Source organism: Sandaracinaceae bacterium (genome assembly GCA_016706685.1).
Lineage (GTDB): Bacteria > Myxococcota_A > Polyangia > Polyangiales > Houyiibacteriaceae > JADJJE01.
Genome location: JADJJE010000016.1, coordinates 1 through 114,428, shown reverse-complemented (window position 1 = coordinate 114,428; position 114,428 = coordinate 1). Strand labels below are relative to the sequence as shown.

101 protein-coding genes, 1 tRNA gene and 1 pseudogene (1 of these 103 running past the window's edge) are annotated in these 114,428 nt (G+C 70.0%); 53 read left to right on the top strand and 50 right to left on the bottom strand.

The annotated features are described in order from the left end of the window. Together IPI43_20595 and IPI43_20590 are read left to right on the top strand one after the other, a co-directional pair. On the top strand, positions 1-233 hold the final stretch of the coding sequence (locus tag IPI43_20595) for an HNH endonuclease (protein MBK7776503.1). 286 nt of this gene lie to the left of the window's left edge; only the last 233 of its 519 coding nucleotides appear in the window; the start codon falls outside the window, past its left edge; it ends in the stop codon at positions 231-233. A 105-nt stretch (positions 234-338) separates the two neighbouring features. Next, positions 339-412 (top strand) — tRNA-Gln (locus IPI43_20590). Positions 413-503: 91 nt separating this feature from the next. Here IPI43_20590 and IPI43_20585 read toward each other — a convergent pair. Then, positions 504-722, bottom strand: a complete 219-nt coding sequence (locus tag IPI43_20585) for a TIGR02450 family Trp-rich protein (protein ID MBK7776502.1) — start codon at positions 720-722, stop codon at positions 504-506. A gap of 32 nt (positions 723-754) precedes the next feature. On the opposite strand from IPI43_20585, the gene IPI43_20580 reads away from it, so the two are divergent. Further along, positions 755-1,726, top strand: coding sequence for a hypothetical protein (locus tag IPI43_20580; GenBank protein ID MBK7776501.1), 972 nt, complete (start codon positions 755-757; stop codon positions 1,724-1,726). Between the two features lie 56 nt (positions 1,727-1,782). Here IPI43_20580 and IPI43_20575 read toward each other — a convergent pair whose 3' ends face one another. From IPI43_20575 to IPI43_20565, 3 genes are all read right to left on the bottom strand, one after another. Then, positions 1,783-2,058, bottom strand: coding sequence for a hypothetical protein (locus IPI43_20575; protein MBK7776500.1), 276 nt, complete (start codon positions 2,056-2,058; stop codon positions 1,783-1,785). A 104-nt stretch (positions 2,059-2,162) separates the two neighbouring features. Further along, the gene (locus IPI43_20570) at positions 2,163-3,179 is read right to left on the bottom strand and encodes an NAD-dependent epimerase/dehydratase family protein (GenBank protein ID MBK7776499.1); all 1,017 of its coding nucleotides are present in this window, start codon (positions 3,177-3,179) and stop codon (positions 2,163-2,165) included. Beyond that, entirely contained in the window at positions 3,176-5,029 is a 1,854-nt protein-coding gene (locus IPI43_20565; protein MBK7776498.1) for an FAD-binding oxidoreductase, read from the bottom strand. The genes IPI43_20570 and IPI43_20565 overlap by 4 nt, the downstream gene beginning before the upstream one ends. Before the next feature lie 124 nt (positions 5,030-5,153). Between IPI43_20565 and IPI43_20560 the strand changes: the two genes are divergently transcribed. Genes IPI43_20560 through IPI43_20535 form a run of 6 tightly spaced genes read left to right on the top strand, consistent with a single transcriptional unit; the run spans position 5,154 to position 11,021 of the window. Next, positions 5,154-5,618, top strand: coding sequence for an SUF system Fe-S cluster assembly regulator (locus IPI43_20560; GenBank protein MBK7776497.1), 465 nt, complete (start codon positions 5,154-5,156; stop codon positions 5,616-5,618). Positions 5,619-5,660: 42 nt separating this feature from the next. After that, a complete protein-coding gene (gene sufB, locus IPI43_20555; GenBank protein MBK7776496.1) occupies positions 5,661-7,109 on the top strand; it encodes a Fe-S cluster assembly protein SufB in 1,449 nt (482 codons plus the stop codon). Between the two features lie 15 nt (positions 7,110-7,124). After that, entirely contained in the window at positions 7,125-7,874 is a 750-nt protein-coding gene (sufC, locus tag IPI43_20550) for a Fe-S cluster assembly ATPase SufC (protein MBK7776495.1), read from the top strand. Next, positions 7,871-9,211 (top strand): Fe-S cluster assembly protein SufD, encoded by a 1,341-nt coding sequence (sufD, locus tag IPI43_20545; protein MBK7776494.1) that lies wholly within the window; start codon positions 7,871-7,873, stop codon positions 9,209-9,211. Before sufC ends, sufD begins: the two co-directional genes overlap by 4 nt. Next, on the top strand, positions 9,208-10,518 hold the full coding sequence (locus IPI43_20540) for a cysteine desulfurase (protein MBK7776493.1): 1,311 nt from the start codon (positions 9,208-9,210) through the stop codon (positions 10,516-10,518). The genes sufD and IPI43_20540 overlap by 4 nt, the downstream gene beginning before the upstream one ends. Continuing rightward, on the top strand, positions 10,515-11,021 hold the full coding sequence (locus tag IPI43_20535) for a DUF59 domain-containing protein (protein ID MBK7776492.1): 507 nt from the start codon (positions 10,515-10,517) through the stop codon (positions 11,019-11,021). The genes IPI43_20540 and IPI43_20535 overlap by 4 nt, the downstream gene beginning before the upstream one ends. A gap of 70 nt (positions 11,022-11,091) precedes the next feature. On the opposite strand, the gene IPI43_20530 is transcribed toward IPI43_20535, so the two are convergent. After that, entirely contained in the window at positions 11,092-11,358 is a 267-nt protein-coding gene (locus tag IPI43_20530) for a DUF4404 family protein (GenBank protein MBK7776491.1), read from the bottom strand. A 62-nt stretch (positions 11,359-11,420) separates the two neighbouring features. Here IPI43_20530 and IPI43_20525 point away from each other — a divergent pair, with 62 nt between their 5' ends. After that, a complete protein-coding gene (locus IPI43_20525) occupies positions 11,421-12,155 on the top strand; it encodes a hypothetical protein (protein MBK7776490.1) in 735 nt (244 codons plus the stop codon). Positions 12,156-12,159: 4 nt separating this feature from the next. On the opposite strand, the gene IPI43_20520 is transcribed toward IPI43_20525, so the two are convergent. The 6 genes from IPI43_20520 to IPI43_20495 all read right to left on the bottom strand — a co-directional run bounded on the left by IPI43_20520 (position 12,160) and on the right by IPI43_20495 (position 18,826). Further along, the gene (locus tag IPI43_20520; protein MBK7776489.1) at positions 12,160-12,726 is read right to left on the bottom strand and encodes a sterol desaturase family protein; all 567 of its coding nucleotides are present in this window, start codon (positions 12,724-12,726) and stop codon (positions 12,160-12,162) included. Continuing rightward, positions 12,723-13,439 carry a TetR/AcrR family transcriptional regulator gene (locus IPI43_20515; protein MBK7776488.1) on the bottom strand — a complete coding sequence of 239 codons (717 nt, stop codon included), beginning with the start codon at positions 13,437-13,439 and terminating at the stop codon, positions 12,723-12,725. Before IPI43_20515 ends, IPI43_20520 begins: the two co-directional genes overlap by 4 nt. A gap of 85 nt (positions 13,440-13,524) precedes the next feature. After that, on the bottom strand, positions 13,525-13,674 hold the full coding sequence (locus IPI43_20510) for a lmo0937 family membrane protein (protein ID MBK7776487.1): 150 nt from the start codon (positions 13,672-13,674) through the stop codon (positions 13,525-13,527). 11 nt (positions 13,675-13,685) lie between these two features. Continuing rightward, on the bottom strand, positions 13,686-13,883 hold the full coding sequence (locus IPI43_20505) for a CsbD family protein (protein MBK7776486.1): 198 nt from the start codon (positions 13,881-13,883) through the stop codon (positions 13,686-13,688). A gap of 155 nt (positions 13,884-14,038) precedes the next feature. Further along, positions 14,039-16,936: a UPF0182 family protein gene (locus IPI43_20500; GenBank protein MBK7776485.1), complete on the bottom strand. Its 2,898-nt coding sequence runs from the start codon at positions 16,934-16,936 to the stop codon at positions 14,039-14,041. Between the two features lie 102 nt (positions 16,937-17,038). Then, positions 17,039-18,826 (bottom strand): ABC transporter ATP-binding protein, encoded by a 1,788-nt coding sequence (locus IPI43_20495; GenBank protein ID MBK7776484.1) that lies wholly within the window; start codon positions 18,824-18,826, stop codon positions 17,039-17,041. Positions 18,827-18,872: 46 nt separating this feature from the next. On the opposite strand from IPI43_20495, the gene IPI43_20490 reads away from it, so the two are divergent. After that, on the top strand, positions 18,873-19,601 hold the full coding sequence (locus IPI43_20490) for a TerC family protein (protein MBK7776483.1): 729 nt from the start codon (positions 18,873-18,875) through the stop codon (positions 19,599-19,601). Positions 19,602-19,619: 18 nt separating this feature from the next. Here IPI43_20490 and IPI43_20485 read toward each other — a convergent pair whose 3' ends face one another. The 4 genes from IPI43_20485 to IPI43_20470 are packed head-to-tail and all read right to left on the bottom strand — an operon-like array spanning position 19,620 to position 24,141. Beyond that, on the bottom strand, positions 19,620-20,069 hold the full coding sequence (locus IPI43_20485; protein ID MBK7776482.1) for a hypothetical protein: 450 nt from the start codon (positions 20,067-20,069) through the stop codon (positions 19,620-19,622). A gap of 43 nt (positions 20,070-20,112) precedes the next feature. After that, entirely contained in the window at positions 20,113-20,994 is an 882-nt protein-coding gene (locus IPI43_20480) for a hypothetical protein (GenBank protein MBK7776481.1), read from the bottom strand. Between the two features lie 46 nt (positions 20,995-21,040). Beyond that, positions 21,041-22,375, bottom strand: a complete 1,335-nt coding sequence (locus IPI43_20475) for a DUF1552 domain-containing protein (protein ID MBK7776480.1) — start codon at positions 22,373-22,375, stop codon at positions 21,041-21,043. After that, on the bottom strand, positions 22,375-24,141 hold the full coding sequence (locus IPI43_20470; protein ID MBK7776479.1) for a DUF1592 domain-containing protein: 1,767 nt from the start codon (positions 24,139-24,141) through the stop codon (positions 22,375-22,377). Before IPI43_20470 ends, IPI43_20475 begins: the two co-directional genes overlap by 1 nt. A gap of 216 nt (positions 24,142-24,357) precedes the next feature. Here IPI43_20470 and IPI43_20465 point away from each other — a divergent pair, with 216 nt between their 5' ends. Genes IPI43_20465 through IPI43_20450 form a run of 4 tightly spaced genes read left to right on the top strand, consistent with a single transcriptional unit; the run spans position 24,358 to position 28,316 of the window. Continuing rightward, positions 24,358-25,065: a hypothetical protein gene (locus tag IPI43_20465; GenBank protein MBK7776478.1), complete on the top strand. Its 708-nt coding sequence runs from the start codon at positions 24,358-24,360 to the stop codon at positions 25,063-25,065. A gap of 8 nt (positions 25,066-25,073) precedes the next feature. After that, positions 25,074-25,718: a hypothetical protein gene (locus IPI43_20460; GenBank protein MBK7776477.1), complete on the top strand. Its 645-nt coding sequence runs from the start codon at positions 25,074-25,076 to the stop codon at positions 25,716-25,718. Beyond that, entirely contained in the window at positions 25,715-27,751 is a 2,037-nt protein-coding gene (locus IPI43_20455; GenBank protein ID MBK7776476.1) for a TonB-dependent receptor, read from the top strand. The genes IPI43_20460 and IPI43_20455 overlap by 4 nt, the downstream gene beginning before the upstream one ends. A gap of 1 nt (position 27,752) precedes the next feature. Next, on the top strand, positions 27,753-28,316 hold the full coding sequence (locus tag IPI43_20450) for a DUF4154 domain-containing protein (GenBank protein ID MBK7776475.1): 564 nt from the start codon (positions 27,753-27,755) through the stop codon (positions 28,314-28,316). Here the strand turns inward: IPI43_20450 and IPI43_20445 are convergent. Beyond that, positions 28,279-28,920, bottom strand: coding sequence for a hypothetical protein (locus IPI43_20445; protein MBK7776474.1), 642 nt, complete (start codon positions 28,918-28,920; stop codon positions 28,279-28,281). The two genes, IPI43_20450 and IPI43_20445, sit on opposite strands and share 38 nt — an antisense overlap. 102 nt (positions 28,921-29,022) lie before the next feature. Here IPI43_20445 and IPI43_20440 point away from each other — a divergent pair, with 102 nt between their 5' ends. Continuing rightward, the gene (locus IPI43_20440) at positions 29,023-31,446 is read left to right on the top strand and encodes a DEAD/DEAH box helicase (protein MBK7776473.1); all 2,424 of its coding nucleotides are present in this window, start codon (positions 29,023-29,025) and stop codon (positions 31,444-31,446) included. Positions 31,447-31,489: 43 nt separating this feature from the next. Then, positions 31,490-32,824: a ribonuclease H-like domain-containing protein gene (locus tag IPI43_20435; GenBank protein MBK7776472.1), complete on the top strand. Its 1,335-nt coding sequence runs from the start codon at positions 31,490-31,492 to the stop codon at positions 32,822-32,824. Position 32,825: 1 nt separating this feature from the next. Here the strand turns inward: IPI43_20435 and aqpZ are convergent, their stop codons facing one another. Next, positions 32,826-33,524: an aquaporin Z gene (gene aqpZ, locus IPI43_20430; protein MBK7776471.1), complete on the bottom strand. Its 699-nt coding sequence runs from the start codon at positions 33,522-33,524 to the stop codon at positions 32,826-32,828. Between the two features lie 134 nt (positions 33,525-33,658). On the opposite strand from aqpZ, the gene IPI43_20425 reads away from it, so the two are divergent. Continuing rightward, positions 33,659-34,555, top strand: coding sequence for a GGDEF domain-containing protein (locus IPI43_20425; GenBank protein ID MBK7776470.1), 897 nt, complete (start codon positions 33,659-33,661; stop codon positions 34,553-34,555). A 15-nt stretch (positions 34,556-34,570) separates the two neighbouring features. Here IPI43_20425 and IPI43_20420 read toward each other — a convergent pair whose 3' ends face one another. The 3 genes from IPI43_20420 to IPI43_20410 are packed head-to-tail and all read right to left on the bottom strand — an operon-like array spanning position 34,571 to position 37,706. Further along, positions 34,571-36,091: a hypothetical protein gene (locus IPI43_20420; protein MBK7776469.1), complete on the bottom strand. Its 1,521-nt coding sequence runs from the start codon at positions 36,089-36,091 to the stop codon at positions 34,571-34,573. An 11-nt stretch (positions 36,092-36,102) separates the two neighbouring features. Further along, positions 36,103-36,933 carry a methyltransferase domain-containing protein gene (locus tag IPI43_20415; GenBank protein MBK7776468.1) on the bottom strand — a complete coding sequence of 277 codons (831 nt, stop codon included), beginning with the start codon at positions 36,931-36,933 and terminating at the stop codon, positions 36,103-36,105. Beyond that, positions 36,930-37,706: a glycosyltransferase family 2 protein gene (locus IPI43_20410; protein MBK7776467.1), complete on the bottom strand. Its 777-nt coding sequence runs from the start codon at positions 37,704-37,706 to the stop codon at positions 36,930-36,932. Before IPI43_20410 ends, IPI43_20415 begins: the two co-directional genes overlap by 4 nt. 111 nt (positions 37,707-37,817) lie before the next feature. Here IPI43_20410 and IPI43_20405 point away from each other — a divergent pair, with 111 nt between their 5' ends. Both IPI43_20405 and IPI43_20400 read left to right on the top strand, forming a co-directional pair. Beyond that, a complete protein-coding gene (locus tag IPI43_20405; protein ID MBK7776466.1) occupies positions 37,818-39,680 on the top strand; it encodes a hypothetical protein in 1,863 nt (620 codons plus the stop codon). Beyond that, positions 39,677-41,479, top strand: a complete 1,803-nt coding sequence (locus IPI43_20400; protein MBK7776465.1) for a hypothetical protein — start codon at positions 39,677-39,679, stop codon at positions 41,477-41,479. The genes IPI43_20405 and IPI43_20400 overlap by 4 nt, the downstream gene beginning before the upstream one ends. A gap of 5 nt (positions 41,480-41,484) precedes the next feature. On the opposite strand, the gene IPI43_20395 is transcribed toward IPI43_20400, so the two are convergent. From IPI43_20395 to tsaE, 3 genes are all read right to left on the bottom strand, one after another. Then, positions 41,485-43,509, bottom strand: coding sequence for a glycosyltransferase family 39 protein (locus IPI43_20395; GenBank protein ID MBK7776464.1), 2,025 nt, complete (start codon positions 43,507-43,509; stop codon positions 41,485-41,487). Beyond that, positions 43,506-45,713, bottom strand: a complete 2,208-nt coding sequence (locus IPI43_20390) for a sulfatase-like hydrolase/transferase (GenBank protein MBK7776463.1) — start codon at positions 45,711-45,713, stop codon at positions 43,506-43,508. The genes IPI43_20395 and IPI43_20390 overlap by 4 nt, the downstream gene beginning before the upstream one ends. A gap of 81 nt (positions 45,714-45,794) precedes the next feature. Next, positions 45,795-46,289, bottom strand: a complete 495-nt coding sequence (gene tsaE, locus IPI43_20385; protein ID MBK7776462.1) for a tRNA (adenosine(37)-N6)-threonylcarbamoyltransferase complex ATPase subunit type 1 TsaE — start codon at positions 46,287-46,289, stop codon at positions 45,795-45,797. A gap of 87 nt (positions 46,290-46,376) precedes the next feature. Between tsaE and IPI43_20380 the strand changes: the two genes are divergently transcribed. Then, a complete protein-coding gene (locus tag IPI43_20380; protein MBK7776461.1) occupies positions 46,377-48,269 on the top strand; it encodes a M1 family metallopeptidase in 1,893 nt (630 codons plus the stop codon). 779 nt (positions 48,270-49,048) lie between these two features. Here IPI43_20380 and IPI43_20375 read toward each other — a convergent pair. The 10 genes from IPI43_20375 to IPI43_20330 all read right to left on the bottom strand — a co-directional run bounded on the left by IPI43_20375 (position 49,049) and on the right by IPI43_20330 (position 60,351). Continuing rightward, positions 49,049-50,746 carry a PAS domain-containing protein gene (locus tag IPI43_20375; GenBank protein ID MBK7776460.1) on the bottom strand — a complete coding sequence of 566 codons (1,698 nt, stop codon included), beginning with the start codon at positions 50,744-50,746 and terminating at the stop codon, positions 49,049-49,051. A gap of 8 nt (positions 50,747-50,754) precedes the next feature. After that, entirely contained in the window at positions 50,755-51,966 is a 1,212-nt protein-coding gene (locus IPI43_20370; GenBank protein MBK7776459.1) for a type II secretion system F family protein, read from the bottom strand. Between the two features lie 131 nt (positions 51,967-52,097). Next, positions 52,098-53,720 carry a protein kinase gene (locus tag IPI43_20365; protein MBK7776458.1) on the bottom strand — a complete coding sequence of 541 codons (1,623 nt, stop codon included), beginning with the start codon at positions 53,718-53,720 and terminating at the stop codon, positions 52,098-52,100. An 85-nt stretch (positions 53,721-53,805) separates the two neighbouring features. Next, the gene (locus IPI43_20360; GenBank protein MBK7776457.1) at positions 53,806-54,801 is read right to left on the bottom strand and encodes a hypothetical protein; all 996 of its coding nucleotides are present in this window, start codon (positions 54,799-54,801) and stop codon (positions 53,806-53,808) included. Positions 54,802-54,904: 103 nt separating this feature from the next. Next, positions 54,905-56,029, bottom strand: a complete 1,125-nt coding sequence (locus IPI43_20355) for a type IV pilus twitching motility protein PilT (protein ID MBK7776456.1) — start codon at positions 56,027-56,029, stop codon at positions 54,905-54,907. 48 nt (positions 56,030-56,077) lie between these two features. Then, a complete protein-coding gene (locus tag IPI43_20350; GenBank protein MBK7776455.1) occupies positions 56,078-57,604 on the bottom strand; it encodes a hypothetical protein in 1,527 nt (508 codons plus the stop codon). Then, a complete protein-coding gene (locus IPI43_20345) occupies positions 57,601-58,254 on the bottom strand; it encodes a phosphoribosylglycinamide formyltransferase (protein ID MBK7776454.1) in 654 nt (217 codons plus the stop codon). Before IPI43_20345 ends, IPI43_20350 begins: the two co-directional genes overlap by 4 nt. After that, positions 58,255-59,298: a phosphoribosylformylglycinamidine cyclo-ligase gene (locus IPI43_20340; GenBank protein ID MBK7776453.1), complete on the bottom strand. Its 1,044-nt coding sequence runs from the start codon at positions 59,296-59,298 to the stop codon at positions 58,255-58,257. Between the two features lie 49 nt (positions 59,299-59,347). After that, on the bottom strand, positions 59,348-59,857 hold the full coding sequence (locus IPI43_20335; GenBank protein MBK7776452.1) for a hypothetical protein: 510 nt from the start codon (positions 59,855-59,857) through the stop codon (positions 59,348-59,350). A gap of 35 nt (positions 59,858-59,892) precedes the next feature. Beyond that, positions 59,893-60,351 carry a YbjN domain-containing protein gene (locus IPI43_20330; GenBank protein ID MBK7776451.1) on the bottom strand — a complete coding sequence of 153 codons (459 nt, stop codon included), beginning with the start codon at positions 60,349-60,351 and terminating at the stop codon, positions 59,893-59,895. A 71-nt stretch (positions 60,352-60,422) separates the two neighbouring features. On the opposite strand from IPI43_20330, the gene IPI43_20325 reads away from it, so the two are divergent. From IPI43_20325 to IPI43_20315, 3 genes are all read left to right on the top strand, one after another. Then, complete coding sequence (locus IPI43_20325; protein ID MBK7776450.1) at positions 60,423-62,138, top strand: N-acetylmuramoyl-L-alanine amidase; 1,716 nt, start codon at positions 60,423-60,425, stop codon at positions 62,136-62,138. 858 nt (positions 62,139-62,996) lie between these two features. Further along, positions 62,997-65,690: a [protein-PII] uridylyltransferase gene (gene glnD / locus IPI43_20320; protein MBK7776449.1), complete on the top strand. Its 2,694-nt coding sequence runs from the start codon at positions 62,997-62,999 to the stop codon at positions 65,688-65,690. After that, positions 65,687-66,775 carry a tetratricopeptide repeat protein gene (locus IPI43_20315; protein ID MBK7776448.1) on the top strand — a complete coding sequence of 363 codons (1,089 nt, stop codon included), beginning with the start codon at positions 65,687-65,689 and terminating at the stop codon, positions 66,773-66,775. The genes glnD and IPI43_20315 overlap by 4 nt, the downstream gene beginning before the upstream one ends. On the opposite strand, the gene IPI43_20310 is transcribed toward IPI43_20315, so the two are convergent. The 4 genes from IPI43_20310 to IPI43_20295 all read right to left on the bottom strand — a co-directional run bounded on the left by IPI43_20310 (position 66,767) and on the right by IPI43_20295 (position 70,092). Then, entirely contained in the window at positions 66,767-67,486 is a 720-nt protein-coding gene (locus tag IPI43_20310) for an RlmE family RNA methyltransferase (GenBank protein ID MBK7776447.1), read from the bottom strand. The genes IPI43_20315 and IPI43_20310 overlap by 9 nt on opposite strands. 7 nt (positions 67,487-67,493) lie before the next feature. Beyond that, positions 67,494-68,162: a 50S ribosomal protein L3 gene (gene rplC, locus IPI43_20305; GenBank protein ID MBK7776446.1), complete on the bottom strand. Its 669-nt coding sequence runs from the start codon at positions 68,160-68,162 to the stop codon at positions 67,494-67,496. 137 nt (positions 68,163-68,299) lie between these two features. Beyond that, positions 68,300-69,085: a TatD family hydrolase gene (locus tag IPI43_20300; protein MBK7776445.1), complete on the bottom strand. Its 786-nt coding sequence runs from the start codon at positions 69,083-69,085 to the stop codon at positions 68,300-68,302. Between the two features lie 2 nt (positions 69,086-69,087). Further along, positions 69,088-70,092: a HEAT repeat domain-containing protein gene (locus IPI43_20295; GenBank protein MBK7776444.1), complete on the bottom strand. Its 1,005-nt coding sequence runs from the start codon at positions 70,090-70,092 to the stop codon at positions 69,088-69,090. A gap of 171 nt (positions 70,093-70,263) precedes the next feature. Here IPI43_20295 and IPI43_20290 point away from each other — a divergent pair, with 171 nt between their 5' ends. From IPI43_20290 to IPI43_20280, 3 genes are all read left to right on the top strand, one after another. Next, entirely contained in the window at positions 70,264-72,558 is a 2,295-nt protein-coding gene (locus IPI43_20290) for a sulfatase (protein ID MBK7776443.1), read from the top strand. A gap of 188 nt (positions 72,559-72,746) precedes the next feature. Continuing rightward, entirely contained in the window at positions 72,747-74,450 is a 1,704-nt protein-coding gene (locus IPI43_20285; protein MBK7776442.1) for a serine/threonine protein kinase, read from the top strand. A gap of 2 nt (positions 74,451-74,452) precedes the next feature. Continuing rightward, positions 74,453-77,467, top strand: a complete 3,015-nt coding sequence (locus tag IPI43_20280; protein ID MBK7776441.1) for a TonB-dependent receptor — start codon at positions 74,453-74,455, stop codon at positions 77,465-77,467. Between the two features lie 18 nt (positions 77,468-77,485). Here IPI43_20280 and IPI43_20275 read toward each other — a convergent pair whose 3' ends face one another. Together IPI43_20275 and IPI43_20270 are read right to left on the bottom strand one after the other, a co-directional pair. Further along, positions 77,486-78,964, bottom strand: a complete 1,479-nt coding sequence (locus IPI43_20275) for a hypothetical protein (GenBank protein ID MBK7776440.1) — start codon at positions 78,962-78,964, stop codon at positions 77,486-77,488. Then, positions 78,961-80,454 (bottom strand): hypothetical protein, encoded by a 1,494-nt coding sequence (locus IPI43_20270; protein MBK7776439.1) that lies wholly within the window; start codon positions 80,452-80,454, stop codon positions 78,961-78,963. Before IPI43_20270 ends, IPI43_20275 begins: the two co-directional genes overlap by 4 nt. Before the next feature lie 73 nt (positions 80,455-80,527). Here IPI43_20270 and IPI43_20265 point away from each other — a divergent pair, with 73 nt between their 5' ends. Next, the gene (locus IPI43_20265) at positions 80,528-81,226 is read left to right on the top strand and encodes a hypothetical protein (GenBank protein MBK7776438.1); all 699 of its coding nucleotides are present in this window, start codon (positions 80,528-80,530) and stop codon (positions 81,224-81,226) included. Positions 81,227-81,240: 14 nt separating this feature from the next. Here the strand turns inward: IPI43_20265 and IPI43_20260 are convergent, their stop codons facing one another. Together IPI43_20260 and IPI43_20255 are read right to left on the bottom strand one after the other, a co-directional pair. After that, the gene (locus IPI43_20260; protein MBK7776437.1) at positions 81,241-82,218 is read right to left on the bottom strand and encodes a polysaccharide deacetylase family protein; all 978 of its coding nucleotides are present in this window, start codon (positions 82,216-82,218) and stop codon (positions 81,241-81,243) included. A 30-nt stretch (positions 82,219-82,248) separates the two neighbouring features. After that, the gene (locus tag IPI43_20255) at positions 82,249-82,968 is read right to left on the bottom strand and encodes a glycosyltransferase (protein ID MBK7776436.1); all 720 of its coding nucleotides are present in this window, start codon (positions 82,966-82,968) and stop codon (positions 82,249-82,251) included. Positions 82,969-83,044: 76 nt separating this feature from the next. Here IPI43_20255 and IPI43_20250 point away from each other — a divergent pair, with 76 nt between their 5' ends. Continuing rightward, positions 83,045-83,605, top strand: coding sequence for a hypothetical protein (locus IPI43_20250; protein MBK7776435.1), 561 nt, complete (start codon positions 83,045-83,047; stop codon positions 83,603-83,605). Here IPI43_20250 and IPI43_20245 read toward each other — a convergent pair. After that, positions 83,602-84,516 (bottom strand): hypothetical protein, encoded by a 915-nt coding sequence (locus IPI43_20245; GenBank protein MBK7776434.1) that lies wholly within the window; start codon positions 84,514-84,516, stop codon positions 83,602-83,604. The two genes, IPI43_20250 and IPI43_20245, sit on opposite strands and share 4 nt — an antisense overlap. Before the next feature lie 104 nt (positions 84,517-84,620). Between IPI43_20245 and IPI43_20240 the strand changes: the two genes are divergently transcribed. The 3 genes from IPI43_20240 to IPI43_20230 all read left to right on the top strand — a co-directional run bounded on the left by IPI43_20240 (position 84,621) and on the right by IPI43_20230 (position 86,466). Next, entirely contained in the window at positions 84,621-85,883 is a 1,263-nt protein-coding gene (locus IPI43_20240) for a histidine--tRNA ligase (protein ID MBK7776433.1), read from the top strand. Between the two features lie 94 nt (positions 85,884-85,977). Continuing rightward, positions 85,978-86,253 (top strand): hypothetical protein, encoded by a 276-nt coding sequence (locus IPI43_20235; protein ID MBK7776432.1) that lies wholly within the window; start codon positions 85,978-85,980, stop codon positions 86,251-86,253. A 42-nt stretch (positions 86,254-86,295) separates the two neighbouring features. Further along, entirely contained in the window at positions 86,296-86,466 is a 171-nt protein-coding gene (locus IPI43_20230; protein ID MBK7776431.1) for a hypothetical protein, read from the top strand. 3 nt (positions 86,467-86,469) lie between these two features. Here the strand turns inward: IPI43_20230 and IPI43_20225 are convergent, their stop codons facing one another. From IPI43_20225 to IPI43_20205, 5 genes and pseudogenes are all read right to left on the bottom strand, one after another. Continuing rightward, positions 86,470-87,147: a cytochrome c maturation protein CcmE gene (locus IPI43_20225; protein ID MBK7776430.1), complete on the bottom strand. Its 678-nt coding sequence runs from the start codon at positions 87,145-87,147 to the stop codon at positions 86,470-86,472. Positions 87,148-87,327: 180 nt separating this feature from the next. Continuing rightward, on the bottom strand, positions 87,328-87,642 hold the full coding sequence (atpE, locus tag IPI43_20220) for an ATP synthase F0 subunit C (protein MBK7776429.1): 315 nt from the start codon (positions 87,640-87,642) through the stop codon (positions 87,328-87,330). Between the two features lie 62 nt (positions 87,643-87,704). Beyond that, positions 87,705-88,463: a F0F1 ATP synthase subunit A gene (gene atpB / locus IPI43_20215; protein MBK7776428.1), complete on the bottom strand. Its 759-nt coding sequence runs from the start codon at positions 88,461-88,463 to the stop codon at positions 87,705-87,707. A 3-nt stretch (positions 88,464-88,466) separates the two neighbouring features. Next, the gene (locus tag IPI43_20210) at positions 88,467-88,865 is read right to left on the bottom strand and encodes an ATP synthase subunit I (protein ID MBK7776427.1); all 399 of its coding nucleotides are present in this window, start codon (positions 88,863-88,865) and stop codon (positions 88,467-88,469) included. A gap of 164 nt (positions 88,866-89,029) precedes the next feature. After that, positions 89,030-89,233: pseudogene (locus tag IPI43_20205) on the bottom strand (AtpZ/AtpI family protein). A gap of 190 nt (positions 89,234-89,423) precedes the next feature. Between IPI43_20205 and hemL the strand changes: the two are divergent. The 12 genes from hemL to IPI43_20145 all read left to right on the top strand — a co-directional run bounded on the left by hemL (position 89,424) and on the right by IPI43_20145 (position 102,496). Then, a complete protein-coding gene (gene hemL, locus IPI43_20200; protein MBK7776426.1) occupies positions 89,424-90,728 on the top strand; it encodes a glutamate-1-semialdehyde 2,1-aminomutase in 1,305 nt (434 codons plus the stop codon). 14 nt (positions 90,729-90,742) lie between these two features. Further along, positions 90,743-91,018: a hypothetical protein gene (locus IPI43_20195; GenBank protein MBK7776425.1), complete on the top strand. Its 276-nt coding sequence runs from the start codon at positions 90,743-90,745 to the stop codon at positions 91,016-91,018. 108 nt (positions 91,019-91,126) lie between these two features. Further along, complete coding sequence (locus tag IPI43_20190) at positions 91,127-92,152, top strand: MoxR family ATPase (GenBank protein MBK7776424.1); 1,026 nt, start codon at positions 91,127-91,129, stop codon at positions 92,150-92,152. 1 nt (position 92,153) lies between these two features. Beyond that, positions 92,154-93,041, top strand: coding sequence for a DUF58 domain-containing protein (locus IPI43_20185; GenBank protein ID MBK7776423.1), 888 nt, complete (start codon positions 92,154-92,156; stop codon positions 93,039-93,041). After that, the gene (locus IPI43_20180; protein MBK7776422.1) at positions 93,038-94,705 is read left to right on the top strand and encodes a hypothetical protein; all 1,668 of its coding nucleotides are present in this window, start codon (positions 93,038-93,040) and stop codon (positions 94,703-94,705) included. Before IPI43_20185 ends, IPI43_20180 begins: the two co-directional genes overlap by 4 nt. Further along, entirely contained in the window at positions 94,702-95,817 is a 1,116-nt protein-coding gene (locus IPI43_20175; protein ID MBK7776421.1) for a VWA domain-containing protein, read from the top strand. The genes IPI43_20180 and IPI43_20175 overlap by 4 nt, the downstream gene beginning before the upstream one ends. Beyond that, positions 95,814-96,917, top strand: coding sequence for a VWA domain-containing protein (locus tag IPI43_20170; protein ID MBK7776420.1), 1,104 nt, complete (start codon positions 95,814-95,816; stop codon positions 96,915-96,917). Before IPI43_20175 ends, IPI43_20170 begins: the two co-directional genes overlap by 4 nt. Beyond that, positions 96,914-97,795: a tetratricopeptide repeat protein gene (locus tag IPI43_20165; GenBank protein MBK7776419.1), complete on the top strand. Its 882-nt coding sequence runs from the start codon at positions 96,914-96,916 to the stop codon at positions 97,793-97,795. Before IPI43_20170 ends, IPI43_20165 begins: the two co-directional genes overlap by 4 nt. 24 nt (positions 97,796-97,819) lie before the next feature. Continuing rightward, positions 97,820-99,727 (top strand): protein BatD, encoded by a 1,908-nt coding sequence (locus IPI43_20160; GenBank protein MBK7776418.1) that lies wholly within the window; start codon positions 97,820-97,822, stop codon positions 99,725-99,727. After that, positions 99,724-100,602, top strand: coding sequence for a tetratricopeptide repeat protein (locus IPI43_20155; protein MBK7776417.1), 879 nt, complete (start codon positions 99,724-99,726; stop codon positions 100,600-100,602). Before IPI43_20160 ends, IPI43_20155 begins: the two co-directional genes overlap by 4 nt. A gap of 162 nt (positions 100,603-100,764) precedes the next feature. Next, positions 100,765-101,145, top strand: a complete 381-nt coding sequence (locus IPI43_20150; protein ID MBK7776416.1) for a response regulator — start codon at positions 100,765-100,767, stop codon at positions 101,143-101,145. Positions 101,146-101,149: 4 nt separating this feature from the next. Beyond that, entirely contained in the window at positions 101,150-102,496 is a 1,347-nt protein-coding gene (locus tag IPI43_20145; protein MBK7776415.1) for a HAMP domain-containing histidine kinase, read from the top strand. Between the two features lie 24 nt (positions 102,497-102,520). On the opposite strand, the gene IPI43_20140 is transcribed toward IPI43_20145, so the two are convergent. Beyond that, entirely contained in the window at positions 102,521-103,444 is a 924-nt protein-coding gene (locus IPI43_20140; protein ID MBK7776414.1) for a nucleotidyltransferase domain-containing protein, read from the bottom strand. Next, positions 103,444-104,205 (bottom strand): nucleotidyltransferase domain-containing protein, encoded by a 762-nt coding sequence (locus IPI43_20135; GenBank protein ID MBK7776413.1) that lies wholly within the window; start codon positions 104,203-104,205, stop codon positions 103,444-103,446. The genes IPI43_20140 and IPI43_20135 overlap by 1 nt, the downstream gene beginning before the upstream one ends. Before the next feature lie 143 nt (positions 104,206-104,348). Here IPI43_20135 and IPI43_20130 point away from each other — a divergent pair, with 143 nt between their 5' ends. From IPI43_20130 to IPI43_20095, 8 genes are all read left to right on the top strand, one after another. Next, entirely contained in the window at positions 104,349-104,744 is a 396-nt protein-coding gene (locus tag IPI43_20130; GenBank protein ID MBK7776412.1) for a response regulator, read from the top strand. Positions 104,745-104,812: 68 nt separating this feature from the next. After that, entirely contained in the window at positions 104,813-105,901 is a 1,089-nt protein-coding gene (locus tag IPI43_20125; GenBank protein ID MBK7776411.1) for a peptidylprolyl isomerase, read from the top strand. Further along, the gene (locus IPI43_20120) at positions 105,898-106,911 is read left to right on the top strand and encodes a SurA N-terminal domain-containing protein (GenBank protein ID MBK7776410.1); all 1,014 of its coding nucleotides are present in this window, start codon (positions 105,898-105,900) and stop codon (positions 106,909-106,911) included. Before IPI43_20125 ends, IPI43_20120 begins: the two co-directional genes overlap by 4 nt. After that, complete coding sequence (locus IPI43_20115; GenBank protein ID MBK7776409.1) at positions 106,911-107,480, top strand: hypothetical protein; 570 nt, start codon at positions 106,911-106,913, stop codon at positions 107,478-107,480. Before IPI43_20120 ends, IPI43_20115 begins: the two co-directional genes overlap by 1 nt. Beyond that, a complete protein-coding gene (locus IPI43_20110; protein MBK7776408.1) occupies positions 107,477-107,701 on the top strand; it encodes a DUF350 domain-containing protein in 225 nt (74 codons plus the stop codon). The genes IPI43_20115 and IPI43_20110 overlap by 4 nt, the downstream gene beginning before the upstream one ends. Then, complete coding sequence (locus IPI43_20105) at positions 107,694-109,265, top strand: polyamine aminopropyltransferase (protein MBK7776407.1); 1,572 nt, start codon at positions 107,694-107,696, stop codon at positions 109,263-109,265. The genes IPI43_20110 and IPI43_20105 overlap by 8 nt, the downstream gene beginning before the upstream one ends. Continuing rightward, a complete protein-coding gene (locus IPI43_20100) occupies positions 109,262-110,932 on the top strand; it encodes an NAD(P)-binding protein (GenBank protein MBK7776406.1) in 1,671 nt (556 codons plus the stop codon). The genes IPI43_20105 and IPI43_20100 overlap by 4 nt, the downstream gene beginning before the upstream one ends. A gap of 1 nt (position 110,933) precedes the next feature. Beyond that, positions 110,934-112,046 (top strand): hypothetical protein, encoded by a 1,113-nt coding sequence (locus IPI43_20095; GenBank protein MBK7776405.1) that lies wholly within the window; start codon positions 110,934-110,936, stop codon positions 112,044-112,046. Positions 112,047-112,055: 9 nt separating this feature from the next. On the opposite strand, the gene IPI43_20090 is transcribed toward IPI43_20095, so the two are convergent. Beyond that, entirely contained in the window at positions 112,056-113,570 is a 1,515-nt protein-coding gene (locus IPI43_20090; protein ID MBK7776404.1) for a GAF domain-containing protein, read from the bottom strand. Between the two features lie 173 nt (positions 113,571-113,743). Here IPI43_20090 and IPI43_20085 point away from each other — a divergent pair, with 173 nt between their 5' ends. Beyond that, entirely contained in the window at positions 113,744-114,421 is a 678-nt protein-coding gene (locus IPI43_20085; protein ID MBK7776403.1) for a response regulator transcription factor, read from the top strand. The last annotated feature ends 7 nt before the right edge of the window (positions 114,422-114,428 follow it).

Genomic DNA, 114,428 nt, shown 5'->3' with positions numbered 1-114,428 from the left:
ACCACGTGGTGCCGAAGGCCCGCGGCGGGCTCACCGCCTGGGCCAACGTCGTGACCGCCTGCCGGCCGTGCAACCAGCGCAAGGGTGACCGCGTGCTGGCGCGCTCGGGGCTCACCTTGGCCAAGCGACCGGCGGCGCCCACGTGGCTGCCGGCGGGCCCGGGGCGGGAGGAGCTGCAGAGCGCTCCGGCGGTCTGGAGCACTTGGGGTGTGGTCTCCGCATCGCTCGGGTAGCGTGACGGCTTCCCGGGCGGCGCGGATCCGTGCGTGGCCCAGGAACTCGTGATAGACACGCCCCCGTTCAGCGCAGGCCGGCTTCGGCTGGGCCCGCGTTGGCACTCCGGGATCGTCCAATGGCAGGACAATGGACTTTGAATCCATGAATCGAGGTTCGAACCCTCGTCCCGGAACCACATTCTAGGTGATGGTGGCCCGAGCAGCCGACCTGAAAGTGCGCTCAACACCAACGCAGCGCTTCTCGAGTCGTTGGCGCGGGGCGGAACGCTACTTCCAGCCCTGAAGCCAGACATCGGAATCCGTCAGCTCCCGCCAGCCGACGCGTCGGCTGCGCTTGGTCATGACGGGCTCGAGCACGCACGAGACCACCACCTGTTCATCCTCGTCGAGCTCCACTTCGGTGACCAGGAAGTGCCTCTCTTTGTTGAGCGGCTGCACGGCGGTCCACTTGCTGTTGAACAGCTTCTTCGGGTGAACGCGGTTCATGGCTGACGTCCTCGTTGTAGCCTCACCCAATCATGATCACCAACCCCCACGTCGCGATCTCCGCCGCACTTCTCGCGGCTGTCTCGACCGGCTGCGGGGGGGGCGCCGCCACCGCGCCGCCCACGGGTGTGGCTACCGAAGCAGCGGACACTCCGAGCGACGGCCCCGGACTCGAGGCGCCCGCGGTGCGGCGCCTGCCGCGGAACGTGGACTACGTGATGCGGGTGCACCTCGGCCCGGTGCGGGGAACGACGTTCGAGGCGGTCGTTCTCGGGCGACTTCCGCTCAGCCCTGCCGGAGCGGATCGGGACCTCCAGAACGATGTCCTGGCCCACACGGAGGTCGTGACCATCGGGCTTGGCGAGGAGGCGGTCGGCTGGGTCTTCGAGGGCGAGCTGGGGCACCGCTTCGATACGGTCATCGAGCGCTTCTCTGCGAACGGCACGCCGACGGTGACCGGGTCGGCTGGACAGCGTTCGGTCGGCGACGAGCGCACCGCGATCGGAGAGGTCGGTGAGTCCGCCATGACCGTTCACATACCGGCGGCCGCCGCCGTTGAGACGGGCGACATCCCGCCCGCCGTCGTTTCGCACGCGCTCCAACGGCTCGCTGCCGCGCTGCCCGCAGTGCCCGCTCGACGCGCGATCCTCTTCGAAGCCTGGGCGGCGCCTGCGTGGGGGATCTTCCGCGAGCTGAAGCTCGTCGTCCGCATGACCTACGGCGTAGCTTCGAACGACGTCCACATCGACGCGGCCCTGCTCTACCCGGACGCAGAGATGGCCGCCGCGCGCGCGAGCGGCTGGGCCGAGTTCTGGGGTGCGTTCGTCGAGGAGAGCCCCGAGTCGTTCGACCGCGACAGCGCGGCGATCCGAAGGGATGGGGCGGAGCTCGTGCTCCATCACGAGCTCCGAGGGCTCTTCGACGAGCCCAGCGCAAACCAGCGCGTCATCATGTGGACGCTCGCCAGCCTCGCAGCACACCAACCGAGCATGAACTTTCACTAGGGTGCCTCTCGTGCGACCTCACGCCGGAAAGAACCAACGGGTGGCCCTGCACCGCTTCAAAGCGGGCGTTGGAAGCACAGGATGGCGCCGGTCGACGTCACGAGGTCCCAGCCCTCGGCGCCCATTCGCTGCATCACCTCAGTGCCACTCGCTGCGTAGCTCTCCGGTCCCCGACCCGAGATGGCGACGCATTGACCCTCCCACCGTTGCACTCCAGCTGCTGCTTGTTGCGCAGACAGAGGGCGGACAATGATGGATTCCAAGACTGGCCCTCCCGCGCAGCCGGCGAAGAAAGCGAGGATGGCGATGCTGATGACGTTCTTCTTCTGCATGCCGCAGATGGTAGCCTGCGACGCGAACGCGCGCGCGATCGGTCTGGTTCGAGGCTGCCGCATCGTCACGGTATCTCGAGGGCACTGAGCCGCGCCGCGCTGGCCTACCCGTGCGTGGCGCCAACCCCCTCGTCCGAGGTGCGCAGCCACTCCACGGTGTCGCTCAGCGTCTCCCGCGGAGGGCGCGAACGGTAGCCGAGCTCCTGCTCGCTCCACAATGACGAGAGGCCCCAGTGGCAGGTGGCCATCTCGAGGACCACCGAGTCGGGGAGCTTCTCGAGCGGTCCCTTGCGCGGCAGGTGCTCGCTGAGCTTGGCAAGGCCCTGGACCACCCAGCGTGGCGCGTGGGGGCGGTCGAGCGTGGCGCCCGAGACTTCGCACACCAGCTGGAAGAAGTCGGCCAGTGACAGGACGGTACCCGGGAAGTGGTAGACGGGCTGCATCGCGTCGAGCTGGGTCAGGCGCACGAGGGCGGTGGCCACGTCGCGCACGTCAGCGAAGTTCACGCCACCGCTGGGAACGAGCGGCACGCGCGCGTCGAGCACGCGGGTGACGTGCGTCGTGGAGCGCCGCTTGTGGTCCTTGGGGCCGAGCAGGATCGGCAGGCGTGCCATCGCCAGCGGGACGCCCAACTCGTCGGCTAGGGCCCGCGAGGCGCGCTCGGCTTCGATCTTCGACGCGTAGTAGGGCCAACGCCCAGCTAGCTTCTCGGCGAACGGTGCGTGCTCGTCGGCCGTGGCCGTGGCGTCATCGAAGCACGCGACGGTGCCCGAGGTGGACATGAACAGCATGCGCGCGCCGAGCTTGCTGGCGGCGCGGACCATCTCCTGCGTGCCCCGCACGTTGACGTCGTGCATGTCGCCCACGTCGGCGCGCGAGTGCTTCACCACGCCGGCGGCGTGGATGATGGCGCCCACCGGGCCCACGGTGTCGAGCCACGCCTCTGGCGCGAGCGGCGTGCCCGTAACGAGCCGGATGTCGCCCACCTCGTCGGCCCAGTGCGCCGGCCAGCTCCCAGCCGAGCGCGCGAGCGCAATCGCCGGGATGCCGGCTTCCTTGAGCGCAATGAGGATGTGGCGACCGAGGTACCCGCTCGCGCCCGTGACCAGGACTGGCTTCATGAGTGCTCCTCGGAGTGGGCCAGCGTGGCTGGCCGTGCCAGCGTGACGGGGCCGTTCACCCCGTGGTTCCCGGCCCCGAACAGGTTCTCGGGGTCGATGGCGGACTTGACCTTGCGGGCAAGCACGCGGGCCCCGTCGGAGTAGATGTCGCCCAGGAAGTCCTGCCGGATCTTGCCGACACCATGGTGGTGCGAGAGCGAGCCCCCCGCGGCCAGGATCTCCTCGCGCGCCGCGTGCTCGAGCGCCGTGTAGGACGCCACCGGGTCCGCCACGCCCTTGGCGTAGAAGCCGAGGTAGAAGTAGATGCACACGCCGGTCTGGTAGGCCTGCGTGATGCGGCCGGTGAAGAACAGCTTCCCCGGCAGACCGCGCTCGCTGTGCTCGCGCTCGCAGCGCGCTTGCACACGCTCGTAGAGGTCCAGCGCCTTGCTCCACGGCACGCTGGTCTCGAAGCTCTCGGCGATGGCCCAGTGCTCGAAGGTCAGGTCGCGGATGTACGCGATGCCGAAGGTGAGCTGGTAGCCGCGCTCGCCGTTGGCCGCGCCACCCTTCATGCCGCCGTGCTGCTTGGCGATGCGGTAGAGCGCGCGCTCCTGGAACGCCACCTGCTCGCGCGAGCCCTCGAACACGATGGTGGCGACGGCGAGCTGAAAGGGGTCGAAGCCCTTCACCTTGGTCACCACGAACTTCTCGATGGCCCCCATGGTCTTGGCCCAGAGGCCCTTCTTGGCCGGCTTGAGCGCCTGTCCGAAGTGGAACTGGGTGTTGTCCATGACGCGCACGCTCGCAGGCAGCGCGCCCGAAGCTTGGAGGTCGTACATGAACGCGAGCCCCGCCGCGAGGTTCGGGAAGACCACGCTGCCGTAGCGCTGCACCTCGGGTACCGCGAAGAGCTTGACCACGGCGGTGGTCACGATGCCGAAGTTGCCCTCGCTGCCGAACATGTACTGCTTGGGGTTCACGCCCACGCTCTCGCGCGGCGCGGCCTGCGCCGGGCGCTCCATGACCCCGTGCGCGGTGACCACCTGCATGTCGAGCACCAGCTCTTCGATGTTCCCGTAGCGGTTCTTCTTCATGCCGCTGGCGTTGGTGGCGATCCAGCCGCCCAGCGTGGAGAACTCGAGGCTGTCGGGCTCGTGCCCCATCGTCAGGCCGTGCTTCTTCAGCTCGTCGACGATGTGCTGCCCGGTCGCGCCGGCCTCGATGCAGGCCATGTGGTTCACCGCGTCGACCCACAGCACGCGGTTCATGCGCCGCATGTCGACCGCGATCACGAAGCGCTGCTCATCCACCGAGAGGCGCAGCGCCTCTGTCACGTTGGTGCCACCGCCGAAGGGGATCACACACGCCTCGTGCTTCCGTGCGGTCTCGACCAGGCGCACCACCTCGTGGTGGCCGGTGGGGAAGACCACCAGGTCGGGCACCCGCTCGAGCGTGCGGTAGCGGATGGCCCAGATCTCGCCGCCGGTGTGGCCGTGCCCGCGACGCAGGCGCGCCTTCGGATCATCGGTCAGCTGCTCCTTTGCTAGGAACGTGCGCAGCTCGGCGAGCAGCGCGGGCGATGAGAGGGCCGAAGGAATCGCCGGGGGGTAGTGCGGTTCGTTGCGGTTGTCCGGCCCCAGCGGCGCATCGAGGCGCTGCGCGAACCACGGCATGAGCGTCGGAAGCTCGACGTTGCTGATGTTGTAGCGCTGCCCGGTCAACACGGTGACACCGTTGGGCTTCACCACGAACCGCGTGTCCGCGTAGCCCCAGCCGTCGAGTGCCTCGCCGTCGCCCGGGGTGGGCGCAGCCGAGGAAGGAGGCACGAACCGGGTGTCGCCACTCGCGGTGATGGGTCTGTCGGACATGTATGGAAATTGCCTCCATGGCGTAGCTATCTACCGGCAGGTCATGTGTCAACCACGCGTGCCTTGACCCCCCGCGAGGTGAGCGACATATAAAGAGGACCAATCCAGTCTCGATTGTCTCCTCATGCTGCGCATCTCGAAATTGACCGACTACGGCATCGTCATCGCCACGCACCTCGCGTCGTGTGGCGGGCCGCATCCGGTCAGCGACCTGAGCGCCGAGACGCAGATCCCCGCGCCCACGGTGGCCAAGGTGCTGAAGGCGCTGGCCAAGGCCGAGCTGGTGGTGAGCCACCGCGGCGCGCACGGCGGCTATCAGCTGGCGCACCGGCCCGAGGACGTGAGCGTGGTGCGGGTGATCGAGGCGCTCGAGGGGCCCATCGCGGTCACCGAGTGCGTGGACGACGAGAGCGTGTGTTCCCACGAGGCGCGGTGCAACGTGCGCGCCAACTGGCAGCGCATCAACGACGCGGTCTACACGGCGCTCGAGGCCATCAAGCTGTCGGACATGGCCGAGCCGGGCGGCGCGCGCCTGGTGCAGCTGGTGCGCAGCGCGGGCGAGGCCAACAAGGCGCGGGTGAGCGTGTGAGCAGTTTGCGGTCGGGTGCTCCCGACGAGAGACGGTGCAGTCATGGCTGAAGCAACCCAAGAGATCGATCAAGTCCTCAAGAAGTCCTACGACGCCGGCTTCATCACCGACATCGAGCAGGAGTTCGCGCCCGTGGGCCTGGACGAGAGCACGGTGCGCTTCATCTCCGCCAAGAAGAGCGAGCCCGAGTGGCTTCTCGAGTGGCGCCTGAGCGCGTTTCGCGCCTGGCAGAAGATGAAGGAGCCGCGTTGGGCCAACGTGGACTACCCCGAGATCGACTACCAGAGCATCTGCTACTACGCGGCGCCCAAGTCGCCGGACGACGCGCCCAAGAGCCTCGACGACGTGGACCCCAAGCTGCTCGAGACCTACGCCAAGCTGGGCATCCCGCTGCACGAGCGCGCCATCCTGGCCGGCGTGGCCGTGGACGCCGTGTTCGACAGCGTGTCGGTGCACACCAGCTTCCGCGGCAAGCTGGCCGAAGAGGGCATCATCTTCATGAGCTTCTCGGAGGCCGTGCACGCGCACCCCGAGCTGGTGCGCAAGTACCTCGGCACCGTGGTGCCCGTGCGCGACAACTACTTTGCGGCGCTCAACAGCGCGGTCTTCAGCGACGGCTCGTTCGTGTACATCCCGAAGGGCGTGCGCTGCCCCATGGAGCTGAGCACCTACTTCCGTATCAACGCGGCCAACACGGGGCAGTTCGAGCGCACGCTGATCATCGCCGACGCGGGGTCGCACGTGAGCTACCTCGAGGGCTGCACCGCGCCGCAGCGCGACGAGAACCAGCTGCACGCGGCCATCGTGGAGCTGGTCGCGCACGAGGGCGCCGAGATCAAGTACAGCACCGTCCAGAACTGGTACCCCGGCGACGAGAACGGGAAGGGCGGCATCTTCAACTTCGTGACCAAGCGCGGCTTGTGCGAAGGGGCGCGCAGCAAGATCAGCTGGACCCAGGTGGAGACCGGCTCGGCCATCACCTGGAAGTACCCCAGCTGCATGCTCAAGGGCGACGACTCGGTGGGCGAGTTCTACTCGGTGGCGCTCAGCAACCACCGCCAGCAGGCCGACACCGGCACCAAGATGATTCACCTCGGTAAGCGCACGCGCTCCACCATCGTGAGCAAGGGCATCAGCGCGGGGCACGGCCGTCAGACCTACCGCGGCGGCGTCACCATCGCCCGCAGCGCCGAGGGCGCGCGCAACTACACGCAGTGCGACTCGCTGCTGATCGGCGACAAGTGCCAAGCACACACCGTGCCCTACGTGGACGTGAAGAACCCCACCGCCAAGGTGGAGCACGAGGCCACCACGTCGCGCATCGGCGAGGACCAGCTCTTCTACTGCCAGCAGCGCGGGCTGAGCGAGGAAGACGCCGTGAGCCTGATCGTGAACGGCTTCGCCAAGGAAGTGCTGAAGGAGCTGCCCATGGAGTTCGCCGTGGAGGCCCAAAAACTACTCGGTGTCAGCCTCGAAGGCGCCATCGGCTGAGCGGAAAGACTCGTCATGTTGAAGATCACGGACTTGCACGTTTCGGTGGGCGGGACGCCCATCCTCAAGGGGCTCACGCTCGAGATCCCCGCTGGCGAAGTGCACGCCATCATGGGGCCCAACGGCGCCGGCAAGAGCACGCTCGGCTACGCGCTCGCTGGCCGCGAGGGCTACGAGGTAACCTCGGGCACGGCCACGCTCGACGGCGTGGACCTGCTGGCGCTCTCGGTGGAGCAGCGCGCGGCCGAGGGGGTCTTCCTGGCCTTCCAGTACCCGGTGTCCATCCCGGGCGTGAGCAACCTCTACTTCATGCGCGCGGCGCTCAACAGCATTCGCAAGCAGCGCGGCGAGGCCGAGCTGGACGCGCCCAGCTTCATGCGCGTGGCGCGTGAGAAGGCCAAGCTGGTGGAGCTCAGCCAAGACCTGCTCAAGCGCTCGGTGAACGACGGCTTCAGCGGAGGCGAGAAGAAGCGCAACGAGATCTTCCAGATGGCGCTGCTCGAGCCGAAGCTGGCCATCCTGGACGAGACCGACTCGGGCCTCGACATCGACGCGCTGCGCGTGGTGTCCGGCGGCGTGAACGCGCTGCGCGACCCGGCCCGCTCCATGCTGGTGATCACGCACTACCAGCGCCTGCTGGACTACATCGTGCCCGACCGCGTGCACGTGCTGGTGGACGGCAAGATTGCGGAGAGCGGCGACGCCGAGCTGGCCAAGCAGCTGGAGCGCGACGGCTACGCCGAGCACCGGAGCCCCGCGGCATGAGCGACGTGCAGGCAAGCCAAGCGGACGACAGCGTGGCGCTGCTGCGGCCCCAGCCCGGGCGGCGCGTCGAGGTCGCCAACGAGGTGCCCACGCTCTCGGCACAGCGGGCGGCCGCCGAGCGCGCGCTGCGTGAGAGCGGGCTGCCCGGCCGCAAGGACGAAGCCTGGCGCTTCACGTCCGTGCGCGCGGTGCTGGAGCTGACACCCGAGGCGCCCGCCGACCTGTTCACGCTGGACCGCGTGGGTGCACGTGCGCGTGAGCTCTTTCCGGCGGCGAGCGTGGTGCTGCCCATCGTGGATGGCGTGGCTCTGGTGACCGCCGTAGACGGCCTGCCTGCGGGCGTGCAGCTGATGGCGCTCGACGACGCGCACCGCGCCGGTGTGGCTGTTTCGCCCGTGCTGCTGCGGCCCGAGCGTCACTTCCGCGCGCTCAACACCGCGCGCTTCGAGCGTGGGGCGCTGCTGCGCATCGAGGGCGAGCAAGCCGCTGCCGTGCACATCGTGTACGTGAGCACCGGCAGCGCGGTGGCGCACGCCAAGGTGCAGGTGGAGGTGGTGGCCGGTGCGCGCGTCACCTTGGTGGAGCACTTTCTGGGGCAGCCCGAAGGGCAGGGCGCGGAAGCCCGCAAAGAGGTGCTGCTCAACGCCGTGACCGACGTGCGCATCGGGCAGAACGCGGAGCTCGAGCACGTGCGCGTGCACCAGAGCCGGCAGCACCTGCTCGGCGAGGTGGCCGTGGAGGTGGGGCGCGACGCCCGCTATCACTCGCGGGTGGTCACGCTGGGCGGGCCGCTCATGCGCCTCGGCCTGCACGTGGCGCTGGTGGGGGAGGGCGGCAGCACTACGCTGGAAGGCGTCTACCACGTGAGCGGTCGCGACCACGTCGACCACCACACGCTGGTGGAGCACCGCGCTCCCCGCTGCACCAGCCGCGAAGACTACCGCGGGGTCATCGACCAGCACGGCACCGCCGTGTTCGACGGCATCGCGTGGGTGCACCGCGCGGCGCTCGTGAGCGAGGCGCACCAGCAGAACCGCAACCTGCTGCTGACCGAGACCGCCACGGTGCACACCAAGCCGCACCTCGAGATCGACACCGACTCGGTGGTGGCCAGCCACGGCGCCACGGTGGGCTCGCTGGATGAAGACCAGGTGTTCTACCTGCGCGCGCGCGGCATGCGCGACAGCCAAGCGCGCGCCCTGCTGACGTTCGCCTTCGTGCGCGAGCTGCTCGAGCGGATCACGGACGATCCCACCCGCAAGCGTGCGCAGGACGAGATGGCGGCGCGCCTGCCCGACGGCACGGGGCTGCTCGAGCTGTTCCAGGAGGAGTCATGAGCGCCACACCGCAAGTGAAGCCGCAGGCCCAGCAGCACGCGAAAGAGCACGGCAAGGAGAGCCGTCGCGTGACCGCTCCGGCCACCGTGGTGTTCGACGCGGAGCGCGTGCGTGAGGACTTCCCCGCCCTGCATCAGCTCATCGGCAAGCACCCGTTGGTGTACCTGGACAATGCCGCCACAGCGCTCAAGCCGCAGAGTGTCATCGACGCGGTGAGTAGCGTGTACGCGGTGGACTGCGCCAACATCCACCGGGGCGTGCACACGCTCTCGCAGCGGGCCACGCAGCGCTACGAAGACGCGCGCGACAAAGCCCGGCGCTTCCTCAACGCGCCCAGCGTCGAAGAGACCATCTTCGTGCGCGGCACCACCGAAGGCATCAACCTGGTGGCGCAGTGCTACGCGCGCCCGCGACTGCGCGAGGGCGATGAGATCCTGATCACCGAGCTCGAGCACCACAGCAACATCGTGCCCTGGCAGATGGTGGCGCTGGCCACCGGCGCCAAGCTGGTGGTGGCCCCCGTGAACGACGCGGGTGAGGTCACGGAAGACGCCTTCAGCAGCAAGCTCTCCACGCGCACCAAGATGGTGAGCTTCGCCCACGTGAGCAACGCGCTCGGCACCATCTTGCCGGCCAAGCGCTTCGTGCAGCTGGCCAAGAGCGTGGGCGCCGCGGTGTGCATCGACGGCGCTCAGGCAGCACCGCACGCGGCGGTGGACGTGCAGGATCTCGGCTGCGACTTCTATGCGTTCAGCGGCCACAAGGTCTACGGGCCCACGGGCATCGGCGTGCTGTATGGCCGGCGCGAGCTGCTGGAGGAGATGATCCCGTACCAGGGCGGCGGCGACATGATCGACCGCGTGACCTTCGCCGAGACCACGTGGAACGCGCTGCCCTACAAGTTCGAGGCGGGTACGCCGCACATCGCTGGGGGCATCGGCCTCGGCGCGGCGCTCGACTACCTGACCGCGCTCGACCCGGACGCGGTCGCGGCACACGAGCGTGACGTGCTGGCCTATGGCACCGCTCAGCTCGCGGCCGTCCCGGGTTTGCGGCTGGTGGGCACCGCCGCGCACAAGGTGGGCGTGCTGTCGTTCCTCATGGAGGGCGCGCACCCGAGCGACGTGGGCACCATCCTCGACCAGGTGGGCGTGGCCGTGCGAACGGGGCACCACTGCACGCAGCCGCTCATGGACCGCTTCGGCATCCCCGCCACGGCGCGCGCGTCGATGGCGCTCTACAGCACCCGCGCCGACATCGACGCGCTGGTGCGCGGCCTGCACCTCGTTCGGGAGATGTTCGCATGAGTGAGCACACCACAGACAAAGACGCCGACATCGAGGCCCTCAAGGTCAACAAGATCCCCGCGCCCGCGAAGCCCGCGCGCGACGAGGCCAGCCGCGTCTTCCTGCCCACGTTCGGCCTGCCCGCGCCCAGCACCTCCGAGGTGGACGTCAGCGAGGCCTACGGTGGCAAGGGCATCAAGAGCGAGACGCCCATCGACACGGCGGCCGTGCGCGAGTCCATCATCGAGGTGCTGAAGACCATCTTCGACCCCGAGATCCCCGTGAACATCTACGAGCTGGGCCTCATCTACGGCGTGGACGTGGAGCCCGACGGGGAGGTGCAGATCCAGATGACGCTCACCGCGCCGGCCTGCCCGGTGGCGGGCATGCTGGTCAAAGAGGTGGCGGACAAGAGCGGCACCGTCGAAGGCGTGGCCACGTCCCACGTGGCGCTGGTGTGGGACCCGCCGTGGACCAAGGAGCGCATGAGTGAGGATGCGCTGCTGGAATTGGGAATGCTCTGAGGACTGTTCGGGGCACCGACGGCCGGGGGTGCCCATAGAGGCTCGCAACAAAGCAATAGCGGCGATGCTCTCAGATACCCGCCGCGCCCAGCGCTTCGGCCACGCGGGCCACGGCGCTGACCAGCTCGGGGTGCTCGCCCTCGAAGCGCTGCACCGCGCCGCGGATGCTGTCGCCCAGGGTCTCGCCCTCGGCCTGTGGCTCGTCCCGGTCCAGCCGGTCGGCGATCTCGCGCAGCGCCTTCGACAGCAGGGCGCGCGACTCGGCGTCCAGCTTGTCGGCGGTCCCGAGCTCGGTGTGCAGGGACGCGAGGGCGTCGCGCAGGGCTTCTTTCGGCATGATTCGTTCCTCGGTCTCGGGCTGACGTTGACGGCCCAGCAGGGCTAGCGCACTTTCGTGGTATGCGCGCGTTCGTTCTCATCAGTCTAGCTCTCGCGCTCCCGGCGTGCAGTGGAACGAACCCGTGTGCCGGTGACGGCGCCCTCGCGGCCTGCTCGGAGCCCACGCAGACCGACGCGTACTACGTGGACCAGGCGCTGCGCTACTTCGACAGCTACGACGCGAGCGCCGACCCGGGCAGCCGCCCCACCTACGCGGAGGGCGTGCTGCGCTGGGAGTGGCCACCGTGGTTGTTGCTGACCGCTTCCGGTCGCGACCTGATCGAGGCGGTGGACCGCGTGGTGCTCTTGGCCACGCCCTCCACCGTGCCCACGCGCGACTGTCGCGCCTTCGGCGAGCAGCCCTTCGCGCGCTGCCGCGTGTCGTTCCAGTATGACGGCGGCCCCTGCGCCATCTACGAAGAGTTCACCTTCAACGACGCGGGTGAGATCACGTTCATCGAGGCCTGGTCGGACCAGCCCGGCTACCTGCCCATGGACGACCCGGCGACCGACCCGTGGGGCGAGGGCGAGGGCGTGCGCCGGCTCTCCACCCGCGTGCCGGGCTTGGGGACGCCCACGGGGCACGTGGACGCCACGTCGCCCGCCATGCAGGAGGCGGCGGCGAACGACGAAGACCTGGCCGAGCTCGCGCGCCGCATGCAGGCCTTCTGGACCAGCTGGATCCGTGAGTTCAACGCCATCGGCTCCGGCACCGAAAACGACATCTATGGACCCGGGTGCGGGTGGGAGCTCTGAGCGGTCAGCTCGCGCGGCCGCGCAGCGAGTACCAGGCCGCGTAGGGCGCGTGCACCTCGCCCGTCTCCGGGTGGGTGAGCCACTGCATCTTGAGCTTCACCGGCACGGGGATGACGCCCGGCACGCGGTACGTGCCGAACACCAGGTCCCACAGCGGCGAGGTCACGCCGTGGTTCATGGAGGGGTCCACGAAGTGATGGTAGAAGTGGTGCCGCCGCGCCCAGCGGCCATACGCGCCGATGCCCGCGTGCGTGTGCTCACGCCGGTGGAGCACCTCGTAGTAGAGGTAGAAGCCCACCAGCCCGGCCGTGTAGGCGCCGCCCACCAGCGGCCCGGCGACCAGCACGCTGGGCGGCAGCACCACCACGAGCGCCAGCACCGCAGCCAGCGCCTTCTTGTGCGCGGGCGCGAAGTAGTCTCCCTGGCTGTGGTGACGCGTGTGCTCCTGCCCGAACGGGTTGCCGCGCAGGCGGCGGTCGTGCCCCAGCCAGCGGTGGATGCAGTACTCGAGGAACGACCAGGTGAGGGCGCCCAGCACGAGCGCGAGCGGAACGGCAAACAGCGGGTTCATGAGGCGACCTGTGGGGTGTGGGTGAGCAGGGCACGGCCTTCGTGAAGGGCCGTGACGACGGTCTCGCGCGGGGCACCGAGCCCCACCAGCAACGCCTCGAGCAGGCTGTGCACCAGCGTGTCCGTGGCGATGGGCAGCAGCGCCAGGCGCTCTTGCTTCCCGAGCTGGAGCGCCCCGTGCAGCGAGGTGAACAGCATGAGTGCGCGCGTCTCGGTGGCACCCGGGGGCAGCTCGCCCACCTGCGCCGCGTGGTCCAGCTGGCGTGCCAGCGGCATCAGCGTGCGGTGCATCGCCATCACGATGACGGCGCGCTCCTCCGGCTCGGGCAAGAGCACGCGCGGGTCCGCCAGCATGGCCGAGAAGAGCCCGAAGGCGTGTGGCTGAGTCAGCGCGAAGCGCCGGTAGCAGAGCCCCAGCGCCACCACACGGGCCAACGTCGTGCGGGCCGCGGGGGCCTCCTCGAGCGCCACCAGGTCGTCCGACAGGCGTCCGAGCAGCCGCACCACCACGGCCGCCAGCAGGGCCGACTTCGAGGGGAAGTAGCGATAGAGCGCGCCGGGCGTGTAGTCCGCGGCGTCGGCCACGTCCTTCATGTTCAGCCCGTCGTAACCCTGCGCCAGGACCATGTGCGTGGCCGCATCCAAGATGCGCTCTTCGCTGACCTGACGGCGGCGGGTCTTGGGCAGAGCCGCCACGGGCGTTTCGTGAACCATGAGCGTTTAGTAAACGTCGTTCACGTTCCTGTCAAGGGGGCAAGTCGAAGGGGGCAAGACTCGCGTGAGCCCTGCCCCCCGAACATCACACGACCCTGCGGCCTTGAATGACCCGCACGAGGACCACGATGATGGCGAGCACGACCAGGATGTGGATGAACCCACCCATCGTGTACGACGTGACGAGTCCCACGGCCCAGAGGACCAACAGAATGACGGCGATTGTCCAGAGCATGATCGTCCTCCTTATGACTTCAGGTGAAGCGCATCGAGCTTCGCTTGGATGGCTTCCTTGGTGTCGCCGAACTTCTCCTGGATGATTCCATAGAGCTTGTCGACGGACCCGTCCGCTTTGGTGAAGTCGTCGTCCGTCAGCTCGCCCCAGGCGCGCTTGGCTCGGCCCTTCACTTGGTCCCACTTACCTTGTACTTGGTCGCGATTCATAATCTGCTCCTCGTTGGCCTTGCACTCGAAGCGCACAAAGCGACATGCCTACACGTCAGTGCATGTCCCGGGCCAAGCGGTGGGCGGCGCAAAACCAAGCCATTCGTGACGTGGATTGCCTACACGGTGGTCCCCATCCGACCGTGTTGGTGGAGTCAGTCCATCAAGGTGATGGAGCGCCCGCAGCGGGTCCGTCCGCTTCGGCGCGCAGCTCGGCGAGCGTCTCGCCCAGCTCGTTCAGCGCCTCGCCGTAGTCCGCCCAGCGTCCCTCTCGCTGAGCACGCAGGGCGCGCTCGTACAGCTGGTGGGCCCGCACCCGTGCGTCGCTGCTGAGGTCCGGGAGGGGTGCGTCCGTGGCCTCGGTGTCCGTGGGGCTGGGCGCGTCCGGGTCCAAGATGGCGGGCCTCGACGCTGTCGGGGCGTGGGTCATGGGCTGCGGGGGCTTCGGTCTCCCCGGCTTCCACCTCTGTTGGCACAGGGGCGCCGAAGAGCCGCGCGATCGCCAAGTCCAGGGTCTGCTCCATCACGATCTGGTTCTGGTAGACCACGATGACGCGCTTCAGCTCTGGGATGCGTCCGCCACCGCCCGTGCCCGGGGCGCGCGCGCTGCCGCCATCGCGCGCCGAGCGCAGGTAGAGCGGCGCCACGTACAGCAGCGACTCCTCGATGGGGATGACGAGCAGCGTCCCGAAGAGCGCCTGCGACCCGCGCTGATCCCAGAGCGACACCTGCCGCGAGATCTCCGCGTCCTGGTGGATGCGGTTCATGATCTGCTGCGGGCCGAAGACCAGCCGGTCACGCGGCAGCCGATACACGATGAGCTCGCCGCGGTGCTCTCCGTCGCTGCGCGCCACCATCCAGGCCGCCAGGTTCTCCTTCCGCTTCGGCGAGTAGGGCAGCATGAGGATGAACTCCTCGCGCTCCTCCTCGGGCAGCCGCATGACCGTGTAGTACGGCGACATGGGCTGCGACGCGTCTGCGCGCGTGAGCTGCGGCACCTCCCACTGGTCCTCACGGTTGTAGACCAGCTCGGGCTCGTTCATGTGATACGTGGTGAACACGCGCGTCTGCACGCCGAAGAGGTCGAGCGGGTAGCGCAGGTGGCGCTGCAGGTCCTCGGGCATCTCGCTGAGGTCGCGGAAGAGCTCGGGGAAGATGTGCCGGTAGGTGGCCAGCACCGGGTCGGCGTCGTCGTTCACGTAGAAGTCCACCGTGCCGTCGTAGGCGTCGATGATGACCTTCACGGAGTTGCGCATGTAGTTGGTGCCGTCGGCCAGCGGCTGCGCGAACGGATAGCGGTCGCTGCGCGTGTACGCGTCCAGGACCCATGACAGCGTGCCGTTGTCGCGCACGACCATGTAGGGGTCGCGGTCGAACGTGAGGAACGGCGCGATGCGCTCGGCCCGCGTGCGGATGTTGCGGTACAGCAGGACCCGGCTGTCCTCGGTGATGTCGTTGCTGAGCAGCAGCTTGAGCTGCCCGAGGCGCAGGCCCACCAGCAGCTGCGTCCAGAACGAGTCCAGGCGCACCCCAGCCCGGCCCGTATACGTGGTGTAGACGTTCTCTTCACCTGCCGGGTGGTCGAACTCGTCGTTGCGCGTGCGCACGAAGACGTGGTCGTTGCTCAGCTCGCCGAAGTAGATGGCGGGGCGCGTGACGGTGATGCCCGTCTCGGGCGCGGACTGCGGCGGGATGTCCTGCACGTAGAGCACGGGCAGCCCCTCGGGCGTGGTCTGGTTCACCGGGCCCAGCGTCAGGCCGTAGCCGTGAGTGAACGTGAAGTGCTCGTTGATCCACGTGCGCGAAGGCAGCGCCTCGGCCTGCAGCTCGCGCGGCGAGAGCATGATCTGGCGCAGCTGCCCGTTCACCATGTAACGGTCGTTGTCCACCGAGGTGAAGTCGTAGTAGGTGCGGATCTCTTGGATCTGGGCGAACGTGTCCAGCAGCTCGCGGTGGTCCCACAGCCGCACGTTGTCGAGCGTGGCCTGGTTGTTGGCGATGTCTTCGGCCGTGAGGGCGCGCGCGGTGTTCAGGTCGCGTTCGATGACCTGGTCGAGCCCGAAGGCGTGACGAGTGGCCTCGATGTTGTAGGCGATGAAGGGCGCTTCGCGCTGCGCCTCGTTGGGCTGCACGCTGAAGCGCTCCACGATGGCCGGGTAGATGCGCACCGCCAGGAGATCCGTGGCGATGACCAGGCCGAGCGCCGCGCCCACCATGAGCAGCCCCTGCCGCCACCCGCTGACCAGCACCAGCAGGGCCGCCAGCACGGCCACGCCGCTCAAGATGGCCAGCGCCGGCAGCCGCGCGTGCACGTCGGCATAGCTCGCGCCCGCCACGGGGCCCTCGGCCGAGTAGACCAGCTCGAAGCGGTCTAGCCACGCGCCCAGCGCCAGCAGCACCAGGAAGCCGGCGAGCAGCACGCTCGCGTGGATGCGCACACGCCGGTGGGCGCGCAGCTTGCCCACGTCCAGCACCACGCCGCCGCGCAGCGCGTACACGGCGGCCACCAGGATGCCGCTCAGCACCACCACGGCTTGCGTGGCGCCGAACACGGCGTGCAGCGCGGGCAGGTCGAAGAAGTAGAAGGCCAGGTCGTGCCCGAAGAGCGGGTCGCGGCGCCCGAACGCCACGCCTTGCACGTACTGCGCGTAGACCTCCCAGGACTGCGAGGCGATCAGGCCGTAGACCACGCCCGCCAGGATGGACACCGGCGCCACGATGCGCGGTGCCCAGTTGCCCAGGTCGAGCGGCGGCGTGGCGAGCCCGTTGGGCGTGCGCGGGCGAGGCGAGGCAAAGCGGGCCGAGAGGCGCAGCGCCAGGCGGCCTTGGGCATAGAGGAACCCCGCGAACGCGAGCCCCGAGATGCCCCCGACGGTAAGCCGGGTGCGCAAGATGGTGGCGAACACAGAGCCGTGCCCGAGCGAGCGGAACCAGCGCAGATCCGTGTACAAGCCGGCCCACAGGGGCAGGAACACGGCCAGCACCAGCGCTGCCAGGAGGAAGCTGAGCGCGAGACCGGGGCGCGGGGGCTCTCGTTCTGGGTAGTGCTGCATGCCTTTGGACGTCGCGGGATTCCACCCATCGGCTCGACGCGCTGCGGCTTCCCGTATCACGCGGGGGGCGCTGGGGCCAGCCCGGGGGGCCGCCGAGGGGCGTCAGTGCGGCGCGGCTTCGCCGGTCTGAACACGCCACAGGCTAGCGTAGAGGCCGTCTCGAGCCAGCAGCTGCTCGTGCTTGCCGGACTCCACCACGCGCCCCTCGCTGAGCACGTCGATGCGGTCGGCCGCGCGGATGGTGGAGAGGCGGTGGGCGATCACCACCGTGGTGCGCCCGCGGCTCACCTCGGCCAGCGAGCGCTGGATGGCGGCCTCGGTCTCGTTGTCCACGGCCGAGGTGGCCTCGTCGAACACCAGGATGGGTGGGTCCTTGAGGATGGCGCGCGCGATGGAGAGGCGCTGCTGCTGCCCGCCCGAGAGCTTCTGTCCGCGCTCGCCCACGATGGTGTCGAGCCCCTCCGGGAGCGCCTCGATGAACTCGAGGGCCTCCGCCTTGCGGGCGGCTGAGAGGATCTCGGTGTCCGTGGCGTCCAGCCGACCATAGGCGATGTTCTCGCGGACGGTCCCATGGAACAGGAACACGTCCTGGCTCACGAGGCCGATCGCTCCGCGCAGGGAGCTCAGCGTGAGCGCGGGCAACGGGTGGCCGTCGAGCGTCACCGAGCCCGAGCTGGGGTCGTAGAAGCGGAGCAGCAGCTTCACCAGCGTGGACTTCCCGGAGCCGGTGGCGCCCACCACCGCCACCGTCTGGCCCGCCGGCACCTCGAGGTTCAGGCCGCGCAGCACGGGCACGTCGGGGCGGTAGGCGAACGCCACGTCGCGCAGGGAGAGGGCCCCGCGCACCTCGCCCCTCTGCAGCTCCTGGTCGCCGTCGGGCAGCGCGTGCTTCGTGTCCAAGAGGTCCAGCGCACGCGTGGTGGACGCCATGGCCCGCTGGTAGAGGTCGAAGGTCTCGCCCAGGCGCGTGAGCGGCCAGAGCAGGCGCTGCGTGAGGAACACCATCACCGAGAACGAGCCGATGGCCAGCGTCCCAGCGAGCGCCAGCTCCCCGCCGGCGATCAAGGTGGCGATGAAGCCCACCACGATGACCATGCGGATGATGGGCACGAACGCGGCGCTCAGCTTGATGGCGTGCTGGTTGACCTCCGCGTAGCCCTCGCTCTCTTGCTCGAGGCGGCGCAGCTCGTGAGCCTCGTTGGTGAAGCTCTTGATGGTGCGGATGCCGCCCAGGTTGATGGCCAGGCGGCTGTTGAGGGAGCCCACCTTGTCGCGCACCCGGGCGTAGCGCGGCATCAGCAGGGTCTGATAGCGGAACGAGCCGAACAGCACGAAGGGCACGGGCAGGAACGCCAGCACGGCCACGGACGGCGCCAGCGCGAAGAACACCGCGCCGATCACCAGCACGGTGGTGCCCACCTGGATCAGCTCGTTGGCGCCGGTGTCCAGGAAGCGCTCCAGCTGGTTCACGTCGTCGTTCAGCACGCTCATCAGCTCGCCGGTGCCGCGCTCCTCGAACCAGGCCACGTCCAGCGACTGCACGTGGTCGTAGAGCTCGATGCGCAGCTGGTGTTGCATGTCCTGCGCGAGGTTTCGCCAGGCCACCTGGAAGAGGTACTCGAAGACCGACTCGAGCCCCCAGATGATCACCGTGAGCAGCGCCAGCACCCACAGCTGGTGCGAAGGCTCCACCACGCCGAAGCCCGCGATGAGCGACTGCTCGCGGGTGACCACCACGTCCACGGCCGCGCCGATCAGCAGCGGTGGGGCCAGGTCGAAGAGCTTGTTCAGGAACGAGTAGGTGGCCGCCAGGCGCACCCGGCCACGATGCGGCGCTGCGTAGGCGAGGAGGCGCCGCAGGGGACGCTCGGGCGCGGGGGTGCCAGGCATAATCGGTGATAGCCGCGTGTCCACGTTCACGCTACCGTCGGCGGGCATGGACGCCGCTCTACTCGATGCCCTCGTAGCCCTCTTCACCCTGACCGCGATGGAGATCGTGCTGGGGATCGACAACGTGATCTTCATCGCCATCCTGGTGGCGCCGATGCCGGACCATCAGCGCGAGCGGCTGCGGCGCATTGGCCTGATGTTGGCGCTGGCCATGCGTATCGGGCTGCTGATGGCCATCGAGTGGATCATGAGCCTCACCGAGCCGGTGTTCACCATCGCGGGGAACGAACTCTCCGGGCGAGACCTGATCCTGCTGGCCGGCGGAGCGTTCCTGATCGCCAAGAGCACGCACGAGATCCATAACAAGATCGAGGGAGACGGGCTGCCGGCGGACCCGGCGATGGCCGCCAAGGCCGCCAAGAACGCAGCAGCCGTCCTCGCTCAGATCATGATGGTGGACGTGGTCTTCTCGCTGGACTCGGTGATCACCGCTGTGGGCATGGCCGACCAAATCTGGGTCATGGTCGTTGCGATGATCGTGTCCACCATCGTCATGCTGATCTCCGCGAAACCCATCGGCGACTTCGTGGAGAAGCACCCCACGCTCAAGATCCTGGCGCTGTCCTTCCTCATCCTCATCGGGGTCATGCTCGTGGCGGAGGGTCTCGGCCAGCACGTCAGCAAGGGCTACATCTACTTCGCCATGGCGTTCAGCCTCGTGGTGGAGGCCATCAACATGCGTGTTCGCAAGCGGCCCCACCAACCGGCCGCCTGACGCGAGAGGTGTTGCCCGTCAGGCGCTGCGGCGGTGGGCGCGAGCCGCGTCCAGCTTGGCGCGCACGTCTGGCAGGCCGGCCCGCTCGCCACACTCCGTCAGGAACGTGATGGCGTCGTCCACCGTGGCCACGATCTTCGTGGGGCAGGCCGGCTCCACCACCCACAGCACCGCCGTGAGCGCGCCGCGGATGAGCGCGTTGTCGACCACCACGGCCATGCCGGCGGTGTAGCGGCGCGTCCCGTCTTGGGACTCCTTCAGCCAGTCGCCGAACAGCTTGCGCTGCGTGGCGGGGAGCACGTGACCGGTGCGCGCGTCACACAGCACCAGGTGCTTGGTGCGGCGGCCCAGCAGCTCGCGCTGGCCAGCGATGAAACGCAGGATCTCGTCGTCCGTGACGCGCTGGCTCGGGATGCTGACCGCCACGAGCGGGTACTGGGAGGTGTCGGTCTCGAAGCGCGCGGACATGAGCAGAAGCTACCAAATGCACACAGCCGCGCCAGTGGTCACCTCAGGGGGTGCCAGCGTCGGCCACTGCGGACGGGGCCTCGTCGAGGATGAAAGCGGGCACTCCGTGCGTACGGATGGAAGCGGACAGCCGATCGCACTGCCCTGTCTCGAGATTCATGATGTCCGCCATGGCCCCCAGGACGCGGCGGCCGAGGTCGGCGTACTGCGACGCGCCGCCGATGCGCGGGATGACGTCCGCGATGGTGTTCCAGGGGAGCGCGCCGCCCAACACACCGGTGACCGTGCCGTTGGGGTTGAACTCGACCCGCATCTGTCCGAGCGTGAGGGGGATATCGAACTCCACATCCAGGATGGAGCCCGTGAGCCCGAGCTCGACACCCTCCGCGTGGAGCACCCCATCGCGGATACGTGTCTCCACCACCACGGGCTCGGTGTCTGGGCGGATGTCGAACGATTGACCCGCCAGCAGTCGCCCGTCCGTGCCGACGCCCACGGCGAAGGGCTCACCGAGGAGCACGGTCATCGTCACGTGGTCATCGTTCTCGAACGAGTTCACGTCGTCGAACCGGAGCAGCACAAGGAGGGTGCCGGCGGTGACCGCTCCCTGCACCAGCCCCTCGAACAGGGCCGTGCTGTCCTCCTCCTGTTCCGCCAAGAGGCGCACCACTTGGGCCAGGCCGCCACCCGCGAGCTGGTTGTCGATGCCCAGGCGGCCATCTGGCGCCACCCAGTCGGGGTGGTCGCGGCAGGTCGCGCCTGCTGGCGGGCCATCGACGCCGTCGAGGTCGAAGCCATCGACGATGGACACACCGTCCACCACCTCGGGCGAGGTCAGGATGCGCAGCTCGTCGATCACGTAGACGTGCGTCTCGCCGGGCGCGCTCTCGGCGCAGCTGGGCAGCGCGGCCGTGGCCAAGGCCACCAGGGCAGCGAGGGGGAGAGCATGAATCGAGGCGTGCCAGCGCATCTCAGGTCTCGAGCCCCGTGAGACCGGTGGTCGCCTCGGCTTCGTTCACCCCGAATCGCTGCACGCTCGCACCCACGGCGCGCAGCAGCGAGAAGGAGACCTTGGACGCCACCTCACCCTCGGCGCGGATGTGCTCTCCGCTCACGAGTGCGCCCCCCGCGCTGCCCGCGATGAGGATGGGGTACTCGATGATGTCGTGCTCGGCGCCGAAGGAGCAGTCGCTGCTGGCTACGACAGCCACGTTGTCCAGCAGGCGCCGGTCACCCTCGGGCACGGCGGCGAGCGCCTGCACGAAGTAGGCGTACTCGTCGACGATCTGCTTCACGATGATGTCGAGCTGGTCCTGCGAGGTGGGGTCGATCTTGTGGCTGAGCTCGTGGTGCCCCGTGGCCACGCCCGGGAAGCGCACGTTGCTGCCGCCGCGCGAGAACATGGTGTGCACCACGCGGGTGCGGTCACACGCGAGCGCCATGGTCAGCAAGTCTGCGATGATGCGGTGCCGCTCCTTCATCTGCGGGCGGCTGTTGACCTCGGGGTAGGCGTCCAGCGGGATCCGCGCGAGGCCGCACGCTGCCAGGTTCGGAGGGTCCTCCTCGAACCGCAGGAGACGCAGCTCGAGCTCACGGACCCCGTCGAGGTGCTCGTCGAGGCGCCGCTGGTCGTGGGTGCCGAGCTGAGACCGCAGCGCCGCCGACTCCTCCATGACCGAGCTGAGCGCGCTCCGCCGCAGCTGCCAGAGCGGGTCGATGACCGGTTCCTCGCCGGGCAGGGCGAAGCCCTCGCCGAAGAGCTTGTGGTACAGCGTGAGCGGGTCGACCGTGGCTGGGTTGTTGCTGCCAGGCCCGTTCACGCTCACCGTGCCGTTCCCGAGGTCGGGCTCCACACCGGCCTGGATGGACCGGAAGGCGGTGGCGCCGCCGATGGCGTTCGCAGCGAGAACGTCGACGGTGGGCGCCAGGATGTCGTGCTGACCGGTCGCCAGGATGGGCGTCCCCGCGAGGAACGACGCCGAGCCGTCGTTGTGCGGCTCACGGGCTACCGAAGCCGCGATGGTGCCCGTGACGACCGTGACGTCGTCGCGCACCGGCATGAGCCCGCTCAGCTGAGTGCTCAGCTGGTAGTTGCGGCCCGTGGAGAGCGGCGTCCAGCGCTCTGGGATGTTGCCGTTGCCCCAGATCCACACGCCGAAGCGCACGGGAAAGGGTGAGCCCTGCGCGAGCGCGGTGCCGTTGCTGTTGCAGAAGATGTCCAGGGTCGGCAGCCCGATGGCGACGGTGGCGCCTCCGGCGGCGATGCCCTTGAGCAGGGTGCGTCGGCTGATCGTGGTCTTGGCCATCAGTTGGTCTCCTCGGCGACGGTGCGCAGGCCGCTGGCGCGGCGGAAGCCCTCGGACAGGGCCACCTGGACCAGCAGCTCCTTCACGCGGTAGCCCGAGTCCGCGAAGCTCTCTCCCAGGGCCACCAGCTGGGCGGCCTCACTGCGCAGCTCTTCATGGCCCGTCGCGTAGCGATAGACGCTGCGGGTCAAGCAGGTGGGCAGGTCCGGGTGGTTGCGCAGCGCATCGGTCAGCTCGATGGGCGTCTCGAAGGGCACCCCGTCCAGCTCGCCCGTCACGTCCAGCTCCGGGCCGCGCGCCAGCACGCGGTCGCCGTTGTCGTCACGGACCACGTCGCCGTCGGGGCCGAAGGTGAGGCGCCAGTCCACGTCGCGAAACTGACCGAGCCCGTCGAAGTTCTCGAAGCCGAGGCCGATCGGGTCCATCAGCTCGTGGCAGCTGGCGCACACCGGGTTCTCGCGGTGCTCCCACAGCTGGTCGCGGATGGACAGCGTGGCGTCGGTCTCGCTCAGGTCCACGGCCACGTTGGCGGGCGGCGGCGGCACCTCCGTGCACAGCAGGTTGATGCGCACGAAGCGACCGCGGAGCGTGGGCGAGGAGCGCGTGGCGTGCGCGTGCAGCGCCAGGAACGACAGCTGTCCCAGCAGGCCGCGGCGCATGCCGGTCGCCGAGTGCTCATAGCGCCCGAAGCCTTCTCGGGTGGGCGCCGGCACTTCATAGATGGCCGCGAGGGTGCGATCGACGAAGGTGGTGCGCGTGGTCATCAGGTCGCGGTAGTCGGCGTCCTGCCCGAAGACGTGGTCCTCGATGGTGAGCAGGGTCTCTTCACGCGCAGCCGGGCCCACGGCAGGGGAGTAGTGCAGGAACGCGTTCCTGTCCTTCGAGAGGTTGCTCAGTCGGTCGAGCTGCAGCATCTCGGAGAAGAAGGAGCGCACAGCGCGCCGCGTGCGGGGATCATCGACCATTCGGCGCACCTCGGCTTCGAGGCCTTCCGTGGTGTCGAGGGCACCGGACTCTGCGGCATCGAGGAGGTCGGCGTCCGGCGTGGTGTTCCACAGGAAGAAGCTGAGCCGGCTGGCCAGCTCCGTGCCACGCAGCTCACGATAGCCCTCGGGCTGCCCCTCCGTGGACGGGAGCGCCTCGCCCAGTTCGCGGCGGTACAGGAAGTTCGGCGACTGCAGCTGAGCTGCTACCACCAGGCTGAGCCCAGCGTGGAAGTCACCCCGTACGGTGGCCGCCTCGCGCGCCAGCGTCACGAAGCGCGTGATCTCCGCCTCGGTGAGGCTGCGCCGGTAGGTCATCCGGCCATGACGCGTGATGAACGCGCGCGCGCACGCGTCGTCCGTCGTCCCGCTGGGCGTGCAGTCGAACAGCGCGTCGCGCGCCGGCCCCGCCGTCATGACTTGCTCACCGATGGACAGCGCCTGCGCCTCGTACTGGTTCACGCCGCTCTCGGAGATGCTGTCCACGCCCGCGCCCACGGCGAAGAACCCCGCGAGGCGCACGTCGGGCTCGAGCGGCAGCGCGCTCACCACGTCATCGCCGTACAGGTCGTGGACCACGTTGTCGAACTGCTCGGCCGTGAGGCGCAGCAGCTGAGCGGGCGCCGGCGCAAACGGCGGCGGAGGGAGGTCCGGCTCTGGAGGGACAGGACGATCGGCCGGCGCGGTGCCGATGGTACCGACGGTGTCGCACCCCCAAAGGGCGAGTGTAGCGATGAGCAGCGCGTGCCCCGCGCCGCCCGAACCGAACGAGTGTCGTCTCACGGAGCTGATAGTATCATAGACAAAGTGGTTCAACCAGTCGCCCGTGAGTGTAGCTTCACAGCTGCGTCCAAGGGATACGCGCAGCGCGGATGAGATGGTATCAGGCTGCCATGATGTCCGCTGGGAGCGGACGCGGGTCGCAGCGACCGAGAAAAGTCTCTGGTTCGGTCGCGAAATCGCGCGCGGTCGTTCCACTCATGGGGGGAAACACCTATCATGAAGGTCAACGGCGGTCGCCTCGTGGTAGGTGCCGCCCTCTCGGGAGAACGCCCCATGAGAATCTGCCATCCCTTCACTGTGCTGCTTGCCTGCCCGGTTTTGTTCGGTTGTTCGGGTGGAGGCGGCGGCGGCATCGCGTGGGAAGGCGAAGAGCCCCACCTCATCGTGCGAGGCATCATCGACGGCGAGATGGTGGACATCGAGTTGCGCGGTGCCGAGGCGCTCGCGGCCGGAATCTCGTGCGAGCGCGAGTACCTCGCGGACGAGTCGCCGAGCATGCCCGGCGAGCCCGACCTCGCCACCGCCGTGTTCAACGAGGTGAAGATCAACGCCACCGTCACCATCAACGGCGAGCAGCGCTTCCTCGAACTGGAACTGAAGCAACACGACCTGCAAGGCGACGCCATCGGCGCGGACATCACGGTGGTGCCGCGCCTGGCGGTGGGGCTGCCCGCTGCGGACGAGATGTGGCTCGAGTTCGAGTGGCAGACGCTGCCGGACGAGACCACCGTGCTGGAAGTCGCGGCGCTCGAAGGGAACGTGACGCTGGAGCGCTTCACGGGCACGCCCGGCGCGGACACTGTCGTGATCCCGTCTGGGGATGGCGAGATCGGCGTCACGATCGACGCACGTTGGTCGCCGACTGACAGCCTTCTCATCAGCGTCACAGCGCCGTGCGTGGATTCGGACGTCGGGCTCAACTGAGGGTAGCGATGCACAGGTTCGTAGCAGCACTGATCGCGGGCGCGGCCATCTGGAGCGGCGGCTGCACCAGCGGCTTCGACACAGAGTCGGCGTTTTCGGAGGAGGACTACCTCTGCGACGCGGAGTCCGCGGCCGAATGGCAGGCCGCCGTGGACGCCTGCCGTGATGCGTTCGAACAGGATGAGAGCTGCCTCGGCGTCATCTCGTTTCGGGGCGAGCTCCAAGCTGTGCCGGTGGTCATGGACGCCACGCTCGACGCCACCAACTTCCAGAACCTCATCCGAACCAACTTCACCCTCACCCGCAGCGAGGTGTCGCTGGTGGGCTTCGCGCCCTACTTCGGGTTCGAGCTGACGCTCGACTCCGTGGGCGGGGGAATGCCGAGCGACGTTGCCTGGCCGCTCGTCATCGGCGCCACGCCAGACGCCGCGCTCCGCCACGAAGATGGCTTCGCGCAGGCCGCCATGCGGCTCTCGGCGGGCAGCGACAGCGCCGACCTCAACTTCGTGAGCGGCACGGTGGACATCGAGCTCCAGCGGGTCAACGAGATCGCGGGCCGCTTCGCGCTCGTGGGCTTCCGCGAGGGCAACGACATCGAGGGGTGCTTCCACGCGTTCGACCCCGAGCCCACGACGCGGCTGGAGACGCCATGAGTCACCGCGCTTCTTGGGCTCTGGCGCTCGTGGTGCTGGCCTCGCTGGGTGCCACCCGCGTGCATGCTCAAGAGCCGGTCGCGGAGGACACCCCAGCCGACGAACCCTCCCGTGAAGGTGCGATCGAAGAGGAGTCCCTCGAGGACCTGTTGGGGCTAGAACTCGAAGACACGATGGGCACCACCAGCGCCGTGTCTCGCACGGAAGAGAACGTGCTGTCGGCGCCAGCGTCGGTGACCACACTCGACGCGCGCGCCATCCGCCTCTCGGGGGCACGCACCATCCCGGAGCTGCTGCGCTTGGTCACGGGTGTGCAGGTCCAGCGCGTGGCACCGGGGAGCTACTTGGTCGCCATGCGCGGCGCGGGGGGCATCACCGGCAACAACGTCATCATCATGTTGGACGGCATGCCGCTCAACAGCCCGGTGGACGGGGCCATCGACTGGTCCACGGTGCCCATCCACCCGCGCGATCTCGAGCGCATCGACGTGGTGCGCGGTCCCGTCAGCACCATCTATGGCGCCAACGCGTACACCGGCGTCATCCAGCTGGTCAGCTATCGCGGCTTCGGGACCGTGCCGCAGGGCGCCGTGCGCGCCGAGGTGGGCATCGACACCGCGGGGCACCCCGTCACGGACCTCGCGGGCGTGTACTCACGGGCGGGCGAGCGCTTCCAGCGCGCGGTCTTTGCCCACGCGTCCTATGACTCGGTGTTCTCCGACTCGCAGAGCGGCACGCTAGAGCCGCGCATCTCGGGCGCCCTGTTGGCCCGCCTGGGCGCGACGCTTGCTGCCGGTCAGCTCGACTTCGAAGTCAGCGGCTCCATCGCGCACGGCTCCTCGCTCGAGCACTTCGTCCTCGAAGACATCCGCGAGCAGCGGCTCTTGGGCATGGCGCAGCTGCGCTTCACCTCCCGTGACCTCCCAGGCGCGCTCGGCACCATCGGCGCGTTCGCGCGCACGCAGCTCCGCGCCATCCAGACCGATCGCCTCGACTACTCGGGCTTCTCGTATGACGGAACGCGCAGCGCCCGGACCAGCGTCGGGTCGGAGTTCACGCTCGTCCCGCACCCGACCCTGACCGCCACCTTCGGCGCCCAGTTCGACCTCGACCGGGTGACCGCGCCGTACATCCACCCCGACGAGAACGGCGACTACCGCACCGGCTGGGGCTTCTATGGTCGCTTCGCGTGGGACCCCACCGACCGCTGGTCGTTCACCGGCGCGCTGCGCGGGGACATCCCCACCATGACCGGCGACCTGGCCTTCTCGTACCGCGGGTCGCTCGTCTATCACACGGACGACCTCGCCATTCGCTTGGTGGGGGCCAGCGCCTTTCGCGCGCCGACCTACGTGGAGGTGGGCGGCCGCTTCGTGGACCCGACCAGCGGCTTGATCCTGCTCGAAGGGCGCCCCCAGCTCCAAAACCCGGCCAACGACGGCGGTGAGATCGCGCTCACGGTCTCGCCGCGCGCGGGGCTGCGGCTCGGGGCCACAGCCTGGGTCGGGCGCATGCGCAACCTGGTCATTGAAGACTTCGCGCCCATCGTGCGTCGAACCTTCGTGAACGAAGCGGGCTCGCGTTGGTTCGTCGGTGGCGACGCGGAAGCCGAATACAAGCACAGCGACCTGCTCCTGCTCTCGGCCTTCGTGTCCTACACGTACTTCGTGCCCCGCGACGACACCCAAGTCCCCACCGTGGGCACCGAGGACATCAACGCGTCGGTCCTCGCGGGCCTCATGGCGCGCGGCTCGCTGCGCAGCGACAGCATGCGCTACGGCCTCTCCGTGGCCCTCGCCACGGGGCGCGACTACCTCATGTATGCCGGAGTCCCCACGTCCATCCTCACGGCGAACATCGACACCAGCGTCCAGCTGAGCGCCATGCTCGAGCAGCAGGTCGGCAGCTCACTGCCGGTGTGGCTCTCGCTCCGCGTGCAAGCCAACCTGCCACAGCAGGCCGAGTCCCCTCTCCCCGGAGCGTCCATGGCGGGCACTTCGTTCCTCATCGGCGTCGAACACAGGAGGAATTGACGTGATCATTCGATTCTTCATCCTGTCGTTCGTCTTCCTGCTGTGCGTGGCCCCGCTCCACACCCGCGCCGATGCGTCCAGCGCAGCGCGGCTCTCGCCGGTCATCGCGCGCGCCCTGTCCTATGAGCGCACGCTGCCCAACCGGGCCGGGGGCTCGCTGGACATCTTGATCCTGCACGCCGCCAACAACGCCTCGTCGCAGGGCGAAGCGGCAGCGTTCGCGCGCGGACTCGGGGCCCTGTCGCGCTCCACCGTGCAGGGCCTGCCCATGCGCGCCACGGTGGCGCCATACTCCACCGGTGCCATCGAGACGGGCGCCGCCAACGGTGTGGACGTGGTCGTGGTGTGCTCGGGGCTGGACTCCTCGCTCTCCGCGCTGACCACCACCACGCGCAGGCGTCGCTTGCTCACCGTGGGCGTGGAGCGCCAGCACGCGGTGAATGCCACCACCCTGGCGGTTCTCATGGAAGACGGTCGCGCCAAGATCATCGTCAACCTCGCGCACGCGCGCGCCGAAGGAGTGGAGCTCAGCTCGCAGCTCCTGCGCCTGGCCGAGGTGCTCTAGCGCGGCTGGTCTCACGCCGGCTCGAGCCCGAAGGCCTCGCGGGCGGCCACCCCTGCTCGGGCTGGTCCTCCCAAGGGGGGCCGGACCCCCCCGCCGCCCCCCCCCCCGAAGAACCCGTCAGCTCCCCGCCCGAACTCCCATCGTCCGCGTCGTGGTGGACGTGCGCGACGACCACGCCGTGGCGGCCGGTGGTCACACACAGCCAGGTGGCGGCGCTGTGGTCCTTCACGAACGGCAGCATGGCGCCCAGATCGAATCCCTCGTCCATGTAGGCCGCGATACGCGCTCGCGCCTCCACCATCTCGACGGGACTCAACAGCATGAAGCCGCCCTGAGCGCCGGTGTACTCCGCATCCAGCGCCTCGAGGTGCTCTTCCTTGAGGCTGTACCCAAAGCGCCCGCTGGCTGCGTGCTGCAACAGGAACGAGCGCAGCGGCTCGGGGGCGGGGATGCCACAGGCCTGCTCGGCCTCCGCCAGCGCGGCCTCGCCGGTGGGAGGGCCGAGCTCGAGGGGCCAGAAGTGATCGAAGAGGTCCGTGCTCTCGGCGAGGTGCACGTCCAGCGCGCGGAGGCGGCGATGGAGCTCGGTGGCGTCGATGGTCATGCTGGTGCTCGGAGCTAGAGCAGGCGAGCCGTCACGGAATGTGGCGCCGAGCGTCTTGCAGCGCTCTTGCTCGGGGCACTGCACGCGCGTACAGTGGCCCCCATGTCCAGCGAAGCGTTCGATGGGCGCCGCCGTGCGCCGTGGCAGCGAGAAGTCGGTATCGCCTCGGTGCTCGAGCGTTGGGAGGACGGCCGGCGCGGCAAGAACATGGTGCTGGCCCACGAGCTGCCGCCGCGCGAGGCGCGCACTGGCCCCGTCCCAGACTCGCTGGCGGGGCCCGTGCGCGAGGCGCTGCAGAAGCGAGGCATCACCTCGCTCTACACCCACCAGCTCGAGGCCCTCGCGCACGCCGCCGCGGGGCACGACTTCGTGGTGGCCACGCCCACCGCGTCGGGCAAGAGCCTCTGCTACCACCTGCCGGTCATGGACGGCCTCGCGCGGGACAGCACCGCGCGGGCGCTCTACCTGTTCCCCACCAAGGCGCTGGCGCGTGACCAAGAAGACGGCCTGCGCGGGCTGCTGCGCGACGCGGGCATCGGGCAGGGCGCCATCACCTACGACGGGGACACCCCCGGCGACGCGCGGCGGGCGGCGCGAGAGCGGGCGGGCGTGCTCATCACCAACCCGGACATGCTGCACGCCAGCATCCTGCCGCACCACGCCAACTGGGCGCGCTTCTTCGCCAACCTGCGCTTCGTGGTGGTGGACGAACTCCACATGTACCGCGGCGTGTTCGGCTCGCACCTCGCCAACGTGGTGCGGAGGCTCCAGCGCATCGCGCGCTTCCACGGCAGCGAGCCGCTCTTCATCGCGGCGTCGGCCACCATCGGCAACCCGGCCGAGCACGCGTCGCGCATCGTGGGCCGCCCCGTGCGGGTGCTGGGCGAGAGCGGCGCGCCGTCGGGCCCGCGGCACGTGCGCGTCTACAACCCGCCGGTCATCAACGCCGAGCTGGGCATTCGCGAGAGCTACATCAAAGCGGCCGTGCGCCTCACGGTGGACCTGGTCTCGGCCGACGTGGCCACGCTGGTCTTCGGGCAGTCGCGCAACGGCGTGGAGGTCATGCTCAAGTACCTGCGCGACAAGATGCCCAACGTGCCGCCGGAGAGCATCCAGGCCTACCGCGGGGGCTACCTGCCCGACACGCGTCGACGCATCGAGCTGGGCCTGCGCGAGGGCAACATCCGCTGCGTGGTGTCGACCAACGCGCTCGAGCTGGGCATCGACATCGGCGCGCTCGATGCCGTGGTGTGTGCGGGCTATCCGGGCACCATCGCGGGGCTCTGGCAGCGCTTCGGCCGCGCGGGCCGGCGGCAAGAGCCCAGCATCGCCGTGCTGGTCACCTCCAGCCAGCCGCACGACCAGTTCGTGGCGCGCGACCCCGAGCAGATCGTGGGTGCGCCCGTGGAAGAGGCGCGCATCGACCCGAACAACGTGGAGATCCTCATCCAGCACCTGAAGTGCGCCGCGTTCGAGCTGCCCTTCTCGGAGTCGGACCCGTTCGGCGACGTGCCTCGCGACGCCCTGGCTGACGCGCTCGGGTTCCTGGCCGAGCACGAGGTGGTGCACCCCGCGCGCGATGGTCGCGGCGAGCTGGTCTACCACTGGGCGGCTGGCAGCTACCCCGCCAACAACGTGTCCCTGCGCAGCGTGGGCTGGGACAACTTCGTCATCATCGACCTCGACACGGACAAGACCATCGCCGAGATGGACTGGCGCAGCACGCACACCATGCTGCACGTGCAGGCCATCTACCAGCACGACGGCGGGCAGTTCCAGGTGGAGCGCCTCGACTTCGACAACCACAAGGCGTTCGTGCGCGGCGTGGCCCCGGACTACTACACCACCGCGCAGACGCACACGCGCGTGAGCGTGCTGGAGCAAGACGACCAGGCCAGCGTGCGCCTCACGCCGGACGTGTCGCTGGCTGCGGGGCTGGGCGACGTGAGCGTCATCGAGCGCGTGGTGGGCTACAAGAAGATCAAGTTCCACACGCACGAGAACGTGGGCTACGGCGACGTGCGCCTGCCCGAGATGCAGATGCACACCACGGGCTTCTGGCTCACGTTTCCGGAGGACTGGGTGCAGGCGCGCCCAGAGCCCCGTGCCGCGGTCATCGATGCGCTGCGCGGTCTGTCCAAGGCCATGCACACGGTGGCCAGCATCGGCTTGATGGTGGACCCACGCGATCTCGGCCGGACGCTGGGGGACAAGACCGACGCCGACGGACCGCCCAGCAAGGGCGTGGGGGGCGGGCCGGGCTTCGACCCCACCATCTTCCTCTACGACTACGTGGCCGGCGGCATCGGCCTGGCCCCGCGCCTGTTCGACGAGCGCGAGGTGCTGCTGCAGCGCACCCGGCGCCTGGTGGAGGCGTGCGAGTGCCAGGCTGGCTGCCCTGCGTGCATCGGCCCCGACGCTGGCGAGAGCGACGAGCAGGGCGAGCCCATCGCGGGGGTCATGCCCACCCGCAAAGAGATCGTGCTGGACGTGCTGCGCTCGGTGGGCGTGCTCTCGCTCCACTAGAACACCCTTTACATCGCGGTGCGCCGCGACTACCCAAGGCAGCGTGTCCTCCCTCCGCACTCGTCTCGGCCGGCTGACGGTGCCCACCGCCGGTGGAGTACCCGCTCCCGTGCCCGAGCCGGCGCTGCCCGAGGCACCCCCCGCACCGGAGGCGTTGGGCCAGGGTGTGCGTGGCGATCTCGACCGCATGCGCACGCGCGGCAGGGCACGCCGCAGCGCACCCGGCTGGGAGCACGTGGCTCGGGGCCCGCGCGTGCACGAACTGCCGGGTGCCACGCACCTCACAGAGCACGGGGAACTGCATGTGGTGGAGCACCGCTGTGCCCTCGAGCAGCAGCACGGCGCGCGCGCCATCAAGGCCGCCCGCACGGTGGACGCCGACGTGGTGGCCACCCTCGCTCTAGACCCGCAGATGCGCGGCCTCGACTTCTCGCGTGCGCTCTACATCGACACCGAGACCACCGGGCTCATGGGCGGGACCGGCACGGTGCCCTTCCTGATCGGCACCGCCGCCTTCGAGGGCGAGCAGCTGGTGGTACGCAAGCTCATGCTCCGGCGCCTGGGGGAAGAGGCCCCCATGCTGCACGCGCTGGCCGAGCAGCTGCGCGAGGCGAGCTGCGTGGTCAGCTTCAACGGCAAGAGCTTCGACTGGCCGCTGCTGCGGACGCGCTTCGTGATGAACCGCGTGAAGGCGCCGCCGGTGCCGCCGCACCTCGACCTGCTGCACTGTGCGCGGCGCGTGTTCAAGGGCCGCATGGAGCGGGTGCGGCTGGTGGACATCGAGCGCGAGGTGCTGGGGTTCCAGCGGGTGGACGACGTGGCCGGCAGCGAGATCCCAGGGCTGTACATGGCCTACCTGCGCGGCGGCGACGCGGCGCCCATCGCGCGCATCATCGAGCACAACCGGCTGGACTTGATCGCCCTGGCGGCGTTGCTGGCGGAGCTGGTGGGCCAGTTCGCGGGGCTGGGAGCCGAAGAGGACCCGCGCGACAAGCTAGCCTGCGCACGCGTGGCCGAGCGCGCTGGGGATGGCGGGCTGGCCCGGGCGCTGGCGAGCGCGGCGGTGCTGACCCACGGGCAGGGGGCGAACGCTGCCGAGGCGTGGCTGCTGCACGCGCGGGTCGCGCGCCGCGAAGGCGACGTGGACCGCGAAGAGCAGGCCCTGCTGTCGGCCGTCCTGTCCCTCGAGGGATCCCCAGACGGTGCAGGGCAAGCCACCCCGCTCACCCACGCCCACGTCCACTTGGCCCTCGCGAAGCTCTACGAGCGAAAGCGCAAGGACCCGGAGCGCGCCCTGCCGCATGCACGCTTGACGGTCCCCGCCGAGGACGAGGACCAAGCAGCGCGTCGGCTGGCACGCCTCACGAGGCGCGTCTAGCTCACGCCTTCTCTTCGAAGAGGTTCTTGTAGGTGAGGCCCGCGAGCACCCCGCCCACGATGGGCGCCACCCAGAAGAGCCACAGCTGCGCCAGCGCCCAGCCCTGCACGAACACCGCGGGGCCCGTGCTGCGCGCCGGGTTCACCGAGAGGTTGGTGACCGGGATGCCGATCAGGTGGATGAGCGTGAGCCCGAGGCCGATGGCGATGGGCGCGAAGCCCGCGGGGGCGCGCTTGTCCGTGGCCCCCATGATGATCATCAGGAACATGAAGGTGAGCACGATCTCGGCGACCAACGCGGCGACCATGCTGTACTGCCCTGGGGAGTGTTCCGCGAACCCGTTGGACGCGAAGCCGCCTGCGAGCGAGAAGCCCGGGGCGCCCGAGGCGATGACGTAGAGCACGCCCGCACCGGCGCATGCGCCCACCACCTGGGCCACGATGTACTGCCCCGCTTCGCCAGCAGGGTGACGGCCGCCCGCGACCAAGCCCAGGGTGACGGCCGGGTTCAGGTGGCAGCCCGAGATGTGCCCAATGGCGTATGCCATGGTCATGACGGTCAGACCGAAGGCCAGCGAGACCCCCACGAAGTGGATGCCGTGCTCGGGGAAGCCGGCCGCCAAGACCGCGCTACCGCAGCCTCCGAAGACCAACCAGAACGTTCCCAACACTTCCGCAATGAGTCGCTTCGACAAGGGCATGGAGCCCTCCTTTCCATGAGTTGCCGGGACACTATCCCAAAACAGGGACATGTCGATGGTTTTCCGCCGACCCCTCATGAGGCTCCCGTTCATTGGGGAGTGTCAACGGCCTAGAAGTTCTGTATGTTCGCCACATGTCCGACGACGAGCGGACCACGAACCCCCACCGGACCGTCATCACGGCGGCCGACCTACCTCCCCAGGCCCCCAAGCACCAAGACGCGTGCCTGGTGGTCATCTATGGAGACGACCTCGGGCGCCGCATCCCGCTGACGCGCCGTCCCACGGTAATTGGGCGCTCCAGCAAGGCGGACGTGCAGGTCGACCAGGAGAGCGTGTCCCGCAACCACTGCCGGCTGCTCTACCACAAGGACGCGTACGTCCTGCAGGACATGGGGTCCACGAATGGGAGCTACGTCAACGACACGCTGGTGGACACGATCGTCTTGCGTGACGGTGACCAGCTGAAGGTCGGGCGCACCATCCTGAAGTTCATCGTGGGTGGCAACGTGGAGGCCCAGTATCACGAAGAGATCTACCGCCTGATGACGGTGGACGGGCTCACGCAGGTGCACAACAAGCGCTTCTTCGACGAGGCGCTCGAGCGTGAGGTGTCGCGGTGCACGCGCTACGGGCGGACCTTCGCCCTGGTCACGTTCGACATCGACCACTTCAAGGGGGTCAACGACACGCACGGACACCTCGCTGGGGACGCCGTGCTCCGCCAGCTGGGCGTGCTGGTGCGCGACCACGTGCGCCGCGACGACATCGTGTGCCGCACGGGCGGCGAGGAGTTCGCCATCTTGGCGCCCGAGCTGGACGGCGCGCACGGGCTCATCTTCGCGGAGAAGCTGCGCACGCTCGTGGAGACCACGCGCTTCGAGTTCGAGGGGACGCGCCTGCCGGTGACCGTCAGCCTGGGGGTCGCCGAGTGGTCGTCCACCATGCAGTCCGGCGACGACCTGGTTCGCAGCGCCGACATGAAGCTGTACGACGCGAAGCGCACGGGCCGAAACCGCGTGGTGGGCTGAAGCGGCTTCGGGCCCTCACCAGGGCTGGTTGGCCTTCATGACCAGCGCCAACAGCAGCTGCGCCGCAGCCAGCGCCTCCACCGAGCGTCCGCGGGCCGAAGCGGGCACGGCGGCGATGGCCGCGACGGGCAGCAGGAAGAGCCACATCCGGGCCACCTCGTTGGTGCCGCTGAGCGCGCTCACGGCCAGCAGCGAGGCAACCACTCCCAGCGGCAGGAGCGTGCTGGTGACCTGCCGCGCCTCGCGCAGGTGGCGCAGCGAGCGAAGCGCACGTGCCAGCAGCAGGCCCACCAACGGGAAGCCCGCGTAGAGCGCCCACTCGAGCAGCGCCCAGACGCGCCACGGGCCTACGGGCACCGCGGCCTTCCAGCGGTCGTGGTAGCGCATGGCCGCCGCGAAGCGGTGAGCGGGCTGGTAGTCCAAGAGGAGGACGAACGCCGCCGTGACCCCCACGGCTCCGAGCGTGAAGCCGAGCAGCGTGAGCACACTGCGCCGCAGGGGCCGCGCCGCGTGGCGGGTGGCGAGGCCGAACGCGGCGACCACGCCCAGCACCAGGCCGAGGGCGGGCAAGAGCGAATAGGAGACGTACAGCCCGGCACCGAAGACCACGCCGGCCAGCGTGGCCAGAGACAGCACGCGCGCCGAGAGGGAGAGCCCGCGCTGCGGTCCGTGCATGCTCATGGCCACGCTGACCAGCCACAGCGCCAGCACGGCGCACAGCGGGTAGAGCGCCCCATCGAGGTGGTAGGTGATCAGCAGCAGCGCAGGGCTTGTCGCGGTCAGCACGGCCGCGGCGGCACCCGCCTCGAGATCGCGCGGCGGGCGCTCGGGCGCCGGCGCGCTCGCGGCGTGATCTCGCTGGTGGAGCCGGGCGCCCAAGAGCACCACCAGCGGCAGCAGCAGCGCCGTGAACAGCGGGAACAGCAGCACGGACGCGACGAAGCCGTCTGGGTAGCCGGACACACGCGGGCTCAGCTGGGCCAGCGTGCGCAAGCCCGTGAAGCGGCCTGCCAGCGGCCCGCGACCCAGGGCGTCGAGGCCTGCGTAGACGGCCAGCGCGCCGGGGGGCTTGGTGGGCGCGAAGACCCCCAGCTCGCGGGCCTCCGCGCGCTCGTCATAGTGCTGAAGCACGTCGCGCAGGTGACCGCGCGTGCTCTGTGCGATCGCATGGAACTCGCCGTGACCGCCTTCGTGACGGGCCAGCAGCGAGTCCTCACGGTTGGCGTCGAGGGGCACGAACAGCGCCTGCGTCACGAGCCCCAGGGTCAGGGCCGCGGTCAGGGTGCCGGCGGTGTGGCCAGCCCGCGCGGCGCGCAGCGTGAGGTGCACCAGCCACGGGGTAAGTAGGCAGACGGCGGCCATGGCCCAGCCGGCCCCGAGCCCCCGCACGATGGGCGGGTAGAACCACCCCGGCAGCCGATGGATGCCGGGCAAGTGAGCGGCGAAGAGCACCAGCTGCAGCAGCGTGAGCAGCCCGAGCCCGAGCCATGGAGCGGCGCGCGAGAGGCGCTGGCGGAGGGTGGGACGCGCTTGCATGCGTGGCCCCGTCAGCGCCGCTCGGCCAGGAACGCGAGGCCCACCGAAGCGGCGTCGGCCGACAGCCACCGTGCGTCGAGCGCGTTCAGGGCGTCGGTCAGCGTGACCAGCCCACGCGGTGGCCGCCGGTCGCGCACGTGCAGACCGCGACCCGAGCCGGTGTCCGAGCCGCCGCTGTTCTTCGCGTTGGTCTTGAGCAGGCGCTGCAGCAGCCCGGGCACATAGAGCTCGCTCGCCGCTGCGAGGGCTCCGCTCAGCGGGGTGATGCCCGTGACTCGGAAGCCGGCTCGGTCCAGCCAGTGAGCTGCTTGCTCGCGGCGCACCAGCCAGGAGTGGCCGTACCCGTAGGCCCCGATGGCGAGCGGCAGGCGGGTGCGCCTCCGCGCGTGGTTGATGGGGTCGTAGGTGCGCGGGAAGTCGTGGTTCGGGCACGTCAGGATCAGCGCGCCGCCGGGTCGCGTGACGCGGGCCAGCTCGGCCACCAGCCCGAGGGGGTCGTCCACGTGCTCGATGACCTCGAGGCACGTGACCAGGTCGAAGGCCGCGTCCGGGTAGGGCAGCTGGGGCCCCGTGACCTGCGTGTAGCGCACGTTGCCGAGGTCCGCGTTGAGGGCGGCCGCGCGCGCGAGGTCGCCGGCGTTCACGTCACACGCGTCCAGCTCACGCGCGTGGGCGGCGAGGCAAGCGTGCAGCTCTCCCTCGCCGCAGCCCACGTCCAGCGCGCGGGCGAACGCAGGCTCTCCCGCGCGCCCCGGCGCTCGCGCCGAAGCCAGGCTGCTCAACGTGGCGCGGATGTATTGCTCGCGCGCGCGGTAGGTGGGGAAGAGCAGCTTGAAGTTCATCGGAGTGGGGTGGCGAGCGCGTCGGTTCGCGTCCGACGCGCGGCCGCCTGGCGCAGCGCGAGCGCGCCGAACTCCAGGATGGCACGCGCGATGACGTCCACGCGAGCGCCGCTCTGTTCGCCTGCCAGCCGCGGCCGGTGGGTGACCGCCAGCTCGCCGACGCGCAGCCCTGCCACGCGTGCCGCGGCCAGCATCTCGGCGTCGATCAGCGCGCCGGTGGCCTGCAGCGCGAGCCCGTCGAACAGGTGCTTGGGATACACCTTGAACGCGCAATTCACGTCGCGCACGTGCACACCCAGCAGGTGGTTCACGGCGGCGCTGAAGGTGGCACCAAACGCACTCCGGACATATCCATCACGCCGCGCGGCGCGGTAGCCCGTGACCACGTCGTAGCGGCCCAGCAGCGCCAGCAGGCGCGGCAGCTCCGCGAGGTCGAACTGGCCGTCCGAGTCCGTGTAGAAGATCCACTCGTGCTGGGCGTGCTGGAAGCCCGAGCGCAGCGCGGCGCCGTAGCCCAGGTTCTGCGGGTGGGTCACCACGCGCACCCGCTCCTCCGCGCGGGCGAGGGCATGGGCCACGTCGGCCGTACCGTCGCGGCTGCCGTCGTCCACGATGATCACCTCGAGCACACCCGCGCATGTGGCCCCCACCCGTAGCGCGTCCCTCACCACCTCGGCGAGTGTCTCGACCTCGTCGTGGGCAGGCAGGACGACGCTCAGCCCGCGCACGAGCAGGGGGCTTGGCAGCGCGTCGAGGGTTCCGGTCGTGGGCACGGCGGGGGGATGGTAAGGGGCGCTCATCGCTCGGGCAACCCCATGGCTCACCACACGTATTCCCGCCCCGAGGGTGCCGCCAACGGCCGCGAAGCTGCTACCGTCCGCACCGTGTCGGAAACCCCTGCGAGCGTCGTCACGGCGCCCGAGCCCGCTGCCCAGCAGGGCGCAACGCCATGGCGTGAGACGTGGGCGTCCGTCGCCCTGGTGGCGTGCGTCTACCTCTACGTCGTCCCGTACTACCCGGCGCTGAACAACCCCAACGAGAACGTGCGCGTCTACATGACGGCGGCGCTCGTGGATGACGGCACCTACGACATCGGGGGGCCGCGCGCGCGCTGGGGCTGGGTGAACGACGCAGCCTGCGTGGACCGCTTCCCCGATGGAACGCTCTTGCCCTGCGACGGCGGCGCCCCCGCGAACGCGACGCGCGCCTACTACTCGGTGAAGGCGCCTGGGGCGAGCTTCCTCGGCGTGCCGGGCTACGCGCTCTACCGCGCGCTGTCGGGGGGCGAGGGGGACGTCAGCCTGCGCTGGTCGGTCTACAGCATGCGGCTCAGCGGGACCATCCTGCCCACGCTGCTCTTCCTGATCGGGCTGCACCGCTTCCTCGGGCGCCACACACGCCGGCGTCACCTGCGCGAGCTCGCGTTCTTCGGGGTGGGGCTCGGGTCGGTCATGGTGGGCTACGCGTACCTCTTCGCGAGCCACACGCAGAGCGCCGCGTGTGCTTTCGGCGCATTCATGATCTTGTACGACGCACGGGAGCAGGCACGGCAGCGCGCGGCCAAGGGGCGCCGGTCCGCGGTCACGTGGGACTCCGCCGCGGCCGCCGGAATGCTGGCGGCAGGCGCCAGCCTCTTCGAGTACCCCTGCTTCGTGCTGAGCGCGTTGCTCTCGGTGTATGCGCTCGTCGCGATCCGCCCGCTGCCGCGTATCTTCGGCTTCGCGATGGGAGCCATGGTGCCCACGCTGCTCATGATGCACTTCCAGTGGCGCGCGTTCGGCAACCCGCTGTCGCCCGGCCACCTCTTCGTGGAGAACCCTGCGTTCCGAGCGGGCCACCAAGAGGGCTTCTTCGGCGCCGAGAGCTTCCACTGGGACGGCGCCTTCTCGCTGCTCTTCGACGGACGCCTCGGCATGTTCGCCACGTCGCCGCTCTTGGCCCTGGGTCTTGCTGGCCTGCTGGCGGTGCTCGTCGCGCCGGAGGCCCGCGGCCGCCGCGTGGACGCGCTGGTGGCCACGCTCGCCTGCGTGGGGCTCTACGTCTTCATCTGCTTCATGAACATCTGGCACGCGGGCTGGTCCATCGGCCCGCGCTACCTCGTGGCATTGGTCCCCTTCCTGGGCTTCTTCGGCATGGTGGCGCTCGACCGCCTGTCCCGTCGCGCGAGCGTGATGGCCGCCGCACTGGGCCTGGGCCTGCTCCTGGCGGGTTTCGTCAGCGCGTCCCTGCCGTCCATCTACTACCCGCACCTCATGCCGGAGATCTCGGTGCCCGTGTCGCAGCTCATGCCCGTGTTGCTGGGTCACGACTTCGCGCCGTACAACGCGGGCAACCTGGTGAGCTGGTACGGCAGCGCGTCCATGGCGCCGCTGCTCTTGGTGGCCTTCTTCGCGGCCCGGCGCAGCACCCCCACCGCGCGCGAGCTGCCGTCGCTTCCTGCGCGCGCGGGGGTGGTGGGGGGTGCCACGCTGCTGGCGGCGCTGGTGGTGGTGCAGCACTTCGTGTGGGAGCCGGAGGAGACCCCGGAGGTGCGCCGCGCAGTAGCCTTCGTCTGCGAGCAGTGGGCGCCGGCGGGGCATGATCGCGCCACGCGCCTGGCGCCCTCACAGCGCATCCATGACGTGGCGCTGCTGGTGGACCTGCTCCGTGATGAAGGGCGCGACCGCGAGGCGGACCTCACCCAGCGTCACCTCGACGGTCTGCGCGCGGCCGAGGACACCCGTGCTCGCCGAGGCAACACACCATGAGTGATGGTGCAGCGGGCGACCCTCGCCGTGAGCGGCGCATCGCGCTCCTGGTGACGCTGGGCCTGGCGCTGGGGCAGTGGGGCAGCTCGCTCCTCACGGGGTTCCACACGGGCTTCGGCGACTGGCAGATGGTGCACCACCACTGGGAGGCAGCCTGGGTCACGGTGACGCGCTTCGGGGAGATGCCGCTCTGGGACCCGTTCCACTGCGGCGGCGTGCCCCTGCTGGGAAACCCGGAGAGCCAGACCTACGGTCCACAGTTCCTGCTCGCGTTCGTGCTGGGCACCACGTTGGCGCAGAAGGTGTTGGTCATCCTGCACGCCTGGTTCGGGTTCTACTGGGCCTTCCGTTGGGCGCGTGCGCATCACGGGCTGTCCGTCTTCGCCAGCTACGTGGCGTCCATCACCTGGGCGGCCAGCGGCTACTTCGCTTGGCAGATCGGGGGTGGGCACGCGACCTTCCTGCCATTCTATTTCGCCCCCGCGCTCTTGATGGCGCTGCGTGCGTCGGCGATGGACGCGCGCGCTGCCGTGGCGGTGGCGGCGCTCTTGGCCCTCACCGTGATGGAGGGCGGCACCTATCCCTTCCCGTACTTCGTGGTGCTGGCCGCCTTCGACGCCTTGGTGCGCCTCGTCCCGCGGCGCAGCGGCGAGGCCGGCGCGGAGGTCGCACGGCGGCTGGGCTCGCGCTGGGGCGTGGTGCGCGGGTTGCTGCTGGCAGCCGTGCTCACCGCGCTGCTGGGGGCCATACGCTTCATTCCCATCCTGGACGTGCTGCAGCGCTACCCCCGCCTCATCGAGAGCAGCGACAGCATGCAGCCCTTCGAGCTGCTGGACCTCTGGGGGCGTTGGTCTTTCCCTTGGGAGCACCCGCTCCACGAGTTCGTCTGGCCCGAGTACGTGGCCTTCATCAGCCCGCCGCTCCTGGTGCTGGCCATCGCGGGCGTGGGCGTGGCCATCAACCGCCGTCGCCACCTGGCGTGGGTGGGGGCGCTCTTCTTCATCGCCCTGCTGCTGGGTGACCACGGGCCTTACTCGCCCTGGGCGTTGCTGCATCGGCTGCCGGTCTACGACTCGCTGCGGCTGCCCTCGCGCTTCTCGGGCCTGGCCACCCTGTACGTCGCGGCGCTCGCGGGCTTCGGCTTCGACGCGCTGCTGGCTGGGTTCGAGTGGTTGCGCGAGCGCTACCGAGAAGCGTTCCGCTGGCCACGTGTGCAGCGCGTGATTCCGGGGCTCATGGTGGTGGCCGCCACCGCGTGGCTCTTCGCGTGGAGCGCCACGGTGAGCGACAAGTGGCACGACCCCCCGCTCTCGCGTGACCCCCCGGCCGAGTCCTTCCACTACGCCCCGGCGCACCTCTACGGGTACCTGCTCGCGAGCCTGCCGCGCCTCAATCAGGGCACAGCCATGTGCTACGTCGGCAACATGAACTGGCGCATCGCGAACGGCCTCTGGGAGGGCCAGCGTCCGCAGGCGCACGTGGAGGGGCGCCGCAACCGTGCGGGTGAGGTGGTGGAGGTGGTGCGCACGCCCAACCGCTTCCACGCCACGGCGCAGCTCATTCGTGACGGGCGCGTGGTGTTCAACCAGAACTACGACCCCGACTGGCAGACCAACCACGGCAAGGTCGTGGATGATCGCGGGCGCCTCGCGGTGGATCTGCCGGAGGGCGAGCACAAGATCATCGTGCGCTACGCGCCGCGCGCCTTCATCCCCGGGCTGGCAGGCACCTGTGTGGGGCTGCTGCTGGCGTGGGTGGCGTTTGCCTACGGGTACCGGCGAAAGACGACCGCGGCCTGAGACCGTCAGCGGTCGAAGTGGGTCATGCGGTCGAAGTTGCGATGCGAGTCGTAGAGCGTCTCGTAGTGCACCGCGAAGTAGGCGCTGCTGAAGAGGAACGCAGCCAGCCCGGCCCCCGTCATGAGCCGCGCGGCACCGAGTGAGCGCCGGGTGGGCCATGCCTCTGCCACGATGAACGGGACGAGCGCGACCAGCATGAACGGCGTGATGATGCGCCGCAGGACGACCCAGCCGGCGGGTGCCATGGCCCACGGGAGGTCGTGCATGAAGTTGAAGCCGTACATCACCAGCAGGCCGAAGAGCAGCAGGCCACCGAAGAAGGTGGGCCGCTCCACCAGATCCGTCAGGAAATGGCCCGCTCCCAAGCAGATGAACGGCATCATGGGCAGGATGTACCAGCCGAACGTCCAGTTGCCGCTCGAGAGCGCGAGCGCTGCCAAGTAGATGAGGGGCAGGCTCAGCACGGCGCGGCGCGGTGCATCCAGCTTGCCGAACGCCAGCGCGTACGCGAGCCAAACGAAGAGCGTGTGCCCGTGCCCCACCAGGTTGTGGTTGATCAGGCCGTCCGCGAAGAAGCGCGGAAGGATGTTCCAGTGCGCCGGGCGCCCGCCCGCCTGCGTCCCCGTGCTGAACACGAAGAGGTCGAGGTCCACGTAGGCGCCGTAGAGCAGCAGCGGCAGCAGCCCGAGCACGCCGCCTGCGCAGGCCAGCAGCGCGGGACGCAGGCCTCCGCGCATGAAGAACAGCAGCACCAGCGGCGGCAGGAAGAACGCGCCGGGCACCTTGGCCAGCGCACCCAGCCCCGTGACGAACGCGGCCAGCCAGATGAAGCGCTCGCGGCGCTCTGCGTCGGCGTCCCAGCGCAGGAGGAGATAGACGCCCAGCAGCGCCATGGGCGTGAGCAGCGCCTCCTCTTTCACGACGCGCTGCTGGACCACCACGTTGGGCAGCGCGCTGTAGAGCAGCGCCGCGAAGTAGGGCGTGGGCGTACCCGGAAAGAGGCGGCGGCCGATCATGAAGAGCAGCAACAGCGAGGGTACGAAGAGCGCGATGGGCACGAGGCGCGTGTGCGTGAGCCGAGCGTGCAGGTAGTGCTGGGCGCCACCCAACTTGGCGGCCGCGCCGGCCAGCAGGTGGAGGAGCGGTGGGTGCTCGAGGTAGGGGCGGATGACTTGGAAGGGGCGCGCTTCGAAGTACGAGACGGGCTCGATGACGACGCGGTCTCCATACTCGCCTGCCCACAAGGACCAGCCTTGCGTGGTGCCATCGGTGAGCAGCTGGTATCCGTTCCAGGTGGCGAAGAGCTCGTCGGGGTTCTCGTGGAAGTCGGGCATCACCTCGTAGTCGAAGAGGCGCGCGCCGAGACCGAACGCGAGGATCAGCAGCAGCGCCACGTGCCCCGCTCGCGCTCGCCAGCGCACGGCGTCGCGGGTGGCCAGCAGCGCGAGGCACGCCAGGAAGAGCAGCCCGGCCGACATCACCCATGGGAGGGCGGGCGAGCGCACCAGCGGGACTGGGCTTTCGGGCGACAGGGCACTCACCGGGACACGCGCAAAGCCACTGCCCGCCGCGCGGTGATCACGGTACTCGAGCGCCACCGAGGCGTCCTCGGGGAACGTGGCCTCGAGGGTGATGTGTACAGGGTGTCGCCCTGGCGCGAGCTCGCTCGCCGCGCTCTCGATGCGCAGCCGCGTGCCGCGCGTGGGGCGCACGCGCAGGCTCCAGGAGGCTCCCTCGGGGACCTCGATCAGGCCACGCAGGGTGACCCGATAGGGCACCGGGCCGGTGGGCACGGGGTGCGCGCGGAAGTTCCACTTCTGCAGCACGATGGCGTTCAGCCGGTGGCGGCTCCTGAACGCGGGGCGCGGCTCGAAGCCGTGGTGCACGGGGAAGTAGCCGTCGTGACCCGCGCGTGCTTCGACCACCAGGTCGAGGCCGTGGGACGCCCGCTCGAGCCCCACGACCGCGCCTGCGCACAGCAGCACGCCAGCGAGGATGCCGAACGCCAGGGTGATGCGACCAGGGCTCAACGGTACGCCTCGGGGATGTTGGTGGTGGCGATGAACGCCTCCATCCTGCGCAACAGGTCGGACTGCTCGGCGATGCCGCCATCGATGCGGTTCACGCGCTCACGCGGGTCAGCGACCATGTCGTAGAGTTCGGTGGTGTCGTCCGTGAGGTCACGGATCAGGTGGTAGCGCCCCAAGATCATGGCCTTCACATGATGCGTCGGGCGCGACCAAGAGTTCTCCTGAAAGATGGCGCGCGCCGGGTCGGGCCGACCGCCCAGGAGCGTGGGCACCAGGCTCTCCATGGTGGTGCGGCTGGGCGTGGGGACGCCCGCGAGGTTCAGGAACGTCGGGAACACGTCGCCCAGCGCCACGGGAGCCGCCACCCTGCGCGCCTCGAGCTCCGCCCCGAAGAACACCAGAGGGACGTGCGTGACCTCGCGGTAGAGCGTGCGCGCGTGCGGGTCGCGCCCGTGCTCGCTGAAGTTCTCGCCATGGTCGGCGGACAGCACCACGAAGCGGGGCCGAGCGTGCCCATCGTCGAGCGCGAGGCGGATGGCCTCGGCCACGAACTCCTGCACGTAGCGGATCTCCTCGTCGTACAGGTCCATGGACTGGTCGCCGAACTCGAGGGCGGGGTGGTCCACATAGGGGTGGTGCGGGTCGAAGAAGTGCAGCCACACGAAGCGCGGCGGGCGCACGTGTTCGCTCGCCGGGGCGTCGTCCGCCGGCGTGCTCAACAGGGGGCGCGCGCTGTCCAGCACGAACGGGCCCAGCTCACGCGGGCGTCGCTGACAGACCTCGTCGAACTCGTCGAACCCGCGGCGCAGGTTCCACGTGGGCGCCGCGAACATGGACCCGCACAGGCGCGCGTGCGTGGTGTAGCCGGCGGCCTTGAGGTGCTCGGCCAGGGTGGTCTCGCTGTCGGCGTAGTTGGGTGGGAAGCCCGTGGCGACCAGCTCGGCCTGGAAGGGGGTCTTGCCCACCATCAACGACCACATGCTGGGCGCGGTCCCGGAGTCCTGGCTGTACGCCCGCTCGAACACCACGCCGCGGCCCACCAGGGCATCGAGATCGGGCGACGTGGGGTGCGCGTCGTACCCCATGAACCCGAGGTGATCCGCGCGCAGCGCGTCTACCGTGATCAGATAGAGATCCGGTTGGTCCCCCGTCAGCGGCGCGATGGTCAGCGGCCCGCTTTCGTCTTGGGCGGCGGCAGGCGTGTCCCGACCGTCGCAGTTCTCGTCCACACCGTTCTCGGGCAGCTCGCGCGCCAGCGGACTGCGGGTGCCGTCGAAGGGGGCGCAGTCGGCGCCGAAGGGGAACGACGCGACACCGTCACGGTCGAGGTCGCTGACGGACTGGAGCCCCGCCACCAGGTAGCCGGTACTCCACGTGGCGCGCGTGGTGAAGCTGCGGGCGCGCGGGAGGCGCCAGCCACCCAGGATGGCGACAGACGCCAGGAGCGCGACCGCGAGGGCTACGCGCCCCGGATGCGCCAGCCCCCGCGGCAGCGCCACGAAGAGCGTGAGGCTCAGCGACACCAGCACGAGCGGCGGCATCAGCGCATGCGCGCCGAGGTGCGCCAGCGTCTCGTGCTGGGTCGCCACCACCGCCACCGCGAGCACGGCGGCCACGACGAGCAGCCCTGCCAGCGCCGCGCGCGGAGGTGGCAGGCGAGGGACCTGCAGCAACACGCGGCGGAACGCCACCGTCAGCAGCGCGGCGCAGCCCAGCACCAGCGGGGCCAGCACGCCGAGCAAGAGCGCGATGAACTGGGGAGCCTCCGAGCGAGTGACCACGAAGTAGGCGCAGGCAGCGCTGAGCCCCACCAGCCCCAAGAGCGTGACGGGCAGCGTGAGGATCGAGACGCTCGCGCGCCGTCCGAGGGCGGGGTCCGAGAGCGGCGTCCCCCGCGCCAGCACGGTGCGCAGCGCCGACGCGTTGGCGGCGAGGCTGCCCGGGGCCACCACGCGCTCGACGCCCTTGGTCAGCCCAGCCATTCCGAGCGCGGTCAGGCTGACCAGCGCGGTCACCAGCACCGCCCCGCCCACGCTGAAGGGGAGCTCCGTGGCCAGACTCGTCAGGAGCTCGAGCGCGGCCGTCGCGAGCCCCGCCAAGAGCCACGCCCGAAGCCATGCGCCCGCGTCGGACGAGGCGCCGCCCGCACGATCTCGGTGGCTCCCGCTCGAGCCCGGCGGCGCGTCGGTCATGGGTTCGGACATGCGCGGCGGATGATAGAGGGCGCGCGCCGGCCGCGCGAGAGAACACGACGCCCCACGCAGGCCGACTGCCAGCCCGAGGTGTCAACGGTCGAGGAGGCTCGGCGGCACCGCGAAGGTGTCCAGCTCCGCCAGCAGCGCAGCCCCCCGCGCGCTATGCGCCGAGAGGGTGGCGCTGCGGCTCAGCTCCCCCGTGATGGCGAGCGTCAGCACCGCGTCCGGCCGGAGCTCCTCCTCGAAGCGCACACCCCACTCCACGATCGCGACGGCGCCCTGCTCGCGACGTTCCTCGAAGCCCAGCTCCGAGACCTCTTCCGGGCTCCCCAGACGATAGAGGTCGGCGTGCAGCACCGGGAGGCGGCCCTCGTACTCGTGCACCAGCGCAAAGGTAGGGCTGGCCACGGGGTCGTCCTCGGGCACCCCCAGCGCGTGCACCAACGCGCCCGCCAGCAGCGTCTTCCCAGCCCCGAGCGGCCCCTCCAGGATCAGCAGGTCACCGGGGGCGAGCCCGTGGGCCAGGCGCCGTGCGAGCGCACGGGTCTGGTCTTCGTCGGCGAGCGTGAAGGGCAGGGTGGTCATGACGAGCGGCCGCGTTCTCCTGCCATCGTGCGCGCGCCTCCGCCAGTCGTCTTGCGCGGTGCACCTCGGGCTGTGACGATGGCCGCGATGCGCTCGCTCGTGACGTACCCGCTCTGCTTGCTGCTCGGGACGCTCGCGTCGTCCTCTTGGACCAGCGCGCAGCCGGCCTATGTCACGGCCGACGAGCCGCGCGACCAGGTGGACCTGCGCGCGGTGCTGGACCCGGACGCGCACCGCATCGATGGGACGCTCCGCTGGCGCTTCACCAATCGCAGCGCCGCGCCCGTCACAGAGCTGTATTGGCACCTGTATCTCAATGCCTTCCGTCGGGAGGGCAGCGTCTTCACGCGTGAGGGGGGCACCGAGATCCGGGATCGCCAGGTGGGCGAGGAGGGCGCCATCATCCTCACCGCGCTCGGCCTCGCGGACGGGCGAGACCTCCTCACGCGATCCACGCTCGACGTGGGCGTGCCAGAAGACCAGACGCAGCTCCGCACCACCCTCTACGAACCCCTTCTCCCCGGCGCTACGCTGGACCTGCGCGTCACCTTCGTCAGCCAGCTTCCCGAGGCGGTGGCCCGCAGTGGCTTCGTGCGCGACTTCCACGTGGCCGCCCAGTGGTTCCCCAAGCTGGCGCGGCTCGAGGCGGGCGGCACGTGGGCGCACTTCCCCTACCACGGGCTAGGCGAATTCTATGCGGACTTCGCGGACTACACGCTCACGGTGGTCGCCCCCGCCGACATGGAGGTCGTCGCGGGTGGCGCGCCCGTCGAGGCAGAGGCTTCTGGGCAGCAGCACCGCGTTCATCGCTTCACCGCGCCCGCGGTGCACGACATGGTGTTCGTCGCGGCCCGCGAGCTCCGCGTCATCGAGGACACCGAGCCGCTCGCCACCCACAGCGTGCTCGTGCGCGTGGTCCATCCACCGGGCTTCGAGCGCGTCGCGGCCGACCACCTCGCGCTCACGTGCCGGGGGCTCGCGTACTTCTCGCGCCTGTTCGGCGAGTACCCGTATCCCGTGCTCACCGTGGTGGTGCCGCCGGAGGCCGCGGAGGCGGTGAGCGGCATGGAGTACCCCACGCTCTTCCTGACCTCCGGGCCGTGGTGGGGCTCCGCGCGGCCCCTGTTGGGAGCCGGGGCCGCCGAGACCACTGCGCACGAGCTGGCGCATCAGTGGTTTCAAGGGCTGGTGGCCACCAACGAGGTGCGCTACCCGGCGCTGGACGAGGGGCTGACCAGCTGGGCTACGGGCGCGCTGCTGCGCGAGGTGCACGGCTCCGCCAGCGGCGCACGGGTGGGCGGTGTGTCCCTCGATGGCTTCGAGCTCGACCGCAGCTGGGCCCTCTCGCACCAGGTGGCGCCCGCGCCCCTCTCGCCAGCCCATGCGTTCGAGACAGAGTCGCTCTACCGCACCATCTACGTCTACATGCCGTTGATGCTGGAGACCATTGCGCGCGCCTGGGGGCGAGAGCGCCTGCTGCGCGCGCTGGGGAGCTACGCCCGTGCTCAGCGCTTCGCTCATCCTTCTCCCGACGCGCTTCGAGAGGCGTTTCGCGAAGAGTACGGCGCCTGGTTCGTGCGTGACGTGCTCGACCCCGCGCTCACACGTGGGTGCACCGCGCGGACGCAACTGGGCGAGGTGGAGTCCGTGTGCGACGACGGTGGCTGCAGGACCGAGCTGGTCGCGCAGCGACACGGCTGCCTGCCCGTCCCGCTCGAGGTCGCCGTTTCGACGAACGCCGGCGTGACACGCCACTCGTGGCCGGGCTCGACGCGCGAGCTCCGCCTGCCCATCGACGTCGACACGCTCGTGCGTGTGGAGGTCGATCCCCGGCGCCGCAACCTCACGGACGCCCGGCGCCTCGACGACGTGCGGGTCTTCGGTGAGCCGAATCCATGGGCCACGTCACAGGTGGGGGCGTCGCTGCTGACGCGGCTCCTGGGCTTCTTCCACCTGGCTTTCTCACTCGCGGGTCCCTAGCCCATGGCGGACTCGCTGCAGGTGTCTGGTCGCCTTCCTCTTCGCCGCGTCATGCTCACGGCGGGCTACGTGCTCATCGTGGAGAGCGTGTTCGCGGCGCTCGCGGCGCTCGTCGTTCTGTCCTACGCCGAGGCCGGCTTTCGCGACGTGGCGGGCGGGCTGCGCGGTGCCCTCGCCGAGCCGGGCGCAGCGTTGGTCGTCGAGGGGCTCCTGCCCTTCTTCTTCGAGCACGCCTCCCGCTGGGTGGCTGTACTGGTGGTCCTCTTCACGTTGCAAGCCGTGTTGGCCCCGCTGGTGCAGCTCGTGTGGCTCGCGGGCCTGTCCGAAGGCACCTCGCAGAGCGCGCTCCGCGTGGGCCTCTCGAGCTATCTGGCCGCGCTTCGGCTGCGCGCGTTGCTGCTGGTGCCCGCCGGGTTCGTCGTCGTCCTGATCGCCATCCTGGTGACCTACGCGTCGTTGGTGCTGCGCGCAGCCAGCGAGCGTACTCATGACCTCGCGCTGGTAGCCGCGCTGCTCCTCGGCGCGGTGCTCTTCACGCCCCTGCGCGTGCTGGCCGACCTGGGGCACGCCGCGTTGGTCCGCGCCAACCTCGACGGGGATACCCCCAGCGCGAGGCAGGCTGTCCGCATCGGTCTCGGCGCGCTCTCCCTCGGTGCCTACCGCCGCTGGGGCTTCTCGCTGCTGTTGGGCCTCTTCGCACTCTGCCTGGGCGCAGTCACGGCGGCGGACCAGGTCGAGTGGCTCGCGCTGTCGGCGACGCAGCTCGCCGCGTACGTGCGCTATGCCTCGCGGGGAGCCTGGCTCGCGTCGGCGCTCGGTTCCGTGTCGGGTGAGCGGCGCTTGGGGAGCAGCACCCGGAACACCGCGCCGCTGCCGTCTTCGGCGTTCCCCGCGGAGATGGTGCCCCCATGATCCTTCACGATCTGCTGCACCAAGGTGAGCCCTAGGCCAATGCCATGGCTGCGCCCCGAGTAGAACATCTCGAACACGTGCGCTTGCGCGTCGGTGCTCAACCCCGCGCCGTGGTCGCGCACCTCGAGGCGCGCCCGGGTCCCTTCGTCCACCGCTCGGACGGAGACGCGCTGCCCGGCCACCGACGCTTGCAGGGCGTTGCGCAAGAGGTTCCAGAGCACCTGACGGAGCTGGTTGTCGTCGGCCAGTAAGACCACCGAGGTGGCAGCGTCGCCGTCTCCGTCGTTCACGGTCAGGTCGATACCCACGCCCAACTCTTCGGCCTCCACGCGGGCCATGGCGACGATCTCCGTACAGAGCGCGCCCAGGTCCACCTGCGCAGGGGTCGGCCGTGAGGGGCGTGCCACCCGCAGCATGGTCGCCACCAGTGCGTTCAAACGCTCGGTCTCACGCAGCACGATGCCCAACAACCGCTGATCGTCTTCGTGCAGCGCCGCGCTCTCTCGAATCAGCTCCACGCTTCCCGAGATGCTCGTGAGCGGGTTGCGGATCTCGTGCGCCAGGCCCGCTGCCAGCTTTCCGAGCTCCGCCAGGCGCTGTGACTCAGCCGCCTGATTCCGCAGTCGGTTGACCTCGGTGAGGTCTTGGAAGGTGATCACAGCGCCCGTCACGTTCCCCGTGGCGTCCATCAGCGGGGCCTCACGAAAGCCGACCGGGAACGTGCTGCCGTCGGGGCGGTGGGCCACCCCCTCGGTGCGATGGCGGGCGGGGGTGGCCTGCGGGAGAAAACGCTCGATGGGCTGCCCGAGGAGGGCGTGCTCGTCGGTCTGGAACATGGCGACCGCGGCGGGGTTCATGGACTCGATCAGCCCGGTGGGGTTGGTCGTGACCAGCCCGGACGAGAGCGAACGCACGATGTCCACGTTGCGCCGTGTCAGCTCGGCCACCGCGCGCTCGGCGTGAGCAAGCTGTCCACCGGCGGTCTGCACGCGCAAGGCGAGATTCGTCGCCAACGCCGCCACGGCGCCAATGCCCACCACGTTGCTCAGCGTGAAGGTCGCCAGCTCGGCGGTCGAGATGGCCATGGCAGTCTCGAGCTGGTCGGGGGGTGGGGGCAGCACTCCCACCAAGACGCTCCAGCTGATGCCCAGGAACAGCGCGATGGAGGCGCCCGCGACCCACAGCGCGGTGGTGGGTCCCGCTACCATGGCGCCGGCCAACGTGAGCAGCCCGTACAGGAACGTCAGGGGGCTCGCGGCCGATCCCGTCAGCCACAAGAGTGCCGTGGTCGCCAGCAGATCGACGGCGAGCAACAGCTCCACCGAGCCTGGCGTGCGACGCACGAGACCCACCAGCCCGATGGTGCTCGAGCCGAAGAGCACCACATCGAGCGTGAACATGGCGTCCCGCGTGAAGGAGTAGCGCCCCGCGACGAGCCCGGTGGCCCCGACCAACACCAGCGTCGCAACCGCCAGGCGCGCAAAGAGCCACGCCAACAGGCGACGTTCGATGGGCGACCTCGCCGTCGGGGGGGCGCTCGCGTCCGCTTCGCTGGCGTCGCCCATGAGCCGCGTTAGTTCGCGTTGATGCTGTCGGCGATGGTGAAGATGGGCAGGTACATGGCGATGAGCACGGTGCCCACGATGCCGCCGATGAACACCATCATGAGCGGCTCCACCAGCGACAAGAGGCCTGCCACCGCCACGTCGACCTCTTCTTCGTAGAAGTCGGCGATCTTGTTGAGCATGGTGTCGAGAGCACCGGTCTGCTCTCCGACGGCGATCATCTGCACCACCATGGACGGAAACACAGCGGTCTCCATCAGAGGCTCGGACATGGTGCGGCCCTCACGCACCTGGCTGGCGGTCTTGTTGATGGCTTCCTCGACGATGACGTTGCCGGCCGCACGCGCCACGATGGCCATCGCGTCCAAGATGGGAACGCCCGAGCTGAGCAGCGTGCCCAGGGTGCGGGTGAAGCGGGCCACCGCGATCTTTCGCATGACCGGGCCGAAGATGGGCGCGGTGATCATGGCCTTGTGCCAGAAGCGCTTCCCGTTGGGCGTCTTGTAGCTGTACCGCACGCTGGTGATGCTGGCGGCGATGCCTAGGAACAGCCAGTGGACGTTGTTGCGGAACCACACGGAGAAGCCGATGACCTTCTGCGTGAGCCACGGCAGACCGTCCTCGGAGCCGAATTCACGGAACATCTCCTGGAACGTCGGGATCACGAACTGCAGCATGATCGCGATGACGCCGAACGCGATGATCAACACGGAGCTCGGGTAGATCATCGCGGAGCGGATCTGCCGCTGCAGCTTGACCCGCTTCTCGATGTAGACGGCGAGGCGCCGGAGAATGGCGTCGAGGATACCGCCCACCTCACCGGCTTGGATCAGGTTCACGAAGAGGTCGTCGAAGACCTTGGGGTGCTCCCGGAGAGCATCCGAGAACGTGCCGCCCTGCTCCACGAAGCCCTTCACGTCGGTGAGCAGCTTCTTGAAGGTGGCGTTCTCGCCCTGCGTGGAGAGGATGTCGAGGCACTGGACCAGCGGCAGACCCGCGTCGATCATGGTCGCGAACTGGCGGATGAACACCACCAGGTCCTTGTCGGTGACGCCGCTCCCAATGGTGAGGTTGAGCTCCTTGGGCTTCTTCTTGACCTTGACCGGGTTCAGCTGTTGGGTGCGCAAGCGCTGCTCGACCACCTCGAGGGTGTCGGCTTCCATGACTCCCTTGCGGGTCTCACCTGTGCGCGCTTTCGCTTCCCAAACCCACTCGGCCATGGAACCTCCGGTTCTCTCGTCTCGAAGAGCCCATGCTACTTGAAGCTCGACCAGCGCGTCAAAAACCACCGCACGATTGCAGCGTCACGCGACCGCGAGCGGCCACGTGCTGGAGCTGTCGGTGCGGCGCCTCAGCGCAAGTAAGGGTTGGTGCCGAAGCTGAAGCCGGTCATTTCGGCGGGCGCGGAGTCCATCCCGGCGGGCGGGGTGGCGGCTGCCTCGGAAGTCATGGCCGGTTCGGCCGCCGTGGTGGCCGCGGTCTCGGTGGTGGTGCCCGCCGTTGCGGTGGTGCCGCCACGCGGGCGACGTCCCCCCGTGCGACCGGCCGCTTCGTCCACGGTCATACCATCTGCGGTCGCGCCAGCCTCGGCCGTTTCGGTGCCTGGGGCCAGGCCGTCTTGGCCGTCTCGAGGGGCTGTTTCCGGGCTGGCGGCGGCGACGGCCGCCGTGTCCGGAGCCACGTCCGGCGTGGGAGTCGGTGTCGCAGCCACCGCAGGCTCCGTGGTGGACGGCCCCAGCGGCTGGGCGGTGGGCGTGGGCCGGTTGGCCACCTGCCACGCCAGCAATCCCCCGCCAACGAAGGCGACGAGCAGCAGCGCCACGACCAGCATCTTGATGCCGCTCCCGCCGCTGGGCTGGGGTGCGGGCGTGACCATGGCCGGCAGGGTGTGCTGCCCGCTGAGGATGACTGGCATCATCCCCGTGCCGGACTCGGAGTGCATCCCGGTGATCATGCGCCGCCCGGAGATGCCGGGGAGCGACATGGAGCCCGAGGAACCGTCGCGCGCGACCGGCATCAGGGCTTCGCCCATCTCGCGCTGGCCCAGGGACTCGATGGCCTCTTGCACACGCGCGCGCTCTTCGTCGAGCTTGGCGCCGATGAGCTCGGTGGCCAGCGCGCCCACGGCGCGGGTGCTGGCGATGCCGCCGTTCAGGCGCGCCACCTCTTCGGCGGCCTCCATGAACTCGTCTGCCGACTGAAAGCGCTGGTCCGGGTCGCGGTGCAGCGCCTTCTCCAGCAGGGCATCGAAGGGCTCCAGGTCCGGCCAGAGGCTGGACGGAAGCGGGATCGGATCGTTCAGGATCTTGGCCAGCGTGGCGGCGTTGTTCTCGCCACGGAAGAGGCGCCGCCCCGTGAGCGACTCCCACAGGATGATGCCCATGCTGAAGAGGTCCGAGCGCTGGTCGGCCTCGCCCGTGGACGCCTGCTCGGGCGCCATGTAGCTGAGCTTGCCCTTGAACTGGCCGGCCCGCGTGGAGGCCATGCGGACCTCGGCCTTGGCCACGCCGAAGTCGGTGAGCCGGCTGATGCCGTCCGTGCCCACCATGATGTTGTGGGGCGAGACATCGCGGTGGACGATCTTGAGCGGTTCGCCCTTGTCATCCGTGAGCGAGTGGGCGGCTCCGAGGCCACCCAGCGCATCCACGACGATCTTCATGACCAACGGGGTCTCGAGGCGCCTCCCCTGCTTCGCGGAGCGACCGAGCAGCGCGCCCAAGTGGTCGCCCTCGATGTACTCCATGACCAGGAAGTAGCCGTCGCCGCCCGAGTCGCTGATGTCCAGCGTGGGCACGACGTTGGGGTGGCGGATACGAGCCGCGAGCCGCGCCTCGTCGAGGAACATGGAGATGAACTCCTCCTCGTAGGCGAGGTGCGGGTGGAGCACCTTGACGGCCACCAGACGCTCGAAGCCCGCCACGCCGATGGCGCGCGCGATGTACACGGCCGCCATGCCGCCGGACGCGAGCTGCATGAGCACCTCGTACCGGCCGAGCACGCGCCCGGCCATGCTCCGTGCTTCAGTGGCTCCCCCGGGAGCGTTCGCAGCTGCGGTCATCTTAGAATGTGCCTTCCAGGAGGAGCATGCCTCCTTGACGGGACAGACCCACGCTAGGGGTCACTCCTTGGGCTTCCTCGGCGGCGTCGCCTTCCTCTTCTTCCGTTTCGTCGGCGTCATCGCCGCTCCAGTCGGTGAGGATGGCGATCACCAGCGTGGTCGCGGCCAGGCCAGCGGTCACGCCAATCAACGCGTTGGTGCGGCGCTCGCGGGACTGGCCGTCGTCGAGCAAGCGGCGGGCTTCCGCGCAGGCGGGCTCCGAAGGGCACATGGCGGCCTGTGCTTCGTAGGCGTCCACGTGGTTCATGGTGTCCACGCCCGACCAGATCATGACAGCGCCGGCTCCGAGGGTGAGCGCGCCCGCCACCAGGAAGGTGGCCTTGGGGAAACGGAAGGGCTCGCTCAGGTCGAGCGGCTGGCCATCGGCGCCCACGCGCACTTCGGGCTCGGGCGGCGGGGGCGGGCCTTCGAACGAGAGCGCACGCGTCTGACCGGCGCGGGCCTCGACCTCTTGCACCACGCGGCCGTGCTCGAACGCGGCGGCCACCTCGTGCTCCCGGTCCGGCTCCACGAAGAAGGACATGCCGCCCGTGAGCGTTCCGTCCACTTCCACCGCGCAGCTCTCGTTGCAGGTGACATCGACACGGACGTACTGGGAGGAAGCACCCTCGAGCACCTCGGCCGCCATGGCTTGCGCGGCCTCGTCGTCGGGATACGTCTGCTGCATGCGCAGGGCGAGCGACGCCGCGCGCATCTGATGACCCGCGCGCCTGCGTGCCTCGATGGCGTGCGAGAGCGCGGCAGGCGCGGGCGAGAGGCGGTCAGCCGTCTCGAACCACTGGGCCGCGGCCTCCCAGTTTTCCGTGAGCGCCTCTTGGGTGCCGCGATCGAAAGCCTGGGCGGCAGCAGCACGTTCCCGGCCCTGCGCGTGGGCTCCACCGGCAACGAGCGAGAGGAGCGCGACGAGCGCGAAGGCTGTGGTTTTCGAGTGATTCATGCGAGCGGTCGCCATTTCAGTGCTTCCCTCAGAATGCCTGTAGGTTTATCAGCTAGTCAAGACTCGTGTGACCGGACACGTGGAAATTATCCCCGTTTGAGGACTACATCTCACGGCGCTGCCCAGACTGGGCCACGGGGACCTGCGCCCGTATCATGGATTGCAATTCGCCGGGCTCCGCCGAGCGCCCGAGCGCGGTGTCCAGATCGATGATGCCCTGCGTGTACAGCTGGTAGAGCGCCTGGTTCATGGTCTGCATTCCGCTGATCCCCTGGCCGGTCTGCATCATGCCGTAGATCTGGTGGACCTTCGCCTCGCGAATCAGGTTCCGGATGCCCGCGTTGGGGATCATCACTTCGAGCGCCAGGGCGCGGCCAGGCCCGTCGCAACGGGGAACCAGCATCTGCGTGACCACCGCCTGCAGCACGAAGCTCAGCTGCGCGCGGACCTGCGACTGCTGGTGCGGCGGGAACACGTCGATGACGCGGTTGATGGACTGCACGGCGCTGTTGGTGTGCAGCGTGGCGAACGCGAGGTGACCCGTCTCGGAGATCGTCATGGCGGCCTCGATGGTCTCGAGGTCGCGCATCTCGCCCACCAGGATCACGTCCGGGTCCTGGCGCAGGGCGTAGCGCAGGGCGCCCTTGAAGGACTCGGTGTCGGCTCCGATCTCGCGCTGGTTGACCACCGAGAGTTTGTTGGGGTGCAGGTACTCGATGGGATCCTCCACGGTGAGGATGTGGTTCCGCTCCGTGGAGTTGATCTCGTCGATCATGGCGGCGAGCGTGGTGGACTTGCCCGATCCCGTGGGCCCCGTGACCAGCACGAGGCCGCGGGGCAGGTGGGCCAGCTCCTTCAACACGGGCGGCACGCCCAGCTCGTCCAGCGTTCGGACCTTGAACGGGATGGCTCGGAACGCGGCGCCCACGGCGCCCCGCTGCAGGAAGATGTTGGCGCGGAAGCGCGAGATGCCCTTCACGTTGAAGGAGAAGTCGAGCTCGTTGTCGCGCTCGAAGCGCACCTTCTGCTCGTCGGAGAGCACCTCGTAGCAGAGCGCCTTGGTCTCCACCGCCGTGAGCGGCGGCGTGCGCAGCGGCACCAGGCTCCCATCGATGCGGATCTGCGGTGGCGTTCCGGTGGTGACGTGGAGATCCGAACCGCCCCGGTCGGTCATCACCTTCAGCAGCTGCCGAATGGAGAATCGAGGGCCTTCCTGCTGCTCTTCCATGCCGCGGACGATACCAGAGCCCAAACCCCTGCGGCTATCAGATGCGGTTCACAGCTCGGTCTTGATCCAGGCGCGGTTGCGCAGGCTCTTCCCCCGCCCACGCTTCCCTACCACGCGTGCCGCAGTCTGGGCGGCCAGGAACGCGCCCTCGAGGCCCAGGGCAGGGACGTTGTGGGGGCCGGCGAGGAGCAGGTTCTTCAGCGGGGTGCGCGCGGGCAGCCCACAGAAGCCCAGGCCGTCGCGCACGGGGTAGCCATAAAGGGTGGACATGGTGGCCGGCCCGCGCTCCCAGGGCGACTGGCTGGGCACCTGCACGCCGTGCTCGTGGTCGTGGGCGTCGCGACCGTCGTGGGGCGAGTCCACCAACAGCAGGCGCTTGCCGTCCAGCAGGAACGGGATGAGACGGCTCAGCTCCGCGAGGATGCGCTCGCGCTCGGTGGCCAGGCGCTCGCCGCGCTCCTCGACGTCGCGGCGCGCGATGAGCGTCTGGACGCACAGCAGCTGCTTGCCGTCTTCGATGGGTCCCAGCGAGACGTAGAGTGGCGCGGCCGTGCTGTCGTCGCTCAACGCCGCGAACACGTCGCGCGCCATGCCCTCGGGGATGCAGCCCGCGCGCACCACGAGGTTCAGCGTGAAGCGAAACCAGCGCGCCTGGGGTTCGCCACGTCGCTCGAACAGCTGCTCGAACACGCCCCGATCGGGCACCACGCGCAGCAGCTCGCCGATCGTGCCGGCCGCGATCACGTAGTCCGCGCCGATGTCGTCGTCGGTGTCGTGCACCCGCAGACCCACCACGCGCCCGCCGCGGACAATGAGCTTCTCGGCCGCTGCGCGCTCGTGCACGGCGCCGCTGTGTGACAGGATCTTCTCGCGCAGCGCCTCCTCGAGCCACGCGTGGCCGCCGTCGATGTGCGCGGCGCCCTTCCACCACGCCTCGAACACGCGGCAGAGCGCCTGGCCGTTGAGCTGCTGCGGATCGATGCCCGTGCCCAACATGGCAGGCAGCTGCACCACCCTTCGGAACGCGTGGTCGCGCGGGAGCTCCTCGAGCGGGTCCCAGTCTCCGCTGCGCTCGCGGAACCCCTGATGCGCGGTGGCGCGTGAGAACTCCCGGCGCTCGAAGAAGGTCTGTGCCGGCCACGCCAGGTCGCGCTCGAAGAGGGCGTCGAGGCGCTCCCCCACGTGGGTCACGGTGCGCAGGGCGTCCCCCACGGGCCGCCGCACGTCTCCGAACTCACGCAGGATCTCGGCGTCCAGCACGTCGGCGTCGGTGGCCATGTCGAACCGAATGCCGGGCAGCGCCACCTGGAAGGCCGGGTCCATGGCCGAGGCCTTGCGGCGGAACAGCTGGTGGAGCGCCAGCTCGCTCATGGTCCGGCGTGCCACGGGGCAGTGCGCAGCCAGGAACGGCGTGCGCTCGCGAGGCAGTGTGTAGCCCGCGATGTCGTACGTGTTGGGGCGCTCGTGCTGCCCGAGCACCAGCACACGGCAGCCGCGGCGCGACAGCAGCGCACCCGTCAGCAAGCCCGAGAGCGTGCTGCCCAAGACGACGGCGTCGTAGGAGCTGGCGGTCATGGGGCGTCGAAGCGCGGGGCGACGAAGCACCCGTCGGGCGTCGGCGCGTCACGCAGTGAGGGAGGCGCGAGGCTCATGCGACCGCGTGCGATCCAGTCGATGACCGTGGGCAGGAGCTCGTGCTCGGCGCGCTGGATGCGGGCGTGCAGCGAGGCGGTGTCGTCGGACGGAAGCACCGGGATGGCGGCTTGGGCCAGGATGGGACCCGTGTCCACCCCGTGGTCCACCACGTGGACCGTGCAGCCCGTGATGCGCACGCCCGCCGCCACGGCCTGAGCGGGCGCGTCGTGCCCTGGGAACGCAGGCAGCAGCGACGGGTGCACGTTGACGAGCTTGCCGGGAAAGCGCTCCAGCAAGGGCGCGCCCAGGATGCGCATGAAGCCGGCCAGCACCACCACCTGGGGCGTGAGGGCAGCCACCGCGTCGGCGAGGGCCACGTTCCATGCGTCCCGATCGGCGCCGCGCGCCAAGGGCACCACGCGTGTGCTCACTCCGCGTCCGGCCGCGAGCGCGAGCGCGCCGGCATCGGCCTTGTCGGAGACCACGCCCACCACCCTCGCGTCACAGCGACCCGCATCGATGGCGTCGAAGATCGCGGCGAGGTTCGAGCCTCGCCCCGAGGCCAGCACCACGATGTCGAGCGCGGTCATTCAGTCGACCTGAACTCGCGCCTCACCCGTGGCGTCGGAGGCGACGATGACGCCGACCTCGTACGCGGGCTCGCCCACGGCGAGGAGCGCGGCGGTGACGGCCTCCACATCGGCCCGCGGCACGATGATGGTGAAGCCCAGGCCCAGGTTGAAGGTGCGCTGCATCTCGGGTTCGGCCACGCCACCCTCACGCTGGATCAGGTCGAAGATGGCGGGGCGTGGCCACGACCCCAGCTTCACGTGCATGCCCACGCCGGCGGGCAGGCCGCGGTGCAGGTTGCCGGGCAGACCGCCGCCCGTGATGTGGCAGAAGCCGCGCACGTCGCCCGCCGAAAGCGCAGCCTGCGCCACCTGTGCGTAGATCTTGGTGGGACGCAGCAGGGTCTCGCCCAGCGGGGCGGAGAGGCCCGCCGGCGTGTCGGTGAGCGAGAGCGGCGCCTCGCGGTCCAGCAGCGCGCGGCGCGCCAGACTGAAGCCGTTGCTGTGCAGGCCCGACGAGGCCACGCCCAGCACGATGTCGCCCACAGCGATGCGCTCGCCCGTGATCAGCTTCTTGCGGCCGACCACCCCTACCGCGAAGCCGGCGAGGTCGTACTCACCGCCAGCATAGAATCCCGGGAGCTCGGCCGTCTCACCACCCAGCAGGGCACAGCCGGCCTGCTTGCAGCCGTCGGCGATGCCGCGCACCACGGCCTCGCCCTGGTCCACGTCCAGCTTGCCCGTGGCGAAGTAGTCGAGGAAGAAGAGCGGCCGCGCGCCCACCGTGAGCACGTCGTTCACGCACATGGCCACGAGGTCGATGCCCACCGTGTCGTGGCGGTCGAGCGCGAACGCCAGCTTGAGCTTGGTGCCCACGCCGTCCGTACCGGACACCAGGATGGGGTCCTCGATGTCGCTCGGTAGGCCGCAGAGCCCCGCGAAGCCACCGATGCCGCCGATGACGTGTGGCGTGCGCGTTGCGGCGGCGAGCGGCTTGATGCGGTCGACCAAGCGTTCGCCGGCATCGATGTCGACGCCTGCGTCGCGGTAGGTGAGGCCTTTCATGTGGCGGCGTGTAGCACGGGCCGCGCCTTTGGGCGATGCCCGCGCGGCGCTAGCGCTCGGACGCCTGGCCGGCCGAGGCGGGGGCGGGGGCCTCGCTGGGCTGAGAGCGCGTGCTGGCCACCACGCCGGCAAGGATGATGAGGACCACCACGATGGCGACGCCGATCATCTGGCGCTTGGGCTTCTCGGTGGGCAGGGGCGGCAGTGGGATGCTGTCGAGCGAGATCTCGCCCGACAGCGCATGCTCTTGGCGCAGCGCCTCTTGTGCCGGCTTGGCGCTGGCCGCCGCCTCCTCGGCGACCTGCCATGCGGGCTTGAACGAGCTTGCGAAGCGGTCGCGCGCGGCGGCGTCGAAGTCCACCGGGCCGCCTGGCGCGGGGGCCTTGCTGGCCTCGCGCGAGGCTTCGGCGGGGGCAGGGTTGACGGATTCGGCGCCCTTCGGCTCGGCGGACGGCGCTTCCACCGAGTCCATCTCGCTCGACGAGTCGGTCACGGACTCCTTCGAGCCGCTCGCCTTGCCGTCCGTGCCGTCCTTGCTTCGTTTCTTCTTCTTCGCCACTCGTGTCTCCCGCGGACCAGTGTTTGCCGCGTCTCTCAGTCGGTGCCGGGGAAGAGCTCCGCCAGCCGGTCGTCCCACTCGTCCGCCACCGCTGCCACGGTGGTGACCAGGTCCTCGAACTCCTCGAAGTCGAGGCCACCCAGGCGCCGCAGCGCCCTCAGATACAGTGCGTCGCGGTCCTTGTCGATCGCAAATGCGCCATCGCTCGTCACGAGGAAGTTGAGCTCCAAGAGGCGGCGATAAAATTCCTCGCGGCCCTCTCGGGGCACGTCCATGATGCGCGACAGGAGCAACAGAGTCCCATGCTCGACGAGCACGTTGATGCCCACCGTGGCCGACCCACGCTGCACCTCGGTGTATCCGTCGCGGTCGAGCGGCGCGATGGCGATGCCCACCTGATCGCCGAAGCGGCGCAGGTAGTCGTTCACCATCTCGGGGGCGTCACGGTAGGTGCGCCCGCTCGGTCGGTCTTGGAACAACGGGGACTGGGACAACGGCTACCTGAGGTGAGCGTTTGAGGGAAGTCGCAGGCTGCTGCGCCGCGTGCAGGGCGGAACGTACCAGGGTGCGGGAGGCTTGGCGAGCGGCGCGGTGGCTGACGCTGACTCTGCTCGGGCTGGCTGCGTGCAGTGGCGGAGGGGACGCGGAGGAGGCCGAAGCTCGCCCGGCGGAGCACGCCCTCGAGGGGCGCCTTGCTGGAGCAGGGAGCTGGTCCGAGGAGCGCCTGCGTGAAGAGCTGGTGGCGGTCGACGCCGAGCAGGCCGCCGCGACGGACGCACTGGCTCGGGCACAGCTCGCTCGCGCGGGGGGGCGCCTGGCGCGCTGGCTCGCTCTCGAGACCGGCGCAGCGTCGGACCTCGCGTTGGCCCGCGAGCGGCTCACGGCGGCGATGTCCCTCCCACTTCCCGCCGAGCCATCTTGGACCTTCGAAGCGGAGCTGTGCGAGGCGGGCCTCGAGCTCGTGCGGCTCGAGTCCATCGACGCGCAGGACGTGGACGCCGCGCAGCGTGTGGCCACAGACCTCGCCGAGCGCTTCCGCGTTCGCGATGATCGCCCCGACGCCGTGGGGGCCGATGCGCCCGGCCAGCTGCGGTTGCTCGACTGCGTGCGCCAAGCCCGCCGCACTGCGGGGTCGCTCGAAGGCTCGTCCCAGGCGCTGTCGGCTGCCGACGCGGACGCAGGGCTGCCGGCCCCTGCGGGCGACGCCGCGGTGACCCCCGCCGGTCCCGTCACCATGACGGACGTGGCCGTCTACTCGGGCGGCGCGCTCGGAGCCCGCGCCGTGCTGCGCTTCGATGGACAGCCGGTCTACGAGGTGGGTCAGTCGCGAGAAGCCGCGGGCGAGCCCGCGCGCGTTTGGATCGACGTCCGCGACGCGACGGTTCCCCCGGCCCTGGGCGAAGTGTGGCGGGTCGACTCGGGCGGCCTCACCCAGGTGCGGCGCATGACCAGTGCGGGCGGCGGGGCGCGCGTCATCTTCGAGCTCGCACCCGGCGCACGCCATCGCGTGTTCGCTTTTCCCGAGCCCTATCGCTTGGTGGTGGACATCGAGTCGCGCGACAGCGTGGCGCGCTCGGTCCAGCCCCAGCTGCCAGAGGGGGCGCCGCACCCCACGCGCGTGATCGTGCTCGACCCCGGTCACGGTGGCACCGAGCGCGGCGCCACGGCGGGCGGCCTGCGCGAGAGCCGGCTCGCGCTCGACATCTCCACCCGTGTGGCCATCCTGCTTCGGCGGGCGCTCCCCGGAGTGCGGGTGCTGCTGACCCGCCAGGCCGACGTCACGCTGTCGCTCGAGGAACGCACGGCCATGGCGAACGCGGTCGGCGCGGACCTCTTCGTGTCGGTTCACCTCAACGCGGCGGAAGAGCCGGTGGAGCACGGCGGGGTGACCACCTTCGTGCTCGACACCACCAACCAGCGGCAGGCCAACCGCCTGGCCGCGCGCGAGAACGGCACCTCCACGCGGGACGTCACGGATCTCCAGCGGCTCCTCGCGGGGCTCCATCGGCAGGAGCAGGTGGCGCTCTCGCGCGAGCTGGCCGAGAGCATCCACCGCGGCACCCTCGCCGGTGGCCGCCGCGTCCTGCCACGCCTCCCGGACCGCGGCGTGCGCAGCGCCATGTTCCACGTGCTGGTGGGCGCGCGCATGCCCGCCGTGCTGCTCGAGGCCTCGTTCCTCAGCAAGCCCGAAGAGGCCGCGGCGCTGGGCACGGCGCGTTACAGGCAGGCTCTCGCGGAGGGGATCGCGGCGGGGATCGCGCGGTACGTCACGGGGTCCTGACGCACCTTGGGCGCGACGTGGCGCGACGTTCGCTTGGGTGATCGTGAGGGGCCGGGGCGGGGCGGGCCTCGCGGCGGGCACGGACGCGCTGGCGCGTCCTGTCGGGTCCTCCCTAAAAGCGGCACTTCGCTGCGCTGCGTTTGCTTTCGGGGGTCCCCCCCACGCCCTTGCTGAGGCCCGCCCCGCCCCGGCCCCCCGCGCCCGTTTGGACGGTGCGCCACCGAGCGCATCGGGCGCGACTGGACCCCGCGGGCGGGCTGCGGCGGGCGCCGCGGCCCTTCCGCTCGTGGCATCGGGGTGGGCTCGGATGAGCGGAGTGTAGTCGCGCCGAGTCGGGTGTGTCCGCCGGGTTCGGTGCACCCGTCGCGCTCGGCGGAGACCTGCTGAGCCCCACGAACTCAGCCGCGCCTACATCGAGCTCAGCCGAGCCTCCCACACGCCCGGTGGACCCTCTCCGACGCACGCGCACTCACCCGCGCCCAAGACGTCAGCCGCCGCCGGGGCGGGGCAGGGGTCAGCAAGGGCGTGGGGACGGGGAAGTCGATCGGTGATCGCGGTCGAGGGCCCGGATGGCTAGGCGAGAGGAGCATACCGAGAGGTATGTGACCGAGGAGCAACGACGCCAGCTGGGATGCCTCGGCCGCGAGGACGACGACTTCCCCGTCCTCACGCCCTTGGGGCGTGGGGGGACCCGGAAAACAAACGGAGCGCAGCGCAGTGCCGTTTTCCAGGGAGTCCCGACAGGACGCGCCAGCGCGTCCGTGCCCGCCGCGACCCCTGCCGCGCCCCGGCGGATCGATCACGCCGCCTGAGCCCGCTGCTTGCGGTGGCGAGGTGGGGTTCACATACTCCGCCATCGTGCGCGAAGTATCGCCCTCACCCGCGTTGGATCTCAGCCGCTTCGCGCCCATGCTCGGCACCACCTGTGGCGGCTACCTCAAGGCCTATCGCGCGCGGTTCGAAGCTGCGGTGCGGCAGGGCACACCGGGTGTGGAAGGCGCTCGCCAGCACGCACGCGCCATCGATGGTCTGCTGAACGCGCTGTTCTGCGCGGCGGACGCGGCGGCACGCGCCGAGGTCAAGCCCAGCGGGCGGCTGTCGCTCGTAGCGGTGGGCGGCTACGGGCGCAGCACGCTCGGGCTCCACAGCGACGTGGATGTCCTCTTCTTGTGCGACGACCCCACCGAGCCGTACGTGCGGCGCGTGTCCGAGGGCCTGCTCTATCCGTTGTGGGACCTCGGCGTGGACATCGGTCACGCGGTCCGTGGCGTGGATGAGACGCTCAAGCTGGCGCAGGAGGACATCCGCACCTCCACCACGCTGCTCGACCTGCGCTGCGTGGCGGGTGACCGCCCCATCGTGGAAGAGCTGCACCGGCGCGGGCAGGTGGAGGTCTTCGAGTCCAACCTGGACCGCTTCCTGGACGCGCTCACCGAAGACACCGAGTCGCGTCATCGCCGCTTCGGTGACTCGCTCTTCCTGCTGGAGCCCGAGGTCAAGCAGGGGCGTGGCGGGCTGCGCGACCTGGACGTGGCCGAGTGGACCATTCGTGCTCGTCACGGGGTGCGCACCGTTCAGGAGTACGTCACGTGCGGCGCGCTGGTGGAGCGTGAGGTCGAGCGCCTGGACGCGGCGCGCGAGATGCTCTGGCGCACCCGCAACCTCTTGCACCTGCGCGCTGGGCGCCAGCAAGACCGCCTCACGTTCGCGGACCAAGAAGAGATCGCGGAGCAGCTCGGCTTCGTGGACGGCATCTCCCTCGCCGTCGAGCAGTTCATGCAGGCCTACTACCGCCACGCGCGGGTGGTGGCGCAGACCACCGAGCGCATGCTGGACCGGGCGCGGGCCGTGCGTGAGAGCTCGCACCCCCGCGGCATCCGGGTGTTCGGCGACGGCACGGTGCAGGTGGGCACGCGCGTGGACCTCGAGCGCCCGGATGCGCTCACCGAGGACCCGGCGCTGGCGTTGCGCCTCTACCGGCGCGCCCTGCGTCATCAGCTCACACCGCACCCGCAAACGCGTGACGTCATCGCGCGGGCGGCCGCCAGCAAGCTGTGGCGTGAGCGCCTCAAGCGCTCGGAAGAGGCCACCCAACTGTTCGTGGAGATCCTGAAGCACGTGGGCGACGCGCCCTTCCGCGGAGGCGCGCTGACCGAGCTCCACGAGGTGGGCTTGATCACGGCCATGGTCCCCGAGTTCGGGCCGCTGGTGGGGCGCGTGATGCACGACGCCTACCACGTCTACACGGTGGACATTCACTCCATCCTCGCGGCCGAGAAGTTCCGCACCCTCATCCGCGGTGACCACACCGACCAGCTGGGCATGGCGTCGCGCTTGGCGGCGGTGGCGCCGCGGCGTCTGCCCATCTTCCTGGCCCTGCTGCTGCACCACCTGGGCCGCGCCTACGGCCGCGGGCAGCAAGCACGTGGCGCGCAGATGGCCATGGACGTAGCGCGGCGGTTCGGGCTCAGCGAAGCCGACGCCGACCGCGTGGGGTTCCTCATCCGTGAGCACTGGAACTTCTACCGCATGGCCACGCAGCGCGACGTTCGCGACCGCGAGACGCTGGCCGAGGTGGCGAAGTCCGTGGGCAGCCACGAGGGCCTGAGCGACCTCTACGTCATGACCGTGTGCGTGCTGGCCACCATCAACACGTCGGCCATGACGGCGTGGAAGGCGCGCATGCTCGAAGAGCTGTACGTCGCGCTCATGCACTACTTCGAAGAGGGCGACGACCCGAGCCAGCGCGTGGCCGGTATCGCCGACGAAGTGCGGCGTGCGTTCGGCGAGGCCAGCGAGGCAGACCGCGCGGCGCTCGAGGCCTTCATCAGCCAGATGCCCGAGCGGTACCTGCTGGCGAACAACGTGGAGAGCATCGTGGGTCACGCGCGCTTCGCCATCGCCCTCGCCGCGCAGGACGTGGCCGTGCGCATGGGGCCGGGCCCTGGTGACGACGTGTTCGAGTTGGTCGTCACCACCGACGACCGCCCTGGCTTGCTCGCGGACGTGGCGGCGGTGCTCGCGGCCAACCGCCTCAGCGTCGTGGGCGCCGAGGTCTACGCGCGCGACATGCCCGAGGGGCGCCGTGCCTTCGACACGTTCCTGGTGCGCCGTGCGGGTGCGGGCAGCGTGCCCACCGACATCGCAGCGCGGGTGACGCACGACATCCGCGAGCGCCTCGCCAACCGCGTCAGCGCCAAGGAGCTGATCTCGCGGCCACCCAAGACCCCCGAGTGGGCCACGCGGCAGGTGCCCGAGGCGCCCACCGAGGTCTCGGTGGACAACGAGGTCTCGTCCACGTGCACCGTGGTGGACGTCTTCACGCGCGACCGCCCCGGCCTTCTGTCGGTCATCGCGCGCGTCTTCGCCGACCGCAAGCTCGACATCGTGCTGTCCAAGGTGAACACCGAGGGCGAGCGCGTGGCCGACGTGTTCTACGTGCAGCGGCCCGACGGGTCGAAGGTGAGCGAGCGGGAAGAGGTCTTCGCCCTGCGCGATGCGCTCCGCAGCGCGGTGGTGGCGTTCCACGTGGAGCAGGGGGCAGCCAAGTGATCACCCACCTCGTGACCCGGCGCCTCGCGCGCTCCCAGCGCTTCTTCGCGGGGCTCTTGGCCCTCGCGTTCGTGAGCGCATCGGCCGGCTGCGGCGGAGGCGGCGCCACGCAGAGCGTGCACTCCCGCCTGCAGGACGACGTAGAGTTCGACGAGGAGGGCGCCGAGCGCCACCCCGCGAGCGAGCGCGTTCGGGCCGGTGAGGCCAAACTGGTGGAGGGCGACCTCGCCGGCGCCCGTGCCGACTTCGAGGCCGCCATCGCCGAGGACCCGAGCGACGCGCGGGCACACCTGGACCTGGGCCTGGTGTTGGAGCTGGGTGAAGACTTCGAAGGCGCCGAGCGCGCCTACCGCGAGACCCTCGCGCTGGACGCAGACTTTCCCGAGGCGCTCAACAACCTGGGTCTCCTGCTGCGTGACAGCGAGCGCGCCGAGGAGGCCGCCTCGCTCTTGCGCCGTGCGGTGGCGCTGCGCCCGAGCTACGCGGAGGCCACCCTCAACCTGGGCCTGGCGCTCGAAGACATGGGCGACCACGCGGGTGCGCTCGATGCGTACCGGCGTGCGGCGCGCCTCTCACCCGACGACGCCTACCCGCGCGTGAGCCTGGGCCTCCTGTTGGCGGAGACGGGCGACGCCACCAACGCCCGCACGGAGCTGCAGCGCGCGCGCGCGCTGGCGCAGGGTGACGCAGGAACATTGCTGGAGATTGGCTCGGCGCTGCGCCAGCTCTCCGACTTCGAGGGAGCCGAGCGCGCCATCACCGACGCGATCGCCGCCAACGACGACACGGTGACGCCCACGCTGGCCGCTGAGCTCGCGCTGGCCAAGCTGGGCCGGTCCGACAACGCCGGCGCCCGCGCCACGCTCGAGCAGGCGATCACTCAGCACCCGGACGACGCCACGCTGCACTTCCTGCTGGGACGCGTGGCGGTGGAGCGCGACGACGTGCCGGCCGCGCGCGCAGCCTTCACGCGCATGCTGGCGCTCGAGGCGGACAGTGAGCGAGCCAGCAGCGTGCGCACGTGGCTCGCAGAGCATCCCGAGCCGCCGGCGCCACGCCCGAGCGGCCGGCGCCCCTCACGCTGAGGGTTCGTCGCCACCCGTGGGCCGGGACGACCCCACGGGCGCGGTCTCGGCAGGCGCGGGGGTGGCCTCGGCGGCCTGCACCGGCGCACGCTTCTTGAGGCCCACCAGGAAGACCTCGTAGCTCTCGTCGCGCGTGGCCTTGGGCCGCACCACCTTGGTCTCGGTGTAGCGCTCGCGCACGGCCTTCTGTGCGTCCGGGAAATCCTTGCCCTGGAAGATCTTGCCGGTGAAGTGCCCCCCCGGCACCAGCACGCGATCCGCCACGTCGAGCGCGGTCATGAACAGCTCGTAGCTGCGGTACATGTCCGTCTCTCGTGCGCCCGTGGTGTTGGGCGCCATGTCGCTGATCACCACGTCGAACGCGCCCAGCGTGTCCAGCTGCAGCGCGTGCACGTCCAGGACCTCGATGCGGGCGTTGGTGGGCAGGGCGGCGCGGTGCGGCTGGATGTCGATGCCGAACACACGCCCCTCGAGACCCACGCGGGTGGCGGCGTACATGGTCCAGGAGCCGGGCGCGGCGCCCAGATCCAGCACCCTCTGGCCACGCCGGAAGAGCCGCACTTTCTGGTCGATCTCCTCCAGCTTGTAGACCGAGCGCGCAGGAAAGCCGTCGGCTTTCGCACGACGGCCATAGCTGTCCTGGACTCGTCGGTTTCCGCCTCCTCCGCCTCCACCGTTGCCGGTGGGGCCACTGCGGCGTCGACCAGACAAGCTGTGCTCAGGTGCGCGGCTGCGCGTTCTTCTTGACGGCCGCGCGGACCTCGACGACGCCGTTGCGCGAGCCGGGGACGCCGCCCTCGACGAGCACGACGCCCTCTTCGTCCATCACCTTGGCAACCTTGAGGTTGAGGTTGGTGACGGTCTTGTTGCCGAACTGGCCGGGCATGCGCTGACCCTTGAGCGTGTGGCCCGGGGTCATGTTCATGCCGATGGAGCCACCGTGACGCTTGTACTCGTGCGTACCGTGACCGACGGTGCCGGCGCCCGAGAAGTTGTGGCGCTTCATGACACCACCGAAGCCGCGGCCCTTGCTGGTGGCCGACACGTCGATGAACTGGCCGACCGTGAACACGTCGGACGGCTTGAGGCTCTGGCCGACCTCGTACTTGTCCGCGACGTCCGCGGTGACGCGGAACTCACGCACCACCGACGGGGGCTCCACGCCCAGCTTCTCGTAGACCGCGAGCTGCGGCTTGTTCACCAGCTTCTTGCGCTTGGTGCCGAAGCCCAGCTGGAGGGCCGAGTAGCCGTCCTTGGCCGCGGTCCGCTTGCCAACCACGACGCAGGGGCCGGTTTGGATGACGGTGACGCGGGCGACTTCGCCGTCTTCTTGGAAAATCTGGGTGTTTCCAAGCTTCTTGCCGATGAGACCAAAGTTCGTATTCATGATCGCGAAGTTTGTTTTGGGGGCATTCCGCCAGGTCGAAGTCGCCGCGGCAGGACCACACAGGAGGGTCTGGAAAAGGGTGCGAAGGATACGTGCACGGGGTGCCGGGTCAAGCCGGTAGGGTCACTTTTCTACGATCAGGCCTGGCCAGCGGGCAAGCCGAAGACCCGGAGCGCGTTCTCGAACGATCGCTCACGCACCTCGGCGGGGTCGATGCCGCGCAGCGCGGCGATGCAGTCCGCGGTATGGGCCACGTAGGCGGGTTCGTTTCGGCGCCCCCGGAAGGGGATGGGCGCCAGGTAGGGCGCGTCCGTCTCGATGAGCAGCGCGTCGAGCGGCTGGAGCCGCGCGGCCTCCCGGACGTCCACCGCGTTCTTGAACGTCACGATCCCGCTGAAACTCGACACAAAGCCCATGTCCAGAGCGGCGCGGGCGAAGTCGGGGGTCTCGCTGAAGCAGTGGATGATGCCGCCCACGTCGCGTGCCTGCTCCTCGCGCAAGATGGCCAACGTGTCTTCCGGGGCGGAGCGGGTGTGCACCACCAGCGGCTTCTTCACTTGCTTGGCGAGCGCGATCTGGTCGCGGAAGGCCTGCTGCTGCGCCACCCGCGGCGAGTTGTCGTAGTGGTAGTCGAGGCCGGCCTCACCGATGGCGACGATCAGGGGGTCGGCGGCCACTTCCACGATCGCCTGGGCCAGCTCCGGGCTCCAGTGGGCCGCGTCGTGAGGGTGCACACCCGAGGTGGCCACCACCCAGTCGGCATGCGCGCGGGCCACGTTGAGCGCGCGGGGCACCGTCTCCACCGAATTGCAGCACCCGATGGTGGCGATGCGCGTGACCCCAGCCGCGCGGGCGCGCGCCAGCACGCCCTCGAAGTCGTCCACGAAGCGCTTGTCGTCGAGGTGGCAGTGCGTGTCGAACAGGCTCAGGCGGGACTCCCGGCGCCGAGCGCCGCGAGCGCGTCGCGCAGCAGCACCTTGTCCACGCCGCGTGGGCGCACCAGCAGCTCCTCCAGTTCGGGGCGCAGGGCGGCGAGCTTCAGCTGCATGACCTGCACCACCGCGTAGGGCCTGCCGTCCGGGCGGAAGGCTCGCAAGACGGAGCGCAGGGCGTCTTCGCCACGCGGGTCGCCCAGCCGGATGAGCGCGGCACCGGCCGCCGCCTTGGTGAGCAGCGGCGTGAACAGCCTCGCCGCCGTGGCCGCCAGTGGCTCGCGGGCCGCCTCCACGCCGAGTGTCCCCAGCGCTTCGGCCGCCTCGAAGGAGCCTCGCGTGAGATCCTCGATCAGGGCGGGCACACCGCGGGAGTCTCCCAAGTCCGCCAAGGCGAGGGCCACGCTCGAGCGCACGCGGGGCGTGTCGGTCAGCCGGCCGGCGAGGGCGTCCAGGTGGTGCCGAGCGCCCAGCGCCGCGAGGGCCGCCGCCGCCGTGGCGCGCACCTCCTCGCTCTCGTCGGCGAGGGCGTGCAGGGTGGCCGCATCCAGCGCCGGAGAGCCCGAGGTGAGTGACCGGTAGGGCCCCGCGGACGCTGGCCCGTCGCCGGCACGCGCCACCAGCGCCTCGAGCGCCGCGATCTGGAGCGGCGGATCGGGCGGGGTGACGCAGGCCACGAGCGCGGCTTCGTCGCAGCCCAGAGCCTCGGCCGTGAGCAGCGCGGCGGCTCGCACGGCGGGCACCGGGTCTCCCAGCTGGGCCATGGCGTCGGGCAGCAGGCTCACGTCGACCAGTTGGCGCAGCGCCCTCAGCGCTTCGAGGCGCACCCGCGCATCCACGTCGCCCAGCAGCTGCCTCAAGCCTGCTCGCGCCCCGTCGGCGTGGGAGTCGTCCACCATGCCCAGCGCCCGCGCGGCGGCCACACGAAACTCGGCTCGGGTGGCGTGCACGTCCCGGAGGGCGGCCTCGGGCGTTGGGGTCAGCGGGGTCAAGAACACGTCGGGTTCCTACCCGTCGGGGCTCGGCATCGTCAAGTGGCCCCTTTTTTTGACCCCCTCCGTGAACGCGTGCTAGGCCGCAGCTCTCGCTGCACGCGCGCACAGCCGCTCATCTGAGCAGACGATACGTTCGTTCAGCGGCCGCCACGGCGACAAGGAGAACCCCAGCGAATGGCAAAGCGGACCACCACACTCATCGCCCTCGGTCTCATGACCCTCGCGCTCGGCGCCGTCGGCTGCAACTGCGGCGGAGGCGAAGAGGGCGCGGAAGGCGCAGAGGCCCCTGTCTCGGAGGCCTTCGAAGACCTCGACACGCAGCTCGACCTGATCGAGCTGGTGCACCTGGCAGACGTGTACCACCACGGGCTCTACGTGGACTTCGGCACCCCGGCACAGGCCAAGTACAGCGTGGGTGACTGGCGCTCGGGGTGGGGCGCGCGCTCGTCCGAGGGCGACGTCACCTTCACGCTGGTGGGGACGCGCTCACGCTTCTACTTCCCCGTCGACCAGGCTGGTGACCACACCCTGCGCCTGCGCCTGCGCGCGCACGGCACCGAGCGCATGACGCCGTACCTGAACGGCGAGGCCATCCAGTCCCTGACCGTGCGCCAGGGCGAGTTCGGCGACTACGACGTCACGCTGCCGGGCGCCAAGCTGACGGTCGGTGAGAACAACCTCCAGTTCGTCTTCGGCGGCAGCACCCAGGTGGGCGGCCAAGAGGTGTCGGCGGCCATCGAGTCGGTGCGCCTCGTGCACGGTACGTTCCCCGCCGGCGAGTTCGACGCGCCGGCGTTCGAGTCGCTGGTGGCCACCGTGTCGCTCGACGGCACGGAGCGGCAGGCGGTGGTCGCGCGGCGGCCCATGAACCTGCGCTACCACGTGCAGGTCCCCGCGAACGGCAAGCTGGGCTTTGGCGTGGGCTTGGACGGGCAGGGCGACGCCGCCGTGAAGGTCTACGTCACCGGCGACGCCGGCACGCGCCAAGAGGTCTTCGCGGGCAGCGCCAACGGCGAGTGGAACGACCAGGTGGTGGACCTCGCCGCGTTCGCGGGGCAGGTGGTGCGCCTCGAGCTGGCGTCGGAGAGCGCGGGTGCAGGCCGAGTGGCCTGGAGCGTGCCGCGCATCCTGGTGCCGCACGTCGACCGCCCCACCATCGAGCCCGCCCGCAACGTGGTGGTGCTGTTGATCGACACGCTGCGCGCCGACAAGCTGCGCCCGTTCAACCCCCGCAGCCGTGTGGAGGCGCCCACCATCGATGCGCTCGCCCAGGCCGGCGCCGTGTTCGAGCTGGCGCAGTCTCCGGAGAACTGGACGAAGCCCTCCGTGGCGTCCGTGCTGACGGGCCTCTACCCCATGACCCACCGGCAGAAGACCGAGTCGTCGTCGCTGCCGCCGAGCGCGGTGCTGCTGAGCGAGCACCTCAAGGAGCAGGGGTTCCGCACCGCCAGCTTCATCGCCAACGGCTACGTGTCGGACCGCTTCGGCTTCAACCAGGGCTGGGACCACTACACCAACTACATTCGCGAGGGGAAGAGCACCGAGGCCGAGAACGTCTTCGCCGAGGCCGCCACCTGGATCGAGGCCAACCGCGGCGAGCGGTTCTTCACCTACATCCAGACCATCGATCCGCACGTGCCGTACGACCCGCCCGCCGAGTACCTGCGTCGCTACGACGCGCGCACGGACTACGCTGGGCAGGTGCAGCCGCGCATGACGCCGGACCTCCTGGTGGGGGCCAAGCGCAACCCGCCCACGGTGGTCTTCGACGAGAGCGACCGACGCCGCCTCGACGCCCTGCACGACGGCGAGATCACGCAGCACGACCACTTCTTCGGGCGCTTCCTGGCGAAGCTGGAGGAGCTGGGGCTCACCGAGGACACGCTGGTGGTGGTGGTCTCCGACCACGGCGAGGAGTTCAACGACCACGGGTCCTATGGTCATGGCCACTCGGTGTACCAGGAGCTCCTGCACGTGCCCCTCATGTTCCGCCTCCCGGGCCGCATCCCCGCGAACGTGCGCATCCCGCACGCGGTCAGCACGCTGAACATCCCGGCCACCGTCACCGAATTCCTCGGGGTGCCCGCCATGGGCACGCAGGAGGGGTACAGCCTCGCGAACATGATGCTGGGCGTGAACGCGCCCGGGCCGCGCGTGGCCTTCAGCGACTTCCAGGACGAGCGCCGGGTCATCACCACCAGCCGCTGGAAGTTCATCGTGCGCGGCAACCTGACCTCCACGCTGTTCGACCTGCAGCAGGACCCGCGGGAGCGGCAGCAGCTGCCGGCCGGGGCCAGCCCGGTGGCACAGCGCTTCTGCCGGGTGATGCTCTCGCAGTTCCTGGGCTCGACGGACCGTGGGAACTGGACGGGCTCCCAACAGGGGCGTGGCACCCAGCTAGAGGCCAGCGACGCGGTCATGGACGACGAGATCCAGGGTCAGCTGCGAGCCTTGGGATACGCCAACTAACCCCACGAGGGTCACATCACGACGGAGCAACCCCATCCGCTGTAGAGCGTATGGGGTTCTTCAATTCCGACCGCGCAGGAGAAAAAGTGGCACTGCGGTCCACATATCCTTGCGCCCCGGTCGGTTTTCCGTATATTCCCTGTACCCAATTAGGGACACTAATGTCCCAGGTGACGACAGGCTGACCCATGACCAACCTTACCGACGCGGATCGCGCTTCCGATCGCCTCTCCCGCAACCTGGGCGCGCGCAGTGGCACCAGCCTCGGTCGCTATGAGCTGGTGCGCCGGATCGGTTCCGGCGGCATGGCCGAGGTGTACGAGGCGGTGCACCGGGGGCTGAAGAAGACCGTGGCCATCAAGGTGCTCCTGCCGGAGGTCGCGGGGAACGACGACCTGCGGGCCCGCTTCCTGCGAGAGGGCGAGGCCGCGTCGCGCATCCAGCACCCTCACGTGGTGGACGTGACCGACGTGGGGGAGGACGGGGGCATCCCCTACCTGGTCATGGAGCTGCTGGTGGGCGAGACGCTCACCGAGGTGATCGAAGGCAGCAAGCGCCTGAGCGTCCCTCGCTCGCTGGACATCCTGCTCCCCATCGCGGCGGCGCTCTCCGAAGCGCACCGGCGGGGTGTGGTGCACCGCGACCTCAAGCCGGACAACATCTTCATCGCGCGCACGGCGAACGGAAAGGCCGTGCCCAAGCTGCTGGACTTCGGCGTCTCGAAGCTGACCACGGCGGGCATCCCCAGCAACACGGCCATCTCGTCGGTGCTGGGCACCCCGCACTACATGGCGCCCGAGCAGGCCCTCGGCACCGCCGCCGTGGACGCGCGTGCCGACCAGTACACCTTCGCGCTGGTGGTCTACGAGTGCATCACGGGGGAGCTGCCCTTCAGCAGTGAGAACGTGGTGGCGCTCCTGCACGAGGTGTCGCGCGGCGTGCAGACGCCTCCCTCGGCGTACGTCCTGGATCTGCCCGCGTCGCTGGACACCATCCTGCTGCGTGCGCTCTCCCCGAACCCGAGCGACCGGTACGCGGACCTGGCGGAGCTCACCAGCTACTTGCTTCCTTTCGCCACACCACGCGCGGCCCGCGACTACCGGGTGCTGGCCAACCAGGACTCCGGCGAGTGGCGGCCCGGGGAAGAGCGCCCGGCGGCTTCGGAGATCACGGGGGACTTTACGTATCAGTCCACGAAGCGCCGGCGCGTGGTGGATGCCGCGGCCGTCACGGACTACCCGCCAGCGCCCTCACCCGCAGGCACGCCGACACCCACCGTGGTGAACCGGAACCCGCTCGGTTCGCTCGCCCCACCCACGGAGGGCGTCACGTTTCTCCCTCCCGAGCAGCAGAACTCGCGTGCGTCGCGGCTGGTTTTGCTGGGGCTCGTGCTCGCGGTGGCGCTGGGTGTGGGTGGCTGGGCCCTCTTTGCGCGCTCACCCGAGAACGGTCCTTCCGCGCCCCCGCGCGGTGCCGTGCTGGCCGCCACCGGAGTGCAGGCAGTACCGCCCGGCGCGGGTGCTGCCACCGCGGGCGCCCAGCTGCCGCCGGTCCAGCCCGGGAGCCCAGGCGCCGTCGTGAGCCCCAGCCTGACGCGCATCGTGGTCGTCGCGTTCCCCTCGGACGCCACCCTCGAGCTGGACGGGGTCACCGTGGGGCAGGGGTCGCTCGACCACGCGCTGGTGCTCGATGGACGGCTGCACACGCTGGTGGTCGCGGCTCCGGGCTACGAGTCCGAGCGCCTCACCTTCACCACGCAAGCGCCCCCGGCGCGGGTGGAGCTGAGCCGCGCGCGTCGCCACGCATCGACCATGGGGGGTGCCAACGCCTCTCCCGCCAACGATCCGCCGCCCCGGCGCCCCGCGGACAACGACCTTCGAGACTCGAGGTAGAGATGTCATCCAGAAGCCACTCACGCTGCGCCTCGGTGCGCGGCGCGGCCGTGTTCGCCCTGCTCACGATGGTGCTGACCGCGGCGCTGCTCATCCAAGCCTTGGAACCACTGCGGGCCAGCGCCGATGGCACGGCCGACGAGGCCGATCTCCACTTCCGGCTGGGCAACGAGGCCTACCGGGCCGGCGACTTCAGCGCCGCGCTCGAGCACTACCTCGCGTCCAATCGGCTGGTGCCCAACCACAACGTGGTGTTCAACATCGCGCGGGCCTACCAGCGGCTCGAGATGTTCCCGGAGGCGTACCGCTACTACGCCTCGGCGCTCGCGGCCGAGACCGACGCGGAGGCGCGCACGCGCATCGAGGCGTCGCTCACGGAGCTGGGCGCCCGTGTGGCGCTCATCGACGTGGACTCCACACCTTCGGGCGCCACGGTGTTCGTGGACCGCATCGATCTCGGCTCGGTGGGCGCCGCGCCCCGCACCATCGCCCTTCCGGCCGGGACGTACCGCATCCTCGCGCGCCTGGCTGGTCACCATGATGCGACCAGCGAGCCCGTGCGCGTCACCGTGGGCCAGCGCGTCAGCGTGCGCCTGGACCTCACGCGCATCGTGGGGACGCTGTCGGTCGCCGGCGCCCCGGGCGCCGAGCTGCGCCTGGATGGCGAAGAGGGCGCGGCCCTCTGCACGTTGCCCTGCTCGCTGCCCGTTCCCCCTGGGCAGCACGTCATCCACGTGGCGGCGGCCGGCTACGAGCCGCTGGTGCGGGCCGTCACCATCAACGAAGGAGCCACCACGCGCACCGATGTCTCGCTAACGGCCGAGACCGGATCCGTCGTGGTCCGCTCCGACGTCGAAGGTGCCCTGGTGCAGATCGATGGCGTGACCGTGGGCTTCACCCCCGTGGTGGCCTCGGGCATCGCCGTGGGCGAGCGCACGGTGCGGGTGAGCGCGCGCGGCTACGAGCCCGAAGAAGCCGTGGTGGTGGTGACCACCGACCGGCAGGTGGAGCTCACCAGTGTCCGCATGCGCACGCTGCGCGAGGTGAGCGCGGCCTCCCGCGAGGTGGAGAGCATCGAGGACGCGCCGGCCTCCGTGTCCGTCATCTCGGCGGCGGAGATCGAAGCCTTCCGCTACCCCACGCTGGCCGAGGCGCTGCGCGGTCAGCGCGGCTTCGCGCTCACGTCGGACAGCATCTACTCCAATGCGGCCGTGCGCGGGCTGGGACAGCCGAACGACTACAACAACCGCCTGCTGATCCTGAGCGACGGCGCCACGATGAACGAGAACATCCTCCAGCAGGCGTTCATCGGCTACGACGGCCGCGTGGACCTCGGCGACGTGGAGCGCATCGAGATCGTGCGCGGCGCGGGCTCGGTGCTCTACGGAACCGGCGCCGTCTCGGGTGTGGTCAACATGGTGCCGCTCACGCACGAGCTCGACACCTCCGCCCGCTTCGAGCTGTCGCTCGCCGATGGCAACGTGGGCCGCGCGCGGGGTGCCTTCAACGTACGGCTGAGCGAGAGCGCCGGCGTTCGGGGATCCGTCGCGGTGGCGCGCTCCGGGGGCCGCGACGAGCTCTTGGTGTTCGACCTGGACGGCGACGGCGAGACCGAGCGCAACCGCGCCGAGGGCATCGAGCGCTTCGAGGCCGTGACCGGATCGGTGCGCGCGTGGGTGGGTCCGCTGGTCGTGCAGGCCTTCTACACGGCGCGCACCATCTCCATCCCCACGGGCTCGTTCGACACGCTCTTCAACCGCCCCGAGAACAACTACGACGATCACCGCGGCCTTCTGGAAGTCCGCTTCGAGCCGCGCCTGTCGGAGAACGTGGAGCTCCGCACGCGCGTCCACGTGAACTACACCTACTTCAACCTCGACTACCTGTACGCCGGCGAGGACGAGGCCAGCATGACGGAGTTCGACCAGCCGTACGCAGAGACCTACCACGGCGTGTGGCTCGGCGGAGAAGCGCGCCTGGTGGCGCAGGTGGTGCCCTCGCTGCGCCTCACGGCGGGCGCGGAGGCCATCCACCACCCGTTGGTCTCCATGCTGGTCACCGACGACAACCTGGACGGGTCGCGCAACACGGTCCTCGACGAGCGTCGCGAGTTCACCACGGTCGCGGGCTACCTCTTGGCGGACTGGGAGCCCGTGCGCGCACTGCGCGTGTCGCTCGGTGGCCGCGTGGACGGTTGGCTGCTGCCCGAGCCCTCCGAGAGTTTCGTGTCGTTCAACCCTCGGCTCGCCATCATCTTGCGCCCCAGCGAGCAGGACACCCTGAAGCTCCTGGGTGGGCGTGCCTTCCGTGCGCCCAGCACCTACGAACAGATCTTCCAGGACGGCGGGCGCACCTCCCTGGCCAGCACCTGCTGCGGACAGCCGCTGCGCCCCGAGACGCTCTGGTCGGGCGAGCTCGAGTACACGCACCGCTTCGACGAGGAGTGGTCGCTGCTGCTCTCCGGCCACGCGCAGTTCGCGCAGGACTTCATCGACACCCTGCTGGTACCAGCCGCGAACGATCCGGAGATGCTCGGGCTCACCTACTTCGCGAACAGCGGCGCCGATCAGCTCAATGTGGGGGGCGACGTTGAGGTGCGGCGTGAGCTGCGCGACGGCTGGATGTTCTCGGCGCAGGCCGGGGTGCTCTCCGCGCGCTTCATGGAGCCGCCCGAGTCGGAGGGCGCGACCGCCAACCGCGACGTCCCCAACGCGCCGTACCTCTTCGCCTCCGCTCGCGCCATCTTTCCCATCCTCGACCGGCTGTTGCGCGGCGCGCTGCGGCTCAGCGTGGAAGCTCCGCGCCGCATCGACCTCGAGACCAACGACACCACCGGCTGGGCCGTGCTGGCCGACGTGGTGGTCTCCGGCAGCGTGGATGACCTCGGCATCCGATACGCTCTGGGCGTCTACAACCTCTTCGACTGGGACTACCAGGTGCCGGTGTCGCCCTTTGCCTCGACCACCATGCCCCAGCGTGGGCGTCGTTTCATGCTGTCGCTGGGCCTCGATCTCTGAGCGGGCACGGCTCCGGACTCACGTCCCCGCCGTGTCGTCGCTGGGGGCCGCGCGCTCCGGGGGCCGCAGCGGCAGCACGATGCTCACGGTGGTGCCCAGCTCTCCGCGCCGGCTCAGGTACTCGATGGCGCCGCCGTGCGCTCCCACGATGCGGCTCACGATGGCCAGGCCGAGGCCGGTCCCCGAGGCCTTGGTGGTGAAGAAGGGCTCGTTCGCACGAGAGCGGACGAGCGTGTCCATGCCCTCACCGGAGTCCCGCACCCGCACCCGTACGGCGGCGATGTCGCCCAGCTTCTCGGTGGCGCCCGAGACCACCAGCGAGCCGCCGCCCGGCATGGCCTGGAGCGCGTTCTCGAACACATTGATGAAGACGCGCTCGAGCAGGTCGCGGTCGCCCTCCAGCGTCTCGGGGAGCGCCTCGAGGGCCAGCTCCAGCTGCACCTGCTCGCTGCGCGGCGTGGCGCGCCTCACACGGTCGAGGGACTCTTCGATCAGTGACCGCAGCGAGATGACCTGCGCCTGCACGGACACTGGCCGCGCGTAGGCGAGCAGGTCCCCCACCAGCCGGTTCAGTCGGTCCGACTCGTCGTTCAGGATGTTCAGCAGCGTGGCCCGCACCTCGGGCGGATGGTTGGTCCTTCGCAGCGTCGCCACCGCGTTCTTGAGCACGGCGAGCGGGTTGCGCACCTCGTGGGCGATGATGGCGGAGAGCTCGCCCACCGCGGCCAGCTGCTCTTGGTGAACCAGCTCCTCCTGAATCTGCTGACGCTCTTCGTACGTGCGCTTGAGCTCGCCGGTACGCGCGGCCAGCTCGTCGCCGGTGTGCAGGAAGCGCTTCAGCAGCATCCAGCTGACCAGCACGGTCCCGAACGCCGAGGCGTGCTCGAGGAGGGTGAAGCTGCGAATGCGCAGCGTGCTGATGGCCACGTCGTGGAAGAACGCCGGCACCGTGGTGAAGCCCGCGACCGCCAGCAACCGCAGGTCCGCGCCATCGGGCGGGCGGGTGAGCGCGCGCGCCGTGGTGATCAGGCCGCACGCGCCGGTGGTGGCCGCCCAGAGCACGATCAGCGGCGAGGCTGCCACCGCCATGCCTGGAGGGACCGCCACCCACGTGGCTCGGAACGGCACGTTGTCGGCGGGGTCCACGAACACGCCGCCCAGCGTGAGCACCATGCCAGCGACACAGCTCACCCACGCGAACGTGACGACGCGGTCGCGCGGCCGACCCATGAGCTGGTGGGCGAAGGCCACGAACCCGGAGGTGGCCCCACCGATGGCGTAGAGGCGCATGTTCAAAGCGACCCCCAGCTCGGCCTCGTCCGTCGCGGCCGCCAGCAGATGGCAGCCCAGCGCGTAGAGGGCGAGGAAAGAGCTGAGCAGCGCGAACCCGAGATACTCGTCCCCACCGCGCCTTCGCATCAGCAAATAGAAGTAGGACGCCGCGATGAAAGCGTGGACGGCGGCCCAGCCCAGCGGGAGTGAGGCGTAGAGGTTCACGCGGGCGCCTCCCCCGGGCTGCTGCGGCGCCCCTCGCCCGGTGGGAGTGGAATGGCGCTCACGCGCTCGGCCGGCAGCACCAGCGTCACCCGCGTGCCGTTGCCCACCTCGCTCTGGATGCGCAGCTGCCCTCCATGGTTGGCCGCCACGCGCTCCACGATGGCGAGGCCCAGCCCTGTGCCGCGCGGACGCGTGGTGAAGAAGGGCTCCTTCGCGCGGACAGCCACCTCGGTGTCCATGCCATGGCCCGAGTCCACCACGTGCACCTCCACCGCAGACTGACCACGCAGCGTGGCCGTGCGTGTCTCGAGCCGCAGGGTGCCGCCGTCGGGCATGGCCTGGGCCGCGTTCTCCACCAGGCTGGCGAGCGCCTGCAACAGCAGCTTGGGGTCGCCCTGCACCGTGGCGGCCTGTGGGTGCACGTCCATGGTCACGTCGAAGCGCGTGTCGGCGTCGACCGCGGCGCAGGCGCGCTCTACGGCCCGCTCCAGCAGCGCGACGAGGTCCACGGGCTCGGACTGCGGCACCACCGGCCGCGCGTAGGCCAGCAGGTCGTGCATGAGCCGGTTGAGGCGGTCGGTCTCTTCGTCGAGGATGCCCAGCAGCGTGAGCCGGTCTTCGTCGCGGGTGCGCTCGCGCCGCAGCCCGGACACCGCGTTCTTGATGACGGCGATGGGGTTGCGCACCTCGTGGGCGATGACCGCCGAGAGCTCACCCACGGCGGCCAGCTGCTGACGCTGCACGAGCTGCTCCTGGATGCCCTGGAGCTCGCTGTGGCTGCGGTGCAGCTCCTCGGTGCGGTGCTGCAGCGTGCTCTCTGCGCTCGCGAAGCGGTCGAGCACGGCCGCCGTCATGGCGCCGATGGTGGCCACGCCCAGCAGCTCGGTCAGCATGAACGAGCGCACGCCCATCAGCCGGGTGGCCATGTCGTGGGACGCGACCAGCCACGTCGCGCACCAGGCCACCACCACGCGCACCAGCTCGGGGTGAGTACGTGCCGCGCGCACGAGCCGCGTGACGCCGTGCAGCGCGAGGGCCAGCGTGAGGGTGAAGTACAGCTGGCCGGGCACGGTGATGTACACGCGGGGGTAGGGGGCTGGCGGACCCGCGAGGTCCACGAGGCGCGGCAGCGGCGTGGCCGACACGAACGCGCCGAAGGCCACCAGCACCAGCCCGGCCACGTACCAGGCCAGGCGCGGCCGCATCTGCCGTGGGTCGAGCCCCAGCACCACGCTGCTGTACTCGTAGAAGCCGCCCATGATGACGATGGCGGCGGCGCCCCCAATCTGGGTGGCGAGCATCGCCAGGGTGCGTGTGTCAGCCCCCAGGATCATCGCGTTCGACAGCGCCAGCACCCCGAAGCCGGTGGACACGATGGCGAACCAGAGGTGCTCCTGCTCTCGCGCCCGGCCGCGATACAGCAGCCCGTGATAGATGGAGGCGTACGCGAAGACCGCCGCCAGCGCGACGCGCAGCGTGATGGGAGACACGGTGCCGCAGCATAGCGCCAATCCTGGGCGCAACCTGCCCGCTTCGTCGCGAACTTGCCGGGAGGGTGCAGGCATGCGCTACCCTGATGGGGTGAAGCACGATTGGTCACTGGTTCTGGGTGCGTTGGCCGTCTTGGCGACCCCCGTCCTCGCCCAGCCTCGGATCGAGGTGCGGGACACCCGCACCACGGGCGAGTACGCCGGCGTGGCCCCGGAGAACCAACACAACCCCCCCCGTCATGGCGCCGTGCAGCGCTCGCAGGCAGGCACCCTCATCACGTGGCCCGGGTTCCAGATGCGGGCCGATGGCGGCTCGCGCTTCTTTCTGCAGGTGAGCCACCCGCCCCAGACCGAGCTGGTGCGCACCGAGGGGCGCTTCGAGCTCTTGGTGCGTGGCACCAGCACGCACGTGCGCAACACGCGCCGTCCGCTCGAGACGCGCTTCTTCAACACGCCCGTCACGCGCGCCCGCATCGAGCGTCGCTCGCGGGACCTGGCCTTCGTGTTCGATCTGCGCGCCGACGTGACCCCCACGGTGAGCCAGCAGGCGGGGGCCAACGGCTATCACTTCGTGATCGTGGACTTCCCCGCCGGCACCTACGTGGAGGGTCCAGCGGCCCCGCCGCCGCCGCCCGTCCGCGGCGCCGCCTATCCGCGGGATGAGCCCGTCGAGCACCTCGCCCCGGAGTCCGAGCACACCGACGTGGACACCGGGACGCAGGCGCTTCCCCCGCCCGGCATGCGCGACGAAGAGCGCCCGCCCGGCATGTGAACGCGCCTGCGGCCTCAGGTGCGCGCGGCGAACTGGTCGGCGGCGTCGTCGAGGCGCACCCACGGGTAGCCCATGGCTCGCACCTCTCGGATGGCCGCCCGCAGCGCGGCCTCTTTCTGCGCCAGCGGCGCGCGCAGGTCCGGCTGGTGCGGCAGCAGCCACTCGAGCCCGTCGGCCTCGGCGTCGGCGAGGTCGATGCCGTGCAGCTCCAGGTTGATGAGCGGCCGGCCCAGCATGGCGCGCGAGAGCGCTCGGGCCACCGTGGGCCCGCCCAGCACCAGGCTGGTCCCGATGTACGGCAGCTGCCCGCTCAGGCGGCTGGTCACCCCGATGGGCAGCTCCAAGAGCCCGTGCCCCCGGCGGCGATACGGACGCGCCACGCGGTACGGGTCGGCCGACGCCAGCAGCACGCGCGGGTCGTCCAGCACGCTGCGGCTCTGCCGCCCGCGCACGCGCATGGCGCCCATGGCCAGGGCCTTGGCGCTGTAGTAGGCCGGGCAGGGGAACACGCTCGAGTCGTAGCGGTAGCCCAGCTTCACCAGCTTCTCCACCACCAGGTCGCTCAGCGTGTAGCCCGGGGCCCGAAAGCCGTGTGGTGCAAAGCCCGTGGCCTGTGTGATGGCGGCGTGCGCGTCGGCGATGTCGGCCTCCACCTCGGCCGGCGCCCCACGCGAGAAGTCGTAGAGGTGCTGGAACGTGTGGTTGCCCAGCTCGTGGCCCGCCTCCACCAGCCCACGCAACCGCTGAGCGTTGTCCCCCGTGGCCACGTCCCGCCCGATGACGAAGAACGTGGCGCGCAGCCCCTCCTCCTCGAACAGGCGCACCAGGCGGGGCAGGGCGCGCGTGTAGATGGCGCGCTGCGATGCCTCGAGCCGCGCGCGCGCGTCTGGGTCAGCGCTGCCCAGCAGGCCGTGGATGGCCGCGTAGCAAGGCACCTCGTCGAGGTCCACGCTCACGGCAGCCACCCCGCCGCGCGGCTTCCCGAAGCCCATCATGGCGCGTCCCCGCGTGCCTGCATGCGGTCAGCCCCGGATGCGGATGGCGATGAACAGGCGCGCCAGGTTCTTGAGCACGTTGGGCACACGACGCGACAGCCCGATGCTGGGCGGGCGCTTCTCGAGCACGCGCACCGGGATCTCCAGCATGCGCACGCCGCCCCGCTCCGCGCGGATGACCAGCTCGCTGGCGAAGAGGTCCTTGTCCACCAAGCAGGCGTTGGCGACGTCCACCACGGACGCCCGGCGAAACGCCTTGAGGCCGTGCGTGTCCGTGCCGCGGAAGCCCAGCGCCACGCGCAGCATGCCGTTGATGACCACGGTGCCCAGCCGGCGGAACAGCGGACGCTCGTCGCTGGCGCCGGCCATGACCTTGCTGCCCACCACGAAGTCCGCCTGGCCCGTCTCGAGGGCCTCGAGCGCGCGCCGGTAGAAGTCCGTGTCGCACAGGTCGATCTCGTCGCAGATCACGAACTCGCCGCGCGCCGCGAGGATGCCGCGCCGCAGGGCGAGGCCGTAGTTGGGGGCCCCCACGCTGGCGATGCTCACTTGGGGGAAGCGCTTGGCCAGCTCTTCGCCCACGGCCACGGTGCGGTCGGTGCTGCCGTTCTCGGCGAGGCACAGCTCGTAGGTCCAGTCGAACTCACGCAGGCGGTCGATCAGGTCCACCACCGCGGTCTGCAGGATGGCCTCTTCGTTGTAGACCGGGATGATGATGGAGACGCGAGGGGTCGGAGCGGTCGTCATGGGCGCCCGGCACTCTTCCGCACCCTCGCGCGTGGGTCAACCTCTTCGCCGGCCCGTTCGGGTACTATTCACCGAGATGTCCCGCCCGCCCCGCATGCGGCCCACGTTCGAGCTGCCTCTCAGCCCCGCCCCCGACGAGGTCCTCTCGGCGCTGCGGTGCGTCATGGATGGGGACCGACGCGGCATCGGGGGCCTGGTGTTCCGGCGCACCGCCGTGCTCTGGCTCACGCGGGAGCGGCGGCGCTTCTACTCGCCGTGCCTGCACGTTCACTTCGGCACCACGGACGGCGGCGAGCCCAGGCTGCTGGGGCGCTTTGCGCCGCACCCCAACGTGTGGACGGGCTTCATGGCCGGCTATGGGGTGCTCACCATGGTGGCGCTGCTCTCACTGGTCTACGGCTACGTGCAGTGGTCGCTCGGTCACGCCCCCTGGGCGGCGCTGGGCTGCCCGGCCGCGCTCGCGCTGATGGGCTTCGAGTACGGCGCCGCGTTCATCGGGCAGGGCCTGGGCGCCGAGCAGATGTACACGCTGCGCAGCTTGCTGGACGGTGCGCTCGACGCGGCCGAGGCCAGCAAGCTGCAGCCCCCGCTGGACAGCGCGGCCGAGGTCTCGCTGGCCCGCGATCTAGGCCTCTAACCTGCCGTGGCTGACGGCGGGGGTCCGCAGCGCGGCACCCCGTGCAGGTTCACCCCTCCGTAGCGCATGCTCATGCTCGTGCGCCGGCTGGCGATGCGCATGGCGGTGCGAATGAGCCGCGAGCGCGTGGAGTACACCAGCTGCGGGCCGCCTCCCTGCCCGAACAGGATCCGTACCGCGATCAGGCCCCGGCGGTGGCAGGCGCGCCCACGCAGGTCGAAGATGGAGCCCGCGGCACGGATATCCGTGCCGCTGATGGCCTCCCGGCCATCCATGTGGAGGTTCGCATACACGGAGTCCAGCATGACGTTGGTCGCCCGCTCACCCCGGCGGCGCCGGGCCGGATCGTGATCGATGCTCACCCCGGCCGTGGACACGTGCAGGCCGAGCGGGCTCCCCATCCGCACCGTCACGGCGGCGTCCTCCACCAGCACGCGGTCCATTCGAAAGCGAACCCCCTTGCCCGCCGCTCGGTCTCGCTCCGTGCTGCCGGTCGCCGCGAAGGCGTCCGCCAGCGACGTGGAGTTCTCCACACCCCGTGTCACGAGCAGCGTGACGCCCTTGGCGGTCGCGTGGTCGAAGTGCACCGTGCCGTCGAGGAGAGACGCCAACACCAAGTGCACGCGCGCCTCCTCCACGGTCACCACGGAGACCCCGCGCGGGTCGGCGAAGGTCAGCCCCCGCACCCGCGCGTGGCTGAAGCTCAGCTCCACCAGCTCCTCGACGCGCATGCTCCCGTCGATGGCCTGGCTGACTTGCTCCGTGAGCAGCTGTCGGATCTTGTCGCGACCCCACACGGTCTGCATGGACACCGCGATCCCGAGCAGGAGGACGGACAGCAGCAGGGTCAGAACCAGCACCACCCATCCGAGGCGGCGAAGCCACACGCGGAAGCGGGGGGAGGACGTCATCTCTACGAGTAGCACGCGCGCAGCCCACATGTAGGGATTGTTGTGTCCAGGCGGGCTTGCCGTCGTTCGCGCCCGCCCGAGGGTTGCGCTATGAGGTCGCCACCATGAGTACGCTGCGCTCGGTCAAAGGCATGAACGACATCCTCCCCGATGAGGTCACCGCGTGGCGGCACCTCGAGGAGACGTTCCGCGCCATCGCCACCGCGCACGGCTATGGCGAGGTGCGCACGCCCATCGTGGAGCCCAACGCGCTGTTCGTGCGCTCCATCGGCGACACCACCGACATCGTCGAGAAGGAGATGTACACCTTCGAGGACCAGGGCGAGAAGCTGCTCTCCCTGCGCCCCGAGGGCACCGCGTCGGCCGTGCGGGCGTTCGTGCAGCACTCGGTGCACGCCCAGAGCCCCATCACGAAGTGGTTCTACATCGGGCCCATGTACCGCCGCGAGCGGCCCGCCAAGGGGCGCCTGCGTCAGTTCCACCAGATGGGTATGGAGGTCTACGGCGACCCGGGCCCGTTCGTGGACGCCGAGATGATCGACATGGCGGTCAGCTTCCTGGCCGCGCTCGGCATCGTGGAGGTGGAGGTGCTGGTGAACTCGCTCGGCGGGGCCAACAGCCGCGCTGCGTTCCGCGAGGCGCTGCTCACGTTCCTCGAGCCCAAGCGCACGGAGCTGTGCGCGGACTGCCAGCGCCGCATGGAGAAGAACCCGCTGCGCGTGCTGGACTGCAAGGTGCCCACCTGCGCGGCCATCGCGGCGGGGGCCCCGTCGCTGCTGGACTACCTGGACGAGGCCGACCAGGAACACTTCGCCGGGCTCAAGGGTGCGCTCGACGCGCTGGGCACGCCTTACCGCGTGGACCCGTCGGTGGTGCGCGGCCTCGACTACTACACGCGCACCATCTTCGAGGTGAAGGGCCTCGGCGGCGATCTCGGCGCCCAGAACACGCTGCTGGGCGGCGGCCGCTACGACGGCATGGTCAAGAGCATGGGCGGCCCGGACGTGCCGGCCCTCGGCCTCGGCATCGGCATCGAGCGCCTGCTGCTGGCCATGCCCGAGAAGCCCTCGGCGCAGGCACCGGACGCGTTCATCGTGGCGCTGCGCCCGGAGCAGCGCACGGCAGCGCTCTTGCTGGGCAAGCAGCTGCGCGCAGCGGGCCTGCGGGTGGAGAACGACCTGCGCGGCCAGTCGCTCAAGAGCCAGATGCGCCGCTCCGACTCGCTTGGGTCCCGCTTCGCGCTGGTGCTGGGCGAGAGCGAGGTGGCCGCTGGCACGGTGCAGGTGAAGGACCTGCGCGCGTCCACGCAGGTGGAACTCCCGGTCGGCGAGGTGGCGGCGGCCATTCAAGCGGCGCTGCGCGGCTGACGCGCGGCGATGAGCGAGATACCTCCCTGCGGAGGAGGAGCATCGACGGAACCCTCCTCGGTCTGGCATCGTCCGCCGACGTATGACCCTCTTGGTGCACACCCGCGCACAGAACCAGTGGATCGCCAGCTGGCACAACGTGATGCTCTTGAGCTTCTCGTCCACGGCGCTGACGACGAACCTCATCGACGGCGAGCGCGTGTCCTACAAGCTGCTCGAGAAGTATCCCCGCTACGCGACGATCTCGGTGGTCGACAGCAACAGCCGAGTGCCCGACGCCGACATGCGGCGGTTGTCCTCGGAGTCCCTGACTCGCACGGCGCGTCATCAGATTGGCATGGCCACGGTGCTGGAGGGGGACGGCTTCTGACTGGCTGCCTCCCGCTCGGCCCTGGCGGGGCTCCTCTTGGTGGTGAGGAACCCGCTGCCCCACAAGGTCTTTGCGACCACCGCCGAGGCCGCTGCCTGGATGGTCCCGCAGCTCGGCGTGCCCGGCGCCAACGCCGAGGACCTGGTGCGCTCGTTCGGCGCCATGCGCGGCGAGCAGCTCGCCCTAGCGCGCGAGAAGAGCCAGACGGTCTGAGCCTCAGCCCCCCGCGGCGCTCAGCTGCGTGGCCTGCTCTTCGTACTTGGACGGGCAGCGCGGGATGATCTGGTCCGCCAGGAACGTGCCGCGCTCGTCCACGCGGCCCTCGACCACCACCTGGATGTCGTAGTCGTCGCGGAAGGTGTCGGGCACCACGCAGCGTGGGAACTCCACCGGCATCTCGTGCCCGTCGCGCTCGATGGTGAAGCGCCACTCGCACGGAGACTCGCGGAACTGGATGGAGCCGTGGCGCAGGTCGCCCTCCACGCGGATGCGGCGGTCGCCCTGCGCGCCGGCCAGCGCCTCGCTCACGGTGACCGAATACGTGGCCACCTCGGAGGCCTGGCTGAACGCCAGCACCAGCATGGCGGCCCCCAGCAGGCCGAACACGGCGATGATCTTGGCGCCGGAGCCGAGGCCGCGCGGCTTGCTGGCCGCCTGGGGGGACGAGCCCGCCGACGGAGGCACGGGCGCAGGGCTGGTGGGCTCGGGGGCGCTCTCGAGGTCGCTCTGGTCGTGGCCGCTCATCTCCCCGGAGTATGGGGTCGCCCGGCACACGATGCCAGCCTCGTTCCGCGACGGCTGCCACGACGGGGTGTCCACGTTGTCGTTGTCGTCGTCGTGGGCGTTGTCGGCGACGGCGACGGCGACGGCGACGAACCAAAGGACGTCGCACACGGGCGGACGTGGCACCCCTGTTGCGGCCGCAGTTCGTCGCCGTCGCCGTCGCCGTCAACGACCAGGACAACGACCACGATGGAGATCGGAATCCACCGCCTCACAACGAAAAACGCCGGCCCAAAGGGACCGGCGCTTCCGTGCTTTTCCGCGGGGACCCGAAGGCCCACCCGGCAGGCTTCAGATCTTGTCCTGGAGCATGTACGCGATGACGAGCGCGTAGATGACCAGCGACTCGATGAGCGCCAGGCCGAGGATCATCGGCGTGAAGAGCTTGTCGGAGGCGTTGGGGTTACGCGCGATGCCCTCGAGCGCGGCCGCAGCGGCCTTGCCCTGGCCGAGCGCGCCACCGAAGGCCGCGATGCCGATGGAGGCACCCGCGGCGTACGCGAGCGCGGAGTTGTCAGCGCCGCCAGCTGCGTCCTGCGCGAACGCCGTCGCCGTGACGAAGAGGGGGGTGAGCAGGGAAACGAGTCGAAGTGCGGTCTTCTTCATGGGAGTGCCTCCTAAGCTTTCTTTGAAAGCAGAATCTGTGTGTTGGGGTTGGGAGAGAGAAATCAGTGGTCGTGCGCGATGGCCATGGAGATGTAGACCGTGGACAACAAGCAGAAGACCATGGTCTGAACCACCACGACGATGCAGCCGAGGAAGTAGAGGGGGAGCGGGATCGGGATGAGCCAGTGCCCGAGCGTCAGGAAGATGCCGAGCACGAGGTGGTCGGCCGTCATGTTCGCCATGAGGCGGACGGCGAGGGTGATCGGGCGCGCGACGTGGCTGATGAGCTCGATGGGGAGCATCAGCGGCGCCAGCGGCAGGAAGGGCCCGAGGAAGTGCTTGAAGTACCCGAGCCCGTTCTCCTTCACGCCGAAGATGTGCGTGGCGAAGAAGATCACCAGGGCCATGGCCATGGTGGTGTTCAGGTTGGAGGTGGGCGGCTGGAAGCCGGGCACCAGGCCGAACACGTTCGAGAAGAAGATCATGAACGCGCAGGTGCCGATGAGCGGCAGGAAGAACTTGGCGGCCTTCTTGCCCAACATGTCCACGAGCGTGCCGTAGACCTTGCCGGCGAAGCCCTCGATCAGGGTGCGCAGCGAGAACTGACCGTCGGGGAGGATGGCGGCCTGCGTGTCGGCCACCTTGGCGCGGACCAACAGCCCCACCACAGCCAGCAGGATGATGAGGAAGATCCAGTGCAGGATGTGCTGGATGGAGACGTCGCCGTGGGCAATCCACGTGGGGCCGTGGCTGGCCTGAGCATCACTCAGCCAGTGGGCGTACCCGGGAAGCAAGCTGAACCACGATTCACCGTGAGGCATCGCTCAGATCTCCTCGCCGGGTGCGTCGGCCGCGGGCTGCGCGGACGCCGTCTCGGCGCTGAACAAGATGGAGGCGGTCAGGATGCCCAAGACCAGGGCACCGAAGCCGATCATGAAGCCGAGCGGGTCGACGTGGAGGCGGCGGATCGCGATGAACGCGACCACCCCGGTCAGCCCGAGCTTCAAACAGAGCAAGAGGGTGATGCCGGCCCGCTGTTCCACCCGGGCGTCCACCAGCTTGCTGAGGCTGATGCGCAGGAGGAACCAGTTGGCGACGGCGACGGCGGACCCCACCAGGGCCCCGATGCCCGTGGGAACGCCGATGGCCGCGAACGACAGCACCACCAGCACGGCTGCGAAGCCGAGCGTGGTCTTGGTGGTCGTGCGGAGCAGGGAGTTCATGGGTTCTTCGGGGGCTTCTTCTTCGCGAAGTGGGTGGCCGGGGCTGGGGCCGGCCCGACAGCGGGCTTCGATCTCATGGGAGGCCGCGGCGGCTGTGGGGGAGCGGAGGGGGGGAGGGGGTCGGTGCCCGGCTCGGTGGTCCCGAGCTGCTGTTTCACCTTGCGAGCGACCCTGTAGAGGCTTCTGAAGGCGGCGGCAAGACCTGCGAAGAGTCCGAGCAGCTCGAAGACCGAGTTGGTCCCGAACTTCTCATCCAACCACTTGCCCCCCATCACGCCCACGATGACCGACACCGCCATCTCGATTCCGATGGTGGAGACCTCACCGAGGGCCTTCAGCTGCTTCCGGCCTTCTGGACCAAGAAACATCGAGGGCACGTCGCACCGTTCCTTTCAAAGCCACGCTGGCACGGGACCCCGTGCAAACGCGGCCGGCATCTAGCACGCACCCTAGGTAGGGTCAAGGATGGCCGGCGGGCAGACGCAATGGCGCAAGTCGCCTGATTCGTGGGGACTTCGGGGTTGACCGGGTCGCGGCACGGGGCCCACGCTGCGACCCATGACCGACGCGAACTCCAAGGCCCTCTTCGCTGCCGCGCAGCTCCGCATCCCCGGCGGCGTGAACTCGCCCGTGCGGGCCTTCGGTTCCGTGGGGGGCGAGCCCGTCTTCATCCAGCGGGCCAAGGGGCCCCATCTCTACGGCGCGGACGGCAGCGCCTACATCGACTACGTCGGGTCCTGGGGGCCCATGATCCTCGGCCATGCGCAGCCGGACGTGGTGCGGGCCATCCAAGAGGCGGCCACCCTGGGCTGCAGCTACGGCGCCCCTACGGCGGGCGAAACGGACATGGCCGAGGCGATCGCGGATGCCTTCCCGTCCATGGAGATGAGCCGCCTGGTGTCGAGCGGCACCGAAGCCACCATGGGCGCGCTGCGGGTGGCTCGAGGGTTCACCGGGCGCGACCTGATCGTGAAGTGCGTGGGCGCCTACCACGGCGGCGCCGACTACCTCTTGGTGAAGGCCGGCAGCGGCCTGGCCACGCTCGGGGAGCCGGACAGCGGCGGTGTGCCGGCGGCCATCGCCGCCACCACGCGCCTCGTGGAGTACAACGATGTCGCGGGCTTGCAGGCGCTGTTCGCCGCCGAGGGAGCCCAGATCGCGGCGGTCATCATCGAGCCCGTGGCTGGCAACATGGGCTGCGTGCCGCCCGATCCGGCTTGGCTGAAAGCCCTGCGCGAGGTCACCTATCAGTACGGAGCGCTGCTCATCTTCGACGAGGTCATGACAGGCTTCCGCGTGGCCCGTGGCGGTGCGCAGGCGCTCTATGGGATCATCCCCGACCTGACCTGCCTCGGAAAGATCGTGGGCGGTGGCCTGCCTGTCGGTGCCTATGGCGGGCGTCGCGAAATCATGTCCAAGATCGCTCCCCTCGGGCCCGTGTATCAGGCAGGCACCCTGAGCGGAAACCCGCTGGCGGTCGCTGCGGGGCTCACCACGCTCGGCTTGCTGCGCCGGCCCGGTTTCTATGAAGGCCTCGAGGCCTCGAGCGCCGCCCTCGCCGACGGGTTGGCCAGCGCGGCCGCTCTGGCTGGGGTGGCGGTGGTGGTCCAGCGCGTCGGGTCCATGCTGACCGTCTTCTTCACCGACGCGCCGGTGCGGGACTGGCCGAGCGCGGCGCGCTGCAGCCGGGGCACCTTCGCCGTGTGGCACGCGGCGCTCTTGGCGAACGGGATCTACTGGCCCCCGAGCCAGTTCGAGGCGGCGTTCGTGTCGGCCGCGCATGACGACGAGACGCTGAGCGCCACCCTCGCCGCGGCCCAGATCGCCTTCGCCGCTGCGCGTGCCCACAGCGACGCGGAATGAGGTAGCCTCTCCCGATGGCCCCCGAGCACGACGTCACCCCGCTTGCCCGCCGCTGCGAACGCCTCGCGGACGATCTCCTCATCATCGCCAGCGAATCTCCGGCGCTCGAAGCGCCGCCGCAGGTGGTGGCGCTCTACGGAAAGCTGCGTGAAGCCGTGGCAGAGCGCACCGGTGAAGCCCCACTCTTCGCGGTGCCGCGCTTCGGCGCTGGCGGTGGCGGGACCTATGGCGAGCTCGCGCTGTTCGCCGGGCAGCTGGCCGAGGTGTCGGCGACGCACGCTCCCGCCTGAACCGCGAATATTCCACCGTTCGGGGCGGTTGAAGGGGCCGTCGGGAGCGTGCTAGTACCGCGCCCCGCCTTCCGGCTTGCTCTCTCCTCGTCTTCTTAGGGTGATTCCATGAGTATCGACGTCCGCGCCATCAACGACATGGTCCAGCGCGAGAGCGCCTTCACCGACGCGCTCCTCCACGAGGTCAAGAAGGTCATCGTGGGGCAGGAGGAGATGGTCCAGCGCGTGCTCATCGGCTTGCTCACCGGCGGCCACGTGCTGCTCGAGGGTGTGCCGGGCCTCGCCAAGACGCTCACCGTCAACACCATCTGCAAGACCGTCGCGGCCGAGTTCTCGCGCATCCAGTTCACGCCCGACCTGCTGCCGGCGGACGTGGTGGGCACCGTGCTCTACAACCAGAAGAGCGGCGAGTTCACGGCGAAGAAGGGCCCCATCTTCGCGAACCTGGTGCTGGCCGACGAGATCAACCGCGCGCCCGCCAAGGTGCAGAGCGCGCTGCTCGAGGCCATGCAGGAGAAGCAGGTCACCATCGGTGACACCACCTACAAGCTGCCCGAGCCGTTCATGGTCATGGCCACGCAGAACCCGGTGGAGCAGGAGGGCACCTATCCGCTCGCCGAGGCGCAGGTGGACCGCTTCATGATGCACGTGCGCGTGGGCTACCCCACGGCCGAGCAGGAGCGGGTCATCATGGAGCGCATCGCGCACTACACCCTCGAGGGGCCGAAGGTGGGGGACGGGCGACCCAATGCCATGGAGGTCCAGCGGGTCGCATCCACCGAGCAGCTCATCGAAGCGCGCCGCTGCATCGGCCACGTCTACATGGACGACAAGATCAAGGACTACATCATCGCGGTGGTGGGCGCGACGCGTAACCCCGCGGCGGCCGGCCTCAAGGACCTGCGCGACATGATCGCCCACGGTGGCAGCCCGCGCGCCAGCATCTGGCTCAACATAGCGGCGCGCGCGCACGCGTTCGTGAACCACCGCGGCTACGTCACCCCCGAGGACATCAAGGCCATCGGGCCCGACGTGCTGCGTCACCGCATCATCCGCACCTACGAGGCCGAAGCCGAGGAGATCACGAGCGACGACATCGTGCGCCGGATCTTCGAGGCGGTGGAGGTCCCTTGACATGATCTCGCGCGAGCTCGTCAAGAAGCTCCGGAAGATCGAGATCCACACCGCGCGTCTCGCCAACGATCAGCTCGCGGGCAGCTACCACTCCGTCTTCAAGGGCCGCGGCATGGCGTTCAGCGAGGTGCGCCAGTACCAAGCCGGCGACGATGTGCGCTTCATCGACTGGAACGTCAGCGCGCGCATGAACGACGCGTACGTGAAGATGTTCACCGAGGAGCGCGAGATGACCGTGATGCTCCTGGTGGACCTCTCGGCCTCCGAGAAGTTCGGCACCGTGGGCAAGCCCAAGATCGAGACCGTGGCGGAGATCGCGGCGCTGCTGGCGTTCAGCGCCATCAAGAACAACGACCGCGTGGGGCTCATCCTGTTCACCGACCGGGTCGAGCGCTTCGTGCCGCCCAAGAAGGGGCGCGGCCACGTCATGCGCGTGGTCACCGAGATTTTGAACGCTTCGCCGCAGGGCACGGGCACCAACCTGGCGGGCGCGCTCGACATGTTGGGCGGGCTGCGCAAGCGGCGCTCGGTGGCGTTCCTGCTCAGCGACTTCATCGCCGACGGCTACGAGAAGCAGCTGCGCGTGGCGGCCAAGCGGCACGACCTGATCCCCGTGCAGGTGGTGGACCCGCGCGAAGAGAACCTGCCCGACGTGGGCCTCGCCCTGGTGGAAGACCTCGAGACCGGCGAGCTGGTGGAGGTGGACACGGGTGACCCGCGTGTGCGCCAGGCCTTTGCGCACGAGGTGCTGCGGCAGCGGGCGCTGCGCGAGCGGCTGTTCCGCAAGCTGCGCGTGGACCACCTCACGGTGCACACCGATGAAGACTACGTGCGGCCCATCGCCGAGTTCTTCCGCTTCCGCCAGAAGCGCATGATGGGGTTCCGATGACGCGCTTCGGGGCGGCGCTCACTGGGGTGCTCACGGTGGTGGCGCTGGCCGCGCCGCTGCATCGCGTGGGTGCGCAGCCGCCTCCACCGCCGCAGCCGGTCCCCACGCCCATCGCCCCGCCCACGCCCACACCCATCGCGCCGCCCACGGTGCCGCCCATGCCCACGCCGGCTCCGGCGCTGCAGCCTCCTCTGGCGGGGCCCACCGACGCGGGTGTGCCCATGGATGCAGGGGTGGCCACCGATGCTGGCCCCGACGCGCTGGCCGACGCGGGGGCCCGCAGCCCACAGCTGACCCCGCTCCCCGAGGAGCACCGGCCGCGCCTCGAGATCAGCGTGGAGCCGCGCGAAGGTCTCAGCACCGGCGACGTGACCACCCTGCGCCTCACGGTGCACGGCGCGCCGGGCAGCGACATCACGCTGCCGGAGGACCAGAACTTCGGGGAGCCCACCAGCAGCGTCACACCCGCGCCCATCGAGCTGCTGGACTCGCGCGTGCGCGTTACGGTGCGCCCCGACCAAGGGCAGGACTTCCACTTCGAGCTGGACCTCTTGCTGCTGGAGCCTGGCGAGCACGTGGTGGGTCCGCTGCGCGTGCGCGTGCTCACGGCCGACGGCCAGGTCGGCGTGGTGGAGGCCGAGGCCCAGCGCATCACGGTGGCGTCGGTGCTGGGCAACGAGCCCGACGCGCAGCCTTTTCCGCCCACCACCCCGGTGAGCGTCATGGAGGACGACGACCGGCCCTACTACGTCATGGCCGCGCTGGGCGTGCTGCTGGTGGGGCTCTTGCTGGGCTATTTGCTGCGCCGCTACCTGCAGAAGCGCGCGCAGGCGCCCAAGCCCGCGCCCCCTCCGCTGCCGCCGTGGGAGGTGGCCGCCGGTGAGCTGGCGTGGCTGGCGCAAACACGCCGCAAGCACATCGAAGAGGGCCAGTGGGACGCCTGGGTGGACAAGCTCAGCGACGTGCTGCGCGGGTACCTGGGCGCGCGCTACGAGTTCGACGGGCTCGAGAGCACCTCCGTGGAGATCCTGGCGCAGCTGCGCCAGCGCAAGACCGACCCGCGCCTGGTGAAGCGCGTGGAAGAGCTGTTGGACGCGTGCGACCTGGTGAAGTTCGCCAACTCGCCTGCGGGCGACGAAGAGACCGACCAGATGCTGGCCTCGGCGCTCACGATGGTGCGCGAGACGCGGCCGCTGGTGGGGGCGTCCCCCATGCCCGGTGAGCTGGTGGCTCAGGCAGCCATCCCCATCCCCGACACACGCGTGGGGCCCTCGCGCTTCCGTGGGCCGGTGCCCAAGCCGGTGCCGGACCCCAACGTGAACCCGGACGCGCGCTGGATGCCCAAGATGGATCCCGAGCCCGTCGCGGAGGCAATCCTCGCACCCGAGGACGAGATCCTGCCCGTGCCGAAGCCCATCGTGGCGGCCGTCATCCCGGCGACGCGCGTGGGTGACCTCGACAAGACGCTCATGGAGCCGTCGCCGTTCGGCGCTGCGCGGTCTGCCGAGCCCGCGCCCTCTGCCGATGCTTCGGACTCCACCGACACGGTCGAAGCCGCGAGCTCCGAGGGCTCTGTGCCCACGCTGCCCGGCTTCGCCGATGACGAGGCCATGGAGCTGGCGCGCAAGGCCCGCGAGGCCAGCAAGCCCGGGGGTGACTCGTGATCCCCTGGGTGCGCCGCGCCATGCCCGCGCTCTGGGTGTTCTTTCTGGGCGTCCCCACGCTGTGGGTCACGGCGTACTTGGTGGAGGGCGTCTACGGCGTCCCGCTGCGCGCCGACAGCTTCCGCTTCGAGCGACCGTGGGCGGGGCTCTTGCTCTTCGCCGTGCCGCTGGTGTGGCTCGCGCGGGTGTGGCTGCTCAAGACCGCCGCGCCGCGCCTGCTGGTGAGCCGCGGCCGCACGCTCGGGCAGGTGCGTCCTGGCTGGCGCGTGTGGGTCAAGGACCTGCCGCTCGGGCTGCGCGTCACCGCGCTGTGGCTCACCGGGGTGGCGCTCATGGGGCCGCAGAGCATGCACGCGCGCGACCGCACCGAGGTGGACGGCATCGACATCGTGCTGGTCATGGACATGTCGCTGTCCATGCAGGCGGCGGACATCCAGCCCAACCGCTTCGAGGCCACCAAGGTGGTGGTGCGTGACTTCGTGCGGCGGCGTCCGAACGACCGCATCGGCGCGGTGGTGTTCGGGCGCGATGCCTTCACGCTCATGCCGCTGACTACCGACAAAGAGGCGCTCCAGACGGTCATCAGCGAGCTGCAGCTGGAGCTCATCGAGGGTCGCGGCACGGCCATCGGAAACGCCATCGGCACGGGCCTCAACCGCCTGCGGCCCAGCCGCGCGCGCAGCAAGGTCATCATCCTGCTCACCGACGGAGACAGCAACGCGGGCAACGTCTCGCCCGAGCAGGCCGCCGAGCTGGCCGCCACCATGGAGGTCAAGATCTTCACGGTGCTGATGGGCGTGAGCGACGACGCGCCGGTGGCGCAGGGCGTGGACCTCACCCGCCGCACCATCTTCGGAATGCAGAACCAGCCCGTGAACCCGGAGCTGCTGCAGCGCATCGCCGCGCGCACGGGCGGCGTGCACTACAACGCAGGCGACCGCGGCGCGCTCGAGCGCACGTTCCACAACATCCTCGACCAGCTGGAGCGCAGCGAGATCGAGGACCTGGGGCAGGTGTACGGCGAGCTGTACCCCGCGTTCGTCTGGCCCGCGCTGCTGCTGCTGTTGCTGGAGGCCGTGTTCGGCGCGCTGGTGCTGCGGAGGTGGCCATGACGTGGCACTCGTCCGTGGTCTTGTGGTTCATGCTGGCCGTGCTGGTCACGGTGGGCGTGCTGCTGGCCGGCTGGCAGCTGCGTGAGCGCGCGCTGCGCCGCTTTGGCCAGCCGGATGCGCTCCGCTCGTTGCGGGTGGGGCGCTCGGGTCCGCTGCGCGCAGCGCGCGCGGTGCTCCTGGTGCTGGGGTTGGTGCTGGTGGTCATGGCGCTGGCCGGGCCGCAGTACGGCAGCCGCACGCGTGTCTTGCGGCAACGCGGCATCGACGTGGTGGTGGCGCTCGACTTCAGCAAGAGCATGCTGGCGCGCGACGTGAGCCCCAACCGCAGCGAGCGCGCCAAGGTGGAGATCACGCGCTTCATCGAAGAGCTGGGCGGCGACCGGGTGGGGGTGGTGGCCTTCGCGGGCGAGACCATGCAGTTCCCGCTCACCACCGACTATGCGGCGGTGCAGCTCTTCTTGCGTGACCTCACGCCGCTCGACATGCCCGTGGGTGGCACCGCCATCGGGCGCGCGCTGGTGTCCGCCGGGCGCTTGCTGGAGCGCAGCAGCCGTGCGCCCGAGGGCGTGACCGAGGCCGAGTGGACCGACACCCGGCCCGCGCGCGTCGTGGTGCTGATGACCGACGGCGAGGACCACGAGGGCGAGCCCGTGCAGGCGGCGCGCGACCTGGCCGCCGCGGGCGTGAAGATCTTCGTGGTGGGCATCGGCTCCCGCACCGGCGAGCCCATCCCCACCTACAGCGAGGACGGCACCTGGACGGGCTACATGCGCGACAACGACGGCAACGTGGTGACCACCGCGCTCACCGCCGAGAACGAAGTGCAGCTGCAGGCCATCGCGGAGGCCACCGGCGGGCGCTACCTGCGCGCCGAGGCCGGGGGCGTGGGCGTGGACCAGGTGGCCCGCGAGATACGCACCCTCCAGCAGGGTGAGCGCGAGTCGCGGCGCGTGACCGTGCACGAGAACCGCTACGCGCTGGCGCTGTTGCCTGCCTTCCTGCTGCTGGTGTTGGAGGGGCTGCTGCCGGAGGCGTGGCTGCTGCGTCGCCGCCGGCGGCTAGCGCCCGCGAAGGATGAGCGAAAGGCTACGCGGTCATGAAAGCGGTCTTCGCGTTCTTGGTGGTGGCATCCGCTTCGATGTTCGGCGGCTGGGACCCGTTTCATCGCCCCAACCCCAACGTGGAAGAGGGCAACGCGCGCATGGCGGCCGAGAACTACGACGGCGCGCTCGAGGCGTATGACCGCGCGGCGCGCGAGCTGCCGTCGGCGCCCGGGGTGCACCTGAACCGCGGCATCGCGTACTTGCACAAGGGCGACCGCGAGCGGGCGCGCGAGGCGTTGTTGCTGGCCATCGCGCCGGAGACGCCCCCCGCCCTGCTGGCGGACGTGCGCTACAACTTGGGGCTGTCGTTCCACCAGGATGGCGAGGCCGCCGCTGCCGAGGACGACCACCCCACGGCGCAGACGGCCTTCCGCGCGGCGGTGGACGAGTACCGCCGCTCGCTGCGCGCGCGCCCGTCGGATCCGAACACCGCCTGGAACCTGGAGCTGGCCCTGCGCCGCCTCAACGAAGAGCGCGAGGAGCAGGAGCAGCAAGAGCAGCAGGAGCAGCAGGAACAAGAGCAGCAAGATCAACAGGACCAGCAGGATCAGCAGGATCAGCAGGATCAGCAGGACCCAAGATCCGCAGGACCAGCAGGACCCCCAAGATCAGCAGGATCAGCAGGACCCTCAGGACTCCCAGGATCAGCAGGACCAGCAAGAGGGTCAGGACGGGCAGGACGAGCCCAGTCAGCCCGAACAGGGCGACGACCCGCAGGACCCGCAGGGGTCCGGCGAGCAGGACGAGCCGCAGGATTCGCAGGACGACGGCACCGGTCAGCCCATGCCGACGCAGGCAGAGCGCATGCTGGATGCCTTGCAAGACGGCGAGCAGAGCCTCGAGCGCATGCGTGCCGCCCAGCGCGGCCAGCGTGAGAACCGCCGCGTGGAGCAAGACTGGTGAGCGTCATGGCGGCACCACGGCGAACGAGCGCAGCCCGTCACCCTCTCGCGGGGGCGGCGCTGGCGTTCGTCGCGTGCGTGCTGCAGGCGCCTGCCGCGGCACACGCCCAACGCGTGACCGTGGTGACCACCACCAGCGCAGCGCAGGTGGAAGCGGGCACCGACTTCTCGCTGCAGGTGCGCGCCGACTGCGACGGCTGCCAAATCCAGAACCTCGAGCTGCCCGCGCTGCGTGAATTCGACGTGCTCGGCCGCTCGGTCAGCCAGCCCATGCAGTTCCAAATGGGCGGTGGGGCCACGCAGGTGCAAGCCGCTGTCATCCACAACCTGCGGCTGCGCGCGCGTCAACCCGGGCGCGTGCGCATCGAGCCTGCGGTGGCCCTCGTGAACGGGCAGCGGCACGCCGGCAACGCCGTGGATCTGCAGGTGCTCCCGGGAGGGCAGGGTGGTGGCGTCGCCGGTGGCCAGTCGCCCTATGGCCAGCAGCTGCCCGTGCCGGGCGCGCCCACCGCCACTGGCCCGCTGGACGGCGCCAACCTCGACAGCGTGGCCTTCCTGCGCACGGTGGTGGAGCCGTCCGACCCGGTCGTCGGCCAGCAGGTCACGGTCACCCTCCTGTTCTACACGCGCGTCTCGGCGCGCAACCTCCAGCCCGAGCGTGAGATCTCCACCGACGGGTTCTGGGTGCACGACCTGATCGGCCCTGCCAGCCCACCGCCCAGCTCGCGACGCGAGATCGTGTCGGGCGTTCCGTACGACGTGCACGTGATCCGGCACTTCGCGGCGTTTCCGCTCGAGTCTGGTGACTTGGTGCTGGGCGCGCCACGCATGACCATCCACACGGGGGGCGGCTTCATGTTCGGGCCGCGCCCGGAGCAGCTGGTGCGCGAGGGCGTGCCCGTCACCGTGCACGTGCGGCCGCTGCCCACACCCGTTCCCCGAGGGGCCGTCGTGGGGCGCTACACCCTCCGCGCCCAGCTGGACCGCGACACGGTGCGAACGGGCGACGCCGTGACGCTCACGGCGGTGCTCGAGGGCGAGGGCAACCTGCGCGACGTGCAGCTGGCCCTGGCCGACATCCCGGGGCTGCGTGTGCATACACCCCGCCGCGAGGACGACATCCGCGCGCTGGGGGTCCGAGTGGGCGGCACGTTGCGCCTCGAGTGGCTGCTGGTCGCCGAGCAGCCCGGCACCTACACGCTCCCGCCGCTGACGCTGTCGGTCTTCGACCCGTACGCCGACCGCTACGAGACGCTGACCTCCGCGCCGTTGACGCTCACGGTGGCGGGGGCGCCGCTCGCGCCCGCTACCCCCGACGCGGGCGTGGGTGCCGCGGACTCGGTGCCGCCGAACGTGGCGCCGGCGGCACCCATTGGCGAGATCCGCACGCGCAGTGAGCTCTTGCGGGCCCAGGTGCCGCTCAGCAGCCACCCTGCGTATTGGGTGGTGCTGTTCGGCATGCCCACCTTGTTGCTGCTCGGCTGGGGTGTGTTGGCGCAGCGCGCGCGCCGCCAGCAGCGCGACCAGCGCGCCGACAAGCTCGCCGCCGGGCTGGTGCGCGACCGGCTGGAAGCGGCCAAGCGCGCGGTCAAGGCCGCGGACGTGGCCACCTTCTACACGTCGGTGGCGGCCGCCCTGCGCGCGGCGCTCGAGGGGCGCCTGGGCGAGCCCGTCGGCAGCCTGACGCACGCGCAACTGGGGGAGCGGCTGGTGCGCGCCGGCATGAGCGCCGACCTCCGCAAGCGCCTGGTGGAAGAGCTCGAAGGCTGTGACTTTGCGCGGTTCAGCGCAGAAGCGGGCAGCGACTCCGAGATGGAGCGTTGCCTGCAGCGCGTTCGCGCCATGGTGCAGCGCATCGAGCGCTTCAGCCCCGGTGGGGCCGACTCCGAAGGGGAGGGCACATGAGGCAGGCTTCCCGCTCGCGTGGTCTGACGCTGACCCTCGCGCTGGTGTTGGGCGTTGCGCTGCATGGGCTGGCGTGGCGTGCAGCGGCCCAAGATGCGCCACCGCCACCAGCGGGTGCCGCAGGCGACACTGCGCCCGCCACCCGGGCTGCCACCCTCCCAGGTACAGTGGAGGCGCTCTTCCGCCGCGCCAATGAGCTGGCCTTCGCGGGAAACCATGCCGCCGCTCTCGAGGTGTACGGCGCGCTCGGCGATGTGGGCATCGTGGATCCGGACGTGGAGCAGAACATCGCGGTCTGCCACGCGCGCCTCGGCGACCTTCCGCGCGCCATCTTCCACTTCGAGCGTGCGTTGCTGCTGCGCCCTGGCGACGAAGGCGTGGAGACGGCGCTGGCGGCCGCCGAAGACGCGCTCGCACGGGCCCGTGCCGATGAAGAAGGTGAGGCCGAGCTGGCGCGCGATACGCACTTCGCGCGGTCGCTCGTACGTGGCGTGAGTGAGCGAGGTCTCGCCATCAGCCTGCTGCTCGCCATGGCGCTGCTGTGCGCCGCTGCGGTCGCGCGGCGCCGGACCCACAGCGAGGCCCCACGGCTGGGGCTCACCCTGCTGGCGCTCTTCCTTGCGGTGTTCGTGGGCGTGAGCGCCTCGGGTTTGGTGGCCAAGCAGGGCTGGCTCCGCCAGGGCACCCCGGCCGTCATCCTCACCGACCCGGTTCAGCTGCACCAGTCGCCGGACAGCCGCAGCCCGGTGCTGGCCACGCCGGCACGCGGCGGCGAGCGCGGAACGGTGCTGGACGAGTACGAGGGCTTCGTGCGCGTGCGCCTCGGGGCTCGCCAGGGCTGGGCACGCGCGGATCACGTGGGGCGCCTGCGCTGACATCCAGGTCCATTGTCGAGCCCCCTTACGGCCGCTCGACAAAACGGATTCTGTGAAACATGTTCCAGCGCTGGATTTTTCTGTGTGCTTTGCGCTACACTCGATTGTGCAATAACCACACACTTAAAAGAACCAACCCACACATCCCCCTGGGAGGCCCCCATGAAAAAGATTCTGTTGGTGGAAGACGATGCCCTGAGCTCCATGGTGCTCGGCGACTTCCTCGAAGCTCATGGATACGATGTCTCCTTCGCCAAGAACGGCGTGGATGCGCTGACGGAGTTCGAGCGCGTGTCGCCCGACGCCATGTTGGTGGACGTGATGCTCCCGAAGCGCAGCGGCTTCGAGGTGTGCTTCGAGGTCAAGCGCACGGAGAAGGGGCGCAACATGCCCGTCATGCTCATGAGCGCCGTGTACCGTGACGAGGACCACGCGCGGAAGTACGCCCGCGAGGACCTGCGCGCGCAGGCCTACCTCGTGAAGCTCTTCGACATGAAGGCCATGCTCACGGAGCTCGAGACGCTGCTCACCCCCGCTGCGTGAGCGCGTGATGCGCTACCCGGCGTTCCTGGCAGAGGTCGGCCTCCCGGAGAACCGCAGCAAGCTGTGGTTCAGCGTGCGCTCCGGGCTCGGCATCGTCGTCGCGTTCGCGGCTTTCGCGGCGTTTGCCATGGGGAGTGGCGTGGTCGCCGCGACGCCCATCGTGTGGCTCCCCATCCTGCTCAAGCTCGGCACGAACACGCTGGCGTGGTGGTCGCTCAAGGCGGACCGCTGGGTCATCGAGGCAGCCAGCCTGAACGTGACGATGGACACCGTGGCGCTCACGTTCGCCATCTACTTGTCCGGGGGTCTCGAGAGTCCGCTCTTCGCCGTCTATGCCATCGAGCTGACCGTTGTCGCGCTGCTCTCCAACGTGGGCGTCACGGTCGTCATCATGGGCCTGGCCATGCTGATGCACACGACGATGGCGTGCCTGATCTACGCCGGGCTCGTGCCCGTGTTTCCGCCCCCTGCGTTCGGTCCGAGCGAGCTGACGCCGGTGCACCTCGCGGTGGTCCTGGTGGCCTTCGCGGTGGTCCTGGGGCTGCCCACCATGTTCACCGCGTCCATCCTCGCGGACCTGAAGCGCAAGTCGCGCGCGCTCGAGCAGCGCACCCGCGACCTCGAAGCAGCCAGCCAGTCGAAGGCGCGCTTCATCGCGAACCTCACGCACGAGCTGCGCACCCCCATCCACGGCATCTCCGGGTTGGCCGACTTGCTGGAGGCCGGCATCTACGGGCCGGTCACCGACCGGCAGCGCAAGGCACACACCGAGGTGAAGCGCAGCGCGCGCTCTCTCTTGGCGCTGGTGGACGGACTCTTGTCCCTGGCCAAGAGCGAGGACGGGCGCATCACGCCCAAGCTCGAGCCCGTGGACATCCGTGCCCACATCGAGGAGACGGTCGAGCACGTGCGCGCCATGGTGGGCACCAGCGCGCTGCCCATCGAGGTGGACGTGGCGCCGGGCGTCGGGACCATCGTCACCGACGGCGCCATGCTCGGCCACGTGGTCATGAACCTGGTGGCCAACGCGGTGAAGTTCACGCCAGACGGTGGCCGCGTGTTGGTGCGCGTGCGCCGGGACAGCCGCGGGGACGCGGTCATGATCGAGGTGGAGGACACCGGCGTGGGCATCGCCGATGCCGACCGCGAGCGCATCTTCGAACCGTTCCAGCAGGTGCACGACGGCTCGTTCGTGCGCGAGCACGGGGGCGTGGGGCTGGGCCTCGCCCTGGTGCGCCAGCTCGTCAACGCGGTGGGCGGCACCATCGAGGTCTCGAGCCAAGTGGGCAAGGGGTCCGTGTTCCGCGTGCGCGTTCCCAGCGTGCGCGAGGCCGCCGCGTTCTCCGCCTGACGGGCGTCGCCTGTCGCGCCGATGCTAGCTCCTCGCCGCCACCGCCATCATCAGATTGAGCGCGAGCGCGTCTACGGTCGCGGTGTCCACTGTCTTGGGGAGCTGCGTCGTGAGTGCCGCGCGCTCCATGTCACTGGTCAAACGCTCGGCTTCGGCCAGGAGTTCTTCGAACGAGAGTGCCCCGTCCCGGATGGCGCACAGCGCCTCGGCGTCTTCGCGACGCACGCGTAGATCACCGTGCGTCAGCGCCTCGATTCCCATGCGCATCAGCCGCACCAGGTGCATGGCGTGCTTGGTGTCGTAGCCGTGGGCGCGCTCGAGCGCCGCGCGGGCGGGGTTGCGCCGCTCCGCCCACGTCACGAACGAGGTCCAGCGGCGCTGCGCCGCCCGGTATTGCTGGTGGGCCTGGCGCGCCGCAGCGGGGTCCTCGGGAAAGCCGAAGTCCTCCCGCCTCGGCGGGCCAGCGGGCGGATCCCGCAACCAGGCGCGGTGTCCTTCGATGCGCTTCAGCTGCGCCTGCGCGTAACCCAGGAAGGTCTGCTGCACCTGCTGCGTGAGGAATACGTGGCGCTTTGCGTGCAGGGCGTGCCACGCCGGCGTGGCCAGCAGCCAGTCGGCTTCGTCTGCGAACAGCAGCTCGAGGGCGCCTGGGTTCGCCGTAGCGCACAGGGTCAGGAACTTGGCCACGTCGTAGATCACGCACTCGAGCTTCACGTGGAGCCCGCGCGACGCGCTCTCGTGCGCGCGGAGGCGCTCGATGACCTGCTGCTCGAGCACGGTGTCCAGCGGGCCTTCGTGCTGCTCGAAGCGCGTGAACAGCGAGAGGCGCACGTCCAGCGGCGCCACGCAGACCCCGCGCAGATCCACGTCCGAGCCCTCGCGCGCCGTGCCGTGCGCCTGACTGCCGGCCAGCGTCAGGAAGATGGTGTGGTGGCCCAGGTCGCGCATCAGGGGGTCTCGCCGCGCGCGGCGCGCATGCGCAGGTCCACCACGAAGTCGTCGAGGGCCGGAACGCTCGTGGGTTGCTCGGGCAAGTGGCTCGCGGCGTGCGCGGCGTGCAGCTGTTCTTCGAGGGCGTCCAGCAGGCGGCTGTGCTCGGCCAGCTCGCGGTCGTCCAGCCGCATCTTCTCGGCGCCCGTGCGCTTGCGCGCCATGAGCTCGTCCACCACCGGGCTCCGGAAGCGCTCGTTCAGCGCGGGCAGGTTGGCCACCACCTCACCCGTCTGCATCAGGTGGATGCCCGTGAGCAGCACGCGATACGCATACAGCAGGTGCTTCACCGTGGGCTCGGGCTCGGCCAGCCGCTTTCGGCGCCCGCTCGCGAACCCGAAGTAGTGCCTCGCGGTGGGCCGCGTGATGCAGCCCTTCCCCAGCTCGCGCAGCACCTCGAACGCGGGCGTCGTGATCACCACCAGCGGGGAGTACAGCTGCTCCAGCACGTAGCCGTTGTGGTTGGTCATCAGACGAGCAAACTTCCGGACGTCGTGCGCGACCCAGTCCAGGTCGATGATGGTCTGGTCCGCGATCGTGATCGTCTCCGACGGCGGGTGCAGCCCCAGCATGGCAGCCGCCGGCCGCAGGAACGCCCCGCGCAGGTCCACATCGCTGTCCGGCGAGGCGAAGCCGTAGAGGTGCGCGCCGCTGATCGTGGCGAAGACGGGTGTAGGGCCCTGCTGCGCGACCGACCTCAAGTGGGCCACGTCGAGCATCGCGAGCACCTCGTCGAGTTCCTCCAACTTCATACGCGCAGCTTAGCGCGTGGAACATAGAACGTGCGTTCGGCGCGCCAGTTGCATACGTGGTTGACTTCGACCCATCGAACACGGAACATCGGCGCCTTAGAGGAACGCCTGTGACCACTGCCCCTGCAATCAAGATCCTGGTAGCCGACGACGACCCGGAGCTGCTCAATCTCATCTCCTCCCACGCCCGCAGCATCGAGGGCGCCGAGGTGATCGAGGCGTCCGATGGCGAAGAGGCCCTGCGCCTCGCCCGGAGCGAGCGCCCCGCGCTGGTGCTCCTGGACGTCATGATGCCGGGAATGAGTGGCTGGGAGGTGTGCCGCGCCATCCGTGAAGAAGAGGGCCTACGCAGCGCGAAGGTCATCATGCTCACCGGCATCGGCGAGCGCCTCAACGAGATGACCAGCCCGCTCTACGGGGCGGACGCCTACCTGGACAAGCCCTTCGACCTCGACGACCTCAGCGATCGCATCGAGGATCTGGTGGGTCGCCGCCCCCAGGGCTGACCGTGCTGGCTCGAGGCGAACGTGGCGCGGCGTTGATGTCGCCTGGCGCGCGTGCTAGCTCGGCAGCGATGTTTTCAGCTCTCCGCCGCGCGCGCAGCCTCTCCCGTGCGCCCTCCCCATGGGCACTGGCCCGGGTGCTCCCCGCGTGGGGGCTGGTGCTGGCTCTCGCTCTCGGGGCTGCTGGCTGTGGTGAAGGCTGCTCCGGCAGTGACGAGCCGGCGGCGACCACCGCCACCACGTCCACCGAGGCCCAGGACCCGAACGCCAACGGGCTGACCAACGGGCTCACGCCCGAGCAGGCGGCCCTGGTGCTGGCCCGTGTGGGGTCTCGCGAGATCACCGCCGGTGAGCTGGCCGAGCGCCTGGCCGCGGAGGGGCGCTACACCCAAGCGCGCTTCGCCAGCCCCGAGCGGCGCCGCGAGTACCTCGACAAGATGATCGAGCTGGCCCTCCTGGCGGCCGAGGCCGAGCGCCTGGGCTACCAGAACGACCCTCTCGTGGTGCAGGCCCGCGAACAGGCCATGCGCGAAGAGATGCTGCGCGAGCTGGTGGACGCGCGCGTGCAGCGCGACGACGTCACGGACGAGGCCATCGCGGCCTACTACCAAGAGCACAACGCCGAGTACAACCAGCCGGCCCAGGTGCGCGCGCTCCACATCGTGGTCCGCACGCGCGCCGAGGCGCAGCGCTACCTGCAGCAGGTGCGTGGCCAAGCGGACATCGCCCCGTTCCGTGAGCTGGCGGCGGCGCACAACATCGACGACACGCGCGAGCGCGGCGGTGACCTGCTCTTCTTCGGGCTGGAGGGCGAGGGCCCGCCGCAGCCCGTGCGCGAGGCGGCGTTCGCGCTGGCGCGCATCGGCGACGTGCACCCCGAGGTCATTCAGACGCCTGTTGGCTTCCACATCGTGCGGCTCACGGGCCGGAGGGCAGCGCTCGTGCGCTCGCTCGAAGACGTGGAGGGCCCCATCCGCAACGCCATCTGGGCCGCCCAGCGCGAAGAAGCGCGTCAGCGCCTGCTGGACGAGCTGCGGGGCGACGCCCAGATCGAAGAGCACCTGGACGTGCTCGACAGCCTGGAATTCAACCCCCCGAGCGAGCCCGCTGAGGGCGCTCCGGCCCAGGCGCCTGCCCAGCCGGACACGGAGGCTCCATGAGCAACACGAACGACATGGCGCCACCGCAGCGCACCTCCGCGCTGGTCCCACGCAAGCGCGGCCTGCGCCTCGTCACGGCGCTGCTGCTGGCCGGCCTCGCGGCGGGCCTCTCTGCGCTCCCGGCGGAAGCCGACGTCATCGAGCAGGTGGCGGCGGTGGTCAACGACGAGGCCATCTGGCTCAGTGAGGTGCGGCGCCGCGCGGCGCCCTTCGTCCCACAGATCATGGCCGCCGATAGCCAGGCCGAGCGCGTGGCCCTGCGCGAGCGGCTCTACACCGAGATCCTCGACCGGTTGATCGACGAAGAGCTCATCCGCCAGGCGGCCACCCGCATGAGCCTGCGCGTCTCCACCGAGGACGTGGAGCGTGCCATCGCCAACGTTCGCCGCCAGAACAACCTGGGCGAGCCCGAATTCTGGGATGCCGTGCGCGAGCAGGGCTTCACCCCCGCGCAGTACCGCGACGACCTGCGCCGTCAGCTGCTGCGCCTGAAGGTGCTCAACCAGCGCGCCCGTGGCCGCGTGAACATCACCGAAGACGTGCGTGCGCGCTACGACGAAGAGGTGCGGCGCACCAACCGGGCCCTGCGCTTCCGGGCGTCGCACGTGTTCGTGGAGCTGCCGGCGGGCAGCAACGCTTCGGAGGTGGCCGCCACGCGCCTCCGCGCCGAGGAGCTCCAGGCTCGCCTCACCGCCAGCAACTTCCAGGCGGCCATCGCCGAGGTGGGCGGCGGCGAGCTGGGCTGGCTGCGTCAGGGCGACCTGCCCCAGGAGCTGGAAGAGCAGCTCATGACGCTGGAGGAGGGCCAGGTCAGCGGCGTGGTGCGGGGCCCCGGAGGCTTCCACGTGTTCCTGCTGCACGAGCGCGAGCAGAGCGAGGGTGACGTCCCGCCATACGATGAAGTGCGGGAGTACATCTTCCGGCAGATGCTCGACGTGGCCATGGCCCGCCAAGAGGAGCTGTTCCTCACCGAGCTGCGCCGGGGAGCCATGATCGAGCGACGCATCTGATGGAAGCGCCCGACCGCCAGCGGGTCGGGGTCGCGCTCTTCCTCAGCGTGGCGCTCGCGGTGGCCGCCGGGGTCCTCGACTTCGGTGCCCCCGCCTTCGAGCACCAGGCGGAGGTCACGCTCTACGGCTTCGAGGACGCCATCGAGTCGGAGGAGGGCCCTGCGCGGGCTGTCTCCCACGGTGAGCCGTTCACGGTTTTGACCTCTTCCGCCATCGAAGTGGAGCTCAGCCGCGAGCGCCCGGTGGGCTGGTCTGGTGTGCTGGTTGGCCTCGTTCCGCAGGGGGACAGCGACGCCGACGTGCGAGACGTGCCCCTCGAGCTGCTGGACGGCGAGCAGGTGGCCCACGCCCACTTCAGCGCCGTGGCCCCCGCCACGTACCGGCTGCGCATCGAGGGCGCCGTGGACGGCCCCTCGGAGTCCGAGCAGGTGCAGGTGCGCATCACGGGCGGCCGCCGCACCCCCTGGCCCCTCTTGCTGGCGGGCCTGCTGGTCTGGGCCCCCGCGCTCTTTGCCCTCGCCCGCCGATCCGTGATAGCAAGGGCTCACCCCGAGAGGAATGGAACATGACCGGTAACCTCGACACGTTCGTCAACGCCATCATCGCTTCGGTGGTGTTCAGCATCATCGGCATGGTGTTCTTCGGTGTCGCCTTCTTCATCATCAACAAAGTGGCGCCGTTCTCCATCCGCAAAGAGATCGAAGAAGACCAGAACACGGCGCTCGGCATCGTGATCGGCTCGGTCATCATCGGTGTCGCGATGATCGTCTCCGCTGCGCTGCATGGCTGAGCCCGGGGCCGACCAAGCCACCGCGCCATCGCCTCTTCGTACTCCGCTCCTCTTCGTGACGGTCATGATCGTCGCGACGTCGGGCCTCGTCTACGAGCTGCTGGCGGGGGCGTACTCGAGCTACGTGCTGGGCGACTCCGTTCGGCAGTTCAGCACCACCATCGGCGTCTACCTGTTCGCCATGGGCATCGGCTCCTTCCTCTCACGCTACGTGAAGGGGAACGTGGGTCAGCGCTTCGTGGAGGTGGAGCTCTCGGCGGCGCTCGTGGGTGGCGCGTCGGTGCCCATGCTGCAGCTGGGGGCGGCCTACACCGACGCCTTCCCGGTGCTGCTCTACGGGCTCATCCTGGCCATCGGCACGCTGGTGGGCCTCGAGATCCCGCTGCTCATGCGCATCCTCAAGGAGGAGCTCGAGTTCGAGGAGCTGGTCGCTCGCGTCCTGACCTTCGACTACATCGGCGCGCTCTTCGGCTCCATCCTGTTCGCCATCGTCTTCGTGCCCAACCTGGGCTTGATGCGCACGTCGCTGTTCTTCGGGCTGCTCAACTGCGCCGTGGCGGTCATGGCCACCACGCTGCTGGCCGGGCTCATCCCTGCTGGCGTGCGCGCGCGCCTGCGCATCACGGCGCTGCTGCTGGCGCTCGGGCTCGGCACCACCTTCGTGTATGCCGACGCCATCGTGGACTACACGGAGCAGGCGCTCTATCCGAACCCCATCGTGCACGCGCAGCAGTCGCGCTATCAGCGCATCGTCATGACGCGCGGCTTGCGGGGTACGCAGCTGTTCCTGGACGGCAACCTGCAGTTCAGCTCCAACGACGAGTACCGCTACCACGAGTCGCTGGTGCACCCTGCGTTCGCCGCGGCAGAGCGCCACGAGCGCGTGCTGGTGCTGGGCGGCGGTGACGGCCTCGCGGTGCGCGAGGTGCTGAAGTACGACGGCGTGCGCGAGGTGGTGCTGGTGGACCTAGACCCGGCCATGACGCGCCTCGCGCTCACCGACCCGTTCCTGCGCGAGCTCAACGGCAACAGCCTGGCCGACCCGCGCGTGACCGTGGTGAACGACGACGCCATGGTGTGGCTGGACGAGCGCGTGCGCGAGCACCCCACGGGCACACCCGAGGCGTTCGACGTGGTGCTGGTGGACTTCCCCGACCCCAACAACTTCAGCTTGGGCAAGCTCTACACGCGCAGCTTCTACCACATTCTGCAGACGGCCATGGCGGACCACAGCGCGGTGGTGGTGCAGAGCACGTCGCCGCTCTACGCGCGTCAGAGCTTCTGGTGCATCGAGGCCACCATGCGCGAGTCCGGGTTCACCACCCACGCGTTCCACGCCACCGTGCCGTCCTTCGGCGAGTGGGGCTACGTGCTGGCGCGCCGTGTGCCGTTCGCGCCGCCGCGTGAGCCACTGCTGGGCAGCCTGCGCTACCTGGACGGTCCCACGTTGGCTTCGCTCTTCGTGTTCGGGCCCGACATGTCGCGGGTGCCCGTGGAGACCAACCGCCTCAACAACCAGATGCTGGTGCGCTACTACGAGCGCGAGTGGTCGAGGGTGGAGTGAGCACGACCAGCCGGCGAGAGGTCCTGCGGGCCCTGCTCGGCGCGCCGCTGCTGGGCCATGCGCTGGCCAGTGGCTTGCTCGAGGGCTGCGGGGGCAACGCCCCGCGTGCGCCCGTCCCGGGTGAGCTGCTCGGCCCCGATCTCGTCGCGGGTCATCGGCTGCGCGACGGCATCCGCGTGGAGGCGCTGGCGGGCGCGCCCGTGGAGCGCGTGCGGCTGGCCATCGTGGGAGGCGGCCCCGCGGGCCTGAGCGCAGCGTATCGCGCGAGCCAGACGCTCACCGAGGGCGTGGCGCTCTTCGAGCTGGAGCCCGTGCTGGGGGGCACCTCGCGCAGCGACGAGAGCCGCGTGACGCCCTATCCCTGGGGCGCGCACTACCTGCCGCTGCCCATGGCGCACAACGCAGACCTGCTTGCGCTGCTGCGCGAGATGGGCGCCCTCGAGCAGAACGCGGGCGACGGCGCCGTGAGCGGCGCCGAGCACCTGTTGGTGCGCGAGCCGGAGTCGCGCGTGTTCCACCAGGGCTACTGGGAGCGGGGTCTCTACCCGTATGCGGGCGCCAGCCCCGAGGACTTGGCCGAGCTCCAGCGCTTTCATCAACGCGTGGACTTCTACGTGCGCTTCCGAGACGCGCAGGGGCGCCGCGCCTTCGCCATCCCGTGCGCGCTGGCCACCGACGACGCCGAGATCCTGGCCCTCGACCGGCTGAGCGCCAGCGCCTGGCTCGCGCGCGAGGGCTTCCGCTCCGAGCGCCTGCGCTGGCTGGTGGACTACGCCTGCCGCGACGACTACGGGCTGCGCGCCGAGCAGGCCAGCGCGTGGGCCATGTTCTTCTACTGGGTGGCGCGCACCGAGGAGCCCGGCGAAGACACCATGGAGCTGCTGACGTGGCCCGAGGGCAACGGCGCGCTCGTGCAGCACATGGCGTCCCGCGCGCAGCGTGCCGGCGTGAGCCTCCGCCGTGGTCAGATGGCGGTGGAGGTGGTGCCCCGCCGGGTGGAGGGCGAGCCAGAGAGCGTGGAGCTCGGCATCCTGGACACCGGAAGTGGCGAGCTGCGCCGGGTCATCGCGGAGCGCTGCATCGTGGCCATGCCGCGCTTCGTGGCCAACCGCGTGGTGCGCGGCCTCCACGAGCGCGACACCGAGGTGCAGAGCCGCTTCACGTACGGCGCGTGGATGGTGGCCAACCTGCACGTGAGCGAGCGGCCGGCGTCGCGCGGCGTGGGCGAGTGCTGGGACAACGTGATCTACGACAGCCCGTCGCTCGGCTACATCAGCGCCACGCACCAGCGTGGCCGTGACCGCGGGCCCGGGGTGCTCACGCACTACTGGCCGCTCGCCACCGAAGACGCGGCCGAGGGGCGCCGGCAGCTCTTCGAGGCCGACTACGGCGTGTGGCGCGATGCGGTGCTGGCCGACCTGCGCCGCGCGCATCGGCAGCTGCCCGACGTGCTCACGCGCCTCGACGTGTTCCGCTGGGGCCACGCCATGGTGCAGCCCCGCGTCGGCATGATGGAGAGCCGCGCGCGCCGCGACGCCAAGCTGCCGCTCGGCGCCGTGCACTTCGCCCACAGCGACCTCTCGGGCCTGGCCATCTTCGAAGAGGCCTTCTTCCATGGGCTGCGCGCGGCTGACGAGGCTGTGGCAGCGCTCTCGCAGGGGGCCTGAGGTGACGGCCCCGCGTGCGGCAGTCTTCGGTGAGGCGCCCTGGCTGTTCGGGGCGCGCTTGGACCTGCTGCTCTTCGGTGGGAGCGCAGCGCTCTCCCTGGGGCTGTTGCTCCTGGGCTACGTGCTCGGCATCTCGAGCGGCGACTCGCCGGAGTGGGTCTGGCTCGTGCTCGTGCTCGGCGTGGACGTGGCGCACGTCTGGTCCACGCTCTACCGCGTGTATCTCGACCCCGCCGAGCTGCGTCGCCGCCCGCTGGTCTATGCGGGTGTGCCGCTCTGCTGCTACGCGGCCGGGGTCGCGCTGCACGCGTCGTCGTCCATGCTCTTCTGGCGCGCGCTGGCCTACCTCGCGCTGTTCCACTTCGTGCGGCAGCAAGCCGGATGGCTGAAGCTCTATCACCGCCGCCTGCCTCCTGGCCGCTGGGACGCGATGCTCGAGGTCACCACGCTCTACGCGTGCATGATCTACCCCGTGCTGCAGTGGCACGCGCACCTGCCCCGCCGGTTTGCGTGGTTCGTGCAGGGCGACTTCCTGACGGTGCCCAGCACGGCCATGATCGCGCTCGCCAGCGCCGCCGCGCCCGTCTACGGGGCCCTCCTGGTGGCGTTCGGTCTGCGCAGCGCCCAGCGCTTCATGCGGGGCGACGTGCACCCGGGCGTGGTGCTGCTGGTGCTCAGCACCGCCGCGTGTTGGGCCGCCGGCATCGTGCTCACCAACGCGGACTACGCGTTCACCGTGACCAACGTGCTGATCCACGGCATTCCCTATCTGGGCCTCACGCTGCTCTACGGCCAGGTGCGCGGCGCGCAGCTCCCTGGCAGCGTGCTCGGGCGCATCATGCGCGCCGGGCTGCCGGTGGCGTTGCTCCTGCTGCTGGGGCTCGCGTTCGCCGAGGAGTGGCTGTGGGACCGCTTCGTCTGGCAGGAGCGCGCGTGGCTCTTCGGCGAGGGCTCACCCGCCAGCAGCGCGGCCCTGGTGTGGCTGGTGCCGCTGCTCTCGCTGCCGCAGACCACGCACTACGCGCTCGACGGGCTGGTGTGGCGCAAGCACGGCAACCCCGAGCTGGGTGGGCTGCTCACGGGTCAGCCCCGCGTCCCCAGCCAGCCCGCGTGACGCCCCGTGTCAGGCCCGGGGCGCGCGCGCCTGGACGGTCTTGAACTGCGCCATGAACTCGCCCACCTGCTCGCCCACGTAGCGCACCAGCTCGGCGTCGTTGCGTGTGAAGCGCGGCTCGCCACGGCGGAACAGCTGCAGCATGCCGTACAGACGCCCCTGGCGCGCGATGGCCATGTAGATGGCGGCGCCCGTCTTCATGCCCGGCACACCTTCGGCCGCGTGCACGAAGCGCGCGTCGGCGGTCAGGTCGTGCACCCGCAGGGCCACGGCGGCGTCTTGCGCCGCGACACCCAAGAGGCCCGTGCCCGCGCGGGCCGCACGCCCGGCGATGCCGTCCACGCCCAGCACGCTGGCGGCGCGCAGCTCGTCCGTGTCGATGTCGTAGATGCTGGCGATGGTGACGTCCGTGGGCAGCAGCTCGGCCAGCAGGCGCACCGCGAACTCCAGCGCGTCGATGGGCCGCTCCAGGAAGAAGAGGTCCTGGCAGGCCTCGAACGCCGCGCTCAAGCGCTCGCTCTGGTCGAGGGCGGGCCCCGGGGCAACCGACAGCGGGCGGCCTGGCTGGGTGGCCAGCGGGTAGGCGACCACGGCGTCCCCGTGCCAGTCCTTCCAGTCCAGCGTCACGATGGGCGGCCGGGCCGGGTGTTCGTCCCAGGCGTGATCGAAGACGGCGATGGAGACGTACTTGCCGGTGGGGAAGGACTCGAGTTCGGCCTGCAGGGTCTCGAGTTCGCCGCGCGCCACCGCCTCCGCCTCGGTTTGGGTGAGCGTGGGCGGCACCACGAACACGCGCTCACGGTAGCGCAGCGGGTTCTGGTCGCTGGGCTCGGCGTCGCGCGAGAGCAGCAGCTCCACGTCCACTTCGGTCAAGATGGGATCGTCGTCCGGGTCGGACACTGGGGCAACCAACGGTGCCGCCGCCGGGGTGGGCGCCGCCGGGAGCGGTGCGTCCAAGAACGTGTCCGCCGTGGCCTGGTCGCCCACGAACACCTGCTTGGGCGAAGCCGGCAAGTCATCACCGGGCGTGTACGCCACGGTCATGGCCATCTTCTTCTTGGCGGACAGCGGCGCGGGCTCGGGCTCGGGCGCTGGGGCGGCCGCAGCCACGGGAGCGGCGGCGACCGGCTGCGGGCTGGGCTGCACCGGCGCAGGCTTGGTCGGCGCGAAGGCGGCAGCGCCCCCGAGCGCCGTGGCCACGTCTTCGGCGGGGATGTAGGCGATGGTCTTCGGGCGTGCCTTCTTGACCGGCGCGTCGGGGCTCGGGGCAGGCGCTGCGGCGGGGGCCGGGGCCGCATCGGCCGGGAACAGGCGGTACGTCTTGCGCTCGCGCGCGTCGTGGATGGTGACGGCGCCGCCCGATTCGTGGCGCAGGTTCGCGCCGGGGGGCAGGCCTCCGCTCTCGCCGAGCGCGGCGCGGCCGGCCTTGAGCGCGGTCATCCAGTTTGCCGCGTCGACCGTGGCCTCTGCCTTCGCCTCGTCGCTCCCAAGCGCCGAGACCTCGATTCGCCATCGTTTGCTCATCGCGCCGGAGCTTACCAGGGGATTCCGGACTCCGCATTCATCGTTCCGGCCCTCGTGTGCAGAATTCGTCGGCTGGTCAGCGCTGCGGGTGCGCCGCTAACGCCCCTCTGTTTCATCCGCATTGCGCGCGCGTACATTTCATCTACGCTCGGCGAGGAAACATCGGAAACACCATGTGGATACTTGTCGTTGGCCCCGAGGGCCTGCTCGAGCGTGAAGATGGCGCGGTCAATGTCCTCCGCGACCTGGGCTGCAACGTGCGGATCGCCACCCTGTGGGACTCCCTATCGGAGCCCGAGATGGTGGACGATCCCCCCGCGGTCGTGGTGGTCGAGGCCATCGATCAAGTGGACGCTGCCCGCGCTGCGCTGATGCGCTTGCGTGCCGCGCCAGCCCTGGCCGAGGTCCCGGTGCTGGCCGCCGTCACCGTGCGGGGCCTCTCACGCCTCGACCCGAGCGATGGCTTCGACGACTTCGCCTTGGTTCCGTACGTGGCGCCCGAGCTCTACTTGCGCATCCGCCGCGCCGAGTGGCGTCGCAGCGACTTCAACGCGCCCGAGCGTCTCAAGATGGGGCCGCTCTGCATCGACCTGGCGGCCCACGAGGTCACCGTGGACAGCCGCCCGGTGCAGCTCACCCAGCAGGAGTTCGCGCTGCTGCGCTTCCTCTGCCAGAACCGCGGCCGCGTATACTCGCGCCAGCAGCTCCTGGAGCGCGTCTGGGGTGTGGACTACTACGGCACCAGCCGCACGGTGGACATCCACGTCCGCCGCTTGCGCATGAAGCTGGGCTCTGCGGTGGACGGCCTCGAGACGGTCCGCGGCGTGGGCTACAAGATCAAGACGCCGTGACGCACGC

What these genes read in the sequence shown, in the direction of transcription:
- IPI43_20455 (MBK7776476.1), top strand. Translation starts at nt 25,715, where the DNA reads ATGAGTCACCGCGCTTCTTGGGCTCTGGCGCTCGTGGTGCTGGCCTCG.
- IPI43_20355 (MBK7776456.1), bottom strand. Translation starts at nt 56,029, where the DNA reads ATGGAAGAGCAGCAGGAAGGCCCTCGATTCTCCATTCGGCAGCTGCTG.
- IPI43_20530 (MBK7776491.1), bottom strand. Translation starts at nt 11,358, where the DNA reads ATGCCGAAAGAAGCCCTGCGCGACGCCCTCGCGTCCCTGCACACCGAG.
- sufC (MBK7776495.1), top strand. Translation starts at nt 7,125, where the DNA reads ATGTTGAAGATCACGGACTTGCACGTTTCGGTGGGCGGGACGCCCATC.
- IPI43_20125 (MBK7776411.1), top strand. Translation starts at nt 104,813, where the DNA reads ATGTTTTCAGCTCTCCGCCGCGCGCGCAGCCTCTCCCGTGCGCCCTCC.
- IPI43_20380 (MBK7776461.1), top strand. Translation starts at nt 46,377, where the DNA reads ATGCGCTCGCTCGTGACGTACCCGCTCTGCTTGCTGCTCGGGACGCTC.
- IPI43_20165 (MBK7776419.1), top strand. Translation starts at nt 96,914, where the DNA reads ATGAAAGCGGTCTTCGCGTTCTTGGTGGTGGCATCCGCTTCGATGTTC.
- IPI43_20245 (MBK7776434.1), bottom strand. Translation starts at nt 84,516, where the DNA reads ATGACGTCCTCCCCCCGCTTCCGCGTGTGGCTTCGCCGCCTCGGATGG.
- IPI43_20365 (MBK7776458.1), bottom strand. Translation starts at nt 53,720, where the DNA reads ATGCAGCTCGCGTCCGGCGGCATGGCGGCCGTGTACATCGCGCGCGCC.
- sufD (MBK7776494.1), top strand. Translation starts at nt 7,871, where the DNA reads ATGAGCGACGTGCAGGCAAGCCAAGCGGACGACAGCGTGGCGCTGCTG.
- IPI43_20150 (MBK7776416.1), top strand. Translation starts at nt 100,765, where the DNA reads ATGAAAAAGATTCTGTTGGTGGAAGACGATGCCCTGAGCTCCATGGTG.
- IPI43_20535 (MBK7776492.1), top strand. Translation starts at nt 10,515, where the DNA reads ATGAGTGAGCACACCACAGACAAAGACGCCGACATCGAGGCCCTCAAG.
- IPI43_20420 (MBK7776469.1), bottom strand. Translation starts at nt 36,091, where the DNA reads ATGCAAGCGCGTCCCACCCTCCGCCAGCGCCTCTCGCGCGCCGCTCCA.
- IPI43_20250 (MBK7776435.1), top strand. Translation starts at nt 83,045, where the DNA reads ATGTCCCGCCCGCCCCGCATGCGGCCCACGTTCGAGCTGCCTCTCAGC.
- IPI43_20260 (MBK7776437.1), bottom strand. Translation starts at nt 82,218, where the DNA reads ATGGGCTTCGGGAAGCCGCGCGGCGGGGTGGCTGCCGTGAGCGTGGAC.
- IPI43_20580 (MBK7776501.1), top strand. Translation starts at nt 755, where the DNA reads ATGATCACCAACCCCCACGTCGCGATCTCCGCCGCACTTCTCGCGGCT.
- IPI43_20180 (MBK7776422.1), top strand. Translation starts at nt 93,038, where the DNA reads ATGACGCGCTTCGGGGCGGCGCTCACTGGGGTGCTCACGGTGGTGGCG.
- IPI43_20265 (MBK7776438.1), top strand. Translation starts at nt 80,528, where the DNA reads ATGCGCTACCCTGATGGGGTGAAGCACGATTGGTCACTGGTTCTGGGT.
- IPI43_20360 (MBK7776457.1), bottom strand. Translation starts at nt 54,801, where the DNA reads ATGAATCACTCGAAAACCACAGCCTTCGCGCTCGTCGCGCTCCTCTCG.
- IPI43_20370 (MBK7776459.1), bottom strand. Translation starts at nt 51,966, where the DNA reads ATGGCCGAGTGGGTTTGGGAAGCGAAAGCGCGCACAGGTGAGACCCGC.
- IPI43_20560 (MBK7776497.1), top strand. Translation starts at nt 5,154, where the DNA reads ATGCTGCGCATCTCGAAATTGACCGACTACGGCATCGTCATCGCCACG.
- IPI43_20115 (MBK7776409.1), top strand. Translation starts at nt 106,911, where the DNA reads ATGGAAGCGCCCGACCGCCAGCGGGTCGGGGTCGCGCTCTTCCTCAGC.
- IPI43_20390 (MBK7776463.1), bottom strand. Translation starts at nt 45,713, where the DNA reads ATGTCCGAACCCATGACCGACGCGCCGCCGGGCTCGAGCGGGAGCCAC.
- tsaE (MBK7776462.1), bottom strand. Translation starts at nt 46,289, where the DNA reads ATGACCACCCTGCCCTTCACGCTCGCCGACGAAGACCAGACCCGTGCG.
- IPI43_20565 (MBK7776498.1), bottom strand. Translation starts at nt 5,029, where the DNA reads ATGTCCGACAGACCCATCACCGCGAGTGGCGACACCCGGTTCGTGCCT.
- IPI43_20425 (MBK7776470.1), top strand. Translation starts at nt 33,659, where the DNA reads ATGTCCGACGACGAGCGGACCACGAACCCCCACCGGACCGTCATCACG.
- IPI43_20085 (MBK7776403.1), top strand. Translation starts at nt 113,744, where the DNA reads ATGTGGATACTTGTCGTTGGCCCCGAGGGCCTGCTCGAGCGTGAAGAT.
- IPI43_20240 (MBK7776433.1), top strand. Translation starts at nt 84,621, where the DNA reads ATGAGTACGCTGCGCTCGGTCAAAGGCATGAACGACATCCTCCCCGAT.
- IPI43_20490 (MBK7776483.1), top strand. Translation starts at nt 18,873, where the DNA reads ATGGACGCCGCTCTACTCGATGCCCTCGTAGCCCTCTTCACCCTGACC.
- aqpZ (MBK7776471.1), bottom strand. Translation starts at nt 33,524, where the DNA reads ATGCCCTTGTCGAAGCGACTCATTGCGGAAGTGTTGGGAACGTTCTGG.
- IPI43_20510 (MBK7776487.1), bottom strand. Translation starts at nt 13,674, where the DNA reads ATGCTCTGGACAATCGCCGTCATTCTGTTGGTCCTCTGGGCCGTGGGA.
- IPI43_20400 (MBK7776465.1), top strand. Translation starts at nt 39,677, where the DNA reads ATGAGTGATGGTGCAGCGGGCGACCCTCGCCGTGAGCGGCGCATCGCG.
- IPI43_20475 (MBK7776480.1), bottom strand. Translation starts at nt 22,375, where the DNA reads ATGGCCAAGACCACGATCAGCCGACGCACCCTGCTCAAGGGCATCGCC.
- IPI43_20440 (MBK7776473.1), top strand. Translation starts at nt 29,023, where the DNA reads ATGTCCAGCGAAGCGTTCGATGGGCGCCGCCGTGCGCCGTGGCAGCGA.
- atpE (MBK7776429.1), bottom strand. Translation starts at nt 87,642, where the DNA reads ATGAAGAAGACCGCACTTCGACTCGTTTCCCTGCTCACCCCCCTCTTC.
- hemL (MBK7776426.1), top strand. Translation starts at nt 89,424, where the DNA reads ATGACCGACGCGAACTCCAAGGCCCTCTTCGCTGCCGCGCAGCTCCGC.
- IPI43_20495 (MBK7776484.1), bottom strand. Translation starts at nt 18,826, where the DNA reads ATGCCTGGCACCCCCGCGCCCGAGCGTCCCCTGCGGCGCCTCCTCGCC.
- IPI43_20460 (MBK7776477.1), top strand. Translation starts at nt 25,074, where the DNA reads ATGCACAGGTTCGTAGCAGCACTGATCGCGGGCGCGGCCATCTGGAGC.
- IPI43_20375 (MBK7776460.1), bottom strand. Translation starts at nt 50,746, where the DNA reads ATGGGCGACGCCAGCGAAGCGGACGCGAGCGCCCCCCCGACGGCGAGG.
- IPI43_20575 (MBK7776500.1), bottom strand. Translation starts at nt 2,058, where the DNA reads ATGCAGAAGAAGAACGTCATCAGCATCGCCATCCTCGCTTTCTTCGCC.
- IPI43_20570 (MBK7776499.1), bottom strand. Translation starts at nt 3,179, where the DNA reads ATGAAGCCAGTCCTGGTCACGGGCGCGAGCGGGTACCTCGGTCGCCAC.
- IPI43_20505 (MBK7776486.1), bottom strand. Translation starts at nt 13,883, where the DNA reads ATGAATCGCGACCAAGTACAAGGTAAGTGGGACCAAGTGAAGGGCCGA.
- IPI43_20105 (MBK7776407.1), top strand. Translation starts at nt 107,694, where the DNA reads ATGGCTGAGCCCGGGGCCGACCAAGCCACCGCGCCATCGCCTCTTCGT.
- IPI43_20170 (MBK7776420.1), top strand. Translation starts at nt 95,814, where the DNA reads ATGACGTGGCACTCGTCCGTGGTCTTGTGGTTCATGCTGGCCGTGCTG.
- IPI43_20415 (MBK7776468.1), bottom strand. Translation starts at nt 36,933, where the DNA reads ATGAACTTCAAGCTGCTCTTCCCCACCTACCGCGCGCGCGAGCAATAC.
- IPI43_20350 (MBK7776455.1), bottom strand. Translation starts at nt 57,604, where the DNA reads ATGACCGCCAGCTCCTACGACGCCGTCGTCTTGGGCAGCACGCTCTCG.
- IPI43_20285 (MBK7776442.1), top strand. Translation starts at nt 72,747, where the DNA reads ATGACCAACCTTACCGACGCGGATCGCGCTTCCGATCGCCTCTCCCGC.
- IPI43_20500 (MBK7776485.1), bottom strand. Translation starts at nt 16,936, where the DNA reads ATGCAGCACTACCCAGAACGAGAGCCCCCGCGCCCCGGTCTCGCGCTC.
- IPI43_20185 (MBK7776423.1), top strand. Translation starts at nt 92,154, where the DNA reads ATGATCTCGCGCGAGCTCGTCAAGAAGCTCCGGAAGATCGAGATCCAC.
- IPI43_20540 (MBK7776493.1), top strand. Translation starts at nt 9,208, where the DNA reads ATGAGCGCCACACCGCAAGTGAAGCCGCAGGCCCAGCAGCACGCGAAA.
- IPI43_20135 (MBK7776413.1), bottom strand. Translation starts at nt 104,205, where the DNA reads ATGCTCGACGTGGCCCACTTGAGGTCGGTCGCGCAGCAGGGCCCTACA.
- atpB (MBK7776428.1), bottom strand. Translation starts at nt 88,463, where the DNA reads ATGCCTCACGGTGAATCGTGGTTCAGCTTGCTTCCCGGGTACGCCCAC.
- IPI43_20195 (MBK7776425.1), top strand. Translation starts at nt 90,743, where the DNA reads ATGGCCCCCGAGCACGACGTCACCCCGCTTGCCCGCCGCTGCGAACGC.
- sufB (MBK7776496.1), top strand. Translation starts at nt 5,661, where the DNA reads ATGGCTGAAGCAACCCAAGAGATCGATCAAGTCCTCAAGAAGTCCTAC.
- rplC (MBK7776446.1), bottom strand. Translation starts at nt 68,162, where the DNA reads ATGAATACGAACTTTGGTCTCATCGGCAAGAAGCTTGGAAACACCCAG.
- IPI43_20585 (MBK7776502.1), bottom strand. Translation starts at nt 722, where the DNA reads ATGAACCGCGTTCACCCGAAGAAGCTGTTCAACAGCAAGTGGACCGCC.
- IPI43_20485 (MBK7776482.1), bottom strand. Translation starts at nt 20,069, where the DNA reads ATGTCCGCGCGCTTCGAGACCGACACCTCCCAGTACCCGCTCGTGGCG.
- IPI43_20340 (MBK7776453.1), bottom strand. Translation starts at nt 59,298, where the DNA reads ATGAAAGGCCTCACCTACCGCGACGCAGGCGTCGACATCGATGCCGGC.
- IPI43_20445 (MBK7776474.1), bottom strand. Translation starts at nt 28,920, where the DNA reads ATGACCATCGACGCCACCGAGCTCCATCGCCGCCTCCGCGCGCTGGAC.
- IPI43_20120 (MBK7776410.1), top strand. Translation starts at nt 105,898, where the DNA reads ATGAGCAACACGAACGACATGGCGCCACCGCAGCGCACCTCCGCGCTG.
- IPI43_20280 (MBK7776441.1), top strand. Translation starts at nt 74,453, where the DNA reads ATGTCATCCAGAAGCCACTCACGCTGCGCCTCGGTGCGCGGCGCGGCC.
- IPI43_20520 (MBK7776489.1), bottom strand. Translation starts at nt 12,726, where the DNA reads ATGAACCCGCTGTTTGCCGTTCCGCTCGCGCTCGTGCTGGGCGCCCTC.
- IPI43_20110 (MBK7776408.1), top strand. Translation starts at nt 107,477, where the DNA reads ATGACCGGTAACCTCGACACGTTCGTCAACGCCATCATCGCTTCGGTG.
- IPI43_20140 (MBK7776414.1), bottom strand. Translation starts at nt 103,444, where the DNA reads ATGCGCGACCTGGGCCACCACACCATCTTCCTGACGCTGGCCGGCAGT.
- IPI43_20190 (MBK7776424.1), top strand. Translation starts at nt 91,127, where the DNA reads ATGAGTATCGACGTCCGCGCCATCAACGACATGGTCCAGCGCGAGAGC.
- IPI43_20290 (MBK7776443.1), top strand. Translation starts at nt 70,264, where the DNA reads ATGGCAAAGCGGACCACCACACTCATCGCCCTCGGTCTCATGACCCTC.
- IPI43_20210 (MBK7776427.1), bottom strand. Translation starts at nt 88,865, where the DNA reads ATGAACTCCCTGCTCCGCACGACCACCAAGACCACGCTCGGCTTCGCA.
- IPI43_20155 (MBK7776417.1), top strand. Translation starts at nt 99,724, where the DNA reads ATGAGGCAGGCTTCCCGCTCGCGTGGTCTGACGCTGACCCTCGCGCTG.
- IPI43_20525 (MBK7776490.1), top strand. Translation starts at nt 11,421, where the DNA reads ATGCGCGCGTTCGTTCTCATCAGTCTAGCTCTCGCGCTCCCGGCGTGC.
- IPI43_20465 (MBK7776478.1), top strand. Translation starts at nt 24,358, where the DNA reads ATGAAGGTCAACGGCGGTCGCCTCGTGGTAGGTGCCGCCCTCTCGGGA.
- IPI43_20515 (MBK7776488.1), bottom strand. Translation starts at nt 13,439, where the DNA reads ATGGTTCACGAAACGCCCGTGGCGGCTCTGCCCAAGACCCGCCGCCGT.
- IPI43_20090 (MBK7776404.1), bottom strand. Translation starts at nt 113,570, where the DNA reads ATGAGCAAACGATGGCGAATCGAGGTCTCGGCGCTTGGGAGCGACGAG.
- IPI43_20345 (MBK7776454.1), bottom strand. Translation starts at nt 58,254, where the DNA reads ATGACCGCGCTCGACATCGTGGTGCTGGCCTCGGGGCGAGGCTCGAAC.
- IPI43_20255 (MBK7776436.1), bottom strand. Translation starts at nt 82,968, where the DNA reads ATGACGACCGCTCCGACCCCTCGCGTCTCCATCATCATCCCGGTCTAC.